91 protein-coding genes, 1 tRNA gene and 1 pseudogene (1 of these 93 only partly in view) are annotated in these 115,343 nt (G+C 70.0%); 43 read left to right on the plus strand and 50 right to left on the minus strand.

The genetic code is table 11. From position 1 onward, the window contains the following. Positions 1 to 20 precede the first annotated feature (20 nt). From ACWGO0_RS05370 to ACWGO0_RS05395, 6 genes are read right to left on the minus strand one after another with little or no spacing between them, the layout of a single operon-like run. On the minus strand, positions 21 to 644 hold the full coding sequence (locus tag ACWGO0_RS05370; RefSeq protein WP_453528287.1) for a hypothetical protein: 624 nt from the start codon (positions 642 to 644) through the stop codon (positions 21 to 23). Continuing rightward, the gene (locus tag ACWGO0_RS05375) at positions 641 to 1,981 is read right to left on the minus strand and encodes a hypothetical protein (RefSeq protein ID WP_453528290.1); all 1,341 of its coding nucleotides are present in this window, start codon (positions 1,979 to 1,981) and stop codon (positions 641 to 643) included. The genes ACWGO0_RS05370 and ACWGO0_RS05375 overlap by 4 nt, the downstream gene beginning before the upstream one ends. Continuing rightward, positions 1,978 to 2,757 carry an ABC transporter ATP-binding protein gene (locus ACWGO0_RS05380; protein WP_453528293.1) on the minus strand — a complete coding sequence of 260 codons (780 nt, stop codon included), beginning with the start codon at positions 2,755 to 2,757 and terminating at the stop codon, positions 1,978 to 1,980. Before ACWGO0_RS05380 ends, ACWGO0_RS05375 begins: the two co-directional genes overlap by 4 nt. Continuing rightward, complete coding sequence (locus ACWGO0_RS05385) at positions 2,754 to 3,935, minus strand: zf-HC2 domain-containing protein (protein ID WP_453528296.1); 1,182 nt, start codon at positions 3,933 to 3,935, stop codon at positions 2,754 to 2,756. The genes ACWGO0_RS05380 and ACWGO0_RS05385 overlap by 4 nt, the downstream gene beginning before the upstream one ends. Then, the gene (locus ACWGO0_RS05390; RefSeq protein ID WP_453528299.1) at positions 3,932 to 4,543 is read right to left on the minus strand and encodes an RNA polymerase sigma factor; all 612 of its coding nucleotides are present in this window, start codon (positions 4,541 to 4,543) and stop codon (positions 3,932 to 3,934) included. The genes ACWGO0_RS05385 and ACWGO0_RS05390 overlap by 4 nt, the downstream gene beginning before the upstream one ends. 33 nt (positions 4,544 to 4,576) lie before the next feature. Continuing rightward, entirely contained in the window at positions 4,577 to 5,185 is a 609-nt protein-coding gene (locus tag ACWGO0_RS05395; RefSeq protein ID WP_453528301.1) for an isochorismatase family protein, read from the minus strand. Between the two features lie 131 nt (positions 5,186 to 5,316). On the opposite strand from ACWGO0_RS05395, the gene lon reads away from it, so the two are divergent. After that, entirely contained in the window at positions 5,317 to 7,740 is a 2,424-nt protein-coding gene (lon, locus tag ACWGO0_RS05400; RefSeq protein ID WP_453528304.1) for an endopeptidase La, read from the plus strand. Positions 7,741 to 7,837: 97 nt separating this feature from the next. Here lon and ACWGO0_RS05405 read toward each other — a convergent pair whose 3' ends face one another. Further along, positions 7,838 to 8,518, minus strand: a complete 681-nt coding sequence (locus tag ACWGO0_RS05405) for a polysaccharide deacetylase family protein (protein ID WP_453528716.1) — start codon at positions 8,516 to 8,518, stop codon at positions 7,838 to 7,840. A gap of 246 nt (positions 8,519 to 8,764) precedes the next feature. Next, positions 8,765 to 9,589, minus strand: a complete 825-nt coding sequence (locus ACWGO0_RS05410; RefSeq protein ID WP_453528307.1) for a lysozyme — start codon at positions 9,587 to 9,589, stop codon at positions 8,765 to 8,767. Between the two features lie 235 nt (positions 9,590 to 9,824). On the opposite strand from ACWGO0_RS05410, the gene ACWGO0_RS05415 reads away from it, so the two are divergent. Then, positions 9,825 to 10,331 (plus strand): MarR family winged helix-turn-helix transcriptional regulator, encoded by a 507-nt coding sequence (locus tag ACWGO0_RS05415; protein WP_453528310.1) that lies wholly within the window; start codon positions 9,825 to 9,827, stop codon positions 10,329 to 10,331. 31 nt (positions 10,332 to 10,362) lie between these two features. Here the strand turns inward: ACWGO0_RS05415 and ACWGO0_RS05420 are convergent, their stop codons facing one another. Further along, entirely contained in the window at positions 10,363 to 11,148 is a 786-nt protein-coding gene (locus tag ACWGO0_RS05420; protein ID WP_453528313.1) for a hypothetical protein, read from the minus strand. A 362-nt stretch (positions 11,149 to 11,510) separates the two neighbouring features. On the opposite strand from ACWGO0_RS05420, the gene ACWGO0_RS05425 reads away from it, so the two are divergent. Genes ACWGO0_RS05425 through ACWGO0_RS05445 form a run of 5 tightly spaced genes read left to right on the plus strand, consistent with a single transcriptional unit; the run spans position 11,511 to position 17,281 of the window. Beyond that, the gene (locus tag ACWGO0_RS05425; RefSeq protein ID WP_453528719.1) at positions 11,511 to 14,480 is read left to right on the plus strand and encodes a nitrate- and nitrite sensing domain-containing protein; all 2,970 of its coding nucleotides are present in this window, start codon (positions 11,511 to 11,513) and stop codon (positions 14,478 to 14,480) included. Next, complete coding sequence (locus ACWGO0_RS05430) at positions 14,477 to 14,956, plus strand: roadblock/LC7 domain-containing protein (protein WP_453528316.1); 480 nt, start codon at positions 14,477 to 14,479, stop codon at positions 14,954 to 14,956. The genes ACWGO0_RS05425 and ACWGO0_RS05430 overlap by 4 nt, the downstream gene beginning before the upstream one ends. Continuing rightward, positions 14,953 to 15,366, plus strand: coding sequence for a DUF742 domain-containing protein (locus ACWGO0_RS05435; RefSeq protein ID WP_453528319.1), 414 nt, complete (start codon positions 14,953 to 14,955; stop codon positions 15,364 to 15,366). Before ACWGO0_RS05430 ends, ACWGO0_RS05435 begins: the two co-directional genes overlap by 4 nt. Next, positions 15,347 to 15,997 (plus strand): GTP-binding protein, encoded by a 651-nt coding sequence (locus ACWGO0_RS05440; protein ID WP_453528322.1) that lies wholly within the window; start codon positions 15,347 to 15,349, stop codon positions 15,995 to 15,997. The genes ACWGO0_RS05435 and ACWGO0_RS05440 overlap by 20 nt, the downstream gene beginning before the upstream one ends. Positions 15,998 to 16,036: 39 nt before the next feature. Further along, positions 16,037 to 17,281, plus strand: coding sequence for a styrene monooxygenase/indole monooxygenase family protein (locus ACWGO0_RS05445; protein ID WP_453528324.1), 1,245 nt, complete (start codon positions 16,037 to 16,039; stop codon positions 17,279 to 17,281). Between the two features lie 64 nt (positions 17,282 to 17,345). Here the strand turns inward: ACWGO0_RS05445 and ACWGO0_RS05450 are convergent, their stop codons facing one another. The 5 genes from ACWGO0_RS05450 to ACWGO0_RS05470 all read right to left on the minus strand — a co-directional run bounded on the left by ACWGO0_RS05450 (position 17,346) and on the right by ACWGO0_RS05470 (position 23,408). Then, a complete protein-coding gene (locus ACWGO0_RS05450) occupies positions 17,346 to 18,545 on the minus strand; it encodes an NlpC/P60 family protein (RefSeq protein ID WP_453528327.1) in 1,200 nt (399 codons plus the stop codon). A 121-nt stretch (positions 18,546 to 18,666) separates the two neighbouring features. Then, positions 18,667 to 21,270 carry an outer membrane protein assembly factor BamB family protein gene (locus ACWGO0_RS05455; RefSeq protein WP_453528330.1) on the minus strand — a complete coding sequence of 868 codons (2,604 nt, stop codon included), beginning with the start codon at positions 21,268 to 21,270 and terminating at the stop codon, positions 18,667 to 18,669. A gap of 98 nt (positions 21,271 to 21,368) precedes the next feature. After that, positions 21,369 to 21,644, minus strand: coding sequence for a hypothetical protein (locus ACWGO0_RS05460; RefSeq protein ID WP_453528333.1), 276 nt, complete (start codon positions 21,642 to 21,644; stop codon positions 21,369 to 21,371). 4 nt (positions 21,645 to 21,648) lie between these two features. Further along, positions 21,649 to 22,413: a TetR/AcrR family transcriptional regulator gene (locus ACWGO0_RS05465; protein ID WP_453528336.1), complete on the minus strand. Its 765-nt coding sequence runs from the start codon at positions 22,411 to 22,413 to the stop codon at positions 21,649 to 21,651. A 59-nt stretch (positions 22,414 to 22,472) separates the two neighbouring features. After that, positions 22,473 to 23,408 (minus strand): AurF N-oxygenase family protein, encoded by a 936-nt coding sequence (locus tag ACWGO0_RS05470; protein WP_453528339.1) that lies wholly within the window; start codon positions 23,406 to 23,408, stop codon positions 22,473 to 22,475. 182 nt (positions 23,409 to 23,590) lie between these two features. Between ACWGO0_RS05470 and ACWGO0_RS05475 the strand changes: the two genes are divergently transcribed. The 3 genes from ACWGO0_RS05475 to ACWGO0_RS05485 all read left to right on the plus strand — a co-directional run bounded on the left by ACWGO0_RS05475 (position 23,591) and on the right by ACWGO0_RS05485 (position 26,568). Beyond that, a complete protein-coding gene (locus tag ACWGO0_RS05475) occupies positions 23,591 to 24,697 on the plus strand; it encodes a ferritin-like domain-containing protein (protein ID WP_453528342.1) in 1,107 nt (368 codons plus the stop codon). 66 nt (positions 24,698 to 24,763) lie between these two features. Further along, positions 24,764 to 25,657: an ADP-ribosylglycohydrolase family protein gene (locus ACWGO0_RS05480; protein WP_453528345.1), complete on the plus strand. Its 894-nt coding sequence runs from the start codon at positions 24,764 to 24,766 to the stop codon at positions 25,655 to 25,657. Between the two features lie 59 nt (positions 25,658 to 25,716). Further along, positions 25,717 to 26,568 carry a hypothetical protein gene (locus ACWGO0_RS05485; RefSeq protein WP_453528348.1) on the plus strand — a complete coding sequence of 284 codons (852 nt, stop codon included), beginning with the start codon at positions 25,717 to 25,719 and terminating at the stop codon, positions 26,566 to 26,568. Here ACWGO0_RS05485 and ACWGO0_RS05490 read toward each other — a convergent pair whose 3' ends face one another. The 10 genes from ACWGO0_RS05490 to ligD form a co-directional block, all read right to left on the minus strand. Then, positions 26,569 to 27,078, minus strand: a complete 510-nt coding sequence (locus ACWGO0_RS05490; RefSeq protein WP_453528351.1) for a DUF3291 domain-containing protein — start codon at positions 27,076 to 27,078, stop codon at positions 26,569 to 26,571. Then, complete coding sequence (locus ACWGO0_RS05495) at positions 27,021 to 28,142, minus strand: amidase family protein (protein WP_453528354.1); 1,122 nt, start codon at positions 28,140 to 28,142, stop codon at positions 27,021 to 27,023. Before ACWGO0_RS05495 ends, ACWGO0_RS05490 begins: the two co-directional genes overlap by 58 nt. A gap of 180 nt (positions 28,143 to 28,322) precedes the next feature. After that, positions 28,323 to 29,780, minus strand: coding sequence for a peptidoglycan D,D-transpeptidase FtsI family protein (locus ACWGO0_RS05500; RefSeq protein WP_453528357.1), 1,458 nt, complete (start codon positions 29,778 to 29,780; stop codon positions 28,323 to 28,325). Continuing rightward, positions 29,777 to 31,156 carry an FtsW/RodA/SpoVE family cell cycle protein gene (locus ACWGO0_RS05505; protein WP_453528360.1) on the minus strand — a complete coding sequence of 460 codons (1,380 nt, stop codon included), beginning with the start codon at positions 31,154 to 31,156 and terminating at the stop codon, positions 29,777 to 29,779. Before ACWGO0_RS05505 ends, ACWGO0_RS05500 begins: the two co-directional genes overlap by 4 nt. A 101-nt stretch (positions 31,157 to 31,257) precedes the next feature. Next, positions 31,258 to 31,707, minus strand: a complete 450-nt coding sequence (locus ACWGO0_RS05510; protein ID WP_453528363.1) for an SH3 domain-containing protein — start codon at positions 31,705 to 31,707, stop codon at positions 31,258 to 31,260. A 103-nt stretch (positions 31,708 to 31,810) separates the two neighbouring features. Next, complete coding sequence (locus ACWGO0_RS05515; RefSeq protein WP_453528366.1) at positions 31,811 to 33,163, minus strand: ATP-binding protein; 1,353 nt, start codon at positions 33,161 to 33,163, stop codon at positions 31,811 to 31,813. Continuing rightward, on the minus strand, positions 33,160 to 33,840 hold the full coding sequence (locus ACWGO0_RS05520) for a hypothetical protein (RefSeq protein WP_453528369.1): 681 nt from the start codon (positions 33,838 to 33,840) through the stop codon (positions 33,160 to 33,162). The genes ACWGO0_RS05515 and ACWGO0_RS05520 overlap by 4 nt, the downstream gene beginning before the upstream one ends. 108 nt (positions 33,841 to 33,948) lie before the next feature. Beyond that, positions 33,949 to 34,281, minus strand: coding sequence for a zinc-ribbon domain-containing protein (locus tag ACWGO0_RS05525; RefSeq protein ID WP_453528372.1), 333 nt, complete (start codon positions 34,279 to 34,281; stop codon positions 33,949 to 33,951). Continuing rightward, positions 34,278 to 36,401: a HEAT repeat domain-containing protein gene (locus tag ACWGO0_RS05530; RefSeq protein ID WP_453528374.1), complete on the minus strand. Its 2,124-nt coding sequence runs from the start codon at positions 36,399 to 36,401 to the stop codon at positions 34,278 to 34,280. The genes ACWGO0_RS05525 and ACWGO0_RS05530 overlap by 4 nt, the downstream gene beginning before the upstream one ends. Positions 36,402 to 36,585: 184 nt before the next feature. After that, entirely contained in the window at positions 36,586 to 37,482 is an 897-nt protein-coding gene (ligD, locus tag ACWGO0_RS05535; RefSeq protein ID WP_453528377.1) for a non-homologous end-joining DNA ligase, read from the minus strand. Positions 37,483 to 37,543: 61 nt separating this feature from the next. Here ligD and ku point away from each other — a divergent pair, with 61 nt between their 5' ends. Next, positions 37,544 to 38,632, plus strand: a complete 1,089-nt coding sequence (gene ku, locus ACWGO0_RS05540; protein ID WP_453528380.1) for a non-homologous end joining protein Ku — start codon at positions 37,544 to 37,546, stop codon at positions 38,630 to 38,632. Between the two features lie 213 nt (positions 38,633 to 38,845). Here ku and ACWGO0_RS05545 read toward each other — a convergent pair whose 3' ends face one another. From ACWGO0_RS05545 to ACWGO0_RS05560, 4 genes and pseudogenes are all read right to left on the minus strand, one after another. Beyond that, positions 38,846 to 39,175 carry a hypothetical protein gene (locus ACWGO0_RS05545; protein WP_453528383.1) on the minus strand — a complete coding sequence of 110 codons (330 nt, stop codon included), beginning with the start codon at positions 39,173 to 39,175 and terminating at the stop codon, positions 38,846 to 38,848. Positions 39,176 to 39,237: 62 nt separating this feature from the next. Then, positions 39,238 to 40,212, minus strand: a pseudogene (locus ACWGO0_RS05550) (RHS repeat-associated core domain-containing protein); the annotation flags it as partial. A 218-nt stretch (positions 40,213 to 40,430) separates the two neighbouring features. Then, positions 40,431 to 40,631, minus strand: coding sequence for a DUF397 domain-containing protein (locus tag ACWGO0_RS05555; RefSeq protein ID WP_453528385.1), 201 nt, complete (start codon positions 40,629 to 40,631; stop codon positions 40,431 to 40,433). Beyond that, on the minus strand, positions 40,628 to 41,512 hold the full coding sequence (locus ACWGO0_RS05560; RefSeq protein ID WP_453528388.1) for a helix-turn-helix domain-containing protein: 885 nt from the start codon (positions 41,510 to 41,512) through the stop codon (positions 40,628 to 40,630). Before ACWGO0_RS05560 ends, ACWGO0_RS05555 begins: the two co-directional genes overlap by 4 nt. 203 nt (positions 41,513 to 41,715) lie before the next feature. Here ACWGO0_RS05560 and ACWGO0_RS05565 point away from each other — a divergent pair, with 203 nt between their 5' ends. From ACWGO0_RS05565 to ACWGO0_RS05575, 3 genes are read left to right on the plus strand one after another with little or no spacing between them, the layout of a single operon-like run. Beyond that, complete coding sequence (locus tag ACWGO0_RS05565) at positions 41,716 to 42,348, plus strand: ATP-binding protein (RefSeq protein WP_453528391.1); 633 nt, start codon at positions 41,716 to 41,718, stop codon at positions 42,346 to 42,348. Between the two features lie 32 nt (positions 42,349 to 42,380). Beyond that, on the plus strand, positions 42,381 to 42,608 hold the full coding sequence (locus tag ACWGO0_RS05570) for a prevent-host-death protein (protein WP_453528394.1): 228 nt from the start codon (positions 42,381 to 42,383) through the stop codon (positions 42,606 to 42,608). Then, the gene (locus ACWGO0_RS05575; RefSeq protein WP_453528397.1) at positions 42,608 to 42,982 is read left to right on the plus strand and encodes a type II toxin-antitoxin system VapC family toxin; all 375 of its coding nucleotides are present in this window, start codon (positions 42,608 to 42,610) and stop codon (positions 42,980 to 42,982) included. Before ACWGO0_RS05570 ends, ACWGO0_RS05575 begins: the two co-directional genes overlap by 1 nt. A gap of 31 nt (positions 42,983 to 43,013) precedes the next feature. Here the strand turns inward: ACWGO0_RS05575 and ACWGO0_RS05580 are convergent, their stop codons facing one another. After that, positions 43,014 to 43,226, minus strand: a complete 213-nt coding sequence (locus ACWGO0_RS05580; protein WP_453528400.1) for a DUF7008 domain-containing protein — start codon at positions 43,224 to 43,226, stop codon at positions 43,014 to 43,016. A gap of 431 nt (positions 43,227 to 43,657) precedes the next feature. Here ACWGO0_RS05580 and ACWGO0_RS05585 point away from each other — a divergent pair, with 431 nt between their 5' ends. After that, on the plus strand, positions 43,658 to 44,911 hold the full coding sequence (locus ACWGO0_RS05585; RefSeq protein WP_453528403.1) for a hypothetical protein: 1,254 nt from the start codon (positions 43,658 to 43,660) through the stop codon (positions 44,909 to 44,911). Between the two features lie 167 nt (positions 44,912 to 45,078). After that, entirely contained in the window at positions 45,079 to 45,618 is a 540-nt protein-coding gene (locus tag ACWGO0_RS05590; RefSeq protein ID WP_453528406.1) for a DUF1697 domain-containing protein, read from the plus strand. An 8-nt stretch (positions 45,619 to 45,626) separates the two neighbouring features. Here the strand turns inward: ACWGO0_RS05590 and ACWGO0_RS05595 are convergent, their stop codons facing one another. Continuing rightward, positions 45,627 to 46,670: a hypothetical protein gene (locus tag ACWGO0_RS05595; protein WP_453528409.1), complete on the minus strand. Its 1,044-nt coding sequence runs from the start codon at positions 46,668 to 46,670 to the stop codon at positions 45,627 to 45,629. Positions 46,671 to 46,939: 269 nt separating this feature from the next. Here ACWGO0_RS05595 and ACWGO0_RS05600 point away from each other — a divergent pair, with 269 nt between their 5' ends. After that, positions 46,940 to 47,716 carry an enoyl-CoA hydratase/isomerase family protein gene (locus ACWGO0_RS05600; RefSeq protein WP_453528412.1) on the plus strand — a complete coding sequence of 259 codons (777 nt, stop codon included), beginning with the start codon at positions 46,940 to 46,942 and terminating at the stop codon, positions 47,714 to 47,716. A 56-nt stretch (positions 47,717 to 47,772) separates the two neighbouring features. On the opposite strand, the gene ACWGO0_RS05605 is transcribed toward ACWGO0_RS05600, so the two are convergent. Beyond that, complete coding sequence (locus ACWGO0_RS05605) at positions 47,773 to 48,726, minus strand: GNAT family N-acetyltransferase (protein ID WP_453528415.1); 954 nt, start codon at positions 48,724 to 48,726, stop codon at positions 47,773 to 47,775. Continuing rightward, positions 48,723 to 49,508 (minus strand): phytanoyl-CoA dioxygenase family protein, encoded by a 786-nt coding sequence (locus tag ACWGO0_RS05610; RefSeq protein ID WP_453528417.1) that lies wholly within the window; start codon positions 49,506 to 49,508, stop codon positions 48,723 to 48,725. The genes ACWGO0_RS05605 and ACWGO0_RS05610 overlap by 4 nt, the downstream gene beginning before the upstream one ends. 202 nt (positions 49,509 to 49,710) lie before the next feature. On the opposite strand from ACWGO0_RS05610, the gene ACWGO0_RS05615 reads away from it, so the two are divergent. Further along, a complete protein-coding gene (locus ACWGO0_RS05615; protein ID WP_453528420.1) occupies positions 49,711 to 50,361 on the plus strand; it encodes an HAD family hydrolase in 651 nt (216 codons plus the stop codon). A 19-nt stretch (positions 50,362 to 50,380) separates the two neighbouring features. On the opposite strand, the gene ACWGO0_RS05620 is transcribed toward ACWGO0_RS05615, so the two are convergent. The 8 genes from ACWGO0_RS05620 to ACWGO0_RS05655 all read right to left on the minus strand — a co-directional run bounded on the left by ACWGO0_RS05620 (position 50,381) and on the right by ACWGO0_RS05655 (position 62,310). Continuing rightward, the gene (locus ACWGO0_RS05620; protein ID WP_453528423.1) at positions 50,381 to 51,772 is read right to left on the minus strand and encodes a LysR family transcriptional regulator; all 1,392 of its coding nucleotides are present in this window, start codon (positions 51,770 to 51,772) and stop codon (positions 50,381 to 50,383) included. Positions 51,773 to 51,895: 123 nt separating this feature from the next. Next, the gene (locus ACWGO0_RS05625; protein ID WP_453528426.1) at positions 51,896 to 53,407 is read right to left on the minus strand and encodes an MFS transporter; all 1,512 of its coding nucleotides are present in this window, start codon (positions 53,405 to 53,407) and stop codon (positions 51,896 to 51,898) included. Beyond that, positions 53,404 to 55,449 carry a B12-binding domain-containing radical SAM protein gene (locus ACWGO0_RS05630; RefSeq protein WP_453528722.1) on the minus strand — a complete coding sequence of 682 codons (2,046 nt, stop codon included), beginning with the start codon at positions 55,447 to 55,449 and terminating at the stop codon, positions 53,404 to 53,406. The genes ACWGO0_RS05625 and ACWGO0_RS05630 overlap by 4 nt, the downstream gene beginning before the upstream one ends. A gap of 54 nt (positions 55,450 to 55,503) precedes the next feature. Then, positions 55,504 to 56,907 (minus strand): B12-binding domain-containing radical SAM protein, encoded by a 1,404-nt coding sequence (locus tag ACWGO0_RS05635; RefSeq protein WP_453528429.1) that lies wholly within the window; start codon positions 56,905 to 56,907, stop codon positions 55,504 to 55,506. After that, positions 56,879 to 58,285 carry an asparagine synthase-related protein gene (locus ACWGO0_RS05640; RefSeq protein WP_453528431.1) on the minus strand — a complete coding sequence of 469 codons (1,407 nt, stop codon included), beginning with the start codon at positions 58,283 to 58,285 and terminating at the stop codon, positions 56,879 to 56,881. The genes ACWGO0_RS05635 and ACWGO0_RS05640 overlap by 29 nt, the downstream gene beginning before the upstream one ends. A gap of 1 nt (position 58,286) precedes the next feature. Next, the gene (locus ACWGO0_RS05645) at positions 58,287 to 59,396 is read right to left on the minus strand and encodes an AMP-binding protein (RefSeq protein WP_453528434.1); all 1,110 of its coding nucleotides are present in this window, start codon (positions 59,394 to 59,396) and stop codon (positions 58,287 to 58,289) included. A 38-nt stretch (positions 59,397 to 59,434) separates the two neighbouring features. Next, positions 59,435 to 60,859, minus strand: coding sequence for an aldehyde dehydrogenase family protein (locus ACWGO0_RS05650; protein ID WP_453528437.1), 1,425 nt, complete (start codon positions 60,857 to 60,859; stop codon positions 59,435 to 59,437). Positions 60,860 to 60,861: 2 nt separating this feature from the next. Next, a complete protein-coding gene (locus ACWGO0_RS05655; protein ID WP_453528440.1) occupies positions 60,862 to 62,310 on the minus strand; it encodes a B12-binding domain-containing radical SAM protein in 1,449 nt (482 codons plus the stop codon). 306 nt (positions 62,311 to 62,616) lie between these two features. Between ACWGO0_RS05655 and ACWGO0_RS05660 the strand changes: the two genes are divergently transcribed. Together ACWGO0_RS05660 and ACWGO0_RS05665 are read left to right on the plus strand one after the other, a co-directional pair. Beyond that, entirely contained in the window at positions 62,617 to 63,408 is a 792-nt protein-coding gene (locus ACWGO0_RS05660) for a phytanoyl-CoA dioxygenase family protein (RefSeq protein WP_453528443.1), read from the plus strand. An 8-nt stretch (positions 63,409 to 63,416) separates the two neighbouring features. Further along, positions 63,417 to 64,265: an enoyl-CoA hydratase/isomerase family protein gene (locus ACWGO0_RS05665; RefSeq protein ID WP_453528446.1), complete on the plus strand. Its 849-nt coding sequence runs from the start codon at positions 63,417 to 63,419 to the stop codon at positions 64,263 to 64,265. A 27-nt stretch (positions 64,266 to 64,292) separates the two neighbouring features. Here ACWGO0_RS05665 and ACWGO0_RS05670 read toward each other — a convergent pair whose 3' ends face one another. Beyond that, entirely contained in the window at positions 64,293 to 64,973 is a 681-nt protein-coding gene (locus tag ACWGO0_RS05670; RefSeq protein ID WP_453528449.1) for an NUDIX hydrolase, read from the minus strand. A 180-nt stretch (positions 64,974 to 65,153) separates the two neighbouring features. On the opposite strand from ACWGO0_RS05670, the gene ACWGO0_RS05675 reads away from it, so the two are divergent. Further along, positions 65,154 to 66,290, plus strand: coding sequence for a P1 family peptidase (locus tag ACWGO0_RS05675; RefSeq protein ID WP_453528452.1), 1,137 nt, complete (start codon positions 65,154 to 65,156; stop codon positions 66,288 to 66,290). Here the strand turns inward: ACWGO0_RS05675 and ACWGO0_RS05680 are convergent. From ACWGO0_RS05680 to ACWGO0_RS05700, 5 genes are all read right to left on the minus strand, one after another. Next, a complete protein-coding gene (locus ACWGO0_RS05680; protein ID WP_453528455.1) occupies positions 66,269 to 66,673 on the minus strand; it encodes a hypothetical protein in 405 nt (134 codons plus the stop codon). The two genes, ACWGO0_RS05675 and ACWGO0_RS05680, sit on opposite strands and share 22 nt — an antisense overlap. 80 nt (positions 66,674 to 66,753) lie before the next feature. Beyond that, on the minus strand, positions 66,754 to 70,725 hold the full coding sequence (locus ACWGO0_RS05685; protein ID WP_453528458.1) for an SGNH/GDSL hydrolase family protein: 3,972 nt from the start codon (positions 70,723 to 70,725) through the stop codon (positions 66,754 to 66,756). Positions 70,726 to 70,935: 210 nt separating this feature from the next. Next, positions 70,936 to 72,399, minus strand: coding sequence for an MFS transporter (locus ACWGO0_RS05690; RefSeq protein ID WP_453528461.1), 1,464 nt, complete (start codon positions 72,397 to 72,399; stop codon positions 70,936 to 70,938). A gap of 52 nt (positions 72,400 to 72,451) precedes the next feature. Then, the gene (amaB, locus tag ACWGO0_RS05695) at positions 72,452 to 73,987 is read right to left on the minus strand and encodes an L-piperidine-6-carboxylate dehydrogenase (protein ID WP_453528464.1); all 1,536 of its coding nucleotides are present in this window, start codon (positions 73,985 to 73,987) and stop codon (positions 72,452 to 72,454) included. Positions 73,988 to 74,048: 61 nt separating this feature from the next. After that, on the minus strand, positions 74,049 to 75,266 hold the full coding sequence (locus ACWGO0_RS05700) for an aminotransferase class V-fold PLP-dependent enzyme (RefSeq protein ID WP_453528467.1): 1,218 nt from the start codon (positions 75,264 to 75,266) through the stop codon (positions 74,049 to 74,051). 291 nt (positions 75,267 to 75,557) lie between these two features. On the opposite strand from ACWGO0_RS05700, the gene lat reads away from it, so the two are divergent. From lat to ACWGO0_RS05750, 10 genes are all read left to right on the plus strand, one after another. After that, positions 75,558 to 76,946: an L-lysine 6-transaminase gene (gene lat / locus ACWGO0_RS05705; RefSeq protein WP_453528470.1), complete on the plus strand. Its 1,389-nt coding sequence runs from the start codon at positions 75,558 to 75,560 to the stop codon at positions 76,944 to 76,946. Between the two features lie 75 nt (positions 76,947 to 77,021). After that, positions 77,022 to 88,247, plus strand: coding sequence for an amino acid adenylation domain-containing protein (locus ACWGO0_RS05710; RefSeq protein ID WP_453528473.1), 11,226 nt, complete (start codon positions 77,022 to 77,024; stop codon positions 88,245 to 88,247). Between the two features lie 27 nt (positions 88,248 to 88,274). Then, complete coding sequence (locus ACWGO0_RS05715; RefSeq protein WP_453528476.1) at positions 88,275 to 89,264, plus strand: 2OG-Fe(II) oxygenase family protein; 990 nt, start codon at positions 88,275 to 88,277, stop codon at positions 89,262 to 89,264. A 143-nt stretch (positions 89,265 to 89,407) separates the two neighbouring features. Beyond that, positions 89,408 to 90,376: a class A beta-lactamase gene (gene bla / locus ACWGO0_RS05720; RefSeq protein WP_453528479.1), complete on the plus strand. Its 969-nt coding sequence runs from the start codon at positions 89,408 to 89,410 to the stop codon at positions 90,374 to 90,376. Positions 90,377 to 90,820: 444 nt separating this feature from the next. Further along, on the plus strand, positions 90,821 to 91,897 hold the full coding sequence (locus ACWGO0_RS05725; RefSeq protein WP_453528482.1) for a terpene synthase family protein: 1,077 nt from the start codon (positions 90,821 to 90,823) through the stop codon (positions 91,895 to 91,897). A 58-nt stretch (positions 91,898 to 91,955) separates the two neighbouring features. Beyond that, positions 91,956 to 93,347, plus strand: a complete 1,392-nt coding sequence (locus ACWGO0_RS05730; protein ID WP_453528485.1) for a cytochrome P450 — start codon at positions 91,956 to 91,958, stop codon at positions 93,345 to 93,347. 26 nt (positions 93,348 to 93,373) lie between these two features. Beyond that, positions 93,374 to 94,678, plus strand: a complete 1,305-nt coding sequence (gene ispH, locus ACWGO0_RS05735) for a 4-hydroxy-3-methylbut-2-enyl diphosphate reductase (RefSeq protein WP_453528488.1) — start codon at positions 93,374 to 93,376, stop codon at positions 94,676 to 94,678. Next, positions 94,669 to 96,543, plus strand: a complete 1,875-nt coding sequence (locus ACWGO0_RS05740; protein ID WP_453528491.1) for a 1-deoxy-D-xylulose-5-phosphate synthase — start codon at positions 94,669 to 94,671, stop codon at positions 96,541 to 96,543. The genes ispH and ACWGO0_RS05740 overlap by 10 nt, the downstream gene beginning before the upstream one ends. A 38-nt stretch (positions 96,544 to 96,581) precedes the next feature. Next, entirely contained in the window at positions 96,582 to 97,730 is a 1,149-nt protein-coding gene (gene ispG, locus ACWGO0_RS05745; RefSeq protein WP_453528725.1) for a flavodoxin-dependent (E)-4-hydroxy-3-methylbut-2-enyl-diphosphate synthase, read from the plus strand. Continuing rightward, positions 97,727 to 98,824, plus strand: a complete 1,098-nt coding sequence (locus ACWGO0_RS05750; protein ID WP_453528494.1) for a polyprenyl synthetase family protein — start codon at positions 97,727 to 97,729, stop codon at positions 98,822 to 98,824. The genes ispG and ACWGO0_RS05750 overlap by 4 nt, the downstream gene beginning before the upstream one ends. 92 nt (positions 98,825 to 98,916) lie before the next feature. On the opposite strand, the gene ACWGO0_RS05755 is transcribed toward ACWGO0_RS05750, so the two are convergent. Together ACWGO0_RS05755 and ACWGO0_RS05760 are read right to left on the minus strand one after the other, a co-directional pair. Beyond that, entirely contained in the window at positions 98,917 to 100,416 is a 1,500-nt protein-coding gene (locus tag ACWGO0_RS05755) for an MFS transporter (protein ID WP_453528497.1), read from the minus strand. Positions 100,417 to 100,544: 128 nt separating this feature from the next. Continuing rightward, positions 100,545 to 100,937, minus strand: coding sequence for a PPOX class F420-dependent oxidoreductase (locus ACWGO0_RS05760; RefSeq protein WP_453528500.1), 393 nt, complete (start codon positions 100,935 to 100,937; stop codon positions 100,545 to 100,547). Positions 100,938 to 101,022: 85 nt separating this feature from the next. Between ACWGO0_RS05760 and ACWGO0_RS05765 the strand changes: the two genes are divergently transcribed. Both ACWGO0_RS05765 and ACWGO0_RS05770 read left to right on the plus strand, forming a co-directional pair. Continuing rightward, positions 101,023 to 101,490 carry a small multi-drug export protein gene (locus ACWGO0_RS05765; protein ID WP_453528502.1) on the plus strand — a complete coding sequence of 156 codons (468 nt, stop codon included), beginning with the start codon at positions 101,023 to 101,025 and terminating at the stop codon, positions 101,488 to 101,490. A gap of 55 nt (positions 101,491 to 101,545) precedes the next feature. Continuing rightward, positions 101,546 to 102,109: a TetR family transcriptional regulator gene (locus ACWGO0_RS05770; RefSeq protein ID WP_453528505.1), complete on the plus strand. Its 564-nt coding sequence runs from the start codon at positions 101,546 to 101,548 to the stop codon at positions 102,107 to 102,109. A gap of 246 nt (positions 102,110 to 102,355) precedes the next feature. Here ACWGO0_RS05770 and ACWGO0_RS05775 read toward each other — a convergent pair whose 3' ends face one another. Then, complete coding sequence (locus ACWGO0_RS05775) at positions 102,356 to 103,357, minus strand: hypothetical protein (protein ID WP_453528508.1); 1,002 nt, start codon at positions 103,355 to 103,357, stop codon at positions 102,356 to 102,358. A gap of 306 nt (positions 103,358 to 103,663) precedes the next feature. Between ACWGO0_RS05775 and ACWGO0_RS05780 the strand changes: the two genes are divergently transcribed. The 5 genes from ACWGO0_RS05780 to ACWGO0_RS05800 all read left to right on the plus strand — a co-directional run bounded on the left by ACWGO0_RS05780 (position 103,664) and on the right by ACWGO0_RS05800 (position 108,880). Next, positions 103,664 to 104,179 carry a DUF4365 domain-containing protein gene (locus ACWGO0_RS05780; RefSeq protein WP_453528511.1) on the plus strand — a complete coding sequence of 172 codons (516 nt, stop codon included), beginning with the start codon at positions 103,664 to 103,666 and terminating at the stop codon, positions 104,177 to 104,179. After that, entirely contained in the window at positions 104,176 to 105,399 is a 1,224-nt protein-coding gene (locus ACWGO0_RS05785; RefSeq protein ID WP_453528514.1) for a hypothetical protein, read from the plus strand. Before ACWGO0_RS05780 ends, ACWGO0_RS05785 begins: the two co-directional genes overlap by 4 nt. Before the next feature lie 483 nt (positions 105,400 to 105,882). Continuing rightward, positions 105,883 to 107,031, plus strand: a complete 1,149-nt coding sequence (locus ACWGO0_RS05790) for a helix-turn-helix domain-containing protein (RefSeq protein WP_453528517.1) — start codon at positions 105,883 to 105,885, stop codon at positions 107,029 to 107,031. 298 nt (positions 107,032 to 107,329) lie between these two features. Further along, entirely contained in the window at positions 107,330 to 107,590 is a 261-nt protein-coding gene (locus ACWGO0_RS05795; RefSeq protein WP_453528727.1) for a flavoprotein, read from the plus strand. A 441-nt stretch (positions 107,591 to 108,031) separates the two neighbouring features. Continuing rightward, positions 108,032 to 108,880, plus strand: coding sequence for a hypothetical protein (locus ACWGO0_RS05800; protein WP_453528520.1), 849 nt, complete (start codon positions 108,032 to 108,034; stop codon positions 108,878 to 108,880). Positions 108,881 to 109,710: 830 nt separating this feature from the next. On the opposite strand, the gene ACWGO0_RS05805 is transcribed toward ACWGO0_RS05800, so the two are convergent. Further along, positions 109,711 to 109,782 (minus strand) — tRNA-Arg (locus tag ACWGO0_RS05805). A gap of 116 nt (positions 109,783 to 109,898) precedes the next feature. Between ACWGO0_RS05805 and ACWGO0_RS05810 the strand changes: the two genes are divergently transcribed. The 5 genes from ACWGO0_RS05810 to thrC form a co-directional block, all read left to right on the plus strand. Further along, positions 109,899 to 110,381 (plus strand): response regulator, encoded by a 483-nt coding sequence (locus ACWGO0_RS05810; RefSeq protein ID WP_453528523.1) that lies wholly within the window; start codon positions 109,899 to 109,901, stop codon positions 110,379 to 110,381. A 55-nt stretch (positions 110,382 to 110,436) separates the two neighbouring features. Beyond that, entirely contained in the window at positions 110,437 to 111,498 is a 1,062-nt protein-coding gene (gene nrtL, locus ACWGO0_RS05815) for an ArgS-related anticodon-binding protein NrtL (protein WP_453528526.1), read from the plus strand. Positions 111,499 to 111,522: 24 nt separating this feature from the next. Further along, positions 111,523 to 112,914, plus strand: coding sequence for a diaminopimelate decarboxylase (gene lysA, locus ACWGO0_RS05820; protein WP_453528529.1), 1,392 nt, complete (start codon positions 111,523 to 111,525; stop codon positions 112,912 to 112,914). A gap of 95 nt (positions 112,915 to 113,009) precedes the next feature. Then, positions 113,010 to 114,320, plus strand: coding sequence for a homoserine dehydrogenase (locus ACWGO0_RS05825; RefSeq protein WP_453528532.1), 1,311 nt, complete (start codon positions 113,010 to 113,012; stop codon positions 114,318 to 114,320). Positions 114,321 to 114,326: 6 nt separating this feature from the next. Next, positions 114,327 to 115,343: the 5' portion of a threonine synthase gene (gene thrC, locus ACWGO0_RS05830; protein WP_453528535.1), read on the plus strand. 54 nt of this gene lie beyond the right edge of the window; only the first 1,017 of its 1,071 coding nucleotides appear in the window; its start codon is at positions 114,327 to 114,329; its stop codon lies beyond the right edge, outside the window.

The raw sequence follows: 115,343 nt of genomic DNA on the forward strand, positions 1-115,343 counted from the left end.
GCATCGGAGCGCGGACGCGCTCAGCCGGACTCCGGCCGCGCGCCGCGCACCACGAGGAGCGCCGCCCCCGCCGCGTACACCGTCAGAGCCACGGCCCACGCGGCGGGCTGCGGTCCCGGCTGCATCGGCCACGCCCAGTACGCCGCCGCGCCGCCCGGGGTGCGGGGCGCCGCCAGATAGACCGCGCCGCCGTAGACGGTCATCGGCAGCCAGCTCAGCCGGGCCCCGAGCAGCGCGGCTCCCGCGGCGGCGACCCCGGTCGCACCCAGGACGTTGCGGACCATCCCGGGCGCGCCGAACGCCTCCGGGTGCCCGGGCACGGCCAGCGCGAGCGCGCCCGCCGTGAGGGCGGTCAGGCCCAGCAGGTACCGAAGCCGGTGCGGCCACCAGGGGCGCACGGCGGTCCGGTCCAGCTCGTCGGAGTACGAGTACAGGCCGGTGCCGATGGCGGCGGAGGCCAGCAGCGGGGCGAGCACCAGGACCGGGACGCGCGCGGTGTGGTCGAAGTACGGCCGGTCCTCCAGCCAGTCGGCGGCCCAGGCGGCCACCAGGACGATGGCGGTCAGGGCGGCGGCGGTGAGCGGGAGGGCGCGGGAGCGGAGGTGGAGGGCGGGGCCCGTCCGAAGCGTCGCGGGAGCGGTCACAGGACGGGGACCTCCTTCGGGTCGCAGCTGTCGCGCGAGGCCAGATAGCGGCCGAGCCAGCTCCTGCGGTCGGCTTCGGGCATCGCGGTGAGGCGGGCCAGGTAGGTGCGGTGTGGCGCGTCCTCCGGTGGATGGCTGTAGACGGAACCGGGAGCCAGCCAGCTCTGGACGGCCTGGTCGGTGTCCCACATCCGGACGGCGCCGGCCGACTCGTCCTCGTGCATCGAGCCGGGACAGTCGCGGGCCACCAGGTTGTACATGGTCTGGGTGACGTAGTCCTCGGGCCGGAGGAGTTCGTCGCGTACGACGGTCCATCCGCGGGTCAGCGGCGGCAGCGCGGACTCGCCCTCGCGCGGGGGGTCAACGGAATCCACGTACCGGACCGGAGCGCCCGGCACCCCCTCAAGGCGGGAGAACAGTCCGGCCAGGGCCTCGGAAGCCTGCGGCAGCAGCGGCCCGTCGAGCCCGCTCACACAGACCTGCGGGGTGGTGTCCCCGCACACCAGCCGTGCTGCCACCGGGTCGTCCCGGAACAGATCGGGCCCGGTGTGCACGATCAGCGGCGCCACCGACGCGGCCACCACGAGCGGTACGACGGCGAGGAACCGGCGCCGGGCCGCGTATCCGAGCACCACGGTGAGCGTCAGTCCGCCGACCCACGCGGCCATGACGGGACCGAACCACCAGACGGGGACGCCGTAGACCCCGTCGGCCGGGCTCAGACGCCGGACGTCGGAGTTGATGTACGTAGGGGCGCCCAGGCCGACGTACGTGACCGCGGCGACGACCGGCGCGGTCAGCCGCCACCGGCACACCCGCCCGGCCACGAAGCCCAGGAACGCCGCGCACACCAGGAAGCAGACATCCGCGAGGACGAGCGTGAGCGAAGGGCCGCCGGCGCCGGTGTACGGCAAGGTCGCCGCCGACAGCCCGGCCAGCGCTACGAGGTAGCCGGCGACGGCCCATACGGCGACGGGCGCGGCGGCCGTCACCAGCCGGGCCAGCGGGCTGCGGGGGACGGACAGCCACAGGCCGTCGGTCCTGCGGCGGTGCTCGCGACCGCCCTGCCAGCAGCCGGCGGCGGCCGTGAGCGGGCCGGTGAGCAGCGTGGCGGCGGAGTGCAGCAGGCTCTGCGTCTCGCCCCAGCTCCCCTGCCACTGGCCCGCCTTGGCGGCCATCGTCACGAGGAGGGTCAGGGCGACGGCGGGCCCCGTCCAGGGGGCGAAGCCCCGCCTGAACTCGGCGGTGAGAGCGGTGAGAGTGGTGAGAGCGGTGCGCGCCGGGTGGCCGGCGGGCCGGTGCCTGGTGGCGTCCGGCGGGGTCAGTACGTCCGTCATCGGGCGCCCACCGCCGTACGGTGCGTGCGCAGCGCCGCCGTGTAGCCGCGCTCGATGGGGTTGCCGTCCAGGCCGTCCGCCCCACCTGAGTCGCCGCCCAGCCCGACGAGTTCGGCCGTCGTGCCCCGGTAGGCGACCCGGCCGTCCTCGATCAGCGTCACGTCGGTGCACGCGGCGGCGACGTCCTCGACCAGATGGGTGGAGACGATCACGGTGGCCGTGCGCCCCAACTCCCTTAGCAGAGAACGGAATTCGACCCGCTGCTCCGGGTCGAGACCGGCGGTCGGCTCGTCGAGCAGCAACAGGTCCGGTTCGTTGACGATCGCCTGCGCGATGCCGACCCGGCGGATCATGCCGCCGGACAGGGTCTTCACCTTGGCGTCGATCCGGTCGGCCAGGCCGACGCGTTCCACGGCGCGTTCCACGGCGGCGGGGGTGGCCGCGCCGTCCATCTCCTTGAGCCAGGCGACGTACCCGACGAACTCGCGGACCGTGAAGCCCGGGTAGTACCCGAACTCCTGCGGCAGATAGCCCAGCCTGCGCCGCACCGCCGAGCGGGCGCGGTGCCCGGACGCGTCACCGACGTCCTGGCCCAGCAGTTCCACCCGCCCCCCGGCGGGTGGAGCCACGGTCGCCAGTACGCGGATCAGCGAGGTCTTGCCCGCGCCGTTCGGCCCGAGGAGGCCGTGCACACCCGCCGCGAAGTCGAGGTCGACGGCGTCGAGCGCGGTCTTCCTGCGGTGCCGGACGGTCAGTCCGGTGACCCTTGCACTCACGACGTCTCCAGATGGTCGAAGGATTTACGGCGTACGGCGAGAAGCGCCGCGCACACCAGCGCACCGGCCGCCCAGCCGGTCTGGACGCCGGGCCCCGCGAAGTACGTGGCGGCCTCGGCCGCCAGGGCGAACGGACCTCGGGGCGAGGTGCCGACGGTGGGAAGGGCGACGGCGAAGGCCCAGCCCGCGGCGACGGCCGCGGCGCCGGTCCGGCAGCCGACGTACGAACCGAGGGCCAGGGCCGCGAGTGTCAGCGCCAGTCCGGGCAGCAGCCACGCCACGGCGCCGGGCCCGCCCACGGCCGCGGGCAGCGCGGCCCCGGCGAGCGTCAGCGCCGGGATGCTCGCTCCGAGCACCGCGGCGGTCCTGGTCAGCAGCAGCCGCAGCCCGCCGGACGGGGTCGCGGCGGTGATCTCGTGCATGGGATCGGCGTGCCGCCCGTACGAGACGAACACCCCCGCGAGCGGCAGCGCGGGCGCGACGACGAGGAGCAAAGGCCGGACCTCCCCGCCGAGCCCCGCCCCGTACGCCAGGGCGAGGGCGCCCAGGGCCACGAGGACGAGAGCCAGCAGCCAGGGCCCGCGCAGGGCAGGCCCCGCGGCCCAGAGAACGCGGGCGACGGCGGAGCCGGGGCGGGCGCGGAGCGCGCGGAGGGCCCTGCTGCCGGCCTTCGTGCGCCGCGCAAGGGTGTCCGGGGAGCCGATCGTGCCCCGCCGCGCGCGGGTGTCCGGGTGGCCGGCCCCCGCCCGGAGGGCGCGGGCGAACCGGGCGGCGGCCCGGCGCCCCCGGGCGGCCACAGGCTCCGCCCCGCCCCGGTGCCCCCGGGTGGCCGCAGGCCCCGCCCCGGACCGGAGTGCGCGGGTGACCGCGGACCCCGCCCCCGCCCCGCCCCCCCGGGCGGCCGCAGGCCCCGCCCCGGGCCGGAGCGCGTCCCACGGGTGTGGGGCCCGGGCCGTCGCCCGCTGGGGCGCCGCAGCCGCAAGTACCGTCGCTCGGATGTCCGCCAGGGCCGCCCCCATGCCGTCCCGGGCGGTGACCGCAGACGACACCCGTGCCGCGCAGCTTCCGCACGCCTCGACGTGTTTCTCCAGTGACCAGGCGTCCGTCTCCGCCGCCGTGCCTGCCGCGTACCCGATGGCGAGTTCCTCGTCCACGTGCCACGTGTCCGTACGCCTCATGCCGTACCTCCCAGCGGATCGTGGTCCGTGGCCAACAGATCGAGGGCCGCGCGCAGTTCACGTCTGGCGCGCATGGCCCGTGTCTTGACGGTGCCCTCCGGTATGCCGAGCAGCCGGGCGGTCTCCCGGGTCGTCAGGCCGTCGATGACCGTCGCCCGCAGCACCTCCCGCAGTTCGGGGGAGATCCGGTCGAGCGCGGTGCCCACGTCGCCGTACTCCAGCCCGGCCAGCACCCGTTCCTCGGCGGAGGGCACGGCGTCCCACGCGATGTCCCGGGACCCGGAAGCGGAACCAGGCCGTGCCGCTCTGGCCCCGGCCCGTTGCGCGTCCACCAGGCGGCGGGCCGCGATCACCCACAGCCAGCCGCCGACCCGCGTGCCCCGGTGCGACCCGGCGGACTGCCAGGCCGTCACGAAGGTGTCCTGCAATACCTCCCGTACGGTCTCCGCGTCCCCGCACCGCCGGGTCAGCCGGGCATGGAGCCAGCCCGCGTGCCGGTCGTACAGCGCGCCGAGGGCGCTCGCGTCCCCTTGAGCGACGGCGCGCAGCAGCGCGGCGTCCTCGTCCTCGTCGTTCCTGTGGTCCCCCGCAGGGCGTAGCAGCCTCACAATCCCTCTATCGACGGCGGGACCGCATCCGGTTCACCGGGAGGGTGACGGCAGTGCGGCGAACCTGACGTCCGAGGCCGGAGTGGTGACCTCGGCCTCGTTGCTGATGGCCCAGGCGGCGACCCGTGAAGCCGTGGCGGCCGGGATCTCCTCGCTGATTCCGGGTACCGCCGGGATGTTGTGCGTCGCGTGGGCGTCGTGGGGCAGGACGACCCGGTACCCGCGCTCCAGGGCGCCCCGGGCCGTCGCCTGGACGCACATCTCGGACATCAGGCCGCAGATGACGAGTCCCCGTACGCCGGAATCGGTCAGCAGGCTGCCGAGCGGGGTCCCCTCGAAGCCGTCGTCCCTGGGCTTGCGGATCACGAACTCCGTGGGTCCTGTCTCGACGGGGAGGTGGAGCTCCCAGCCGGGGGTGTGCGGCTCGTCGTCCGCTCCGGGCTGCCCGTCGTTCTGAATGTGCACGACGAGCGACCCCGCCTCCCGGGCCCGGGCGATCAGGTCCGTCGTCCGGTCCAGGAGCCGGGCCGCGCCCGGCACCGCCCCGTCGCCGGAGACGGAGGCCGACTGGACGTCCACGACGATCAGGGCGTCTATCAGGGCGGCCGGCAGGGATTTTTCGGGAAACGCGGTATGGGTCATGGCGCCATCATGTTGAACCGTAGGAGAGCCCCAGACAGGTGATCGCTGAGAGCGAACGCGCTCCGGGGAACATTCGGCCGCTCAGGAGCATTGAGTCGACATAGCTCAACTTGACTGCCGAAGGGGAGATCATGGCTACGGAGTCCAAGGCGTTCACACCGATGGATCTGCCTGTGCTGCCGCTCGACGACGAGGTGGTGCTGCCCGGAATGGTGGTGCCGCTGGATCTGTCGGACACGGAGGTGCGCGCCGCCGTGGAGGCCGCCCAGGCCGCCGCGCGCGCCGGTGGCGGCAAGCCCGAGGTGCTGCTCGTGCCGCGTATCGACGGGACCTACACGGGGACCGGTGTCCTCGGCACCGTCGAGCAGGTCGGGCGGCTCTCGGACGGCGACCCGGGTGCGCTCATCCGGGCCCGTGACCGGGTGCGGATCGGTGCCGGGACCAGTGGGCCCGGGGGAGCGCTGTGGGTGGAGGGGACCAGGGTCGACGTGCTCGTCCCGGATCCGCTGCCCGGCTCCGCCGTGGAACTGGTCAAGGAGTACAAGGCACTCGCGACCAGCTGGCTGAAGAAGCGCGGCGCCTGGCAGGTCGTGGACCGGGTGCAGCAGATCGAGGACATCTCCGCGCTCGCCGACAACTCCGGGTACTCGCCGTTCCTGACCACCGCCCAGAAGGTGCAGCTCCTGGAGACCGCCGACGCGGTCGTCCGGCTGAAGCTCGCCATCCAGTGGCTCGGCGAACACCTCGCCGAGCAGGACGTGGCCGAGTCCATCGCCAAGGACGTCCAGGAGGGCGTCGACAAGCAGCAGCGCGAGTTCCTGCTGCGGCGCCAGCTCGACGCCGTACGCAAGGAGCTCTCCGAGCTCAACGGCGATCCGGAGGACGAGTCCGACGACTACCGGACCCGTGTCGAAGCCGCCGATCTTCCCGAGCACGTCCGCGAGGCCGCGCTCAAGGAGGTCGACAAGCTGGAGCGTTCCTCCGACCAGAGCCCGGAGGGATCCTGGATCAGGACCTGGCTCGACACCGTCCTCGAACTGCCGTGGACCGAGCGGACCGAGGACGCGTACGACATTCCCGGCGCCCAGCGCATTCTCGACGCCGAGCACGCGGGCCTCGAAGACGTGAAGGAGCGGATCACCGAGTACCTGGCGGTGCGCAAGCGGCGCGCCGACCGGGGGCTGGGTGTCGTCGGCGGGCGGCGCGGCGGCGCCGTGCTGGCGCTGGTGGGGCCGCCGGGCGTCGGAAAGACCTCGCTCGGCGAATCCGTCGCGCACGCCATGGGCCGTAAGTTCGTCCGCGTCGCGCTCGGCGGGGTCCGGGACGAGGCGGAGATCCGGGGCCACCGGCGTACGTACGTGGGCGCCCTGCCGGGACGTATCGTCCGCGCCATCAAGGAGGCCGGTTCCATGAACCCGGTCGTCCTGCTCGACGAGATCGACAAGGTCGGTTCGGACTTCCGGGGCGACCCGGCCGCCGCCCTCCTGGAGGTCCTCGACCCGGCGCAGAACCACACCTTCCGCGACCACTACCTGGAGGTCGAACTCGACCTCAGCGACGTCGTCTTCCTGGCGACGGCCAATGTGCTCGACGCCATCCCGGAGGCCCTGCTCGACCGCATGGAGCTGGTCAGGCTGGACGGCTACACCGAGGACGAGAAGGTCGTCATCGCCCGCGACCACCTGCTCCCGCGCCAGCTGGAGCGGGCCGGTCTGGAGAAGGAAGAGGTCACGCTCGACGAGTCCGCGCTGCGCAAGCTGGCCGGCGAGTACACCCGCGAGGCCGGCGTACGCAATCTGGAGCGGGCCGTCGCCCGGCTGCTCCGCAAGGTCGCGGCCCAGCACGAACTGGGCGACCGTGAGCTGCCGTTCACCGTCACCGACGAGGATCTGCGGGCTCTGATCGGACGCCCGCACCACGTTCCGGAGTCCGCGCAGGACCCGGCCGAGCGCCGCACAGCGGTGCCGGGCGTGGCCACCGGACTCGCGGTGACCGGCGCCGGTGGTGACGTGCTGTTCGTGGAGGCGTCGCTGGCCGACCCGGAGACCGGGGCGTCCGGACTGACCCTGACCGGTCAGCTCGGCGACGTCATGAAGGAGTCGGCGCAGATCGCGCTGAGCTTCCTGCGGTCGCACGGCGCCGAGCTGGAGCTGCCGGTCGCGGATCTGAAGGACCGCGGCGCGCACATCCACTTCCCGGCGGGCGCCGTGCCCAAGGACGGTCCGAGTGCCGGCATCACCATGACGACGGCGCTGGCCTCGCTGCTGTCCGGGCGGCTGGTCCGTACGGATGTGGCGATGACCGGTGAGGTGTCGCTGACCGGACGGGTGCTGCCGATCGGCGGCCTGAAGCAGAAGCTGCTGGCCGCGCACCGGGCCGGGATCACCACCGTGGTGATCCCCAAGCGGAACGAGGCCGACCTGGACGACGTCCCGGCCGAGGTCCTCGACAAGCTGGAGGTCCACCCGGTGACCGATGTCCGCCAGGTGCTGGAGATCGCCCTCGCCCCGGCCACGGCCGGGCTACGGGAGCGGAGGATCCCGGCCGCGGCGTGAGTGCCATGCAGTGACGGGCGTGGCATGACGTGCACGGCCGGAACGGACGGCCCGTTCTCCCCGGTGGGGAGGGCGGGCCGTTCCGCGTGTCCGGTGTCTACGGGCGGTAGACCGTGCCCGGCACCGGCTCGGCCGGGGCCATCAGCTGGGGGACCGTCACGAAGGTGTAGCCGCGCTTCTTCAGCGTGTCGATGATGCCCGGAACCGCCGGCACGGTGCCCTTGTAGATGTCGTGCAGCAGGATGACGCCGTCCTTGCCCGCCTGGTCGAGTATCCGCTTCCTGATCAGTGCGGAGTCGTTCGTGGAGTAGTCCTTCGCCGTCGCGCTCCACAGGATCTGCGACAGCCCGAGCTCCTTGCAGATCCCCGAGACCGTGTCGTCGGTGCGGCCCTGCGGAGGTCTCATCAGCCGCGGTCTCTTGCCGGTGATCACCGATATCGCGTCCTGCGTCTTCTCCAGCTCGGCCCGTATCTCGGCGGGCTTCCGGTCGGTCAGGGTCTCGTGCGACCAGGTGTGGTTGGCCACCTCGTGCCCCTCGGCGCCGATGCGGCGCACGGTCTCCGGGTACTTGAGCACGTGCTTCTCGCCGAGCAGGAAGAAGGTGGCGGGCACCTTCTTCTCCTTGAGGATGTCCAGGAGCCGCGGAGTGTCCTCGGCCGGACCCGCGTCGAACGTCAGCGCTATGCACTTCGCCTTCCGGCAGTCCACCTGCCCGAACGATCCCTTGGCGTCGGCCGCGGCGTCCTGACGTGCCGAACCGGGTGCGGTGGTCTCCATCGAACAGCCGCTGAGTACGAGTGTGAGCGCGGTCACAAGAGCGGCAGCCAACCCGGCACCGGACGATGTCGTCTTTCTGGGCACAGCAGGACACTCCTCGAGGCAGGCCGCACACGGGCTGTGTGGCACGTCGAGGACTATACATAGAGCGTATACACGCTGTGTATAGAGGGCGTCGGGGCGGGCATGACGAAGCCCCGGCGACGCTTGCTCGTCGCCGGGGCCCTGTGAGGCAGTGGGGGTGGATCAGCCGTACGCGAGCGCCTGTACGCGGTCGAGGGCGCCGTTGAAGCGGTTGTGGTCGCCTACCGTCGGGCCGGACGACGTGTACTGCCACATCGTGTAGTAGCCCCAGCCGGCCGGGAGTTCGCCGACGGTGGTGTTGTAGCGGGCCACCCAGAGCGGGTTGGTGGCGCCGAAGCTCGAGTTGTTGCCCGTGCAGGTCTGCCACCAGCTGGTCGCGGTGTAGATCACCGCGTCACGTCCGGTGCGCGCCTTGTACGTGTTCACGAAGTCGCGGATCCAGGAGACCATCCCGGCCTGGGTCTTGCCGTAGCACTGCGCGCCGTACGGATTCCACTCGATGTCGAGCACGCCCGGCAGCGTCCTGCCGTCCGCCGACCAGCCGCCCCCGTTGTCCACGAAGTAGTTGGCCTGGGTCGCCCCGCTGGTCGTGTCCGGGGTGGCGAAGTGGTACGCCCCGCGGATCATGCCGACGTTGTAGGAGCCGTTGTACTGCTGCGCGAAGTAGGGGTTCTTGTAGTACGTCCCCTCGGTGGCCTTGGCGTAGGCCCACTTCACGCCGCTGTTCCAGAGGGTGGACCAGGCGACGTTGCCCTGATGGCTGCTGACGTCCACGCCCTCGGTCTGCACGGCGCGGGTGTCGCGGGGGAGTCCGCCCTGGCCGTCGTGGGCGATCACGCCCTGGCCCATCGTGGCCGTACCGCGAACGGGGGTCTCCTTGGCGGTGGCCGCGCCGGGCAGGGCGAGAAGGAGGGAGAGCGCTGCGAGGAGTGTTCCTACCGCGGCGAAGCGCGAGCGGCGTGACGTACCGGATCTGTGCACGGGCATGTGGGTGCCTCCGGGGCCTCGGTGGGGGGAACTGCCGGCTCAGGGACGTGTGCGGGACACCCCTGGAGAGCTGCCATGGTGTGGACATGCCACCGATGGCAACTACGAAGCTACGCACGTAGACCTGTACGGCGGAAGAGGGTCTGGGAGCTGCCGTTGGTCTACGCCTGCGAAATACTGACCGAGCTGCGGCGATGACCGGCGGCGAAAGAAACTTTCATCGGCAGGAAAGCGTATGAGGGGTGCTGACGTGCACGGGAGTGAAAGCGGGAGTGAACCCGGCGCAGTCGGCGCGAGTGGTGTGGACCAGGAGTTCCACGAGTTCCTGGCTCTGGAGCGGGAGTTGGCCGTCTTTCTGCGCCGGGCGCGGGCCAACTCCGGGGAGATGGCCCGTGAGGTGCACCCCGACCTGGAATCCGCCGCCTACGGCCTCCTCGTACGGCTGGAGTCGGCGGGCCCGCAGCGGGCCACCGATCTCGCCTCGTACATCGGCGTCGGCAAGGCGACCATGAGCCGGCAGCTGCGCGCCCTGGAGACGCTCGGCCTGGTGGCCCGCGAGCCCGATCCGGAGGACGGGCGCGCCTGGCTCGTCCACCTCACAGGCGAGGGCCTCGCCCGCTTCAGCAGCGTCCGCGACGCCCGCCGCGAGCGTTACGTACGCAAGCTCGCCGACTGGGACCGCGCCGAAGTGGCCGAGCTGGCCCGGCTGCTGCACCACTTGAACGAACGGGCCGAGGACTGACAGCCGTGCCGGCTGCTCCTGGACGCAGTCCTTAGAACTGGACGAAGACCGCAGTCGCGTCGTCATGCGTCTTGCCCCGGCGCAGATACGTGCGTTCCGTGTCCGCCCGCTCCAGTTCCCGCACCCGGTCGATCAGCCCCTGGGGCCCCGTCTTGCGCAGCAGCTCCAGGGCGGCCGTCCAGTCGCCCTCCCGGAACTTCTCCGTCCAGCGGCTCGCCCCGTCCGTCAGTGCGGCGAGCGAGCGGACCTCCGAACGCGGCACCCGGCCGGTCACCGCGCGGGACGCCACTCCGGGGTCGGCGGCGGCCGTGAAGAAGCCGCCCTCCTTGTTCCGGACCCGGGCGTCGGTGACCGCCTCGGAGGCGAGAGAGCCGGGCGGCAGGCGGTCGAGCCGGTCGTCGAGGACCGCGCGGACCGCCCCGTCGGGCGACTCCAGGAGGAGTACGGAGTCGCAGAGCACCAGGTATTCGATCTCGTGTTCGCCCCAACGGGCGAGCACCACAGTTGCCTGAGGCGTTCTCGCGTGAGAAAGGTCACAGTGGAAACGGTGCGTGTCGGCGGTGCGCCGGATGGACTCGGCGAGGACCTCCGTCAACGTCAGATCTCTCCGCGAACAGGACAGTTCGGCCAGTGCTCCGCCCAGCCGGGCGGTGAACCAGGGGACGGAGTGCACACAACCGTCGTCACCCTGCGGTGGCGTCACTCCGTCGAGCAGGACCAGTGATCCACCCTGGCCGGACGCGGGGAGGGTGGCCGACGCCCAGTCCTCGTTGGGGCGTTCCCTGCTGCCGGGTTCGGTGGCGAGTTCCATGCGCATCCTGCCAGTCTGCACGACGCCTTCACGAGCCCTGCACGAGCGCGACGTTGGCTCGTACCAGCAGGTCAGCCAGGCCCTGCGGGCGGAAGGAAACGCTCCGTGCCGGTTGCGGGCGGGCATCCTGCCAAAGCCTGGGCGGAACTTCCACCCGGTGGCCCGTGCATGCCCGACGGCGCCCCAGGGGAGACTTGTTCGCCAACTCCGGAGTGATGTTCACTCGTTCGAGTGGCGGAGCGGTTGATGCGCGCCCCCCTCTCAAAACCACTGGAATGGTCAGAAGCCGTACCAGGGGTGGGCGCCTTTTCATGTGACCGTATGTCACCTCTGCTTCATGGGTGGACGAGTCAAGATTGCGAGCACCGGTGCAGAAGAAGCGGCCTCGGAGCAAGGGCAGCACGCGCGACGGTTCCGGGGCGATCCCTCCGGCTCCGGGTGCCGACAAGCGGACCGTGAAGGTACGCAGTCGGCTGGTCGCGGGTGTTGCCGTCGTCGGCATTACGGTCCTCGCGGCGGGTGCCCCCGCGGCGCTCGGTGCCTCGTCCGACCTCAACGAGTCCCAGCAGCTGGTCACCCTCGCCGAGCTGAACCAGCAGGCCATCACGCTCGCGCACTCCCTCGCCGATGAACGCGACGAGGTCACCGCCTATATCGCGGCGGGCCGCGACGAGTCGAAGGACGAAGGCGCGGACGAGGGACCGGCCGGCCCCTCCGCCCGGGTCGACCAGCAGGTGGACGAGATCCGCGCAGCCGCCCCCGCGGCGCTGCGCCGGGACCTTTCCACGATCCCCTCGCTGCGCCGCGAAGCCCTCTCCGGCAAGGGCACGGCCCTGGAGGCCCACAAGGCGTACTCCGAGGTCATCTCCAAGCTCCACGGCCTCGCCGAGGAACTCGCGGGCAAGACCCCGCCGCGCGCCGCCGACTCCACCCGCGCCCCCCTCGCACTCGGCGGCGCCGTCGAGCAGGCTTCGGCCACCCGGGGGCTGCTCCTCGCCGCCCTCGCCGTACCGCGCAGCGAGCCCGTCACGCAGACCGACCCGTTCACGGGGCTGCCGGTGCAGACCCAGGACGAGGGCGCCGCCGAGGACGACCGCAGCCGCGACGAGCTGAGCGCCGCCGCCCAGCAGGCCCGCGTCCGCGAACTCGCCTCGCTCGCCGACTTCGACCAGGCCGCGAACCCCGTCGCCCGCGACAAGCTCGCCTCCACCGTCACCGGGCCCGATGTCAACAGCGCGGAGAAGTACCTCACCAGGCTCACCGACAGGCCCGAGCTTTCCGGCACCGACCAGAAGGCCGACCGCAAGAAGGTCGCGGCGGCACTTTCCGCCCGCGTCGACCGGATGCGCGGCGTCGAATCGGCCCTCGGCACCGCCCAGGTCCAGCGCCTGGAGCAGCTCCGCGACGACGACGTCACCGCACTCGAACTGAGGCTCGCGCTGCTCGGCGGCTGCTTCCTGATCGTCGTGGGCGTCTCCACGGCTGTCGCCCGCACCCTCACCCAGCCGCTCGCCGTCCTGCGGATCGGCGCCGCCAGGCTCGCGGGAGAGCCCGAGACCGCGGAAGCCATCCGCTACACCGGCCGCAACGACGAGTTCGCCCAGGTCGTCCGATCCATCAACTCCCTGCACGGCAAGCTGTACGGGCTGCACCACACGTTCGACGGGCAGCTGGAGACCCTGCGGAGCGAGCGCGGCGAGCTGATCGCGGGCCGCGAGGCGCTCACCGTCCAGCGGGCCGAGCTCCAGGTCCACGCGGCCGATCTCAGCGCCCAGCTGGAGCGGCTGAAGAACACGGTCCACCACACCTTCGTCAACCTCTCCCTCCGTACCCTCGGCCTCGTCGAGCGCCAGCTCGGCGTCATCGAGAGCCTGGAGGAGCGCGAGCAGGACCCGGAGCGCCTCGGCACGCTCTTCAAGCTCGACCACATGGCCACCGTCATGCGCCGCCACAGCGAGAACATGCTGGTCCTCGCTGGCGCCGAGCACGGCCACGGCCACGCGGGACCGATCCCGCTGGTCGATGTCCTGCGCGCCGCCGTCAGCGAGATCGAGCGGTACGAGCGGGTGACGATCCAGTCCCTGCCGCCGCACGCCCAGATCGCCGGTTTCGCCGCCGACGACCTCAGCCACCTGGTCGCCGAACTCCTGGAGAACGCGACCTCCTTCTCGCCGCCCGACTCCCATGTCGAGCTCTCCGGCTGGCTGCTGGAGACGGGCGAGGTGATGCTCTCCGTGCAGGACGAGGGCATCGGCATGTCGGCCGTACGGATGGGTGAGCTCAACGCCAGGCTGGCGGACCCGGCTTCGTTCGAGGCCGGCGAGCAGAGCGCCGACGGGGCGGGGCTCGGCCTCCAGGTGACCTCGCTGCTGGCCGCGCGCCACGGCGTACGGGTGCAGCTGCGCGAGCAGAAGGGCAGCGGGGTGGCGGCGGTCGTCGTCCTGCCGCAGGCCCTGCTGCCGAAGGCGCCGCCCGCGGCCTCGCCGCCGCCCGTGCACAAGCCGGGGGACGCGCCCACGCTGAACCTCCCGGGATCGGTGGCCGAGGCCAACTCCAACGCCCTTCCGCAGCGGTCCGGCGAGCTGCCGGGCGACCCTTCGCGCGAGCTGCCGGACGAGTTGTCGGGCGAGCTGCCGAGCGATCCGCTGATCGCGGCGGCCGAGCAGACGATCCGGGAAGCCGAGGCCGCACCGGCCGCGACCCCCGTCATGGAACCTGAGCCGGAGCCGGAGACGGCGCCGGAACCCGCCGCCGGACCGGCGATGCCCGGGCCCCGGCCGGTCGCCGTGGAATCCGAGGCCGAGACCACGATGCAGGTCAGACTCCCGGCGTCGCCGGAGACACCCGACCCGTACGCCATCGGCCCCGACCGCCACGAGCGCGCCGCCGACAATGACTTCGCGCCCACCCCGGAACCCTTCGTGGCCCCCGAACCCTTCGCGGCACCCGCCCCGACGCCCGCAGCCGCCCCCACCGTCACCCCCGCCGCCGACGCCCTTCCCGGCCCCCGGCAGCCGCTGGGCGAGGGCGAGGGTGTCGTCACCGACAAGGGGCTGCCCAAGCGCACCCCCAAGGTCGTCAAGCCCGCGAGCACACCCGTGGTCGAGCGCAAGGGCGGCGTGGACAAGGACGCCCTGCGCCGCCGGCTCGGCGGCTTCCACCAGGGCGCCAAGGACGGGCGCCGTGACGTCGAGGCCGAGATTGCCGACGACACGTTCGGGGCAGGAGTCGCCGTGGCCGCAGACCGGAGCACGGACACCGGCCACACCGAACCGGCCGACCGTACCGACGGTCGAACCGATCAGACGGGGGACACAGTCGAGGAGGCACGCAGTTGACTGCGCCCAGCACATTCGGGCTGAGCACCGAGGCCCGGAATCTTCACTGGTTGCTGAGCAATCTGGTGGAGGAGGTGCCCGGGGTCCACTCGGTCACCGTCGTCTCCTCCGACGGCCTCATGCTGCTCTCCTCGGACCCCGGCCACCTGATCGCCCCGGCGTCCGGCCGGCAGGACGGGCCCAAGGGCTCCAGCGCCGACCTGGCCACGATCGTCTCCGGCATCGGCGCCCTCACCGTGGGAGCCGCCAAGCTGATGGACGGCGGCGGCGTGAAGCAGACGATGGTCGCCATGGACGAAGGCAGCGTCTTCGTCATGTCGATCAGTGACGGATCGCTGCTCGGCGTGCATGCCACCTCGGACTGCGACATGAGCGTCATCGCCTACCACATGGCGCTCTTCGTCGGCCGTGCCGGACACGTACTCACCCCCGAACTCCGCAGTGAACTGCGCAAATCGATGGAGAGCGCCCAGTGACGCCCGCCGCTGAATCCGCCCGAAGGCTCCCGGTCCGAGGGGCCGACAAACGGCCCGCCCGGGTCCGCCCGTACTCCCTCACCGGCGGTCGCACCCGCTTCGGCCACGTCCTCCTCGTCGAGACGTTCGTCGCCGCGCTGGAGGCCCCCGACGAGCGCCGCGAGCTCACCAACGGCAACCTCGCGTCCCGGGTCATGCCCGAGCTCCAGGCCATCGTCGAACTCTGCCGCCGTATGCGTACGGTCGCGGAGATCTCCGCCCTCCTGAAGATGCCGCTCGGTGTGGTCCGCGTGCTGCTCAGCGACTTGGCCGACCAGGGAAAGATCCGCGTGTACGGAACCGGTCACGGCACCGGCCAGCCCGACCGCGCACTGCTCGAAAGGGTGCTCAATGGACTCCGCCGTCTCTGAGCCGACGCTGTTCGCCCCACGCCAGCCGGGACCCAGGGAACAGGCCGAGGAGTCCTTGCAGGCCTGGCAGCTGGACCACACCCGGGCCCCCATCGCCACGAAGATCGTCGTCGCAGGCGGCTTCGGCGTGGGCAAGACGACCTTCGTGGGCTCGGTCTCCGAGATCACCCCGCTGAAGACCGAAGCGCTGATGACCCAGGCCAGCGAGGAGACCGACGACCTCACCGCCACGCCCGACAAGGTCACCACGACCGTGGCGATGGACTTCGGCCGGCTCACCCTCGACGACGACCTCGTCCTGTACGTGTTCGGCACACCCGGCCAGCAGCGCTTCTGGTTCATGTGGGACGACCTGGTGCGCGGCGCGATCGGTGCGGTCGTGCTCGCCGACACCCGCCGCCTCGCCGACTGCTTCCCCGCACTCGACTACTTCGAGAGCTGCGGACTGCCCTACATCGTCGCGGTCAACCACTTCGAGGGAACGCCCGGTTACGAGGCGGACGACGTCAGGGAGGCCCTGACCGTCCCCCCGCACGTGCCTGTTGTGATCATGGACGCGCGTAACAGGATCACTGTCGTCGAGTCACTGCTGGCCCTCGTGGGCCACGCTCTCGACGCCAGCCCGGCGTAACAGCTGCCACGCGTACGAAACACGTAACGGAGAACCGCGATGCGGAAGATACTCATAGTCGGAGCCGGCCAGTCCGGGCTCCAGCTCGCCCTCGGACTGCAGTCGAGCGGGTACGAAGTCACCCTCATGTCCAACCGCACGGCCGACGAGATCCGGACCGGCCGTGTCATGTCGACGCAGTGCATGTTCGACACCGCGCTCCAGCACGAGCGCGACCTCCAGGTCAACTTCTGGGAGACGCAGGCCCCGCGCATCGAGGGCCTCGGTGTCTCGGTCGCCGCGCCCGACTCCTCGCGTGCCATCGACTGGGTCGGCAAGCTGGACGGCTACGCCCAGTCCGTCGACCAGCGCGTGAAGATGGCCGGCTGGATGGAGACCTTCGCGCAGCGCGGCGGTCAGCTCGTCATCCACGGCGCCGCCGTATCCGACCTGGACTACTTCTCCCGCACCTACGACCTGGTGATGGTCTCGGCGGGCAAGGGCGAGCTGGTCTCCATGTTCGGCCGGGACGCCTCGCGTTCTCCGTTCGACGCCCCGCAGCGCGCCCTGGCCGTGGCCTATGTGCACGGCATGGGACCGCGTCCCGAGCACCCCGAGTTCGACGCGGTCCGCTGCAACCTGGTCCCGGGCGTCGGCGAGCTCTTCGTCATGCCGACCCTGACCACGTCCGGCCGCGCGGACATCCTGTTCTGGGAGGGCGTCCCGGGCGGTCCCCTCGACGCCTTCCAGGGCATCAAGGACCCCTCCGAGCACCTCGCCAAGACGCTGGAGCTCATGGAGAAGTTCACTCCGTGGGAGTACGCCCGGGCCACCAAGGTCGAACTGACCGACGCCAACGGCACGCTGGCGGGCCGTTACGCCCCCACCGTCCGCAAGCCGATCGGCCGGCTTCCCGGCGGCGGCCTGGTCCTCGGTGTCGCGGACGTCGTCGTCGCCAACGACCCGATCACGGGCCAGGGCTCCAACTCGGCGTCCAAGTGCGCGAACGCCTACCTGGAGTCGATCATCGAGCACGGCGACCGGGAGTTCGACGCGGACTGGATGCAGTCCACGTTCGACCGCTACTGGGACACCGCGCAGCACGTCGTGAAGTGGACGAACGCGATGCTGGGCGTCCCGCCGGAGCACGTGCTGAACCTGATCGGTGCCGCCGGTCAGCTCCAGCCGGTCGCCGACCGCTTCGCCAACGGCTTCAACGACCCGGCGGACTTCGACAACTTCTTCTTCGAGCCCGACCGGACGAACGCGTACCTCGCCGAGGTCTCGCGTTCCGTGGCCGGCTGACCCGCGACCGGGCTGTCACGTCGTTCAGGTCGACGCGACAGCCCGGTGGTCCGGTGCGGGGATGCTACCGGGCGGGGGCGGTCTCGGCCCCGTACCCCGTGTCGTCGCCCTCCGTGGCGTCCTGCGGCAGTACCGGTGGTGTGTACGTGCTCAGCGGCTCGGCGCCCGGATCCGGGCGTACCGCGCCCAGCAGCGGGTTCGAGGCGATCGGTGAGACCTTCACCGAGGCTCCGGGCCGCGGTGCCTGCACCACCATGCCGTTGCCGATGTAGAGCGCCACATGGGTCGCCTTCGGGAAGTAGATCACCAGGTCCCCGGGGCGCAGCGAACCGATCGGCACCTTGGGCAGCTGCCGCCACTGCTCCTGCGAGGTCCGCGGAATGGTCCGGCCCGCCGTCGACCAGGCCGTCGAGGTGAGTCCGGAGCAGTCGAACGACGCCGGTCCCTCGGCGCCCCACACATACGGTTTGCCGATCTGGCGGACCGCGTACCGCACGGCGTCTCCGCCCTGCTCGGACGGTGGCCGCGTCGAGCTGAGGGCGCCGGAGGCGACCAGCTTCTGCTGGGCCGCGTCCGTGCCCTCCTGCTCCAGCCGGGACAGCTCGGCGAGCTGTTCGGCGGAGAGCGAGGCGAGCAGTGCCTCGATGTCCTTGAGCCGGGAGCGTACGAGGTCGCGTTCCTTCTTCTGCCGGGCCGCGAGCGTCTGCTGCTTGTCGAGTGCCGTGCGGGAGCGGGCCGCCAGCAGATCCGCGCTCTTCTCCGCCCCGGCGAGCCGCTCCACCGTCGCCGCCCGGCCCGCCGCCACGCGCTGGATGACGTGGGACTGTTCCAGGGCGCGGGAGGGGTCGCGGGCCAGGAGCAGTTGCATGTACGCGGAGAAGTCGGACCGGCCCTGGTACTGCTCGCGGGCGAGGCGGCCCGCGTCGCCGCGGCCCCGGTCGAGCTCGATCCGTGCCGCCGCCAGAGCGGACCCCAGCTTCTTCGTCTCGGCGGTCCGCTTTTTCAGCTCGTCCGCGGTGCCGTTGTACGTCTCGGCGGCTTCCTCGGCCTGGCGGTAGAGCGTCTGAAGGTCCTTCAGCAGTTGGGTGACGCTCTTGGTGCCGGCGCCCGGCGCTGCGAACGCCTCGTCGGCATCGACGGTCGCGTCGTCCTCGCTCACCGGTGGAGCCGGGCTCGGGTCGACGGGCTCGGCGGTGGCGGGCGAGGCCGAGACGACCGCCGCCAGTACCGCTGTGCAGAGGGCGCGCAGGACTCTGCGGGGCACGACATCACCTCCGATGACGGAGTGGGGGGCCCATCGTGGGATTACCCCACAAATGACCGAATCCTCTCCATTCGGTCACGTGGTGTCAGGTGATGCAAGCACCGCGCGGCGTGGCGGCCTGTCAGACCACCGGGAAGGCGTAGAACGCCCTGCCGCGCTGCACGACGGCCGTCCCGCCCGAGGTCCGGACCCGGTACGGAGCGGGGGCCGTGGCCCCCTTCGGGTCCTTCGCCGGGTCCTGCACCCCGATGTCCTGGAACTTCCACAGCCGCCGCCCGTCGGCCGCCGCGAACGCGGTGACCTGGGTGGGATCCGCGGCGAGCAGCGTCCTTCCGGTGCCGCTGAGGGTGATCGCCGGCGCGTTGCCGCCGAGCGGTACCTCCGTGGAGCGCCGCCAGCGCAGCCGTCCGGTCTCCCGCTCGACGACGCCGACCTCCTGGTTCCGGTTAGTGACGTGGAGCAGTTCCCCGGCCGCCACGGGCGTGCCGAAGACGGACGCCTCGGTGCCGTTCAGCGTCCACAGCGGCTTGCCAGTGGCGGAGTCGAACGCCTGGAGGTCGTCGCCGACGGCCCCGTACAGCTTCCCCTTCTCGTCGCCCGACGCGGCTCCGTCCGGTGTGACCGCGCCGAACTGCCGGGTCCACAGCAGCTTCCCGGTCTTCCGGTCGAAGCAGCGGAACGAGCCCTTGCCCTTCGCGGCCTTGACCTCGGCGGCGGTGAGCGTCACCGCGGCCTGGCGTACGACGAGGTCGGCGGCCCGTACGGCGGTGAGCCGGTAGTCCGGGGTGCCGGGGGAGCGCCCGGCGGGTACGCCGACGCGCCACAGCTCCTTGCGCCGCACGATGTCGTACGCGAAGAAGTACGCCTTGACGACCTGAGTGTCCTTGCCGGGCTTCTTGCCCTTCTTCGGCTTCTTGGCCTTCACGGTGACCGTGTGGGAGCCGGTGAACCAGACGACGGAGTCCGACTGGCCGGTGAGGGCGGCGACCTTGAGCCCCGGTGCGCCGGTGAACCCGGTCGCGTACGCCACGCGGTGGGCGATCTTCCCGTCCTTGGGGGAGAGCCAGAGGAACTCGGCCGGGCCCGCCACGAAGCAGAGGTCCTCGCCCGCGGCCAGCACCTCCTGCCCGCCCGCGGCGCCCGTCTGCTGCCAGACCTTGCGTCCGGTACGGAGGCTGACGGCCGTCGCCGCGTTCTCGCCGCTGAGCACCAGCAGCTTGTCCTGCCAGACCGCGGAGGTCAGGGGCGCGGGCTCGGACGCCGGGTGCGTGTACATCCACCGGGGCTCGGGCGGCAGGCCCGGAACGGTGCGGCGGGGCTCGGGCGCCGGCTTGTTGTCGGCGGAGGGAGCGGAGTCCTCGGACCCGAGGGCGAACACCGCGCCCCCGCCGACGAGGAGTCCGGCGACCCCGGCGGCGGCGACGGTGAGCAGCGCCCGGCGGTCGACCGCGGAGCCGGACGAGGCGGAAGGGGCGGCCGGGGCCGGTGCGGGGGCCTGGACGGGCAGGGGGAGGGGTGCCTGCGGGGCGGCGAACGGCGCGGCGCCCTGCGGGGCCTGCGGGGCCTGCGGCGCGGTGGGCTGCGGATAGGGGTACGGAGCGGGGGCGGGCGGGAGCGCGGTCTGCTCGCGGGGGACGGCCAGTTGTGTGGTCGGCCGGTCGATGTGCGGCGGCCTGTCCCCGATGGCCTTGAACCGGGTGGTCCTGCTGTCCTCGACGGCGGCGTCCCCGCCGCCACCGACCGGCACGGGAGCGCCCGGCGAGGTGTCCGGCACCGCGACGGCTGCCTGCGGGACCGCGTCCTGCGGCTCCTCGGGCGCCGCCTCTTCGGCCGGCTCCTTCAGCCCGCGTGCCCAGGTCTCCTGCTCGGCCACCGCGGCCGACAGCGGTCCGGGGAGCCAGTCGCCCTTGGCCAGGGCCGCCGCTCCCTCCAGCGCCAGGTCGGCCGCGACCGAGCCCGCGGAGGGGCGTGCCGACGGGTCCTTGCTCAGACAGCGGGCGATCAGCTCACGCAACTCGTCGGGTACGGAGTCGAGTTCCGCGTTGCCGTGGGCGATCCGGTCGGCGGCCTCGTCCACCGGGCCGTCCGCGAGCGGGGTCGTGCCGGTCGCCGCGTATGCGAGCAGCAGCCCCAGGACGAAGAGGTCGGACGCCGGACCGGCCTCCTCGCCCCCGACCTGTTCCGGGGTGAGGTAGCCCAGCCGTACGGAGAGCTGACCGCCCGGCTTCGCCTCGGCGGCTGCCGCGGCGCCCAGCGGTCCGAACGCGGTGAGCCGGGGGCCGTCGGCGGCCAGCAGCACCGTCCCCGGGGCGAGACCCTGGAGGACGGCCCCGGTGGCGTGCACCCGGGAAAGGGTCTCGGCGACGCCCGCACCCAGTATCCGCACGGCACGCTCGGGGAGCGGGCCCGCGAGATCGATCGCCTCGGCGAGCGTCAGCGCGGGTACGTACGGCCACGCCGTCCACAGCTCACCGGATTCCGGGGCGGCGAGCGGCGCCTGCACCCATCCGCCGGCCAGCCGCTCCGCCGTGCGCGCCTCCGCCTGGAAGCGGCGCCGGAAAGCGGGCACCGCGGCGAGCGCGGGCCGTGCCGCGCTGACGACGGCGAGTCCGTCGGTTTCCGTGTCCCTGACCACGTACTGCACGGCGCTCGCCGTCTCGCGGAAGCGCGCCAGCACGGTGTACGGGCCGAAGTGACGTGGATCGTCCTGACGCAGCGCCTCCATGGCGCACCCCCCTTGTTCCCGTGCCTCGGCACCAGACCGTCGATCTTAGAGGGTCCAGCACCTGTGGGGTTGCCCGGACACCCGGCCGCCGCCGGGTCTCAGTGCCCGCTGCCGGGCTTCGTCCAGGGCCACTTGAGCGTTCGGCGCTCCCGGCCGCCGGGGGCGTACTCGTACACCCAGCCGCGCGGCAGCCCCAGCCGCTTGGTGTGTCCGGCCGCGATCCGCTCGTACGCGTACACGGTGTGCGGGCCGCCGTCGGCGTCCGGCACCGGGACCTCGTACCACTTGGGGGGATGGCCGGTCGCGCCGACGAGGACAGGCAGGACCCTGCCGTCCAGGGGGCCGCCTCTGAAGAGGGTGTTCTCGCTTCTCACCGGTTCAGTCTGACGCAGCGGGCAGCAGGTGGGCAGCGCCGGCCACCGCCGGGAGCACCAGGTCCGCCAGCCGTCCGGCCGGGCTCTGGGCGGTCTCCAGCGGCAGCAGGTCCGCCACCACGGCGGCCGTCTCCTCGTCCGTCGCTGCGGTCGCCGCGAGCAGCGCGATCAAGTGGTCCACGAGCCAGCCGCGCAGTCCGGGTGCCGGGGGCTGCTTCTCCTCGTCCAGCCATATGAGGGACGCCGCCTCGACGGCGGCGATCCAGGTGCGCACCATCATCCGCAGGCGCGGTCCCGCCGCAGGACCCTGGGCGCCGCCCCTGCCGAGGTGCAGCAGGATCTGCTCGGCCGCCGCCCTGCGGACCCCGTCGACGATCGCCGTCGTACGGGAGGTCTCGGCGACGCTGCCGCCCCGGAGCAGGGCGCTGAACCCGGCGTCGTGCTCGTCCACGAAGGCCAGATACCGGTCCAGGACCCGTGAGAGCCGTTCGGTGGGCGGTCCGACGGCGGGCTCCGTGAAGCAACAGGTCAGGTCGGCCGCGGCCGAGCCGAGCGCCGCCTCGTACAACTGCTGGCGGCCACCGGGGAAGTACCGGTAGACGAGCGGCCGGGAGACTCCGGCGACCGCCGCCACCTCGTCGAGCGAGACCTCGTCGGGGGCCCGGTGCGCGAAGAGGCCGAGCGCCGCGCGCATGATCTGCGCGCGGCGCACCTCGACACCGAGCCTTCGGTACGCGGGGGTCGGCGGTGCTTCAGCGGCGGAGGTCATACCGGGCAGCCTACGGGGGGCCGTTCCGGGCACGCGTTCCCCGCCCGTGGGGAACGCGCTCAGGCCAGCAGGCCCGAGCTCTTCCACAGCCTGCGTCCGACTCCGTTCAGCACACCGATGTCGTCGAAGAAGTCCGTCAGCCGCCTGGCGCCCGACTGCATGACCTCGGCGCGGTGTCCGCTCGCCCGCACCTGGGCGACGGCTTCCCTGCGGTCCAGGCCGACGCGCTCGTACACCTGCGGGTTGACGAAGCAGACGGAGAAGACGCGGGCCGCCTCCCCGCAGCTCACGCGGGTGAGCTCGCGCTCCCAGCGCGGTGCGGTGACCATCTGGCGGCGCAGCTCCTCACGTGCGTAACGGACGTGCCGTGCCTCCTCCACCACATGGATGCGGGTCACGCCGCGCACCAGGGTCTGGACGCGCTCGTCCGGGAAGGTCAGCCGCTGCATCCAGTCGAGGATCTCCTCGCCCAGCAGGGTCGCGGCGAACGAGCCGGGGGTGGTGGAGACGGTCTTCAGGACCCGCGCCAGGTTGTGATAGCGGCGCGGTACGGGGTAGTTGGGGGCGCCGCCCCAGGTGATCATGCGGCCGAACATCAGCGAGTGCCGGCACTCGTCCGCGATCTCGGTGAGGGCGTAGCGGACGTGGTTGCTGGTCACCGGCTTGTCGTAGATGTGCCGGACGAGCAGCTGGATCAGGATGATCTCGAACCAGATGCCGAGCGAGGCGAGCGAGGCCGCCTCGTGCCTGGCCAGGTCCATCCGCTGTTCCTCCGACATCCTCCGCCAGAGCGGGGTGTCGTAGAGGGAGATCAGCTCGGGCGGCCAGAACCACTTGCCGTCCTCGATCGCCGCGTCCCAGTCGAGCTCGGTGTCCGGGTCGAAGGAGTGCTTGGCGGAGGATTCGAGGAGACGCTCGGCGATCTGCTCGCGGTCCCGCAGGGGCCCGAGTGCGTCACGGAGCAACTGCACATCGCGTTCGGTCGCTGTCGGCATGGCTGGGGGCACCTCATACGTGGGTTACCGGCGGTCACTTCTTATGAGACTGCTTGTCAGGAACACCGTCAATCCCTTGCGCACGACTTGTTGACCCGGCGTCTACCACCGTGTGAACCTGCCAACTGACGCCAGTGCCAAGGAACTCGGCGACGCGACCGTGCAAGGCGAAGGAGCCGTCCGTGTCGACACATGACCTCTACACCACCGCCCCCGACGAGCCGACCTGGCAGGTTCCCGCCTCGGGAGCCGCCCGGTTCAGCTGGGACTACGACGACGGCCGGGAACGTCTGCTCGCCCTCTACCAGAAGGGCAAGGACAAGCAGTGGGACGGCAACAAGCGCATCGACTGGAGCCTGGAGGTCGACCCCGCCGACCCGCTCGGCACTCCCGACGAGGCGCTCACGCTCTACGGCACCCCGCACTGGGCGAAGATGACCGAACGCGACCGGGGCGAGCTGCGCAAGCACTACACCTCCTGGCAGTTCAGTCAGTTCCTGCACGGTGAGCAGGGCGCGATGGTCTGCGCGGCACGCATCGTGGAATCGGTCCCCGACCTGGACGCGAAGTTCTACTCCGCCACCCAGACCATGGACGAGGCCCGGCACGCGGAGATCTACGGGCGGTTCCTGCACGAGAAGGTCGGGATGCTCTACCCGATCAACGACAACCTCCAGGGGCTGCTGGGCGACACCCTGCGCGACTCCCGCTGGGACATGCCCTACCTCGGCATGCAGGTCCTCATCGAGGGGCTGGCCCTGGCCGCGTTCGGCATGATCCGCGACACGACCACCAAGCCGCTGCCCAAGCAGATCCTCGCCTACGTCATGCAGGACGAGGCCCGGCACGTGGCCTTCGGGCGGATGGCGCTGCGCGACTACTACAAGCAGCTGAGCGACGCCGAACTGCGTGAGCGCGAGGAGTTCGTCATCGAGGGCTGCTATCTGATGCGCGACCGGCTCAGCGGCGTCGAGGTGCTGGAGAACTTCGGCATCGGCAAGCAGGAGGCCAAGGACCTCTCCGAGCACTCGGAGTACCTCCAGCTCTTCCGCAAGCTCCTCTTCAGCCGCATCGTCCCCTGCGTCAAGGACATCGGCCTGTGGGGCGAACGCCTCCAGAAGGCGTACGTCGACATGGGCGTGTTCGAACTCGGTGACTCCAGCCTGGACCTGCTGATGGCCCAGGACGAGGAGATCGCCGAGCAGCTGGACCGCGACCGCTTCGCCGCGGAGGAGCAGGCCCGGGTGGCGGAGGTCGCGGACGCGATCACGGCGGGCGGGACGGGCTGACCGCCGGGGGCCGCGCGGACGAAATCCGATGTACGCCTCCGGGTGCCGGGCGGGAGGATGCCGCGTATGACGATTCCGCTCGCAGCCACCGCCGGAGAACTCGCCGCTCGCCGCAGTCTCGAAGGGCTCGCGCTCGGCGACGCGTTCGGGGAGCGCTGGTTCCCCCTCTTCCGTGAGCCCCGGCAGGCGTATGACGAGGTCCGTGCCCGTCGTACGCCTCCCGAGCCCGTCTGGAACTGGACCGACGACACCGCCCTCGCCCTGGCCGTGAACCGCGTCCTGGAGGAGTGCGGGCGTGTCGACCAGGACCGGCTCGCCCTGTTCTTCGCCCTCGCCTTCGACGCCGACCAGGCACGTGGGTACGGCCACGGCATGCACATGCTGCTGCCCCAGCTGCTGGACTCACCGGCCGACTGGCGCACCCTGGCACCGCAGTTGTTCGAGGGCGGCAGCCTCGGCAACGGCGCCGCCATGCGGGTCGCGCCGCTCGGCGCGCGCTTCCACGAGGACCTCGGCCTCGCCGCCGAGCAGGCCGCGCTGTCGGCGGCCGTCACCCACGCGCACCCGGACGGGATCGCGGGCGCGGTGGCGGTCGCGGTGGCGGCGGCGCTCTCGGTGCGTGGCGAGTTCACCCTGGCGGCCGCCGCGGACCGTACGCCCGAAGGGCCGGTGCGCGAGGGTCTGCACCGCGCGACGGACGTGCCGTTCGCCACCGAACCGTGCGAGGCGGCCGAACTCCTCGGCAGCGGGCGGCGCATCCGCGCCGACGACACGGTCCCCTTCGCGCTGTGGACCGCCGCCCGCCACCGGGACGACCTGGAAGCGGCGCTGTGGGCGACGGCGGAGGGCTTCGGCGACGTCGACACGACCTGCGCCATCACGGGTGGCGTCGTCGCGGCGGCCACCGGGATCGACGGCGTGCCGGAGGAATGGCGCCGGCGCCGCGAGCCGTTGGGCTGAATCCGGCTGACACCGGCATCGTCGAAAGCGCGTTCGCCGAGGTGACGTACCGTGAGCGCATGACCATGCCGCCTCAGCCGCCGCAGGGCCCGTACGGGCCGCCTCAGCCTCAGCCCCAGCCTCCGCAGAACCCGTACGGCCAGCAGCCCTACGGCTACCCGCAGCAGCCCCAGTACCCGGCACATCCCCAGGGGCAGCAGGGTGCGTGGGGGCAGCCGGGCATACCCGGGCAGCCCGGGATGCAGCCGGGGATGGGCGGGTGGCCGGCGCAGCCGCCGCCGCGCAGGAAGCGCACAGGGCTGATCATCGGGATCGTGGCCGGCTCGCTGGTGGTCGCGGGCGGCATCGCCTTCGGCGTCGCCCAGTTGGTCGACCGGGGGGCGAACGCCGCGTTCCCCGAGGCCGAGTACGAGCTCGTGGTTCCCAAGAAGGTGCTGGACGGGGAGTTCACCCTCGACCAGGACCTGTCCGAGACCGAGGGCAAGGAGATCGAGGACACCCCCGACCCCAGCATCAGGGACGGGAAGGCCGTCGTAGCGCAGTACACCGCGGACGCGACCAGTGCCCTCGTGCTCTCCGGCATGCACGGGCGGCTCGCCACCCCCGGCTACATGCGCGGCAAGATCATGGAGGGGGCGGCGGAGGCGGAGGGCTCGAAGATCGTCGTGCCCGCCAAGGAGTTCGAGCCCAAGGGTTACGGCATCACCATCGAGTGCCAGGTCGTGCAGTCGAAGGAGGCCGGCATGACGACCAACATCCCCATGTGCGCCTGGGGCGACGACAATACGGCCGCCATGGTCGCCGTGGTCAGGCCGGCGGACGTGGTGAAGGACGCCAAGTCCATCGACCTGGCCAAGGTCGCCGAGGAGACGGCCAAGGTCCGCTCCGAGACGCGCAAGCCGATCGGCTGATCAGCTTCCGGCAGGTTCGACGGTGGTCCCGGCGGCCGGTGCCGGGAAGCGCTTCCGGAGCGTGAACGCCTCGTCGGTGGGGCCGTGTTCACGCAGGTGGAGCAGGCGCTTCTCGGCATCCGCCACCGTGGGGCGGATGCCCGCCGGTACCCACCACAGCACGGTCATCGCCTCCTCCACAGGGGCGAACCACTCGCGGCGCCTGGCCATCAGCTCGCGGTGCCGGCCCGCGTACATGAACGTGGTCAGCGCGTCCGCGTCCCGCCACACGGACATGTTGACGATCAGCCAGGCGTCCCCGAAGACGGCGACGTCCGTGGCGTTTCCGGAGTCCGATTCGAGGCGCCAGACGAATCCGTCGGCCGCGTCCGCCACCGCGTTCACCGGGTCGAGGCCGTCCATGAAGTCCTTGAGCTCCGGGGAGTCCAGCGGGAACTTCAGCCTGGCTATGTTCACTTGGGCCAGTTCATGGCTGGATCTTTCCGTATTGGGTGCGTCTGTGGAGTCCATGTCGGCACAGTAGGCAACGCGTTCTCGACCGCGCGGGCCATTCCGAGAAGCGAGACATCCGCCCCGCGCCCGGCCACCAGTTGCAGACCGACCGGGCAGCCGTCCGGGGTGAACCCGGCCGGCACGCTGGCCGCCGGATGCCCGCTGAGGTTGAACGCCCAGGTCGTCGCGGTCGAGAAGACCTCGCCGGGGCCCTCGTGCCCGTGCGGCCGGTTGGGGGTGGCCGGGGTGAGCAGGAGCGGCGTACGGGCGAAGAAGGCGTCCAGCCTGCGGTCGTTCTCCGCGCGGAGGGCCGCGGCTGCCGGGGACGGCGCCCCGCCGCGTATCTCCTGCCACGCCCGTGCCGGGTCGAGCAGTCCGCAGCCGCCGGCACCCAGCCGTACGACCCCGGCCGCGGCCAGCCGCTCCACCGCTCCCCGGACCACCGCCGCCACCTCCGGGTCCACCTGTGCGTACCCGAGATCCTCGCTGTAGACGGCGGGCACCGGCAGCCGGGGAACCGATGGCTCGTAACCGTCCAGAACATGGCGCAGATACGTCTCCGCCCGCGCCGCCGAGCGGGCCAGCACCCCGGCCGCCGCGAGCCCGGAACGGTCCGGCGACGGCAGCAGCCCGTTCGTCGTCTTCAGCCCGAACACCCCGCACCAGGCGGCCGGGATGCGTACGGAACCTGCCCCGTCGCTGCCGGTCGCCAGCTCCACCAGACCCGCCGCGACAGCCACGGCCGAGCCCGCCGAGGAACCACCGGGGGTCCGGTCCGCCCGCCACGGGTTGACCGTACGTCCGTGGGAGCCCTGCCCCCAGGTCTGCCAGACGGTGCCGGGGCCCGGTACCGAGGTGGCGCCGACGGGGACCGCGCCGGCCGCGATCAGCCGGCGGGCCGCGAAGGAGCGGATACCGGAGCGCCCCTTCACCGCGAACGGCAGCCCGGCCAGCGGGAGCCGGGCGGCGCCGGGCACACGGGCGAGCGCCTCCTCGTGCCACACCTCGACGAACGCGCACAACCGCGGGTCGAGGAGGTCGATCCGGGCCAGTGCGGCCACCACCGCCGATGCTTCGTCCATCGCACCAGTCTCGCCGACCTAGGGCCTGTCGTTCGGATCAGGCCGGGCTCGCGGGGTCTGGCACGCGCATCTGCGGCGTTGTCGTCAATCATCATGGCTCCGCCATGCCTCAATCCTCCGCCTTGCAGCTGCACGCACCAGACCCCGCTCCCTGATCCGGCCTGATCCGAACGACAGGCCCTAGTCGTCGAGCGCCGCCTCCATCACGGCCCGCGCGATCGGCGCCGCGCTGCCGCCGCCGCTGATGTCGGCCCGGTTCGCGGCGGCGTCCTCGACGACCACGGCGACCGCGACGGCGGGCCGGCCCGAGTTCTCCTCCTGGGCCCAGGAGATGAACCAGGCGTACGGCGTACCGGAGTTGTCGATTCCGTGCTGGGCGGTGCCGGTCTTGCCGCCGACGGTCACCCCGTCGATCGCGGCGTTCGTCCCCGTACCGTTCTCCACCACGTCGACCATCATCCGTTGCAGCTGCATGGCCGTCGTGGGGTTCATCGCCTGGTGGTACGAGCGCGAGCCCTGCTGCTGGACCGTGTCCCCGTCGTCGGTGGTCGTCCGGTCCACGAGGTGCGGAGATCTGAGGTCGCCGCCGTTCGCCACCGCCGATGCGACCATCGCCATCTGGAGCGGGGTGGCCGTGGTGTCGAACTGCCCGATCGAGGACAGGGCCAGCTGGTCGTCGCTCATCTCCGTGTCGAAGTTGCTCTTCGCCACACCGGAGGGGATCTTCAGCCCGCTGTCGTTGAAGCCGAACTTCGCCACCGCGTCCAGCATTCCGTCGAGCCCGACCTCCACCCCCAGATGGGCCATCACGGTGTTGCAGGAGACCCGGATCGCCTCGGCGAGCGGGGCCTTGCCGCAGCCGCTCGCCTCGTTGGGCAGGACGGTCGAGGTGCCGGGCAGCACATAGGGCGAAGGGGTGTCCGTCGGCTCGTCCGGATCGGTCACCACGCCGGCGTCCAGTGCCGCGGCGGCCGTCACGATCTTGAAGGTGGAGCCCGGCGGATAGGTCTGGCGGATGGCCCGGTTGAGCATCGGCTGACTCTTCGACGTGGTGAGCCGGGCCCAGGCGTCGGTGACCGCCGAACCCGTACCGGAGAGCCGCTCGGGGTCGTACGAGGGCGCCGAGACCAGGGCCAGGATCTTGCCGGTGGACGGTTCGACGGCGGCCACCGCGCCCCGGCGCCCGCCGAGCCCGTCGTACGCGGCGCGCTGCATCGAGTCCTTGATGGTGGTGACGACGTTCCCGCCGGGCTGCCGGCTGCGGGTGACTTCGTTCCACAGAGGGAGCGGAGCGAGCAGCGAGTCGGTGCCGGACAGGATGTCGTCCTCGGCGTTCTCGAGGAGGGTGGTGCCGTAGGTCTGCGAGGCGTATCCGGTCACCGGTGCGTACAGCGGGCCGTGCTTGTAGGTGCGCTCGTAGGCCAGTTGTTCGCCGGTGTCCTTGGAGCCGGTGACCGACTCGTCGCCGACCAGGATGTTCCCGCGCGGCTGGTCGTAACGGGCGATCGTGGAACGCCGGTTGGCGGGGTTGTCGTCCAGCTCGTCGGCCTCGAAGAGCTGGATCCGGGCGGCATTCACCAGCAGGGCCACGAGCAGCAGCAGGCAGAAGGCGGCGGCCCGCCGGATGTAGCGGATCACTGTTCGTCCTCCATGACCGGCGCGATGACTCCCGTCTCCGCGTGATCGGGGTGCGGGGTGCGGGCCACGTCGCTGACCCGGATCAGCAGCGCCACGATGATCCAGTTGGTGACGACGGACGAACCGCCCTGTGCCAGGAAGGGCATGGCCATGCCCGTCAGCGGGATCAGCCCCATCACCCCGCCCGCGATCACGAAGACCTGGAGGGCGAGGATCGAGGCGAGACCGATCGAGAGCAGGCGTCCGAACGGGTCGCGCAGGGCGAGGCCCGCGCGGTATCCCCTGGCTACCAGCAGCGCGTAGAGCAGGAAGACGGCGGTCAGTCCGGCCAGGCCGAGTTCCTCGCCCGCCGTCGCCAGGATGAAGTCCGACTTGGCGGCGAAGCCGATGAGGATGGACTGGCCGAGGCCGAGTCCGGCGCCGAGCATCCCGCCCGCGGCGAACGCGAACAGCGACTGGGCCAGCTGGCTCGGTCCCTGGCCCGCGTCGATGGAGGCGAACGGGTCGAGCCAGTCCTCCACCCTGCTGTGCACATGGGGTTCGAACGAGCCGACGACGAACGCGCCGACGGCGGCGAGCACCATGCCCACGGCGATCCAGCCGGTCCGGCCGGTCGCCACGTACAGCATGATCACGAAGAGCCCGAAGAAGAGGAGCGAGGTGCCCAGGTCGCGTTCGAGGACCAGGACGCCGACGCTGAGCAGCCAGATCGCCACGATCGGACCGAGGACCCGGCCGGTGGGGAGCTGGAGTTTCCAGAACTTCCGGCCGGTGTAGGCGAGGGCGTTGCGGTTGGCGGCGAGATACGCGGCGAAGAAGACCGCGAGCAGGATCTTGGCGAACTCGCCGGGCTGGAAGGAGAATCCGCCGACCCTGATCCAGATCTTGGCGCCGTTCACCGCGGGGAAGAAGATCGGCACGATCATCAGCACCAGCGCCGCGGCGACCGAGAGGTACGCGTACCGCTGGAGCACCCGGTGGTCGCGGAGGAAGACGACGACGCCGATGAAGAGCGCGACGCCGAGCGTGGACCAGATCAGCTGCGTGGGGGCGGCCTGGTCCTTGGGGGTCTCCAGGTCGAGCCGGTAGATCAGCACCAGACCGAGACCGTTGAGCAGGACGGCGATCGGGAGCAGCAGCGGATCGGCGTACGGGGCGCGGAAGCGGACGGCGAGATGGGCGACGAGGGCGAGCAGGCCCAGCCCCGCGCCGTAGCCGGCGACATCGGGCGGTACGGCGCCGTTCCTGGCGAGTCCGACGTCGGCGTAGCCGTAGACGGAGATGAGGACGGCCCCGACGAGGAGGCAGAGCTCGACCCCGCGCCGCTTGGGCAGGCGTAGCTCGGGCGGGGGAGCGTCCGCCCTCGTTGCGGTCATGCCACGCAACGTAGCAAGAGGTGGGACTTATTTCCCTTATGTCATAGCGCGCCTGTCCCGGGGGACGGTACGGGACAGACGCGCTCGACGGTGCGGGACGGTCAGCACCAGCGCGGGGCCGTACCGATGTTCGCGATGTAACGGGCCGAGCCCCAGGCCCAGGTGCCGTTGGTGAGGAGATACCAGCGGTTGTTGCCGTCGACGTTGCTGCCGGTGGTCTTGCAGAAGATGTGGACCACTGCGCCGTACGGGACCTGGCCGACGATCCGGCTGCTCCGGGTGGGGCGGTCGCGCAGCAGCAGTCCGGACTGGGCGGTGACGCGGCCGAGGTACTTGCCGTGGACCGCCTTGGCGGCGGCGGCCTCGGCGGCCTCGGGGGAGTCGTGGTCCCCGGCGGCGGCGGGAGCCGCGGCCTCCGTGCGCGGCGCGGCGGGCGGCGCGGCGGGTCCGGCGGCGAGGGCCGGGGTGGCGGCGGCGAGGGCCGCCAGGGTGCCGGTGGCGATGCAGAGACCTATGCGGCGGATTCCCGGACGGCGGGAGTGAGCGGACATGCTGCCTCCAAGGGGAAGAAGTGGGGGTGAGGGGGCCGTGGGACACGGCCCTCGCCTCGCCTGCTTCACACTAGGTTCGCCACTTAGAGGCTGCAACGCGTCGCTATCCGTCACTTTCGCCTGGTTCGCTCTCTCTTGGGCCGGTCGGCGGTGCTGTGGCTGCCCGGGACCCTCCGCCGTCCCCCGGCCCCTCGTCGAGTGCCACGTACTCCGGCAGAGTGAGCCGGGCCTCCGCCCCGCCCTCCGGAGAGTTGCGGAAGACCAGCGAGGCGCCGATGGCCTCCGACTGCCCGACGGCGATCGTGAGCCCGAGGCCGTGTCCCTTGCCGCCGCTCTCCGTACGGAAACGCTGCGGCCCGCCGGTCACCAGATACTCCGGGAAGCCGGGGCCGTGATCCCGTACGGTCACCACCGCGCCGTCGACCGTCAGGACCACCGGCGGCTCCCCGTGCCTGTGCGCGTTGGCGACCAGATTCCCGAGAACGCGCTCCAGCCGGCGCCGGTCGGTCTCCACCCGCACGGGACCCTCGCCCACGTTCCGGATCGCGGTGTCCGTGCCGGACGCCCGCACCACCCGTTCGGCGATCGGCGCCAGGTCGTGCACGGCCAGGTCGACGTGTTCCGTACGGGCGTCGAGCCGGGAGATCTCCAGCAGATCCTCCGTCAGCGCCCGCATCGTGGTGACCCGTTCCCGCACCATCTCGGACGGCCGCCCGGCGGGCAGCAGCTCGGCGGCGGCCGACAGGCCCGTCAGCGGGGTGCGCAGCTCGTGCGCCACATCGGCGGTGAACCGCTGCTCGGTCTGCAGTTTGCGCTGGAGCGTCGACGCCATGGTGTCCAGGGCCCCGGCGACGATCGCCACCTCGTCCCGGGTGCGTGCCGGGCCGGCCGCCCGGGGGTCCGCGACCCGGGCGTCGAGATCGCCCGCGCTGATCCGGCGCGCCACCCTCGCGGTCTGGTGGAGGCGCCGGGTGACCCGGGTGACGGCGAACGCGCCCACCAGCAGCGTCGCGCCGATCGCCAGCAGGGAGGAGCCGACGATCGCCCGGTCGAGGCCGCGCAGGGTGCGCGCGCTCTGGCTGTGGTCGATCCGGGTCGCGAGCGCGCCGCTCTCGGCCGGGCCCGCCGCCCACATCGCCGGGTGACCGCCGTCGTCGGCGACGAGCGTGCCCTGCTCGCCGCCGGTGGCGAGGGCGCGCAACCGTTCCGGGAGACCGGGCGGGTCGACCCCCGCGCCGGGAGGCAGCGCCTCGCCCGCCTCGTACGCCCGCGTCACCTCGTCCAGCCGGGACAGGGCCTTCTCGCGGGCCTGGCCGACGACCTGGCGGCTGACGGCGGTGTGCACGAGGACGCCGAGCAGCGCGGCGAGCGTGCAGCACATCACGGTGAGGAAGACCGCGGACTTCCAGGTGAGGGTCGCGGTCCAGGCGGGCGCGCGGAGTCTGCGCCGCTTCATGGCCGCGCTGTCGCGGTGGGGCGAGGCACACGCAGGATCTCGTCCCGGGTGGGCAGCATCGCGCGCTGCCGCTCGTCCCAGGACCAGGCCGTGCGGTACTCGTACCCGGTGATCGCCGAAGGGGCCCGCACGATCAGATCGCGGCCCGCGAGCTCCACGCTGATCACCGCGTCGGACGTGGACATGATCCGGGTCAGCACGCCCCGGTCCTGCGTGTAGACCCGCACGGTGAGCTGGCGGCCAGGCATCCGGATGGCGAGCACCATCTCGTCCCCGCCGTCGGCGGTCAGATCGCGGAAGTAGGGCTTCAGCACGGGGCAGGCGCCGGGCTCGGTGCGGCACTCCTCGATGCGCCGGACCGTCTGCGCGGGAAGTTCGTCGGTGCCGCTCGACCGGTCGGGGCGGGCCTTCAGTCCGGCCTGCGCCACCGCCACGGGGTCCAGCCGGCGCACGTCACCGCCCGGGACCAGGATGCCGGGGATACGGGCGGTCTCGCCCTCCCCGTAGTCGTACGGGGCGGCGGAGGCCGGGGGCAGCTGCGGCCACAGCCGGGCGGGGCCGATGGCGGTCGGGGCCGTACCCGCGCTCTTGAGGCCGCCGCCTTCGTCGCAGCCCGTCAGCAGCGCGGCCCCGGCGGCGACGGCGGATGCCACGGCCAGGGCACGGTACGGGCGCACGCCGGTCCTCTTCTCTCCGCCGGTCCTGGGGCTAGGTACGGACCCCGGGGGAGGGGCCCGCCTCCCCGACCATAAGCAGAAGCCCGGCCGCAGGCAGAAGAAGGCCGGTCAGCGCTGGTACGGGTTCTGGCCGGAGCCGGAGGAGCCGGGAGGCGCGTAACCCGGCTGCTGCTGCGCCTGGCCGTACGGGTTGCCGTCCTGGCCCGCCGCGTGCTGCGCGAGCAGCTGCTCGGCCTGGTCCTTCGGGATCTTCTGCTCCCCGCCGCAGAACGTGCACTGCGTCGCGAAACTCGTGGAGAACGGGAAGAGCGGCACGAAGAACAGCGTGAACTTCGTGACCTTCTTGCGGAGCGTGTGCGCGGCGGGATTACCGCACCAGCCGCAGACCATCGTCAGGATGGCCAGCTGGTACAGATACCCCTTCGTACCGAAAATGATCATGGCGTGGTTCCCTTCCCCGTGTTCCCCAGCAGCGTCCGCCGGCACAGTGCCAGCAACTGTTCGTCCTCATATGTGTCATGCCCGCTGTACCCGCCGTCCATCGCGTTGTGACGGCGTACGGAGACGAGCTCGGCGCTCAGCACATGTGCTGCTTCCGACCCTGCACCAGCAGCACCCATCCGCGCCAGGCATTCCGCGACCCGGACTCTGACGTGACGGTTCTTCTCCCATGCCGCAAGGAGTACCGGCACCACGTCCCCGGCCCGTCCCGTCACCTCCCAGAGGGCGATCGCGGCGTCCACACGCAGCCACAGCTCCTCGTGCCGCAGCAGCGCGCGCAGCTTCGGCGCGGCCACCGCCGCCCGCTCGCCGAGCCTGCCCAGCGCGCTCGCCGCCGCCCGCCGGTCGTGCACCTGGTCCGCCCACAGCCCCTCGAGCAGGACCGGCAGCACGGTGTCGGCGTCCCCGTCGACCGCCCACAGCGTCTCCGCCGCCTCCGTCGCAGCCGCGGTCCCCGGGCGGCGGAGCAGCGCCCGCAGGTCCGGGACGGCACACCGGGCCGCGGGCCCGAACGAGGCGAGCGCCCGCAGCGCCGCCGTGCGCAGCCACTCGCCGCGGTACTCCGGCGCGCCCCGAAGCACCCGCAGCACCTCCGGCGCCGCCTCGCCCGCCCGCAGCGCGGTCAGCCCGCCGAGCAGCGGACTCGCCCGGTCGTACGCGCCCTCGTCCAGCCCCACCTCGCCGAGCCTGCGCCGCAGCACCCCGGCGAGCGGGGCCGCCGCCGCACCGAGGTGCCCGATGGCGAAGCCCACGTCGTGCGGCACCTCCGGCCGGTCCAGGGCCGCCGCCAGCGCCGGAAGCACCCGGGCGTCGCCCAGCCGGGCCAGCGCCTTCACGGTGGAACCGAGCCCCGGCGGACCGCTCGCCCACTCCTTCACCCAGCCCCCCGGGTCCGCCGCCATCCGCTCCGCGAGCGCGTCGGCGGCGGGAGCGGCGAGGCCGAACAGCTCCTTCAGTACGTGCGACGCGGCATCGGCCAGCCGTGGCTCCGGATCGGCGAGCTGGGTACCGATCAGCCGGACCAGCTCCTCGTACGAGCCGCGCCAGGCCCGGATCAGCCCACTGCTCATCCGTACGGCATCGACGCGCTGCCACCGGTCGGGGCTGCGCAACTGGTCCGTCAGCAGTGCCGTACGCTCCGCGACCCGGTCGTCCAGGCCGACGTGCAGCGTCCGCAGCAGGTCCGCCGACCAGGGCGCGCTGCGCCCCGCCGACTCCTCGGCGGACAGCGCCCGCAACTGCCCCACCAGCGTCGGAGCGCCGGTGTGCGGTGCCGGGTCACCGACCCCGGGCGCGGGCCCGGTGTCCACCGGCTGCTCCGGGACCGGCGGAATGGACCGCAGCTCCCGCATCAGCCCCGCGACGACCGCGACGACATCGCTCGGCAGCGAATCGGGCGAGCAGCGCGCGAGCTGGGCGAGGGCCGCGAGCCGCAGCCCCGGCCCGTACTCCCGCGAGGACAGCCGGCTCAGCCACTCGGCGGCCTGCCCGGCGAGCGGCCGGTGGCGCAGCGCGACCCGTCCGGCCGCCTCGACCAGCGCCATCCGCACCTCGTCGTCGGGCTCCACCGGCAGCCGCTCCCGCAGCAGCGCGAGCACCCGCACCGGATGGCTGTGCAGGGTGGCCAGTGCCAGCGGGGCGGCGAGCCGTACGCCCGGGTCCTCGTCGGCGATCAGCTCGAAGAACACCCCGGCTCCCGCGGTGACGGCCGCTGCCGCCATCGCGTAGTTCGCGGCGCCCTCGATCTCCTCCTCGTCGATCTCGTCCTCGTCGTCCTCGTCCAGATCGATGCCGCCGATGCTGGTCAGCAGCTCGACGATGCAGCCCCTGTCCTGTATCCCGGGGTCCACGACCAGCTCGAAGAGAAAAGGGATGCAGGCGAGCGTGCACCCGTACACATCGCCCTGGTGATGGACGGCCCCGTACATGCCGTCGAGGGCTCCCTCGCGCTCCGCCGGGTCGGCGGAGGCGAGGCCGCGCAGCAGCTCAGGCACATCGTCGGCCGGCCCGTAGGCATGCTCCATCGAAGCCCACTCGACCTCGTCGATCCCCGCGAACACGCCATCCCCTCCCCGCGAACGCCCCTGCACCCGACGGCAGACACCGCTTTCCGAAGCAGCGCCTGGGCAGAGTGTGCACCACGCCCCCGACAATCCACCCTCCACTTGTGGCCTTTCCTGGCACAGTCACAGGGACGGAATCAGGGCGTTACACCGCGGGGATACGGAGACCCGGGGACACGGCTCATTCCGCGCCCGGCAGCGCCCGGGCCAGGTCCGCGTCCAGCAGCGGCCCGAGCAGATCCCCGTACCGTTCCAGCCGCGCGGCCATGTCGCCCGCCAGGAAGACAAGCTCGCCGGGGGCCCCGCAGCCCTCGATCTCGTCCCAGGTCACGGGCGCCGACACGGTCGGTTCCGGCCTGGCCCGCAGGGTGTAGGGCGTGGCGGTCGTCTTCGCGGCGGCGTTCTGGCTGAAGTCGACGAAGACCTTTCCCGGCCGCAGCGCCCGGGTCATACGGTGCACGACCAGCTCCGGCAGCGCGTTCTGCGCCTCGACGGCCAGCCCCTTCGCGTAGGCCGACACCCGGTCGGACGGGGTGGGCTCCAGGGGTACGAGGAGGTGGAGCCCCTTGGACCCTGACGTCTTGCCGTAGGCGGTCAGCCCGTCCGCCGCGAGCCGTTCGCGCAGCCAGAGGCCCACCGTGCAGCACTCCACGATGCTCGCGGGCGCCCCGGGGTCCAGGTCGAGGACCAGCCGGTCGGCGATCCCGGGAGCCTCGGCCCGCCACTGCGGGGTGTGGAACTCCACCACGAGGTTCGCCGCCCACACCAGCGAGGCCAGGTCCTGTACGAGAACCTGGCGCGAGCTCTGCGCCGCATGGCGCGGGACCGCGGCCGTCCGCACCCAGTCGGGCGTACCCGGCGGCGGATTCTTGGTGAAAAATCGCTGCCCGTCGGGCCCGTCCGGATAACGCAGGAAAGACACGGGCCGGTCGCGGAGATGGGCGAGCAACGGCGCCGACGCCGTGGCCGCGTAGTAGTGCAGCACTTCGCCCTTGGTGGTCCCGGTGGCCGGATACAGCACCTTGTCGAGATTGCTGAGGGCCAGCCGCCGCCCCTCCACCTCCGTGATCGGCGTCATACGATAAGAATCACACGAAACAACACCTAATCAATCGCTATGGCCATAAATGGGGTGAACCGTGAGGTCCATCTGGAACGGCGCGATCTCCTTCGGGCTGGTCAGCATTCCGATCAAGCTGGTCAACGCCACCGAGAGCCACTCGATCTCCTTCCGGCAGATCCATCTCACCGACGGTGGCCGGATCAGGTACCGCAAGGTGTGCGAACTCGACGAGCAGGAGGTGACGGCGTCGGACATCGGCAAGGCGTACGAGGACGCCGACGGCTCGATGATCCCGATCACCGACGAGGATCTGGCCTCCCTCCCGCTGCCCACCGCCAAGACGATCGAGATCGTCGCCTTCGTACCCGCCTCCGAGATCGACCCGCTCCAGATGGACGCGGCGTACTACCTCTCCGCCAACGGCGTTCCGGCGGCCAAGCCGTACACCTTGCTGCGCGAGGCGCTCAAGCGCAGCCAGAAGGTCGCCGTCGCGAAGTACGCCCTGCGCGGCCGCGAACGGCTCGGCATGCTGCGCGTGGTCGACGACGTCATCGCGATGCACGGCCTGCTGTGGCCCGACGAGATCCGTGCGACGGAGGGCGTGGCCCCGGAGACCGACGTCAAGGTCCGCGACGCCGAACTCGACCTGGCGGACGCCCTGATGGACACCCTCGGCGAGGTCGACATGGAAACGCTCCACGACGACTACCGCGAGGCGGTGGAGGAACTCATCGCCGCGAAGGCGTCGGGCGAGACGCTGGTGGCCCCGGCATCCGGGGAGACGGGCGGCGGCAAGGTCATCGACCTGATCGCGGCACTGGAGAACAGCGTCCGCGAGGCGAAGAAGTCCCGGGGCGAGGACGAGGAAGCCGGCAAGGACGCCGACGTCCACCCCATCAAGTCCCGCGGGACGGCCCGGAAAACGTCGCAGAAGACCACGCAGAAGACCACGCACCGGACCCCGACCGGCAAGACGGTGACGCGCTCGGGCGAGGGCGCGGCGAAGAAGTCCACCCCCAAGGCGTCCGACACCAAGAAGTCCACGGCGGCGCCCAGGAAGACGGCCGCGAAGAAGACCCCGTCCAAGACCGCGGCGGCGAAGAAGACGTCATCGACCCGCGCTACGGCGAAGAAGACGGCTTCCAAGAAGCGCGCATCGGCCTGAGACTGTCTCTCCCGCTGCCCCTGCCGTCCCGCGCGCGTGGACGGCAGGGATATGAAGGATGCGATATCCCGTTCACGACGTGGTGAGCGATCCCGGGGTGCAGGAGATCCAGGGGATCGGGTGCCCTACCGGTCGTGGAGCACCTTGGGGCGCGTGACGGGCACCACCGTAAGAAGGCCGTCCAGTCCCTTGAAGTCATCCCGAGGGGGTCGTTCAGTGCCGCGGTTCCGAGTTCAGGACATCGCGCTTGGCCAGCGCCTCCGCTCCGGCTCCCTTGAGCGTGACCTTGCCGGAGTGAACGGTGTCCAGTTGCTCGACCTGCTTGCCGTACCACTCAATGGCGGTCAGCAAGAACCCCGGCGTGGGCGCGTCCGGGCCGCCTGCGGAACCCGGGTGCTGGAACACCCTGCCCAGCCGTGCCGTCCCCTCAACGCAGCGGACCACGCACACGGCCACGTCGCTCGCCGCGCCGGTATCGCCCGGCGTCACGGACTCGACGGATTCGATGCTCAGGGCTGCCTTCTCCGGCACGTTATCCAGCACGTCGGTTTGCCTCCTCGACGAAGTGCGCGATCTGCTCGGGGGTGAGCTTGGGAACATCGTATTCAAGGAGCGGATCGATGTCCCCGTCGTCGATCTTGCTCGACCGACCATTCGGCCTCCCGCGCGATGTACCCCTGGTGGACCGGGACCCCGTCCAGCGCGCCGCGCGGATAGACCTCGACGATGGCGTCGCCGAACCTCTCGGCCTGCGTCGCGAACACGCTGGCGACGCCGGGGCTGCCCTCGAAACCTGTGGTGGTTCCGCGGAACAGATGAGGAGGGCACGGTGACAGGCCGAGAGGGGCGGTCCAGGTGTGCGGATTGAGGACATACGTCGACGGGTTCGGCGCCGGGACGAGGCCGAGCGGGTCCGGGGTGAGGTATCGGGCCGTCTCCGGATCGTAATGCCGGAAGTAGTTGTAGTGCAGCCCTGTCTCAGGGGCGTAGTACTGGCCGGGGAAGCGCAGCGGCGTGTACGCGGTGCTGTCGGATGCCCATGTGGTGGTGCCCCACAGGGTGCGGCGGCTGTGCCAGGCGATACCGCCTTGCTCGTCGACGAGTTCGCAGGGCGCGCCGACGAGGTCGGTGACAATGGCGAAGAAGCGAGAGTCGATCTCGTGCTGGGCTGCGTGCACCCCGTTCGGCACTCCGACTGCTGCAGCCGCTTCAACCGCACCGGCCGCCTGCACCATGGCGTGTAGGCCCGCCAAGGGGCGTGCCTGAGCGCCATGCTGACCATCCCCCGCCCCCTGCGCCACCACCGCCATGATGCGTTCCGTCTGGGCCACCGGCCGCAGGCCGTCGTGGTCCCAAGTGAGGGTGACCGAATGAGGCGACTCGTCCGAGACCGTGGTCTGCTCGCACAGTGTCGGCCCGTCCCAGGTGAAGTCGCTGCGCTCGATGACGGTCGTACCGTCCGCCGACAGGCGCAACTTGGCTATACGTCGGCCTGACGCGGCGTACTCGTACCGCCATCGCGTTCCGTCCGGCGTCGTCACTGCGGTGAGCCGGTCCTCGGCGTCCCACGTGTAGTGCCACACCTCCGCTTTGCCCGATAGGGCCTCAAGAGGTCGGCTTGAAGGCTCGCCGGCGCGGCGGCGCCGTTGTGATCTCGACGGAGGTCCACCCACTGGCGCAGAACGCATGATGTCGCACCGAGCGGTTTCTGCCGGTGTCAGGGCAACGTTCGGACACTCCGGGCCGTGCGGGCGAGGGCAGACAGGCGTAGCTGCTGCCTCCCCTCGGCCCGAGCGGCTCAGACCAGCTGACTGATGAACGTGCGCCAGGCGTCGGGGCTGAAGCCGATGATGGGGCCGGTGGTGCGCTTGCTGTCGCGGACGGGGATGAGGTGGGGGAGGTTGTCGGCGACCTGGACGCAGTCACCTTGCCCACCGCTGTAGCTGCTCGTGCGCCATGTCGCGCCGGCCACGTCTGGCGCTATTCCAGCAGGGGTCATGGCTGATGCTCCTTGGCGATGCGATGGATCAGTGCGAGTGACTCTGTCGGTGGCAGTGCTGCTGTGCGCGCGTCGTCGAAGAGAGTTCGGTAGCGCGCCACATCAGGCTCCCGTTCGGTCCAGACGTTGCCGGTTGGTGATTCCGACAGGACGAGGTCGAGGGACGACGCCTGCGGGAAGCTGAGCAGCAGGTATGGGCCGAACATACCCGAGTGGGCGCCACGTTCGAAGGGCAGCACCTGCACGGTGATGTTGGGTCGCTCGGCCACTGCCGCCATGTGTTCCAGCTGCGCTCGCATCACGTCAGGACCTCCCACCTGTTGCCGGAGGACGCCTTCGGCGAGTACCGCCCACAGCTCCATGGGTGCCTCGCCGGTCAGCCGCTTCTGCCTGGCAAGCCGCACCTCGACGAACTGCTCGATCTCCTCCGGGGTCTGCCATGCGCGCGAAGCCACAGTCACTGCGCGCCCGTATGCGGCTGTCTGAAGGAGCCCCGGAACCAGCTGCACCTGGTAGGTGCGAATGCTGTCGGAGATGGCCTCCATCTCGATCTGGTCCCGGTAGGTGTCTGCGAGCACATCGCCGTACTCGTTCCACCACCCTTCCCTGCGCCTCCGGTTGGCCTTCCGCGCGAGCGATGTCAGCCGCTCTCGGACTTCGTCGTCCGAGACTTGGTACGCGAGCAGCATCGCTGCGAGATCAGGGAGCCGGAGCGCCACGCGACCATTCTCGATCCGGCTGATCTTCCCTTTGGTGCAGTCGAGAGCCTCGGCCGACTGTGCGGTGGTCATGCCTGCCGCCTCCCGCAACCTCCGCAACTCATCCCCGAGTTGGCGGCCGAGAACGGTTGATGGGTTCGCAGTGGTGCTCTTCGCGTACATGTGAACACCTCTATCAAAGTGGCCGCTCAGACGTGGCGAGGTTACCCGAACGAGGGAAAAAAGCCGCTACATCGATCGGCAACGTTGCAGATTGGTGTGTGGCTCGTCCATTCTGCTGGTGATGGGGATGCGATGCGGTGCCGGGCGGCGCGAACTCCCCATACCTGTAAGGGATTCCGGGCATCGATCTTCTTGGAGCTGCTGTGGCTACATTGAACGAAGCGAACTTCAGGCTCCCTCGCTGCCATGGCAGCGTCCCCAGAGCTCGGACTGTCCTGCGGGCCAAGCTCGGGGAGTGGCGTGCCAGTCACGACACCCTGGCCGACGGCGAGTTGGTGCTCTCCGAGCTGGTGACCAACGCGCTGCGGGTCCCCGTGCCCGGCGACCGGCTGGTGGGCGTACGCGTCGTGTGCAGGGAGAAAGGCGCACGCCTGCGCCTGGAAGTCAGCGACGCCGGGCCGGGGCGGCCGGAGGTGCAGCAGCCCCGTGAGACGGATACGGCCGGGCGTGGGTTGATGCTGGTCGCCGCCCTGGCTCATCGCTGGGGCGTGGACGAGCGCCCCGCCGGGATCGGCAAGACCGTCTGGGCGGAACTGCTGGCCCCCGGTGTCGCTCCTGAACCCCCGGATCTGGAGATCGCGGCCGTCACCGTCCGCCCCGGTCAGTGCGTACGCGCATGGGGCGCCTGGCACATGGTCGAGGCAGTCAGGAGCGAGCGGTACGCGTCAGGTGGGCTGGCCATCGTCATCGCCCTGGACGACGGTGGCCCGGCACTTCGCCTGCACGCGGCGGAACCGGTGACCGTGCGGACCGGGGGGCCGGTGGCCGCGTCGTGAGGGGGCTGTGGAAGAGGTTCCGTCAGCGCAACGTGCGCAGCGCAGGGCCACGCTTCACCGGCATTTTGACGCTGGTGATCGACGGTCGGCTGGTCGTGATCAGCAGGGCCGGTGAGCCGGTACCGAAGGTGCCGCCGTTACTGCCGCCACCGGCGAAGGTGCTGCGCGCCGGTCGTGGCTCGCTCCGGGGACGTATCCGCATCCCTGCCAACTTCGACGACCCGCCTGCCACCATTGCCGAAGCCTTCGGGGTGCGCTGATGCGACTACTGCTCGACACCCGCGTGGTCATGTGGTGGCTGGACGACTCACCGGAACTGTCCCCCAAGGTCAGGGATCTGCTGGACACCGAGCCGGGAGTCCACGTCAGCGCCGTGTCACCGTGGGAGATCACCATCAAGCAGTTCCTCGGCACGTTCGAAGGCCCGGGAGATCTGGCTGAACAGGTGCGTGACCTCCACTTCGCGGGCCTGCCCATCACCGCTGCCCACGGGGTGCGGGCCGGACGGCTGCCGATACTGCACACGGACCCCTTCGACCGGATGCTGATCGCTCAGGCACAGGCCGAAGGGATGGTCCTGGTCACTCGGAACGAGTGGATCCCGCAGTACGACGTACAGGTCATGCCGGTCTGACCTGTACGCCGTGTCCGTGCCGCTAGGCCCGTCAGCCGCCTGCCGGGCGCCGACCGCGACGGGAGGCCGGGGCGGGGCGCCAGTCACGCAGATCGTCGTCGGTCAGACCGTGCTCGCCCTGCTGGGTGGCGCGGTAACCGCCGAAGAAGGCGGCGGGAGTGCTGCCGTACAGCGGATCGAACTCGTTGTGCCACTGGCCGAGCCAGGGCTGAAGTTCGAGGACGCCTGCGAGGAGCGGGGCCATTTCCTCGGAGGACGGGGGTTCCGGAGGTCGCGCGCGTTGCGTACGAGATGAACCGCTCCTTCGGCACGGCCGGCTTGCCGCGACCCCGCCTGTAGGACGGCTTGAGGGAGTCGGCCACGCTGTGTCAGGCCCTGGCCCGGCCGGCCGACCGGGCCGGATGAGTGCCGGCCCGCGGATTTCCATGTTGAACTCTGAATCAACTCCATAACGTACAGAGTCGAGTTGCGGTCCTTGACGAGGGGGCGAAGACTTGAACTCGGAATGCCAGTGCTACTTGGATTGCCAGTGCACCGTTGAGCTATGGAGCTCCGGTGAACTTGGGTTTTCACGCCCGAGTCCACATAGGCAGGCCTCACATCACCAGCGCACCTGGAACCGTCATGACCAAGAATGCCCGGCGAAAGATCTATCGCACTGTCGGCTCGTCCTGCTTGGTCGCAGCGCTCGCAGTGCCGGTAGGCATGGGCACTGCTGTGGCGGCGTCGTCCGACGTCCTCACTCAGACCACGTCGGCCGGACCTCCCGATCCCCCGGACCCACCGCCGCCGGAGGAGCAGAACCCGCCGCCGCCTCCGGAGGAGGAGAACCCGCCGCCCCCGGAGGAGGAGAACCCACCACCGCCGGAGGAGGAGAACCCGCCGCCTGAGGAACAGAACCCACCGCCGGAGGAGCAGCAGAACCCGCCCCCGGAAGAGGAGCAGCAGGAGCCGCAGGAACTGCAGGAGCTGCAGGACGGCCAGAAGCAGATGACGCCTCAGGAACAGAAGAAGGTGGAGGAACAGGTAGAGAATCCGCCGGAGCAGGTCAAGGCGGAGCTGGACAAGGTGGTTTCCGAGACTCTGAAGATCATCAATAACCCGGCAACGTCGGCCGCGGACAAGGCCGCGTACACGACCATCGTGAACCAGATCGGCGTAACGCTGAACAAGATCGACGACGTGAACACGTCGGTGCAGGACAAGGCCACGTACACGAAGACCGTGGCGGGTATGGCCGCTGCGTTGAAGCTGGCCCAGGACACGAAGAGGCCGACGGACGAACGGGCCGCCTACAGGGACGTCGCGCTCAACATCGCATTCGCCTCGTTCGTCGTCGGGGAACCCGGTGCGTCGCCGGCGACCAAGGCGAGCTTCAGGGCGACCGCGGAACTGCTCAGCGATGCGCTGGTGGCACTCACGAAGCCGAAGCCGAAGGAGCAGGCCCCGCCCCCGGCGGAGCAGAAGAAGATCGAGACCGGCGTGAAGAAGACCGCCGAGGGCATGAAGGCGAACGTGGATCCGAAGACGAAGCCGGAGGATCCGAAGGATCAGGAGAAGATCCAGCAGGTCCTGGAGAAGAACAGCAAGGCGCTGCTGACGGTCCAGGACGCGGACGCGACCGAGCAGGAGCGGACCGAAGCGCAGAAGACGGTGAACCAGCTCAACGACGCTCCCCAGAACGACCAGTTCCTGGAATTCATGGAGGAGGTCAAGCGGCTCGGGGCGCCCGCGCCCTGTATCGAGAAGATAGAGAGCCGCACGAATGACGCCGGTTGGCCGAATGGATCCCTCTGGGGTCTCTCCGACCAGTCGTGCGACGAAACAGTGTCTGCCGGTGCCAGCGCAGACACCAAGTGGAGCCCGCTGTTCGAATGCGTGGCGAACACCCCATTCTCCCAGTGTGTGGGCACCATTCCCAAGGAGTGAAGCCCCAAGGCCGGGCACAGCGTTCCGGTAGGCCACGCAAGGGCCCCCGCGGTGAATCTGCGGGGGCCCTCGCGTGCAGCGGTCAGGGGCAACGATTCCGCGGCACGCCCTGTGCGGCGGTAGCGTCGGCCCGAAAGGGTCTTCCACGGCGGGCAAGGTGGTTCGGTGTGCTGTACATCGCGTTTCTGCGTGGCCTGAACGTTCCCGGCCGCTCGGTCAGGATGGAGTATCTGCGCGGCCTGTTCACCGAGATGGGCTTCGATTCGGTCCGCAGCTACATCCAGACCGGGAACGTCTTCTTCGAGTCGGGGGAGGACGGCCGCGAAGCGCTGGGTGCGACCATCCGTACGCATCTGCGCGAGGCCCTCGGGTACGAGGTGGCGGTCTGTCTGCGTACGGTCCCCGAGGTGGAGGCACTCCTCGCGCTCGACCCCTTCAAGGACCTCACCGTCACCGACGACATGCGCTGCTGCGTCGTGTTCACGACCGAGCGGATCGATCCGGCGCTGGAACTGCCACTGATGTCGCCGAAGAAGGACATCGAGATCGTCCACACCGAGCCGTACGAGGCGTTTGTGGTCTGGCACCTGATCAACGGCAAGGCGCCGAACGCCAAGGGGTTCCAGGAGCGGGTCCTCGGGCGTGACGCGACGACGCGCTTCTTCCATACCGTCGGCAAGATCCTGGCCGCGGCGAAGAAGGGCTGATGCCGGGGTCAGCGGGGGGCCGGTAGCGGCTCGCCCACGAACGTGGCCAGGCGCCGCATCCCGGGCGCGCACGCGCGGTGCAGTTCCTCGGTCTGCGCGGGGGAGAGCGCGGCGGCGGCTCCCGTACGGCCCGCGTCCACCCTGCCGGCCACCCGGGCCGCCCAGGCAGCCGGCTCCGGGATGCCCGTGAAGCGGCCGAAGCGGGTGAGTTCCGGGACCGGGTCGGCCACGATCCGGTCGTACGAGATGTGCAGCAGCCGGTCCTCGGACAGTCCTTCGAGGTGTTTGACGGCGGCGGTGCTGTACGACCACATCGTCCCGAACCGTTCCAGGGGGAGGTCGGCGTCGGCCAGCGCCGAGGCGTCCAGGGTGTCCGGCGCGAACCTGCGCAGCTCCTCCGGGAGGAGTCGTGGGTGTTCCGGGTCATGGACCGCGTACGGATCCACTCCCAGAATCCTGCGCATCTCCCTGATCTTCACCGCGAGACGGAAGATGGGGTGCCGGCTCATGGACACCGCGCAGTCCGGGCCGTGGCGGTACATATGGACGAAGCGGGCCTCGGGGAAGTACGTCAGGAGGTCGGGCAGGAACCGCTGCGCGGCGCCCGAGCGCTCGATCACGACGTCGCGGCCGAGGAACGCGGCCCACCAGGCGAAGAGCCGCAGGTACTGGCGGGGGAGCGGGGCCACCGGCCAGCCGGTCACCTCGTCCCGGATGCTGTCGAGCAGCGCGTCCGGGTCGTCGGTCAGCGGGGGCAGCGTCATCACGGAGAGCGCGGGCACCTCTCCGGCGGCGTAGCGGCCGGAACCGAGCGGGTAGCGGTACTCGGGGACCCTGACACCCTTGCGCATCAGCGTGTTGGGCTTCAGCCGCGGTGTGCTGAGCAGGTCCCAGAACGCCGGGCCGTCCAGGTCGCCTCCCGTGAATCCCCAGGGGTCCAGGCAGGCGAAGAACTCGCTGAGGCTGAGCACCTCCCGGTGTTCGTTCACGAGATCCGAGAGCATCGTCGAACCGCAACGGCCGGTGCCCAGGACGATGGTGAGTGGGGCCACCTTCTCGCTCCTTCCGTCGGCGGAGAGACAAACACGCGCGCAGGAGATCGTCTTTCGGCCGCCTCTTCGTTTTCTCTTTTCCGGCTCTCTTGAGGAAGTCCCGCTGTATCGGCGACAGTTGACCGGATCAGGCGTTGACTGGCCTCTGCACCGTCCTTAGTATTCCTTGCGATTTGCCATAGGCGTGAATTCGGCCAATGGGAAATTGGCCGGTGAGGTGCAACGAGCTTTTCCGCAGGCCACAGGGCCGACCCGAGGGAAAGAGTCCGATGGTGAATCAGCAGCCCGGTGAGTCCATAGCGTGTTCCAAGGACGACGACGGAGTCCTCCTCATGGAATTCACGGGCGCACACGAGCAGAACCCCTTCAGCCGGGCCCGGATGCGGGAACTCACCGCGCTGATGCGCGACATCGACGCGGACGACAAGGTGCGGTGCGTCCTGCTGTACGGCGGTCCCGGGCGTTCCTTCGGCGTCGGCGGCGACTTCAACGAGGTCTCCATGTTCACCGGCGGCGACGAGGTGAACGACTGGATCGACGACATCACCGATCTCTACGGGACGATCGCGGGAATCTCCAAGCCCGTCGTCGCGGCGATCGACGGCTATGCCATCGGGGTCGGCCTCCAGATCGCCCTGTGCTGCGACTACCGGGTGGGCAGTGCGAACGCCCGGCTCGTGATGCCGGAGCTGAAGGTGGGCATCGCCTGCAACTTCGGTGGCTTCATGCTGCGTTACACCGTCGGCACCACCGTCATGCAGCGGATGCTCTACACCTGCGAGGAGTGGCCCGCCGAGCGGGCGCTCGCCGATGGGCTCCTCCATGAGGTGCAGCCCGTCGAGGACACGCTCGGCCGCGCGCTGGAGCTGTCCCGCACCCTGGCGCGCTACACCCCGGAGGCGGTGCAGGGCACCAGGGCGCGGGTCAACGCCCCGTTCGTGGAGGGGCTGGAGCGGGTCCGCTCCGAGGCCAAGGACTCGCACCGCAAGGCGTTCGCGGCGGGCGAGGCGCAGGTCCGGATGCGCCGCATCATCGGGCGTAGCTGAGGGGGGTGGGTGGTTCGTGGGGCACGCGTAACCCACGAACCACCCGCCTCACCGCCTCACTGCTTCACCGTCCGCCGGAAGTCGTCGAAGCGGGACTCCACCTGCCAGCCCAGCCGCTCGTAGAGGGCGAGCGCGGGAGCGTTGTCCGTGTCGACGGTCAGCACCATCGCCGTACGGCCCCGGCGCCGTGACGCGTGCATCACCGAAAGCAGCAGCAGGCTTCCCAGGCCCCGTTGCCGTGCCTCCGGCGCGATGCCGATCTGGCGTACGTACGCCGCGTTACGGCTGTCGAGCATGCGGTCCGTGATGTTGGCGAAGCCGACCGCCGTACCGTCCGCCTCCAGGAGGGCGCACTGCGACGGGTCCACGCCCGGGTCCGTCCGCCACCACTCCAGCCAGGTGTCGAACCCGTCCTCGCTCTTGCCCGCCTCCTCGGCCGCGAACGCCCTGTTCTTCACCTCGTGGAACGTACGCAGATCCTGCTCGCCGTCCAGTGGGCGTGCCACCGTGCCCGGCACGGCGGCGGGGAGCTGCGGGAGTTCGCCGTCCAGCGTGACGGCCATGCGGTAGTACGGGTGCGGGGAGCCGAAGCCCCGCTGGTCCAGGGCGGCCCGGGCGGCCTTCTCGCCCTCGGAGACGAAGCAGGACAACTCGCCCCCGGCCGGAAGACCGCCCCTGGCCAGTAGCTCGCCGCAGCGTCTCTCCGCGAACTCCAGCAGCCGGGACCCGTCCTCGGCCGTCGCCTCCGGGCCGAGTACCAGCTCCGCCGTCCACCCCGAGACCCCCGAAGCGCTGCTGAGCCATACCGCGCCCACGGGCCTGCCGTCCGGGCCCGGCAGCAGCCGCGCGTCGCTCCGGGCGTCGATGCCCGGAGCGGTCAGCCGGCCCGCGATCCAGGCGCGGGTCGTCTCGGCCCTGCCCAGCGCTGCGAGGTCCCTGTCGTGGGCGAGCCGCCAGACGGTGTCCGTGTGGGCGCTCGGATCGAGGGGGAGCAGGGCAGGGGTCGTCATCGGGCCGCGCCCTTGTCCAGCCGGGGGAGCGAGTAGACGTAACTGACCGCCCGGCGCTCGTCCTCGGTGCGGTTGGGGGCCGACGTGTGGGCGGTGAAGCCGCCGAACAGTACCGCGGACCCGGCGCGCCGGGGGAGGGTCACCGGGGTCAGCTCCGGCCAGAGCCTGTTGATGTCGAGCGTGGGTTCGCGCGGCGAGGCGAAGAGGTCGTCCTGGTTGATGCCGTCCGGCTTGTACGCGATCCGCTCGCGGTGTGAACCGGGCAGGAACTGCAGGCAGCCGTTGTCCTCGCGGGCGTCGTCCACCGCGATCCAGATGGTGTAGACGTCCTCGTACTTCTCGTAGAACTCCTCCTTGAGGAACAGGGCGTCCTGGTGCCACGGCTTCTCCGAGCCGACCTCCGAGGGCTTCGCCCACAGGAAGGTGTTGTAGAAGTCGCCCGCGACACCGTGCAGCGGCCGGACCACACCCTCGTTGAGGTTGATCATCTCCGGGATCGCGGCCAGCTCGGGCGAGTGCTCATGGGCCATGCCCACGACCCGTACCTTGCCGGGGATGCACTCCTTGCCCGCGGCGCGCGCGGCCCATCCGCCGCCCTCGCCGTCCGACTCCAGCTGCCATCCGAAGGTGCTGTAGCGCATGTCCTCGGTCCGCCGGATGAGATCCGAACAGCCGCGGCGCATCAGATCGAGGGCTGGTTCGGGCACCAGGTCGTCGAGCTGGATGACGCCGCGCTCCTCCAGTTCGCCGGCGAGGTCTGCGATCGACTGGCTGAGGGGCATCGGCTCCACCTTTCTGTACGCGCACGGGCGTGCGGCGTCAAGAACTCTGTGTGTGACTCGACTATGTGCAAGCCGCCCGCGCACCGGCAACGGAACGGCCGCGGACGGTTCGGGGCAGGCCCCAAATGGCATAGGGCGTACGGGGGTTCGCGGCCTCTAGGGTGGGTGGACCGGTGGACTCGGTCCGAGCTGGAGGATTCGCATGGCGGGGACGGCGCTGATCGTGGACTGGGGCGGCGTACTGACGCAGCCCTTCAGCGAGGCGATCGACGTGTGGGCGGCCGGTGAGGGAGTGGCGGCCGGGGAGTTCGACGCGGTCCTCGGGCGGCTGCTGGGGCCGGGCGCGGTCGCGGACGGCCGCCCCAACCCGTTCCACCGGGTCGAGCGGGGTGAGCTGTCCGTGGCGGACTTCGAGTCCTCGCTCGCCGCGCTCCTACGACGCACCGACGGCACGCCCGTGCCGGCCGCGGGGCTGGTGCAGCGCATGTTCGCGCCCTTCACCATGGATCCGGTCATGACCGGGCTGCTGCGGCGGGTGAGGGATGCGGGGGTTCCCGTGGCGCTGCTCTCCAACTCCTGGGGGCATCGCTACGACCGTGAGGGCTGGGACGAGCTGTTCGACGCGGTGGTGATCTCCGGCGAGGTGGGGATGCGCAAACCGGAACCGGAGATCTTCCGCCACACCGCCCGTCTGCTGGGCCGCCGGCCCGAGGAGTGTGTGTTCGTGGACGACCTGGGACGTAACGTCCGTGCCGCGTCCGCCCTGGGGATGGCCACCGTCCACCACCGCACCGCGGCGGAGACCGAAGGGGCTCTGGTCCGGCAGCTCGCCGCGCTGTCCCCGGTCTCCTGACCCCGCCCGGTCCCGATGCTCAGGCGCAGGCCCTGGCCCGGGGGGCGGCCGGGCCGGGCGGGGTGCCGATCGTCTGCGCCGCCGCGATCTGCCGCATACGGCCCACCAGTTCGTCGAGCCGGCTCTCGGCCGGCCCCGTACAGTCCAGCAGCCGGCGGGCGGCGGCGGACAGTGAGGTGCCGCGTGCCGTGCTGTAGACCAGCGGCAGCCCGCAGCCCTTCTCCAGCCGGTGGATTCGCCGGGTCAGAGCGGGCTGTGTGACCAGCAGGGTGGCGGCGGCCCGGTTCAGGCTGCCGATCCGGTCGATGACCCGGAGCAGATGCAGGTGCTCCGCCTCGAAGCGGTTGTCCGAGTCCGGCCCGGCCCAGTGGAGTTCGGAGAGGAGGACGGGAAGCGGGCCGTCGTCCCCGGAGGAAGGGGCCTCGGGCTCGGGCCTCGTCCGTATCGGTCGCCGACCCTCGGTGAGCGGAGGGAAGGAGGCGGAGGCGGCGTACACGGGATTCCGCTTCGCCGCGCGCTGCGCGTAGCCGTACCGCAGCCAGGTGCACAGCTCGTGCGCGAGCGTCAGCGGGACCACCAGTGGGTCCACGGCCAGGGAGAGCCGGCGGACCAGTCGCTGACGCAACGGTTTGAGCACCAGGCTCAGTTCGTGCTCCGGCTCCGGCGAGAGCGGGGAGACCAGTGCCACGCCGTAGCCCCGGCCGACCAGCTCCAGGGCCGCGCTCTGCGAGCGGACCGTGAAGCTGACGCGGGGAGCGGGCGAGAGCAGGGAGAAGGCCCAGCCCTGGTCGTCGCACGCGTCACCGCCCACCGTGGCCACCCACTCCGCGTCGGCAAGGTCGTGCAGGTCGAGGGTCTCCCGCCGGGCGAGCGGATGGTCCCTGGGCAGGGCGACCCACTGCGGTTCGTCGACGACGGTGCGCACCAGCGCCTCGCTGCGCCGCAGTCCCGGCCTGCGGGTGGTCTCCCAGCCGCAGGCGGCGTCGACCGCGTACCGCTCGAACCGCTGCCAGACGTCACGGCTGTCGCCAGGCACGACGTCGAACACCGCTTCGGGGAAACGATCCGCCAGGTCGCGGCCCATGCCGTAGGCCCGCTCCGTGCCCACCGCGAACTGCACGACCGGCAGCCGCTCCTCCGTGTCGGTGCGGTGGTGGGCCGTGGCCATCGCGAAGTCGATCGCGCCCACCAGTCGCCGCCCCGCGTGCAGCAGGGCGTGACCGGCCTCGGTGAGTTCGGTCCCCGTGGAACTGCGCGACACCAGCGGGGTGCGCAGCCGCCGCTCCAGCTTGATCAGACGGCGGCTCGCGGACGACTGCGTCATCCGGCCGCCCCGTTCCACCGCGTGCAGGCTCCCGTGGTCGGAAACCGCTTGCAGCAAGGCCACATCCGAACGCCGAAGATCGAACATCCAGCACTCCTCCCCCCGTCGGACCGGACCCGCCCACCCGTCGCGGCAGGAGGGACGGTGCGGGCCTCGCGTGACGTACGTCTCGCCACCGTAAGGCCGTCCGTGGGCGCGGAGGGGGCGCCGTCAGGTAGTTGGCCGGATCGTGGGGGTGACCCGACCGGAGCTGATCGGAGCCTCCGGATCCGCCTCCCCGGCGGGCGGGACGGCGAGTGGATCGGCGGGCGGGGCAGCGGGCGGGGCAGCGGTACGCGGGAACGCCAGCGCCGCGGCGATCCCGGCGGCGGCCAGCACGGTGGCCCCCACGAAGACGGTCGTGTACGAGGAGGCGGCCGGAAATCCATGGGTGCTCGTCGTCACGGCCAGGACCATGAAACTGACCTGCACCCCGAAGGAGCCCCCGAGGTTGCGTAGCACGCTGTTGATGCCGACCGTCACCGCCGTCGAACCGCTCGGCGAGGCGAGCGTGAGCAGCTCGGCCATGGCGCCGCCGAGCAGCCCGGTGCCGAGTCCGGTCAGCGCCGTGCCCAGCGCCAGGCCGGCCGCGGTCCCGGTCATGAGGGCGAACACGGCGGGGGAGGCGGCGAACAGCAGAGTGCTGGTGATCATCACGGCCCGCGCCGTCATCAGCCCGGACTGCCGCAGCCAGCCGGAGAGCAGCCCGCCGGTCACGGCGGCGACCTGCATCGGCAGCATCACCAGCACGGTGAGGGCGCCGTCGGCGGACAGCCCGTAGCCCGTGGAGCGTGGGGCGTCGGCGAGCACCGGCGCCAGGATGCCCGTCTGGAACATCACCAGACCGGTCAGCAGACTCACCACGTTGAGGGTCCAGATCGGGCGGCGGCCCAGCAGCCGGGTGTCGATCGCCGGCTGAGCGGCTCGCCGCTCCACCTGTACGAGCGCCACACAGCCCACCGCCCCGGTCAGCAGGAGCAGCGCCCCGGTGACCGAGCCGAGTCCTTCCCGGCCGTACTGGGTCAGCGCCAGCAGCAGACAGGCGCTCACCGCGCTCAGCAGCAGCAGACCGGGGATGTCGACCCGGGTCCCGGTCCTGCGCGGAGTCTCGGGGAGCACCGCGAGGCCCGCCACCAGCAGGACGACCGCCAGCACGCCCGCGGTGACGAACAGCCCCCGGAACGCGGCGGCCCCGTCCCCGAAGACGCCGACCAGCAGGATGCCGATGCCGCCCCCCGTACCGAAGGCCGCGGACAGCACCCCGGAGGGCCCGGCGAGCGACTGCCCCGGGAACCCCTCCCGTAGCAGGCCGATGGCGAGCGGGAAGAGCCCCGCCGCGACGCCCTGCACCAGCCGCGCGACGAGCAGGACGGTGAACGACTGCGCGGCGGCGGCCACGACCGCGGCCACCGCGACGACGGCGAGCACCGCGACCAGCACCACCCGCCGGCCGTAGAGGTCCCCGAGGCGCCCCACGACCGGGGTGGCGACGCACCCGACCAGCAGATGGCCGGAGACGATCCATGCCGCGTCCGTACCGGAGACCCCGAAGGCGTGCTGGATCTGCGGCAGCAGCGTGGCGACGCCCAGCTGGAGCAGCGAGAAGAGCCCGCAGGCCCCGGCGAGCACGGCCAGGGCCGCACGCCGCCCGGTGGACGGCGTGCGGTCGTGAGCCTTGTTCACCGCTGTTCGCTGGTGACCGGTTCCGCCAGTGACGTCACATCGGCGGCTTCGAAGCGGTGGCAGTAGTGGCCCATGCGGGAGACCGGGTAGCTGGTGCCGATCGCCGCCATGGTGAACGCCTTGAGGTCACCGGCGACCGGCCGGTAGCGCCCGTTCGCACCGAAGCTCTGGTCGCCGTAGGCGACCTTGATCCGGCGAGGCTCCAGTGTCCCGGCGGTGAAGTAGCCGGGCCAGTCGTGGGCGTACTCGGCGGACTTGCCCTGCTCCGGCGCGTACTCCGGGCGCAGCATGATGTCCCGCTGGAACCGGAGTACGTCGTCCAGCCGGGAGTCCTGGTCGGGGTGGAGGTCCAGCGTGGCGAGGTACTCCCGCAGTTCGGCCTGGAAGCGGTCGAAGTCGCGGGCGATGCGCAGCCAGCCCCAGTTGTCGATCGTCCAGCCCCGGCGCTTGCCGTACGGGGCCAGGTCGGCGGCCATGTCGGGCTGGCTGGCCACCAGGTTGGCCAGCGGCAGGGTGGGGATGTCGATGTAGTCGTGGTAGAGGCTGCGCATCCGCAGGTAGAGGGCGCCGAGGACGCTGTCGGGGCGCTTGGCGAAGTGGTTCTGCAGTCCCTCGTAGAAGCGGGTGTATCCGATGCCGTGCTCCTGCCGAAGGAAGATCGACAGATAGCGGGTGTAGCAGCCGTTGTGCAGGAACTGCACGGACTGGATGAAGCTGAAGCACTCGACCCAGTCGGCCCGCGGCATGGCGTTGGTCTCCATGACCATCTGCACGGTCTCCGCCTCGTCGTCGGGCGTGCCGTCGCGTTCCACGTACATCCGCTTCGGGACGGTACGCAGCCCGTACTGGGCTATTTTCTCCGGGGTGTTGAGCGGTGCGTTGGGCAGAATGGCCAGTTCGTAGACCCGCAGATCCTCGTGGTTGCCGGCCTCCAGCAGTGAGCCGATGCCGTCGCGGAACGAGCGCGCGGTCTCCAGGGGCAGGCCGAGGATCAGCTCGGTGTAGGTGTGGATGTTCTCCGCCGCGTACCGCTGCTGGAGCTTGCGGTAGTTGTCCAGGCCGATGTTCTTGCGGTCGATGGCCTCCAGGACGTCCATGTCGGTGCTCTGCATCGACAGGGTGGTGCCCATCAGCAGATCGGCGTCGTGCCAGGTCTTGCTGATGTCGAAGACCCGGTCGTTGGAGTTCTTGGCGAAGTTGACCCGGACCTGCCGCGGGGCCCCCAGCTCGCCCCGGGCCTCCGCCAGGGCGTGCGCGATCTCCAGGTCGCGCGGCATGATGCCGAAGTTGGCATCGCAGATGAACAGGTCCTCCACGTCGTGGCGGGCGAACCAGTCGATCTCGTCCTGCAGCCGTTCGTCCTCGAACTTCCGCAGGGTGCTCATCGTCGCCGAGCCCCAGTCGCAGAACGAGCAGGAGTACGGGCAGCCCCGGTTGGTCTCCCACAGGGCGTAGAAGCGCAGCCCCCGCTCCCGGCAGGTGGCCACGGCCCCGTCCATCACCCCCAGCAGATACGGGCTCGGGGTGTCGATCAGACGCGGCAGCCGTACGGCCTTCGGCCCGGCCACCGCCTCCGCTCCCCGGCGCACGGAGACGCCGGGCACCGTCGTGTAGTCGGGGCTCGTCGTCAGGCGCTCCGCCAGCAGCCCGCGGAACGCCACCTCGCCCTCGCCGTGCGCCAGTACGTCCACGTACGGGTGCCGTTCGAAGAAGTCCGCGGGCCGGTCGGGGACATGCGGTCCGCCGGCCACGATCATCACGTTCGGGTAGCGCTCCTTGACCAGCTTCGCCACCTTCATCTGGCGGCGGAAGTTCCACACGTAGCAGGACAGGGCCAGTACATCGGGCTCGACGATGCCGTCCGCCATCTCCTGGACCGGCGCGACCAGGAAGACGGGCTCCTGGAAGTCGTAGGCGGCGGCGATGTTCTCGTCCTGCTCCGCGTAGGTGCGCAGCAGCCCGGCCACCAGGGGCAGGAAGGGGAACGCGTTGAGGCCGATGAAGTACACCTTGCGGCCGTGGCTGGTGAGTTCGGCGGACATGCTGGTCACGGCTCCTCGTGGTCGGACGGTTCTCGCTGTGTGTACCGGGCCGGTCTACTTCGTGGTCGGGACGCGCTCCGGCTCCCAGGGGCGCGACCAGTCCGCGCCGCCGCGGATGGCGCGGAGCATCTCGTCGAAGGCGCTGTCGTCCGAGTAGTAGAAGACCGACGGGTCGGCGCCGGAGGTCACGCCGGGTGTGGCGCGGGCGCTCGCCCCCGCCAGCAGGTCGGCGAGCCGGTGGTAGAAGGTCTCCAGCGGCAGCCGGGTCGGGAACAGCGCGTGGTAGCAGTCGAACAGCTCCGGATCGTCGCTGATCAGCTGGGAACGGCTCTCGTCGTACAGATCCGTGCCGGGCAGCGGGGTCAGCACCGAGAAGCTCGGCATGTCGACCTGGAGTTCCTCCACGGTGTGGCTGAGCCGGGCGAAGTCCTCGTCCAGCCAGTTGGGCTGCACGATGAAGTTGGCCCGCACCTTGACCCCGTTGGCGTGGAACATGTCCAGGGCCCGCCGGGTCTGGCCCGGGTCGGTGCCCTTGCGGTACCCCGACAGCTCGTCGTCGGTCATCGACTCGGCGCCGACCAGCACCGAGTCGAGACCGACCTCGGCCCAGCGGGCGATCACATCGGGCCTGCGCAGCGCGGTGTCGGTCCGTACGTACATGTGGAACCGCTTGCGGAAGCCGGCCTTGTCGATGGCGTCGGCCAGCTCCAGCATCCGTCCGGGCTGGATGAACGCCTCGTCGTCCACGACGTACAGATTCCGGCCCTCGATGTCGGCCATCTCCGCGAGCACCCGGTCGATGTCCTTGACCAGATAGCGCCGGTCCGTCATCCGCCACAGCGAACAGAACTTGCAGGTGTACGGACAGCCCGCGGTGAAGCGGATCAGCGACACCGGGCGGTACACCGAGTGGAAGTAGTCCCCGCGGTGGTGGGAGAGCAGTGAACGGTCGGGCATCGGGAGGTTGTTGAGCGCCGCCGGCTTGGGGCGGCGGTCGCGCTCCAGACCGGTGCGCGCGTCGTACGGGGCGAGGCCCGACACGGGCGAGGGGGAGCGGCCCGCCTCCAGTTCGGCGGCCAGATGGCTGAGCGCCGCACCGCCCTCACCGGCGACGATCCAGTCGGCCGAGAAGCCGTTCAGCCACTCCGCCGACACCGTCGGATGGTGCCCGCCCAGCACGATCGGGACGTCCGGCCACAGCCGCCGCGCCTCCCGGCTCACTTCCCGCGAGACGTGCACGCTGGTCGTGTACGGGATGGCCACACCGATCAGATCGGGCGGCTCGTGCGTCTGCGCGTACGTCTCGAGCGACGGGTCCAGCCGCAGATCGTGGATGGTCACGTCGTGGTCGCCGCGCAGCGCGCCGCCGAGATACTCCAGCGGCAGCGGCTCGCAGCAGCTCAGCCGGTCACTGAGGAGGGCCCGTTCGTTACGAGGCCACACCAGCAAGACCCTCATCGGATCCCTCCCTTTCGTTGGTCCCGTTCCCCGTGCCGGTGCCCCGGGCCGACGGCCCGTCCTGGCAGAAGACGGAGGTCGCGATGGCGTGCAGCCGCTCTGTCTGGGCGCGGAGGTCCTCGCCGCCGAGTGCGGCGGCGAACATCCGGCTCATGGCGGTGCCTTCGTGGATGCCTCGCTTGGGCCGCCAGGCGACCTCCGCGGGAAGGACCTCGGCGGCGGCGCTGCGCAGCACCCACTTCGCCGTGCCCTCGCGGACCTTCAGCCGCCCCCGGATGCCGAGGGCCGTCGCCATGACCTCGCGCGTCCAGTACGGGTAGCGGACGACGATGTCGCGGGCGTCGGCGAAGGCGGGGCCGAACTCGTTGCTCCGGGCCGTCGCGGCGGTCTGCGCGACCACCGCGCGCTCGATGTCCGCCTCGCCGCCGGTGCCGCCGAGCCCGGCGAACAGCAGGTCGGCGCCGTAACCGGAGAGGAGCACCTGACGCCGGTCGGTGGCCATGGTGTTCAGCAGGAAGCAGGCGGGCGCGGCGATCTGGAGCGTCAGCAGGTCCCAGGTCTCCAGCGCGCGGATCATGCCGGGCAGCAGCTCCGTGAGCTGGTCGGGGCCGAACATCAGCTCGTGGTGCTTGCTGCCCAGACGCTCAGCGAACCACGCGGCCTGCTCGAACTCGTCGCCGAACGGCGTGCCCACGGTGTACGTGTGCAGTTCCGCCCCGGAGGTCTCCCGGGCCGCGAGCGCCGCGACCGTGGAGGAGTCCACCCCGCCGCTCAGCATGACGCCCATCTCGTCGACACCGGCGGCCAGTTGCCCCACGGACGACCGCAGCGCCCCGTGTACGGCCGCCACCGCCTCCCGAGGGTCGGTCGCCGTCGGCCTGTCCGGCAGCCCGCGCACCTGTCGGGTGGCGACCGGCTCGGTGCCGTACGCGTCGACGGGCAGCGTCACCGCGGTGTTCGCCGGGACGGCCGTCACGCCGGCGAAGCGTCCGCCGGGCAGCAGGGCCTGTGCCGCGCCGCCGAGCACCGGGGAGCCGGCGAGCAGCGGCAGCACCGCCCCGGCCGATGTGGCGATCAGCAGGGTGTCGTCGGCGCCGCGCGCGTAGTGCAGCGGGCAGGTGGCGCCCACATCGCTCCACAGGGTGACCCGGCCCTCGCGGACCAGCACCGCGCAGTAGCGCGCGTAGCACCGCTCGGTCCAGGACAGCAGTTCGTCGAGCGGGGCGTGGACCGGCGGGGCCTCCTCGCTCAGCCGGTCGCCGTGCACGATCAGCGCGTCAGCGCCGTCGCGCAGCACCAGGGTGCTCAGTCCACGGCCCGTGCCCAGGGCTTGGAACTCCACCGGGCCCGAGTGGCAGCGCAGCAGGAAACCGGCCATGTCAGTACACCCCTTCGACGCGTCGTCCTTCGGTGAATTCCGGGGAGTACGGGTCCCCCAGCCAGGGCCAGGGGTAGCGCTCGGCGGCCACCCCGTACGGGCGCACCCGCCGGGCCCGGTCGCGCTCCAGGAAGCCCGGCACCAGCGCGTCGTCGGTCAGCCGCCAGACCCGTACCCGGCCCTCGTCGCCGTACGGCACCTCGGCGCCGTGCTCGTCGATGACGTCCAGCGCGACATGCGGCTGGCACGGTACGTAGACCACCCGGTGGCCGTCCTCCGCCTCGAACGGCTTCTGCCAGTTGATGCCGGTGGTCGAGGTGCCGTACATGCCGACGACCGGCACCCCGGGGAACACCTCCTCGCGCAACTGGCGGTGGGCGTCGGGCTCCATCGTCGTACCGGCGTGCACGATGGCCCGGACCCCGACCAGCGCCTCGGTGCCCAGCCGCTCGGGCAGCATGTCCAGCAGCCGCGAGGTGCAGAAGACCACCCCGATGTCCTGCGCCCTGACCACTTCGGCCACCTGGTCCCAGATGTGCCGCACATACCGGTCGTACGCTGCCGTCATGCCCTCCTCGCCGAAGATCTTCACGATCCGCGGGTCGAGGTCGATCGAGAAGCACATACCGCCGCGGCGCTCCGCGAACGCGACGACGAGGCGGCCGGTGGTGTGGGGGCCCATCGGTCCGATGAACAGCCAGTTGGTGTTCCTCGGCACTCCGTGCAGGTCCAGGAACTCGTCGGAGAACTCCAGGATGTCCGACCAGTAACGCCTGCCCCAGGTGCCGTGCTTGGCGGGCCCGGTGGTGCCGCCGGTCTGCGCGGCCCACAGCGGGCCGCCCCCGCCGAGCACCGAACGGGGGACGAAGTTCTCCAGCGGGATCCGCCGCGACGCCTCCTCGTAGTGCATCTGGTCGGCGCCGTCCGTCAGCCCGAGCAGGGTGATGGCGTCCTGGAGGCTGTGGACCTTCTCCAGGGCGTTGGTGCCCAGGCGCCGGTCCCGCTCCAGCCAGTAGGGGGTGCCATGCCGGGGGTCTAAGTGGAGGCGGACAGTCCGGGAGACGTCGTCATCGGTGATCGGACGGAGCACCGACTCGCTCGGACTTGGCATGGCGGATCCCTCTTCTCTGATGCTGTTCCTGCCGCCGGTCACGCGGAGGTGCCCGGCAGAACTGCCTTCTTCTTGAACAGGAAGTCGGCCAGATACCCCTCGTGCGGATCGCGGGGGTCGTAGCCGCGGTCGAAGTCCTCGCCGCCGAAGACCTTGTCGACGCCCGGCTCCTCGGCGAGCGCCCGGACCAGTCCGCCCGCCTCGCCCAGCACGGACACGATCAGCGAACCCGCGCAGGCCGCGACCGCCTTCGAGCGGGGGACATGCGCGACCGCCGTGAAGGGGAAGGGCAGTTCCGTCCCGAACAGCGGCGAACCGGCGTCCAGCAGCAGCACGGTGGGACGCAGATAGGCCACGCCGTCCAGATCCACCCGCAGCGGCACCCCGGTGGCGGCCTCCGTGACATCGACGGCGCCCGCCGCGATCTCCCGCTCGATCCGCGTCGCCAGCGCGTCCCGCACGGCACGGTCCGGGAACGCCGGCACCGAGGCCGACGGGTCGTCGAGCGCCAGCACCGGACGGGCCGCGAACTCCCGCGCGAGCTGCCCCGCGGCCTCCTCGGCGTCGCCGAGCACGACCAGGGAGCTGATGTTGGTGCACAGCCGGCCGCAGCCGGCGAACGCCTCCCGGGCCAGCCGCTCCCAGGCGTCCTTCGGCCCGTCGGCGCCGACCAGCGCCCGGCTCCTGCCGTAGTGGTACGTCTTCACCTTCCCCGGCGCCAGGTCGGACGGCACCTCCTCACCGGGCCACAGCACCTGGTCGGCCAGCCGTCGCAGGGCGGGCGCGTCGCCGTGCACCAGCGAGACCGCGTTGTCCGGCAGCCCGGCCGCGTACAGCGCCTCGGTCAGCAGTGTCGCGGTGAACGGGTCCCTGGTGGAGGTGCTCAGCAGCACCGGACGGCGTGCGGCCAGAGCCTGCAGCCACTCGACGCCGATGGTCGGGAAGTTGTCGGGCACCCGCACATGCACGGACCGCCCGGCGGGCCGCCAGCTCCACCGCGGGTCGTCACCACCGGTCCGGTACGCGGCGACGGTCCCGTCCGGGGACTGCGCGGCGAGGATCTCCTCCATCCGGCCCAGATCGTCGGCGACCGTACGCAGTCCGCGCGCCGCCCGCCGCAGAGGCAGGCCCGTCGCCGCGGACAGCGCCCGCAGCCAGGGGTCGAGCTCCCCGCCGTCCAGCCGCCCGGTGAGCAGGCCCGCGGCGCCGCGCAGCAGTCCGAACCACGCGTCGTCGTCGATCCCGCGCAGCACACGGGCCGTCTTCTCCGCCTCCTGCGCCATCCCGAACTGCACCAGCCGCCCGGCGTTGCCCAGCCGGGCCAGTGGCCGCCCGGCACCGTCGTGCAGCTGACCCGGCCGGTTCGACATCACCGGACGGGAGCCGGAGTACGCCGGAACGTCCAGCGGCCCCGCAGTGCCCGGGACAGCCGGGGAGGCCGCCCCGGCCGCTGTCGTGAGCATCGTCACTGGACCTCCGGGACCAGGGCCGCGGGCTCCTTGGCCATCGGTGCGCCGCCGTCCATCAGACCGAGGCGCGTCTGCACGGTCTTCAGGTTCGCGAGGAAGGCGATGCGCTTGTACTGGCCGTCCTTGCGGGTCGGGGTCATGTCGTCGTAGAGCTTCCACAGCTCGTCGATGGAGGCCGCGGGACTCGACGTCACCGGGACGTGCCCGGTGTAGCAGTCGGTGTCGCTGGTCTCCACCGTGAACTCGACGCGCTTCGCCATGTCCTTCTCCAGGTCCGCGTGGAAAGGCACGAAGAAGCAGGGCGACACGATGTCGTGGGGGTTGTCGCCGAGCCGGGCCTGCAGCCAGGTGATGGTCGAGCGCATCGCCTCGTCGGTCTCGCCGGGGATGCCCAGGATCATCGTGGCCTGCGTGCCGATCCCGGCCTTGCCCAGGGAGTCCAGGGCGCGCTCGGTCACCGCCACCTTCACCGGCCGGCCCAGGCGCTTGAGCAGCGACCAGTCCAGCGTCTCCACGCCCACGAGCAGGCGGAAACAGCCGGACTTGCGCAGCATCTTCGCCATGTCGTCGTCGATCAGGTCGGGCCTGGCCTTGGCCTCCCACTCGAACTTGCCCTGCAGGCCGGAGTCCTCGATGGCCTGGCACAGCTCCTGCATACGCGGGACGTCCTCGACGAAGTCGTCGTCCTCGATCCGGATGCGGTCGAAGCCGTGCACCTCGACGAGTTCACGGATCTCCGCCAGCACCCGGCCCGCGCTGTGCCGGCGCTGACCGACGCCCCACTGGTGCTTGGAGTAGCAGTAGGCGCAGGCGTACGAGCAGCCGCGGGCGGTGACGACGTTGCCCGCGCGGCCGCGGGAGATCGTCCGGTAGCGCTCCATGTCGGCCAGGTCGCGGGCCGGCATGGGGAGCTTGTCCAGACGCATCACCTGCGGGGCGGCGGGCGTCTCGACGACCTTGCCGTCGTCGTCACGGAAGACGATCCCGCGCACCTTGTGGAGGTTCTTGCGGCCGTTGTTGCCGAACTCGTGGACCAGGTGCGAGAAGGTGACCTCGCCCTCGCCCTTGACGACGACATCGGCGGAGCCGTCCTCGACCAGCTGACGGGCCAGCGGGGTCGCGCCGACACCGCCCAGCACGGTCAGGGCGTTCGGGTGGTGGTGCTTGACCTCGGAGGCCAGCTTGACGCCGTTCTTGAGACTGGAGGTCAGCACCTGGATGCCGACGATGTCCGGGTTGTAGCCGCGCAGCGGTTCGTTCGGCGTGGCGAGCGGCCTCTGCAGGACGAAGAGCTGGTCGTCGATGAAGTGGACGTCGGTGCCCACGGTGTCGTGGAAGGTGCCCTCGCGCAGTACGGCGGCCAGGGACAGCAGCCCCAACTGCGGTGCGGAGATCGACTCCCCTGAATACGCCGACCGGCGAGCGTTCACGAGAAGAACTTGCATGCTTGTCTGCCTCCTGCGAGTGGACAGTCCTCAAGGCGCGGTTCGGCTGACCGCCGAAGCCTGTGGGCACACGGGGCCTGTGGCCGGCGAACGTCCAGACCACCACGGGCCTCCGGCGCCGTCCAATGCCAATAACGGGTCGCCCCCGCACTGCCGTGGCATGGGCGCCTGCCCCGCCTCCGGCCATGCCGTAGGCGCATCGCGGCGATGCGCCAAAGGCTTCTGTGCCGGGCGCCGGCGCTGTGGCAGCATCGCTGCGGAGTTCAGCAGATCGACATGACCCTGCACGCGCTCTGAGAGGTACCGATGACCGCTTTCCAGCGACCGGCCGAAGCAGCGGACGTGACGGACGTGACGACCGTGACGTCGGACCCGGCGGCGGACCGCGAGACGTTCTGGCGGGACGGAGTGATCCGCTGGGACAACGTCCTGACGCCTGATCAGGTGATCGCGCTGCGCGCGGCCATGGAGCGGACGTTCTTCGCCGAGGGCGACAAGCCCGCCGACGGGGTCCTCGACCTGTCGGAGACGACGGAGAGGCCGAGCGACAGGGCGCTGCTCCAGAAGATCGGCATCTGGCAGAACGACCCCGTGTGCGAGGAGCAGATCCGCCGCCCCGACCTGGTGCCCCGGGTGGAGGCGCTGCTCGGCGGGCCGGTACGGCTCTTCCGCGACCACTCCTTCTACAAGCCCGCGGGCAAGGGCGAACGAAGCCGCCTGGTGTTGCACCAGGACAACCGCTACTGGCACCTGGACCCGCCGGACGCCGTCACCATCTGGATGGCCCTGGACGATGCCACCCTGGAGAACGGCTGTGTGCACTACGTGAAGGGCACCCACCGCCTGGGCCGGGTCGAGCACATCCGCCCGGAGGAGGGCGCCGTCCTCGTCGAGGCGGTGACCGACCAGGAGACGGTGCCGTACCCCATCCCCGCGGGCAGCGCCCTGGTCCACCACATCAACACGCTGCACGGCTCGGGCCCCAACCTCACCGACCAGCCGCGGCGGGCCTATTCGCTGGTCTTCGTGCGGGCCGACACGACGGTGCGCGGCCGGCCGATGACCGACTACCCGCTCGCCGCCGACCTCATCCGGTGAACGGTTCGATGCCCGACACCGCGCCCGCCGGTCCCGCCGGTCTTCACCCGGACTCGTACGAGACGATCCTGCTCGAACGCGCCGACGGCATCGCCTGGGTCACCCTCAACCGGCCCGAGAGGCTCAACGCCACCAACGAGCGCATGCATTACGAGCTGATCGACGCCTTCGCCCGGGTGGCGGACGACGGGGTCACCAAGGTGCTCGTGTTCACCGGCGCAGGGGACCGGGCCTTCTGCATCGGCAGCGATCTGGGGTTCCTGGGCGAGGTGCTGGCGGGCGACAAGGGCGACACCGAGATCTTCGAGGTCTACCTCGCGCGGATGAACCGGGTGGCGTTCGCCCTGGAGCGGCTGCCCATGCCGACGATCGCGATGGTGCAGGCCAAGGCGCGGGCGGGCGGCTTCGAACTCGCCATGGCCTGCGACCTGGTGCTGATCTCGGAGGAGGCGCGGATCGGCGACGTCCACACCCCGTACGGCCATATGCCGGGCGCGGGCGCCTCGCACCGGGCCGTGCGCAAGATGGGTCTCCAGCCCGCGATGGAGATGCTCCTGACGGGCCGTTGGCTGTCGGCCGCCGAAGCCGTGTCGACGGGTCTGGCCCTGCGGGCGGTACCGAAGGACCGGCTGCGCGAGGAGACCACCGCGCTCGCCGCCACGCTCGCCGCGATGCCGGGCGACTGCCTGCGCCATCTGAAGGCCGCCGTCATGGGCGGTCTCGGCGTCTCCGTGGAAGAGGCGGTGAAGGTGGAGACACGCGAGTACCTGGCCCTGATGCGCGGCTCCACCGGCCCCGTGGACGGTTTCCGCGAGGGCCAGCGCGAGCGCGCGGCCCGGCGCGGCGAGACGGGCTGACCCCGGCGCGCCGCGACCGGGGGTGGCTCAACTGGTGTACCCGTAACGGAGCTTGATGTTTTCCACGTCCTCGACCCGGTTGGTGTCCCACTGTCGTTCCCAGCCGGCCAGCCGCAGCAGCCAGGCGACCATGCTGGCGGTGAAGCCCCAGAGGAACAGCTCCCCGGTCAGGAAGCCGGGCCCGGTGTAGCCCGTCGTCATGCGTGCCCGCAGCCTTGCCCCCGGATGGGCGAGCTCGTGTACGGGAACCCGGTGCACGGACACGATCTCGCTGCCGTCGCTCGCCGGTGTGGTGCCGCCATCCCACCAGCCGAGCACGGGCGTGACCGAGAATCCGCTCCAGGCCAGGTACAGCGGTCGCAGCGGTGTGACGACACGGATGGCCGCCGGGTCGAGGCCCGCCTCCTCCGTGGTCTCGCGGAGCGCGGTGTGCACCGCGTCCCGGTCCCCGGATCCCACGGAGCCGCCGGGGAAGCACACCTGCCCCGGGTGGTGGCGCAGTGCGCCGGAGCGGCGGAGGAACAGCAGATCGGGCCCGTCCGCCCCTTCGCCGAACAGCACCAGGACGGCGGACGACCTGCCCGATTCCGGTCCCCGCGCGGCGTAACGCTCCAGTTCCGGAGCACTGTCCCGGCCGGCGAGATCGGCCAGATCGGCGAGCCAGGAGGGCACTTGGGGGCTGGGCTGATGTCCCGTATCGAGAGCCACGGCCGCCAGCGTAGGGGAGCGGTAGGTCCTCGGCCCCGGTCTCCACCGGCATTGGCGGGGAATCGGTCATGCCCTTTTCGGCGCACCGCGATGCGCCCGGGGCATGACTGCCGAGAGGCCGTAGACAGGCCGGTACCGTGAGGTGATCGCGCCGAAGGGGCGTCTCGGGGAGGACTGCGGATGAGTGTGCGTCAGGGTCCGATGAACGCGCTCACGGATGTGGCGGGGCTGCGGGTGGGCCACGCGGACCGGACCGGGGACGGCTGGCTGACCGGCGTCACCGTGGTCCTCGCGCCCGAGGGCGGCGCGGTGGCCGCCGTCGACGTGCGCGGAGGCGGCCCGGGGACCCGCGAGACCGACGCGCTCGACCCCCGCAACCTGGTGCAGCGCATCGACGCCGTGGTGCTCACCGGCGGCAGCGCCTTCGGGCTCGACGCGGCGGGCGGCGTGGCCCGGTGGCTGGAGGAGCGGGGGCGCGGCTTCCGGGTGGGGCCGGGCCCGGAACAGGTCGTCCCGGTGGTTCCCGCCGCCGCCCTCTTCGACCTCGGGCGCGGCGGGCGGTGGCGGGCCAGGCCGGACGCGGGCCTCGGACGCGCGGCCGTCGAAGCGGCTGACGGTACGCAGGAGGGCGCCGCGGTGCCGCAGGGCGGCGTCGGCGCGGGCGCCGGCGCTGTGGCGGGCGGCGTCAAGGGCGGCGTCGGTACGGCGAGCGTGGTGCTGCCGTCCGGGGCGACGGTGGCGGCGCTCGCGGTGGTGAACGCGGCCGGTTCGCTGATCGATCCCGCTACCGGGATCCTCTACGGCGCCCGGACCGGACTCGATGACGAGTTCCTGGCCCGCGGGCTGTCCACCACGCCCCCGGACGAGGCCCGGCACACCCGGGCCCAGGAACGGCTGACAGCGGCCCGCGAGGAGACCCGGCGGCGGCAGACGGGCGGGGCGCAGCCGCTCAACACCACACTGGCCGTGGTCGCCACCGACGCGACGCTGACCCGTCCGCAGGCGCAGAAGCTGGCAGGCACCGCCCACGACGGACTGGCCCGCGCGGTGCGGCCGGTGCATCTGCTCACCGACGGCGACACCGTCTTCGCGCTGTCCACCGGGCGCCTGCCACTGGTGCCGGAGAGCACGGAGGCGCCCGACGGGACGGCCGACCGCTCCGGATGGGGCGCGCACCTGGAAGCCATGGAACTCAACGCGATCCTCGCCGCCGGGGCCGATGTGCTCACCCGCGCCGTGGTGCACGCGGCCCTGGCCGCCGAAGGCGTCGACGGTCCGGGCGGCGACTTCCCCTCCTACCGGGACCTGTACGGCTGACCGACCAGGGCCAGCAGACCGCCGAGCACGGCGAACAGGCCAAGGAACACAGCCATGCCGGCGCCGTCCACGGCGTTCTCGACCACATGGCCGCCGATGAAGAACCACACCGCGGTGCCGGCGATGACGAGCAGATGGTTGCCCCGCTCGCGCAACGCGCGCATCCCGGCCCAGAGCAGCACCGGCATGAACGCCACCCCGGCGATCAGCGCCAGTACGGATTCGATGGCACCCGAGAAGACCGCGTCCGGATCGGCGTTCCGCACCCCTGCCGCCCACTCCCTGCCGCCCGACCAGATCAGGTAGCAGACGGTGGCGGCTGCCGCCGATACGACAGCGCCCTTCACCCCACGAGCGGTACGGACTCTCGCCGTAATCGTCATACCTTCAGCCTTTCATGGCACAGGCAGGGGACCTGAGTACACGTACTCAGGTCCCCGCCCGTTCTTGCGTCGCTACGTCCCTACAGCGTGTTCTGCAGGCTGTCGGCGTACAGTCGCGCACCCGGGACCTTCGGGTGGAACGACTTCATCGACGGCGCGATGTTGCCCGGCAGCCAGTCCGGGTCCCTCGCGTCCGCCTTGGCGTGACCGGACAGCACGATGCCGTGGACCGTCTCCGGATCACCGCAGATCGCCTTGCCCGCGAACTCCTGGCGCGGGTCGGAGAACACCGCCTTCGCGTTGTAGAGGCTGTTGGCGTCGTTGACCGCGCCCTGCATCTCAGCGGCCAGTGTGTCCGCCATGCTGTTCAGCCACGGCGCCTCCTCGGTACCGATACCGAGGACACAGCCCCCGACGCCCTCAAGGAGCCTCGGGTAGCCCATCAGCACGATCTTCGCGTTCGGCGCCTTCTTGTGGAGCTCGTTGAGCATGCCGGTCAGGCGTGGCCTGATCTGCTCGTTGAGCCACTTCGGAGCCCACACGTCCAGCGGCCCTGTCTCGCCGCCGGTCTCGCTCCCGTTGTCGGGATCGACGGCTCCGATGGAGTTGTTGTTGCACACGGTGCCGGCCGTGATGCACTCCTGGACGATGTCGGCGAACCGTGCGTCGTTACCGCCGACCGACAGGGTGACCAGCGTGGTGTTCTGGTCGAGATAGCCCTGCTGGATCTGCGGCAGCTCGCTGTTCTGGCCCTTGTTCAGGATGTTGTAGTACCGGGCACCGGAACACGCGATGAACTGGTAGTCCATGATCTTGTCGCGGTCGTCGGCCATCTGCCCGATGGACTTGCCGTAGCCGGGCAGGGTGGCCTGGCGCGACCAGGCGTGCTTGGACCGGTGGCAGTTGTTCTCGGTGTCCGGCTGCTGCGCGTTGTAGTAGTCGGACTCGGTGTAGTAGTCGTCGCCGCCGGGGTCGGATGCGCCTTCACCCGAGGAGTACGAGTCGCCCATGGCGACGACCTGGTTGGTCGGCTTGGCACCCAGCGGCTCGAAGCCGACCGAGTCCCACGCCACGTCCTCCGTGCCCTTGCCGTCCTCCGTCACATTCGACAGCGCCACGGTCGGCACGCCGGTGAAGTTGAACGCGCCGAGCGACACCCACTTGTTCTCCAGGACCCGCTGGGGCTTGACCCGCTTCGGGCTGGTGGAGTTGGTGCCGCCCACGGTGTAGGCGGCCTGGCGGGTGTGCGCCCCGTGGTCGGGCACATGTGCCCAGACACGCATCCAGCCCCGGTCCGCCGTGCCCAGCGTCCAGGTACCGGTGGTCTTCAGCCGGGTGGCATCGGCCGTGCCGTTCTTGTTGGTGTGCGTGAACCAGAAGTGGTTTCCGTGCGCCGCGCCGATCTGATGGAGATCGATCCGGGACGAGGAGGTGCCGAAGTCGAAGTTGAACGACCCCGACGAGGACACCGCGCCGCACGAGCGCCCCGATGAACCCACTGGGGTGACGCCGTTGGCGACGTCGTCGACGATCTTCGTCCCGGTGGGCAGACCGTGCGCGCACCGCGGCGGGTAGGAGTTCTCGTCCGGCTGTTCCGGATAGGTGGTGTCGAACCGGTGGAGCGGGTGCCCGCACTGGGCGCTGCTGGAACAGTTCTTCCAGGTGACGGACTTGTGGAACCAGCACTTCAGGTACAGCGGGTCCGACTCGCTCGGGTCGCCCGGCAGCAGGCAGGGGCCACCGCCGGTGTTGTTCGTCGCGCCGGTGCCGATCTTCGACGGGTTGCAGTCGTTGCTGCTGTCGCAGAACTGACTGATCGGGGGCTTGGCCGTCGTGCGGTTGGCGACGGACGTCCACCAGGCGGCCCGGTAACCGGGCTGGAAGTCGCCGGGCTTGAACATCGCCGAGATCGGGCGTGCCGCCCAGCCGATGACCTTCTCCGAGTACGGCCAGTCCTGCGGGTGCGCGGCGTGGCTGTAGTCGTCGTAGCCGCCGGCGTCCTCCAGGAACGGGGTGCGGTTCTCCTTCCACAGCGGGTTCGCCGGGTTGTTCGTCCACCCCACGCCCCACTTGCCCGAGGTGGTGCCGGACGAAGCCTGCGTGTAGTAACCGCTGTTGTACGCCCACAGGGCGTAGAACCAGTTCTCGATGTACTTCGGGTCGCCGCCGTTGATCGTGAGACCGTCGGCGCGCGTCTGGTTCCACTTCTCGATCAGGATGTTCACGCCCGCCGCGATGTTCGCGGCGTAGTCGAGGGCGATGGCCTCCTGCTGCGCCACCGTCTTCGTCGGCTGGCCCTTGCCCGGAAGCCGCATGCCGTCGGTGACCTGCGTGACGCCGTAACCGCAGTCGGACTTGCTCCAGTTGATGAGCCAGGGGTCGCTCTGCTCACCGTCGGAGGAGTACTCGATGCCGTAGAAGTTACCGATCAGCGGGTTGGCCGAGACGCCCGGTACCGCGTACCGGGTGGCCTGCCACATGTTCGACTCCTGCGCGGTGATGCCGAGCATCACCTGCGCGGGTACGTGCCAGTCGGCACCGCTGCCGCCCGCCAGGGGCGTCAGGGGGAACATCGACTGCGGGGCGTACCCCGCCATGCCGGTGTTCTTCCAGTTCGAGGCCCTTGTCGCGCTCAGGTTGAGCTTGCCGACGACGGCCTGGTCCACGGCCCACTCGATCTGCCGCGGAGTCGGCTGGAACGCCTGCTTCTTCACGTCGTTCCTGGGCACCGAGCACGTGCGGTCCGTGTCGATGGGCGTGGCCATCGTCGACACTCCGCCGGACTTCGGGGCCGCGCCCAGGGCCGGGCTCTGCGCGGTCGCGGCGCGCTGGGCGCTCTCGTCGCCGATCCGGTTGCCCGGCGCGGCGTCCAGAACGGTCATCTTCCCCGTGTCGAGCGCCTTGAGGGTGATCCTGGCGGCGCGCGGTGAGGCGGCGTCCTGCGCCTTGATCCGCGAGTCCTTGCCGTCGGCCCATGCCGTGGTCACCGCGGCGGCGCCGGAGCTGGAGATCCGCGCGTCCTTCGCGATGCCGCCCGGGTTGCGGACGGCGGAGGGCAGCGTCCCCTTGCTGCGTGCCTCACCGGTCACGTACACCGCACCCGACGGCGTGCGTGCGATGTCGAACCGGCTGAGCCCGCCCTCGGCGAGCTTCGTGGCCCTGCCCTTGCTGTTGGCGGTCTTCAGCGTGCTCGCGCTGACCCGGGAGACAGCGGCCTTGTCGTCGGCGGAGGATCCCGCCCTGCCGCCGGGAAGGCGGTCGATGAAGGTGACGCCACCGTCGGCGTCCGGCTTGAACTGGAACGGCGGGGCGTGGGTGAGGGCCACCGTCCGCACCGTCGACCCGTCGATCTTCACGACCTGCCGGCCGCGCGCGGCGACGATCTCGCCGCCCACCGGAACCGCGGACGTCGCCTGACCCGGCACCGTTGTCTTCGCGGACTTGCCCGTCCGGGCCTGGACCCTGACGAGCCGGGTCTCGTTCTTCTTCGAGGAGTTCTCGTCGGTGAACTGGGAGAACACCACGTCCTCGCCCGTACCGCAGCCCGGGGAGAAGTACGCCAGCGTGGCCTGGAACGGCAGCTTGCGCACCTCACCGTTGCTGAGGTCCACGACGGCGGTGAACGCGCCGCGGCTCATCAGGTCGGGCTTGTTCGTGAACGTACGGGGGGCGTACGCCACGGCGGCGTACCGGCCCGACCCGGTCAGGCAGGCGTTGCCGATCCACGCGTCCGTGTCGAAGCCCGGCTCGGACAGCGAGGCGGCGGTCTTCCACCCGTAGCCGTTCTTCTCGTCGGCCACCATCACATGGAAGCCCGAACCGTCACCCGATGTGGTGAACGCCCGGTCCGATGAGGACCGGTAGTCCGCGCCCAGCACCTCGGCGCGCTTCTTGGCGGGAACCGCGGCGGGCCTGAAGCCCGGGTCGGTCCCCTTGGCCGAGGGCGCGGTGGGCGCGGACCAGCCGTTCGCCGCTCCCGGCGGTACCGCGTCCGCGAAGGCCTGCGTCGTCCCGACTCCGCAGGCCACCGCGACAGCGACGACAGCGGCCACCGAAACACGCGCACGTCTTAATACGCTGCGTCTCAACTTCCCGTCCTTTACCTGGGTGTTCGCGCCCGGTTCCCGGGCGCGTGACCGCACCCGGCAACCGGCACCCGCATGCACACGAGGCAGGCTCCCTGGGGGCGGAGACCTTGACGTGAGGGCGGGAGGCCGGCAGACCTCGACCGCAGCTGATTTCGGTTCGTCCGAGCCATCGTGTCACTTGGCGCTCTTCTGCCGCTCTCCTTCCTTCGGCACTTCCGCGCCCTGCGCGGGTGCCTCCTGACCTCTGCGCGTCAGGTGCCGCTGGGCGGGCAGCAGGGGGGCGATCGCGGCGAGCGCGACAAGGATCACGGCCATGGCCCGGAACGCGTTTCCGTAGCTCTCCATGAGGGCGCCGGGCGGCCCGGCGGCGCCACCGGTGGTGGTGAGGGTGAGCAGGACGGCGAGGCCGAACGCCCCGCCGAACTGCCGTGAGGTGTTGACCAGTCCGGAAGCGGCCCCGGCCTCGGTGGGCCCGACCCCGAAGGTGACCGTGAGGGTCAGCGGGGTGCTGACCAGGCCGCCGCCGAAGGAGATCACCACGGCCGGGCCGAGTATTCCGTCGACGTAACCACTGTCCGGACCGATGCCGCTCTGCCACAGGAAGCCCGCCGCGGCGACGAGCGCACCGGCGGCTATGAGGGTGCGGGCCTGTACGTACCGCATCAGATACGGGGTCAGGAACAGCCCGACCAGCAGCATCACCACCGTGTGCGGCAGGAACCCCAGGCCCGTCTGCGCGGCGCTGTAGTGCAGTACCCCCTGCATGGTGAGGGTCAGGAAGTACCAGATCGGGATGTGGAAGCCCGCTCCGGCGAGCATCATCCCCACGTTCCCCCAGCCGACCCCGGGCAGCCTCAACAGGCCCCGGGGGACGAGGGGTTGGGCGGCGTACCACTTCTCGACCGCCACGAAGGCGACGAGGGCGATGATCCCGCCCGCCAGCGGGAGGGCGGTGGCCGGGTCGGTCCAGGCGTGGGTACGGGCCTGGGCGATGCCGAGAGTGAGCAGGGCGAGCCCCGCCGTGGCCAGCACCGCGCCGGGCAGGTCGAGGCGGACCCGCCGAGGCGGAGCGGTGCGGCCCTTGAGCAGCCGGGCGGCGAGCAGGAGGAGGGGAATCCCGATCGGCACGTTGATCAGCAGCACCGAGCGCCAGGACAGGTACTCGGTGAGGATGCCGCCGAAGAGGTTGCCCGACGCCCCGCCGGCCAGGCTGACCGCGGTCCAGATCGCGAGCGCCCTGGTCCGCCGCGGCCCCTCGGGGAACGTGGTGGTCACCATGGTCAGGGCCAGCGGGGCGAGTACGGCCGCCCCGACGCCCTTCGCCGCCCGCGCCCCGATCAGCATCGCGGGCGAGGAGGCGAGCCCGCCGACCGTCCCGGCGACGACGAACACCGAGAGGCCGACGAGGAAGACGCGCCGGTGCCCGTACAGATCGCCCAGCCGGCCTCCGAGCAGCAGCAGCCCCGCGAACGCCAGGGCATAACTGCTCACGACCCACTGGAGGTTGGCCGGGTCGAAGCCGAGCTCCTCCTGCATCGAAGGAAGCGCGACGGTGATCACCGAGACGTCGAACAGAACGATGAACTGTGCCGCACACGCCAACGCGAGCGTCGACGTGGCAGTGGTTCCGCCGCGCATGTCCCTCCCCGGGAGCCGTTCAGCCAGGACCGTGCCGTACGTCTCCGCCGGACTACTGGGAGAAGTCGACCCCCTGCGCCAGGGCCACCCGGCCCGAGTAGTTCACCGTGTTGGTCGCGCGGCGCATATAGGCGCGCCAGGCGTCCGAGCCGGACTCCCGGCCGCCGCCGGTCTCCTTCTCGCCGCCGAACGCCCCGCCGATCTCGGCCCCCGAGGTGCCGATGTTGACGTTGACGATGCCGCAGTCCGCGCCGTCCGCCGCGATGAACCGTTCGGCCTCGCTCTGGTCCGCGGTGAAGATCCCGGACGAAAGCCCCTGCGGTACGTCGTTGTGCAGCCGGATCGCCTCGTCGAGGTCCCGGTAGGTGAGGACGTACAGGATGGGCGCGAAGGTCTCCTCGCGGACGACGGCGGTCTGCGCGGGCATCCGCACCAGGGCGGGCCGTACGTAACCCGCGGCGGGCGCCGCGTCCGAGAGCTGGCGCTCACCGCCGACGACCACGGTGCCGCCCTCCTGGACCGCCCGGTCGAGGGACTCGCGCATCCTGGCGTGCGCCGCCTCGTTCACCAGCGGCCCGACGAGGGTCGACTCGCGGAACGGGTCGCCGACCGGGAGCCTTCGGTACGCGGCGGCGAGCCGCTCGACGACGGTGTCCACGACGTCGGCGTGCACGATCAGCCTGCGCAGCGTGGTGCACCGCTGGCCGGCCGTGCCGGCCGCCGCGAACACGGCGGCGTTCAGGGTGAGATCGAGGTCGGCCGAAGCGGTCACCACGGCCGCGTTGTTCCCCCCGAGCTCCAGGATGGTGCGCCCGAACCTGGCTGCCACCCGGGGGCCCACCTCGCGGCCCATCCGGGTCGAGCCGGTCGCGCTGACCAGCGGCACCAGCGGCGAGTCCACGAGCTGCGTCCCTGCCTCCGCGCCGCCGAGGATCACCTGGTTGAGGTGGGCCGGGGCGCCGGTCTCGGCGATGGCGCGGTCCAGCAGGGCGGTGCAGGCCAGCGCGGTCAGCGGGGTCAGCTCGGACGGCTTCCAGATCACGGTGTCACCGCAGACCAGGGCCACCGCGGCGTTCCACGCCCACACGGCGACCGGGAAGTTGAAGGCGCTGATCACGCCGACCACACCCAGCGGGTGCCAGGTCTCCATCAGCCGGTGGCCGGGGCGCTCGGACGGCATGGTGCGGCCGTAGAGCTGCCGGGACAGGCCCACCGCGAAGTCGCAGATGTCGATCATCTCCTGCACCTCGCCGAGTGCTTCGGAGCGGATCTTCCCGGCCTCCACGGTGACCAGGTCGGCCACGTACTCCTTGTGTTCGGTGAGCAGTTCGCCGAGCCGCTTGACCAGCGCGCCGCGCACCGGCGCCGGGGTGGTCCGCCAGTCGAGGAACGCGGTGTGCGCCGCCTCGACGGCCCGGTCGATGTCCGCCGGGGTGTCGGCGCGCAGACCGAACAGGTCCTGCCCCGTGACCGGCGTACGGGCGGTCAGGGCGTCCCCCTTGACCGTGGCGAGTTCGACTCCGCACCTGGTCAGGGCGTTCTCCGCCCGGGCGCGTATGTCTTCGGTGCTGCTGACTGCGGTAACCATGCCGACTCCTGGTCGATCGTGCCGGGCGCCGGCCGGTTCGCGGCGGCACCCGGAGCTTCCACTACGTCCGGGGTACTGATCCCCGGTCCTGCAACTCCTTCAGCGCCTGCGCCAGGCAGTCGATCTCGGCCTCGGTGGTGTAGAAGTGCGCCGAGACCCGGATCAGGGGCGGCCCGTCCGGCCGCTCGGCCACCGCCGACTCGATCCGGAAGCGCTCCCAGAGGTCCCTGCGCAGTCCGTCCGCGTCCGTACCTCCGGGCAGACGGAACGCCACCATCCCGCCGGACAGCTCCGCCGAATCCGGTGTGGCCGGCTCCAGTCCGTACCAGCCGGTGAGGCGTTGGCGTGCGTAGTCCGTCAGTTCACGCATGCGCGAGCGGATCCTGTCGTGTCCCAGCTCCGCCTGGAAGCCGATGGCTTCCGGCAGGGTGAGCCACGGGCAGATGTCCCGCGTTCCCTCGCACTCCAGTCTGCGCAGGCGGGGGGTGCTGCCGAACCGGTTGCGCGCGTCCGGCGGGCCGCTGTCGGCAGGGGGGTGGAAGGCCCAGCTCACCTGCGGGGGCCGCAGGGTCTCCTCTTGCCCTTCGCCGATGTGCAGGAAACCCACACCGGTCGGGGCCAGCAGCCATTTGTGGCCGCTTCCCGCGTAGAAGTCGCACGGGAGTGCGGCCAGGTCCAGGTCGGTGAACGCCGGTGCGTGGGCGCCGTCGATCATGGTCAGGACGGAGCGCCGGCTGGCCTGTTCGCAGAGTTCCGCGGCCGGCATCACCAGACCCGTCGGCGACACGACGTGGCTGAAGAAGAGCAGCCGGGTCCGCGGGTTCATCGCGGCGACCGCGGCGTCGACGATCTCCTGGGGGCCGTCCGGCATCTCCGGCAGCCGGAACGTCCGTACGGTCAGGCCCTGTTCCCGGGCCATGCGCTCCCAGCACCACCGCATCGGCGTGTACTCGTGGTCGCTCATCAGGATCTCGCCCGGCGCGTCCGGCCGCAGCGAGGACGCCACCAGATTGACGGCGGCGGTCACATTGGTGGTGAGGGCCAGGCGGTGCGGCTCGCTCCCGACGAAGGCCGCCAGGGACTCGCGGGCCCGCCACAGCAGCGGGGGTACGTCGCGCAGCAGGAAGTCCATCGGCTCGTGGGCGAGCCGGCCGCGCAGCGCGGTGACGCGCTCGAAGACGCGACGGGGCAGCGGCCCGCCGGAGCCGGTGTTCAGGTTGACGACGGTGGGGTCGAGCAGCATCTGCTCACGGGCACCGGCCCAGTCGGTACCTGTCATGTGGCGTTCTCCCGCCCATAGACAATGGCATAGACAACTGAAAAGGCAAACCAAATGCTTTCATGCGTTACATACTGAGGACGGGCCAGGTCAGTGTAGACATCCTCCTGGTTCTGTCCATACCTCTTCTTCGGCACTGTTCCTTATCGGACAGCACTCGTCCGAAAGTCCACCACAAGAGCTGGAGAAGAGAACATCAAGAGTTTCTGGTCCTAGAACTGGTGCGCTGACCTGGGAGTGCGCCGCGGTTACGCCTCTCCGGTTTCACCGAGGACGACACTGGGAGACGCAATGTCTGTGGCAACGTCAACAACGGGTGAAAAAGAAAGAATTCCCGGCGGCGGAATTCCTGAGAAGGAGTCCCTGAAGGCCGGGGACGTACATCGCGCGCTCGAACCGCACGTTCTTGTGGACGGGTACGGATTCGTTCTCGATATCTCCGAGAGTTCGGGGAGCTGGCTCGTCGACGGTGTCACCGGGAATCGCTATCTCGATCTCTTTTCCTTCTTCGCGTCCGCGCCGCTCGGCATGAACCCGTCCTGCATAACCGGCGACGAGACGTTCATGCGCGAGCTTGCGGCCGCCGCGGCGAACAAGCCGTCGAACCCGGACCTGTACACGATTCCGTACGCCGAGTTCGTCAGGACTTTCGCCCGGGTGCTCGGGGACCCGGCGCTGCCGCACCTGTTCTTCGTCGACGGCGGGGCGCTGGCCGTCGAGAACGCGCTCAAGGCCGCCTTCGACTGGAAGGCGCAGAAGCTGGGCCTGGACGACGACGCCGTCAACGGCCTGAAGGTCCTGCACCTGGAGCGGTCCTTCCACGGCCGCAGCGGCTACACCATGTCGCTGACGAACACGGAGGTCTCCAAGACCACCCGGTACCCCAAGTTCTCCTGGCCGCGCATCCCGTCGCCCGCGCTCCGGCATCCGCTCGCCGAGCACGCCAGGGCGAACGAGGAGGCCGAGCGGGAGGCGCTGCGGGCCGCCGAGGAGGCGTTCGTCGCGGCCGACGGGATGATCGCCTGCTTCATCGCCGAACCGATCCAGGGCGAGGGCGGAGACAACCATCTGAGTGCCGGTTTCCTCCAGGCGATGGAGCGGCTCTGCCGCCGGTACGACGCCCTCTTCGTACTCGACGAGGTCCAGAGCGGCTGCGGAATCACGGGCACCGCCTGGGCCTACCAGCAACTGGGCCTGACCCCCGACCTGGTGGCCTTCGGAAAGAAGACCCAGGTCTGCGGTGTGATGGGCGGCGGCCGGATCGACGAGGTCCCTGACAACGTTTTCGCGGTCTCGTCCCGCATCAGCTCGACCTGGGGCGGCAACCTCGCCGACATGGTCCGTGCCACCCGGATCCTGGAGACGATCGAGCGGACCCGGCTCTTCGAGACCGTCGGCCGGCTCGGCACCTACCTCGGTGACGGCCTCGAAGCCCTCGCCGTCAAGCACTCCGACGTGGTGACCAACGCCCGTGGCCGCGGCCTGATGCGCGCGGTCGACCTGCCCGACACCCGGTTCCGTGACGCGGTCCTGCGCCGGATGTACGTGGAGCACCAGGTGATCGCGCTGCCCTGCGGCGACCGCAGCCTGCGCTTCCGCCCGCCGCTGACGATCACCGAGAGCGAGATCGACCAGGCCCTGGAGGCGCTGGCGCTCAGCGTCACAGAGCCCACCGGCTGACCCACCGCCTGAAGCACCACGTGTACGTCCCTGTCCGACCTGCTGCCGCAACGACAAAAGACGGAGATCCCACCCATGACGTCAGCACGGTTCCCGACGACCGCCGCGGAGTGGTCCGCTCGCATCGATGAAGTATCGGGCGAGCGCTGCGATCTGGAGATGCTGCTCAAGGACGAGTGGCGCAACAGGATCGCGGTACGGGACGACGACCCCGGTATTCGCGCGACGGAATTCCGGGAACTGTCCATCGGCGGACAGGACTACACCAATTTGAAGAACGCGCTGGCCGACGACGACGGAGTGTCGGCCGGTGCGTTCGCGCTCGTCACTCTGCACAGCGTGATGCGCGCCTACGGCCACGGGAACCGGACGGTCGCCGGATTCGTCGACGCCACCGCGGCAAGGAATCCGCAACACTCCCGCATTCTTCCCGTCATGGTCGACCACGAGGCCCAGGCGGGACTCACCTGTCTCGCCGCCGTGCGGGAAATCGCCGAGGCGCTGCGCCACGACGACGCGTACGCGCGCCCGGACGAACTGCTCCAGCGCGGGCTCTTCGACGCGCTGCTCATGCTCACCGACCACGAGGTGCCCCTCGCCGAACTGCCCTCGTCCCCGCTCACCATGGTCGTCCGGGACACCGGTGGATCGCTGAGCTGGACGATCGCGTACGAGGGAGAGCTCTTCGAGGACCGGACGATCGCCGGTGTGCTCGAAGTCGTACGCGAGGTGCTCGGCCAGTTCCTCGGCCGCCCCGGCCTGCTCGTCGCCGATATCGAGCTGGTGTCGCGGGAGCAGCGGGAGCGGATCCGCGGGTGGAATGCCACCGACGGCGACTTCCCGCAGGGCAAGCGGCTCAACCACCTCTTCGAGGACGCGGTCCTGCGGTCCCCGGACCGCGAGGCCGTCGTCTTCGGCGACACCCGGCTGACGTACCGCCAGGTCGACGAGCGGGCCAACCAGTTCGCGCACTGGCTGCTGGGACCTGGTGCCGGGGTCCGCCCGGAGGAACTGGTCGGGCTCTACCTCGACAAGAGCGACCTGGGCGTCGTCGCCACCCTGGGCATCTGGAAGTCCGGCGCGGCCTACGTCCCGATCGACCCCGGCTACCCGGCGGAGCGCGTCAGGTTCGCCGTACGCGACACGGGTCTCTCCGGAATCGTCACCAACCAGCGGCACGCCGCACGGCTCCGGGAGATGCTCGGCGCCGAGCACGCCGAGGTGCGCGTCATCGAGATCGAGACCGTACTGGCCGAGCAGGCAGGGGCCGGGAGCGCCGTCCTGGAGAACCCGCGACTCCCCCTGGGCAGCGGGGACCTCGCCTATCTGACGTACACCTCCGGCACGACCGGTGTACCGAAGGGCGTGCCCAAGTACCACGACAGCGTCGTGAACAGCATCACGGACCTCTCCGAGCGCTACGACATGCTCCGGCCCGGCGAGGAACGGGTCGCGCTCTTCGCCTCGTACGTCTTCGAACCGCATCTGCGCCAGACCCTGATCGCGCTCATCAACTCGCAGACCCTGGTGATCGTCCCGGAGCGCGTCAGGCTGGACCCGGACCGCTTCCCCGTGTTCCTGGCGGAGAACGGGATCACGTACCTCAACGCCACGGGCTCGGTGATCCAGTACTTCGACCTGCGCCGATGTCCGAGTCTCAAGAAGATCCTGCTGGTCGGCGAGGAACTGACCGCGGCCGGCCTCCGCCGGCTCCGCGAGAACTTCTCCGGCCGCATCATCAACGAGTACGCCTTCACCGAGGCCGCCTTCGTCACCGCCGTGAAGGAGTTCGCACCCGGGGTCACGGAGCGCAAGGACCGCAGCATCGGCCGCCCGGTCCGCAACGTGAAGTGGTACGTGCTGAGCCAGAACCTGAAGCAGCTGCCGATCGGCGCGATCGGCGAGCTGTACATCGGCGGACGCGGAGTGGCCCCCGGCTATCTCAACCGGGACGACCTGACCGCCGAGCGGTTCACGGCGAACCCGTTCCGGTCCGAGCGGGAGGTGGCGGACGGACAGAACGCCCGCATCTACCGGACCGGCGACCTCGCGCGGCTCCTGCCCTCGGGCGAGGTCGAGTTCATGGGGCGCAGCGACTTCCAGCTGAAGCTGAACGGCGTCCGTGTCGAGCCCGGCGAGATCGAGGCACAGGCGACCGAGTTCCCCGGTGTACGCAAGTGTGTCGTCGTGGCCCGCGAAGGGGCCGGCGGGCCCAGCGACCGCTATCTGGCCGGGTACTACCTCACCGAACCGTCGGCCGAGGTCACCGAGGACGAGCTGCTGGCCTTCCTCGAACAGCGGCTGATCCGGATCATGGTCCCGGCCCGGATGGTCCGCCTCGACAGCATCCCGGTCAACATCAACGGCAAGGTTGACTGGCGAGCCCTGCCCGAAGTGGACTTCGCCAGGCCCGGCACGGCACCGGCTGCCGCCGGCCGCACGGCGGACCCGGCGGGCGGCGTCGCAGACGAGCTCCGCGAGATCTGGAGCACCGTACTGGGCGTGCCAGCGGCCCGGATCGGAGACGGCGACGACTTCTTCCGGCTCGGCGGCCAGAGCATCTCCTGCATCCTGCTCATCGCACAGGTCCGCAGACAACTGGGCGTCTTCGTCGGTGTCGAGGACGTCTTCACGCTCAGGACGCTCGGCGAACTGGCCCGGCACCTGGACCGGCAGCTGGAGCAGGGACCGCGACCGGAAGCACCGGGGGCCGTCGAGGAGTCCCTGAGCGAGGGCGAATCCCTGCGGCTGCGCGCCAACGGCCTCCAGCAGGGCCTGCTCTACCACGCGCTGAAGAGCCGCAACGGCGACGACGCCTACGTCATGCAGTCGGTGCACCGCTACCGGTGCCGCATCCGGCCCGAGCAGATGAAGGAAGCGTGGCAGGACGCCCAGCGGAAGTACCCCGCGCTGCGGCTGCGCTTCGAGTGGGCCGAGGAACCGCTCCAGATCATCGAGCACGACGACAAGCCCTTCGACTGGCGCTTCGTCGACCTGAGCGGGATCGCGGACCCCGGTGAGCAGGACGCCCGTATCAGGGAACTCCAGGAACGGGACCGGACCGAGCCGTACGAACCGGCCGCCGGGCGGCTGTTCCGCGTCTACCTGGTGAAGCAGCGCGAGGACCTGTACTCGCTGATCTTCAGCTGCCACCACCTCGTCATGGACGGCTGGAGCCTGCCCGTACTCCACGACGACGTACACCGCACCTACCTCCGCCTGATCCGGGGCGCCGGGACCGAACCGGCCGTGGTGGACCACGCGTACGTGGCGGCGCAGCGGCACTGGGAAGCGCACCGGGACGACCACGTCGACTACTGGGTCCGGCAGATCGAGCGCATCGACGAGCGCGGAGACTTCGGCGGACTGCTCAAGGAGGAGATCCGCTACCAGGTCGCGCTCAGCGACTACGACCACATCCGTGAGCACCGGACGAAGAAGCTGGGACTCGGCGCCGACCTGACCGCCGCGCTCAAGGCGCGGTGCGCGGCGAACTCCGTCACCCTGCACTCGGTGCTCCAGTTCGTCTGGCACAAGGTGCTGTACGCCATCGGCGGCGGGAACACCACGGTGGTCGGCACGATCGTCTCCGGGCGCAATCTGCACGTCGACGCCATCGAGGACTCCGTCGGCCTGTTCATCAACACACTGCCGCTGATCGTCGACCACGACGAGCAGGCGGGCAGGACCGTCGGCGCCGCGATCAGCGACATCCAGGCCGCCGTGAACACCATGAACAGCAAGAGCACGGTGGAGCTGGGCCGCCTCCAGACCGGCGGAATGAAGCGCAGGCTCTTCGACACACTGCTCGTGCTGGAGAACTACCCGCGGCTCCTCGAGGAGGCCGAGGAGCACGACGAACTCCTCCGCTTCGAGAAGGGGTACGACGCCGACAAGGTCGACTACCCGCTGGCCGTCGTGGCACGCGAGGAGGACGACGAGCTGACGGTCACCCTCTGGTACGCGGGCGAGCTGTTCGACGACTCCACCATCGATACGCTCCTCGAGGCCACGGACACCCTGTTCCGGCAGGTCGCGGCCGATGTCGCGCAGCCCGTGAACAGCCTCGAACTGGTCTCACCGGGCATGATCGAGCGCTTCGACGCATGGAACCGCACCGAGACCGCCTTCCCCGCCGGACAGACCCTCCACGGGGTCTTCGAGGAGATGGCGGCGGCCTGGCCCGACGAGGACGCGGTCGTCTACCGCGACCGCCGGCTGACCTACCTGGAGCTGGACGAACGGGCGAACCGGCTGGCCCACCATCTGCGCTCGGTCGTCGAGCTCAGGCCGAACGATCTGGTCGGGCTGGTGGTCGACAAGAGCGAACTGATGATCACTGCGATCCTCGCGGTGTGGAAGACCGGGGCTGCGTACGTCCCGATCGACCCGGGCTACCCCGACGACCGGATCGCGTTCATGCTCCAGGACACCGCGGCCCGCGTCGTGGTGACCAACGAGATCCACGGCGAGCGGCTGCGCACCGTGACCGCCGGCGCCGGGCTGAGCGTCCTGGACATCGAGCGACTGCCGCTCGACGGCCTGCCTGCCCACAAGCCGGCCACCGAGGTGACCAGCACCGACCTGGCGTACGCGATCTACACCTCGGGCACCACAGGCAAGCCGAAGGCCGTACTCGTCGAGCACCGCGGTGTCGTCAACCTCCAGGTCTCCGTGGCCGGGCTGTTCGGTCTGGCGAAGGAGAAGGGGGACGAGGCACTCCTCTCGTTCTCCAACTACGTCTTCGACCACTTCGTCGAGCAGATGACGGACGCGCTGCTCAACGGGCAGAAGCTGGTCGTACTCGACGACAGCATGCGCACGGACACCGAGCGGCTGTACGCGTACATCAACGACGAGCAGGTCACCTACCTCTCCGGCACACCCTCGGTGCTCTCGCTGTACGACTACGCCACGACGACCTCCCTGACCCGTATCGACGCGATCGGTGAGGACTTCACCGAGCCGGTGTTCGACAAGATCCGCGGGACGTTCGGGAAGACGATCATCAACGGCTACGGCCCGACCGAGATCTCCATCACGAGCCACAAGCGGCTGTACGAGGTGGGGGAGCGGCGCGCCACCAAGAGCATCGGGCACCCGGTCGCGAACACCGCCTGCTACGTGCTCAACAAGTCGATGCAGCGGGTCCCGGTCGGCGGCATGGGCGAGCTCTACATCGGCGGCATCGGGGTCACCCGCGGATACCTCAACCGTGACGAACTGACGGCCGACCGGTTCGTGGACAACCCGTTCCGGACCCCCGAGGAGAAGGCCGCGGGCACCAACGCCCTCGTCTACAAGACGGGCGACCTCGCCCGGTGGCTGCCCAACGGTGAGCTGGAGTGCCTGGGCCGCACCGACCTCCAGGTCAAGATCCGCGGACAGCGCGTCGAGCTCGGCGAGGTCGAGGCCGCCCTGTCCTCGTACGAGGGAGTGACCCGGTCCCTGGTGATCGCCCGGGAGCACGGGGCGTCGGCCTCCGCCACCGCGCAGAAGTACCTCGTCGGCTTCTACGTCTGCGACCGCGAGCTCGACGAGCAGGACGTGAAGCAGTGGATGCGGGCGAAGCTGCCCGAGGCCATCGTCCCCGCCCGCGTCCTGCGGATCACGGACATCCCGGTGACCCCCAGCGGCAAACTGGACACCAAGAGGCTCCCGGAGACGGACTTCGGACCCGGTGACAGCACCGAGTACGTCGCCCCCTCCAACGACATCGAGACCAAGCTCATCGGCATCTGGTCCACGGTGCTCGGCGTCGCCCCCGACCGCATCGGGGTGCACGAGGACTTCTTCGCACTCGGCGGCGACAGCATCCGCGCCATGGCGCTCGCCCAGGCCATCACCACCAGCTTCGGCCGCGGCCTCGGGGTCGCCACCGTGCTCCAGCACACGACGCTCGGGGCGCAGGCGGCCCACATCCAGGAGATGGCCGCACAGGCCGACGACGAGACCTTCGAACCGGCCGCCGGGCGCGCCGCCGAAGGGGCGGGCGAACCCCTGGTGTCGCTCGCGCAGGAACGACTGCTGTTCATCGACGAGTTCGAGGGCGGCACCGCCGCGTACAACATCCCCTTCGTCCTGCGGATCGCCACGGACGACGGTGTCTCGCCTGAGACGATCGGCCAGGCGCTGCGCACGCTGCTGCGCCGCCACCCCGCCCTGCGGACTCTGCTCAGGACGGATGGAGAAGGAGTCAGGCGGCAGTACGCACTGCCGGAGGACGAGGCGTCGGCTCTCTTCCACCCGGCCCTGCACTCGGTCGGCAGCACCACGGAACTCGACGAGCGCCTGGTCGGGACCCAGGGGTACGTGTTCCGTCTGGACGAGGAACTGCCGCTCAGGGCCGACCTGTTCGAGCTCGCCACGGACCCCGGCGGGGTGTATCTGAGCCTCGTCCTGCACCACAGCTGCTTCGACGGCTGGTCCTGGAACACCTTCCGCCGTGAGTTGACGGCCCTCCTGCGGGGTGTGCCCGGCACGGAACTCGGCACGATCCGCGGGACGTACGCGGACTTCGCCGTATGGCAGCGCCAGTATCTGAGCGGCCGGCGGCTCTCGGAGCTGACCTCGTTCTGGACGGAGGCGCTGGCCGGCTTCGAGACGACCAGGATGCCGCTGGACAGGCCGCGCCCGCCCCGCTTCGACTACCGCGGCCGGGAGATCGAATTCGCCCTCGACGAGCCGACCACCGAGGCGCTGAAGGCCCTGGCCCAGTCGGCGAGGGTGAGCCTGTACAGCGTGCTGCTCGGCGCCTGGGGCCTCATGCTCCACACGTACACCGGACAGCACGACTTCGTCGTGGGAACCCCCTCGGCCAACCGGGGGCGCCCCGAGTTCGACCGTACGGTCGGCTTCTTCGCCAACCTCCTCGCCCTGCGCGTCCGGATCGACCCGGAGGCGACGCTCACGGACTACGTCCACGCGGTCGGCGGGAACGTCGTCGCGGCGCAGGTGCACGGCGAGCTGCCGTTCGAGCAACTGGTCAAGGAGCTCGACCCCGAGAAGGACCCCAGCCGCCACCCGGTCCTCCAGATCAACTTCACCCTCCAGAACGTCACTGACCGTGCCGACGGCTCCCCGGCGGCGGACGAGCACCTGGCACCGGTCGCGTACACACCGGACGGCGGCGGCTGGACGGCCACCAAGTTCGACCTGTCGGCCACCCTCACCGAGACCGGGGGCGGGGGCCTCGCGGGGAACCTGACCTACGCCGCCTCGCTCTTCGACGACGCGAGCGCCGCCGGTTTCATCACCACCTTCCAGCAGATCCTGGCGGAGTTCGCCCGGCTGTCCTCCCTCGGTGGCCGCGCCCGGCTGGCCGACGTCACCCGCATCGGCGAGACGGAGCAGGCCGCCCTGCTGGCGGACGGCGAGAGCACCGCGCAGGCACTCCCCGCCCGGACACTCCACGCGGTGTTCGAGGAGATGGCTGCGGCCCGGCCCGACGAGGACGCGGTCGTGTGCGGCGATACGACGCTGACCTACCGCCGGCTCAACGAGCGGGCGAACCGGCTGGCCCACTACCTGCGCTCGGTCGTCGAGCTCAGGCCGAACGATCTGGTCGGCCTGGTGCTCGACAAGAGCGAGGCGACGATCACGGCGATCCTCGCGGTGTGGAAGGCAGGGGCGGCGTACGTCCCGATCGACCCGGGCTATCCCGACGACCGGATCGCGTTCATGCTCCAGGACACCGGCGCCCGGCTGGTCGTCTGCAACGAGGCCCACGGCGAGCGGCTGCGCTCCCTGCCCGCCGCTGCGGGTACGCAGGTGGTGGACATCGACCGGCTGCCGATGGGCTACCGGTCCGCCGAGAACCCGGTCACGCCGGTGACCGCCGAGGATGTCGCGTACGCGATCTACACCTCGGGGACCACCGGGAAGCCAAAGGCCGTCCTCGTCCCGCACCGCGCCGTGGACAGCTTCCGTGAGCAGCTGAACGGGCGCTACTTCCCGGCTCCCGAAGCGGCCCCCGACGCCGATTCGCGCCACGGCGTCCTGTTCCTCGCGAACTACGTCTTCGACTTCTCCGTCGAGCAGCTCGCGCTCTCCGTCCTGGCCGGTCACAAGCTCATCGTCCCGCCGCCATCGCCCGCCCACGACGACGGCTTCTACGCGTACGCGAACCGCGCCGGACTGACGTATCTGAGCGGTACGCCGACGCAGATCCAGCAGTTCGACCTCGCGCGTCTGACGCGGCTGAGCTGCGTCCTGGTCGCGGGGGAGGCGTTCCACGAGAGCCACTTCGAGAAGATCCGGCGCGAGTACGCGGGGCCGGTCGTCAACGCCTACGGGACCACGGAGACTGCGGTCTACAACACGAACCGGCGTTTCGAGCCGGGCGAGAGCTACCGCAACACCTTCGGCAGGCCACTCGGGAACACTCGGCTCTACGTGCTCGGCGAGGCGATGGAACTGCTGCCGCCCGGCGCGGTCGGGGAGCTGTACGTCGCGGGGGAGTGCGTCACGCACGGGTATCTGAACAGGCCGGAGCTGACGGACGAGCGCTTCCTGCCGAACCCGTTCCGCAGCGACGCCGAACGCGAGGACGGCCGGTGTCCGGTCATCTACCGCACCGGCGACCTCGTCAGGCGTACCCGGGACGGCGAGATCCAGTACGTCGGACGCAACGACGACCAGGTCAAGATCAACGGCCTGCGCATCGAACTCGGCGAGGTGGAAGCGGTCCTCGCCACGTGTCAGGACGTCCGCGAGTGCGCCGTCGTCGTCACGGCCGACGAGCGCACCCCGGGCAGCAGGCGCCTGGTCGGCTACTACGTGGCGGACGCCGGCGCGAGCGTCGACGAGGACGGCATCTTCGCCGCCCTGCGGGCCCAGCTCATGCCGGGCATGGTGCCGGCACTCCTGGTGCGGCTCGACCGGCCGCTGCCGATGACCATCAACGGGAAGCTCGACACCAAGGCCCTGCCGCAGCCGGGCCTCTCCGCGAAGCGGGCGGTCTACGCCCCGCCGCGCAACCGCACGGAGGCACGGCTGTGCCAGCTGTGGTCCGCGCAGCTGCCCGTCGGCCCGGTCGGCATCGACGACGACTTCTTCCGCTCGGGCGGGGACAGCATCAGCGCCCTGCATCTGGCGAGCCAGGTGCAGCGGGAGGCCGGACGCAAGGTCGGCGTCAAGGACATCTTCGACTTCCCGACCGTCCGGCGACTTGTCGACAACGTACTCTCCGGCCCCGAAGCCGTACGGGGCGCGGACGAGGACGAGGGGGAAGCGCCCGAGCAGGGGAGGCTGAGCGGCGCCTGCCCGCTGCTGCCCATCCAGGAGTGGTTCTTCGCCAAGCCACTGGCCGAACGCGACTGGTGGAACCAGAACTTCGCCGTCAAGACCCCGCCGCTCGACGTGGCCAAACTCCGCGAGGCCATGACCCGGCTCGTCGGACACCACGACGCCTTCAGCCTGCGCTACACCGGAGCCGGCGACGAGGACATCACCCAGACGTACGGCGGCAGCCCGGACCCCGTCCTGCACGAACTCGACGTGTCACAGCTGCGGGCCGAGGAGATCAGCAGCCAACTCGCCGCATGGCAGAGCGGGTTCGACCTGTCGGACGGCCCGACCCACTGTGCCGCGTACCTCCACGGCTTCGAGGACGGCACGGCGCGCGTCTGGTTCGCCCTGCACCACCTGATCGTCGACACTGTCAGCTGGCACATCCTCGCGCAGGACCTGGAGATCCTGTACCACGACGGTGAGCTGGAGGAGAAGACGAGCAGCTACCGGCAGTGGGCCGGGGCGCTGCGCGGTTACGTCCCCGGCGAGGACGAGCGACAGCTCTGGGCGGAGATCACCCAGGGCATGGCATCGGAGCCCGCGGGCGAACTGACCGCACGGTCGCGCGAAGCGCAGACGCTCCGCGAGGAGTTCGCGCTCGACGCCTCGGAGACCCGGACCCTGCTCACCGAGAGCCACTGGGCGTACGACACCACCATGAACGACCTGCTGCTGACCGCGACCGGTCTCGCGCTGCGGTCGGTCACGGGACGGGCGACGAATTACGTCACGGTCGAGGGCCACGGCCGCGAACGCTTCGAGGGAGCGCCCGACGTCCGGGACACCGTCGGCTGGTTCACGACGATGTACCCGCTGGCCGTAGAGGCGGACCCGCACGACCTCGGCCGCTCGATCCTGGGCACGAAGGACGCCTTCCGCAGGGTGCCGCACCACGGCATCGGTTACGGAGCCCTCTTCGGCCGGTACGGCGGTGAGCGGGCACCCCTGCCCGCGGTCAGCTTCAACTACCTGGGCCGGCTCTCCGACGAAGGGGAGCAGGCGCCGGACCGGTCGGCGGGCTGGCAGCTCGACTCGGCGATGTGCGGCAGCCACATCTCCGAGCGGAACAGGGGAGCGGACCAGTTCGGCGTCGACGTGACGATGCGGTGCACCGGCGGCCGTCTCGTGACGGTGATCGACAGCCGGCTGGACGAGGCCACCACCCGGCGCTTCGCGAGCGCGCTCAAGTCGGCGCTCGAAGAGCTGACCGCCCACACGGCAACCGTGGCACGCACCGGGACGGGCCGCGCGCGGACGGACCGGCAGACAGCGCCCGAGGACGCCTTCGACCCGTACATCCTCGTCAACGAGGAGAACGCGGGGAACGAGGAACGCACCCTCTTCGTCTTCCCGCCCGGCGAGGGCGGCGCCGAGAGCTACCTCAGCAACATCGCCCAACGGCTCCCCGGCTACCGGCTCGTGCTCTTCAACAACATCCATCTGCACGCGCCCATGGCCTCGTTCGAGGACCTGGCCCGCTACTACCAGGCGCACATCCGGGAACTCCAGCCGTCCGGCCCGTACAGCCTCCTCGGCTGGAGCTTCGGGGGAGTCCTCTCGCTGGAGGTGTCGCTGCAACTGACCCGCGCCGGCGAGAAGATCGACAACCTGCTTCTCATCGACCCGTACTTCGATGTGCGCCAGGCATCGGCCGATATCGGGCTCCCCGAGGTCGAGGACATCCTCGACCCGATCAACTACCACTACGCGCCGAGCCGGGAGGATCTGGCCCGGCTGGCCGAACGCACCGGAAAACTGCTGATGTTCAAGGCGGACGAGCTCAACGAGATCGTCCGCGACGACGAACAGCGCCGACTGTTCGCGTACTACCAGCGGTCGCCGTACAACGGCCTGGACGCTCTGCTGCCCGCCGAGTCGATCGAGGTCCATCCGCTCCGCGGCGAGACCCACCATTCGTGGGTACGCAACGAGCGCCTGGTCGCCGGGATGTGCGAACGCATCTCGCAGTGCCTTCTCCAGGCGATCTCCAGAGTCCGCAGAGTCCACTGAGTCCACGGAAATCCAACGGAGGGTTTCATGCCGGTCCTGATGCCGTCGTCCGACGTACCGACCATCGACATATCGCCGCTGTCCGGCGCTGACGCGGATGCCAAGAAGCACGTGGCCCAGCAGATCAACAAGGCGTGCCGGGGGTCCGGATTCTTCTACGCGTCCCATCACGGAGTGGACGTGAATCTGCTCCAGGACGTGGTCAACGAGTTCCACCGGACCATGACCGACCAGGAGAAGCACGACCTGGCGATCAACGCGTACAACAAGGACAACCCGCACGTACGCAACGGCTACTACAAGGCGGTCAAGGGCAAGAAGGCCGTCGAGTCCTTCTGCTACCTGAACCCGCTGTTCGGCGAGGACCACCCGATGATCAGGTCGGGGACGCCGATGCACGAGGTGAACCTCTGGCCGGACGAGGACCGCCACCCGAGGTTCCGCCACTTCGGCGAGAGGTACTTCGCCGAGATGCTCCAGCTCTCCACGGTGATCATGCGAGGGCTCGCGCTGGCCCTCGGCAGGCCCGAGAACTTCTTCGACGCGGCGCTCGCGAAGGAGGACACGCTGTCCTCCGTGTCGATGATCCGCTACCCCTACCTGGAGGAGTACCCGCCGGTGAAGACCGGCCCCGACGGTATGAAGCTGAGCTTCGAGGACCATCTGGACGTCTCGATGATCACCGTGCTCTACCAGACCCAGGTACAGAACCTCCAGGTCGAGACGGTCGACGGCTGGCAGGACCTGCCGACGTCCCAGGACAACTTCCTGGTGAACTGCGGTACGTACATGGGGCACATCACCAACGACTACTTCCCGGCCCCGAACCACCGCGTGAAGTTCGTCAACGCGGAACGGCTGTCGCTGCCCTTCTTCCTCAACGCGGGTCACAACAGCGTGATCGAACCCTTCTGGCCCGAGGGCGCGCAGGACAAGGAGACGAACCCGGCGATCTCGTACGGCGAGTACCTCCAGCAGGGTCTGCGGTCACTGATCGTCAAGAACGGCCAGACCTGACCGGGGGCGATGCCCCGCGACCTTCCATGACGGCCCGCCGGTGAACCGGCGGGCCGTCGTGCCGTCCGGGACAGAGCCGTTCGGGACAGGGCCGGGCATGAGGGTGTTTGACCGCATCGGTACCCCGGGCAAGGATGGCGGCCATGCAGCGATCCCGTGCCCGGCGCGCCGTTCTCGGCGCCCTCACCGCCCTCGCCCTCGCCACGCCGGTGTCCTGCGGCCACAGCGGCGCCACGGACGCATCGGCCCCGCCGAGCGCCCCGACCACCGCGGCGAGCGAAACAGGTGAACCGGGCGAGGCCGCGAAGCCGTTGGCCGGTGAGTCCCTGGAAATGAAGCGGGAGTTCACGGCCCTGGAGAAGAAGTTCGACGCCCGGCTCGGTGTTTACGCCGTCGAAACACGAACCGGCCGCGAGGTGGCGTACAACGACGACGAGCGGTTCGCCTACGCCTCCACCTTCAAGGCCCTGGCCGCCGGCGCCGTCCTGCGCAAGTTCTCCCTGAGCGGCATGGACCGGGTCGTCACCTACTCCCGCGACGATCTCGTCCCGCGCTCCGAGGTGACGGCGAAGCACGTCGGCACCGGGATGACCCTGGGCGCGCTGTGCGACGCCGCCATACGGCACGGCGACAACACCGCGGCCAACCTGCTCTTCGACCAGCTCGGCGGCCCCGCGGGCCTCGACGCCGCCCTGGAGGAGATCGGCGACGACGTCACCCGGATGGACCGCCGCGAGACCCAGCTCAACCAGTGGTCCCCGGGCGCCACCCAGGACACGAGCACACCACGGGCGCTCGCCGACGACCTGCGTGCCTTCGTCCTCGAAGACACCCTCGGCAAGGGCGAACGCGCCCAGCTCGCGAAGTGGCTCCGCTCCAGCACGACGGGCGCCGCCCTGATCAAGGCGGGCATGCCCAAGAACTGGGTGGTCGGCAACAGGGCGGGAGCAGGCAGCACCTACGGCGTCCGGAACGACATCGCCGTGGTGTGGCCCCCCGACAGCGCGCCCATCGTCGTGGCGATCATGTCGAACAGCAACAAAGCGGACACCGGCTACGACGACAGGCTGATCGCACAGGCCGCATCCGTGGTCGCCGGCGCGCTGTCCTAGGGCCTGCCCGGCCGCGACCCCGGCGAAAGGACGCGTGGCCGAGATTCGTCATCGTGACGCACATCACTTACTAAACAGTTAGTACAAGGGGAGCCGGGTGCTCCCCTTCGCCGCGCGCGCTCCGGCTCCATGATCCGGAAAGATGCGCAGCTGAGGGCCCCTCATAGTCCGAATTATCGCAGTAAAAGGGATAGTTCAGGCATACGCTGTACGGGTCACTCGCTGAATTCCAAAGGTTTTTTCGCGAAGAGTCCCGGGCGCTCCGGCCATGGCCGAATTCTTACGGCTCCGATGAAATGGCTGGCCAGGCTGCTACGTTCGATTTTTCCGCACGGTTCGTGGCAGTCAATTTCCCTGTTGGTCGACCCTGCACCCGGCCCATTCCGGCCGGTGCATTCTCCTGCCTGAATCCCCACACAATTCTTCCGGGAAGAGAGCGCAGTCATGACCACTGCTCGCCGCGCCTTATCCGTTCCGCCCTTCTACTGCCCGCTCCCCGACGCTGTATACGAAAAGCCTGAAGAGGCCGACGCGGGGGCCGTCGACTGGATGTTCCGCCAGGGCTTCCGAAAGGAGGGGGACTGGCTGCCCAAAATGAAAGCCGGATCGTACACCGCGTACTGCATGCCGTACGTCCTCGAGCGGTGCGCCGAAATCATTACGTACGTCATGTACTGGGGCGGGGCCTGGGACGACGACCTCGATGTGCTCCCGGGCATGGACCAGCCCGCGCCGCTGACCATTCACGTCAGCCGGCTCAAGCACATACTCGCCTCGCCCAGGGCCGAGGTCCCCGCAGGGGAGCCGTACCTCGCCGCGTTCCAGGACTTCTGGAACCAGATAGCGGGACAGGCGACCGCGGACCAGCTCGAGCACCTGCGCCAGGGCTTCTGCAGCTACTTCGACGGTGTGCTGTGGAAGTGCGCGAACCAGGCGACCGGCGAGCTGCCCGAGATGGGCGACTACCTCATCATGCGGGCGAACGACGTCGCCGGCCCCTGGCTGACCGCCCTCACCCCGATCGGCGGCGGTTACGAACTGACCGCCGAGGAGCGGATCGACCCCCGGGTGCGCGCCGCGACCGAGGCTGTATCGCTGATCGTCGGGCTCGACAACGACCTGATCTCCGTACACCGGGAGAACCTTCAGGGCCTGTTCGACCAGAACATCATCAGCATCGTGCAGCGGGACCGGGGCTGCGGTCCCGAGGAAGCGGTCGTCCACGTCACGGCGATGCGCGACCGGATCATGTCCCTCTACCTGGCGCTGCGCGACCAGGTCTCCGCAACCTCACGCCCGGAGCTGGGGCGCTACCTCCACGACATCGGCTACTGGATCCGTGGCCACATCATCTGGGCGGACTTCACCACCCGGTACTGCGCGCCGGTCGATCCGGTCACCGGCGAGGAGCAGAACTACGGCGGCTACGGACTCGTCTGGGCCGACGCTCCCTCCGACAGCGATACCGCACCGCTTCCCATTCCGCAGATCGCCTGGTGGTGGGACCAGCTCAGCTCATGACACGGGCCCTGCGTGCCGCACAGGAATCACAGGAAGCACAGGAATTCCAGGAGGATTCATGACGACCCAGCCAGTCGAATCGTTCGCCAAGGGTGAGGCTCCCGGCGCACTGCCCGTGCTCGGACATGCCAGGCAACTGCGCAGCGATCCCCTCAGCTTTCTGAGCACACTTCCCGAGCACGGCGATCTCGTCCAGATCAAAATCGGGCCCAGCCCCATGTACATCGCGTGCCACCCGGAAATCGTCCACGAAATGCTCGTGGACAAGGTGAAGGATTTCTCCAAGGGCGGTCCGGTCATGGATCGCGTCCGCTCCGTGCTCGGGGACGGACTCGTCACCGTCGACGGCCTGGTCCACCGCACACAGCGCCGGCTGATTCAGCCCGCATTCCACCCTGCCCGGATAGCCGAATACGTCCTGATCATGCAGGAACAGACCGCCCTCGCCTCCGAGGAGTGGCAGCAGGAGAAGAACCTCGACCTCGTGCTCGCCATGGGCAATCTCACCGCCGACGTGACATTGCGCTGCCTGTTCTCCGAGCCCGGTGACACGAAGGTGCGCAGGGGCGGTCACCACGGACTCCCCGCCGCGCTGAACACGGTCATCGACGGCATGTTCTTCCGGATGATCAACCCGCTGCCCACCCTGGCCTCGATGCCCACTCCGGCCAACCGCAAGTACAAGCGGGCCGAGGAGCAGCTGCACCGGGTTGTCTTCGAGACCATCGAGCGCTACCGCTCATCGGGCGACGGCGGCGGTCTGCTGCGGACGATGATGTCCGCGGTCGACGAGGACGGCAACCGCTTCACCGACCAGGAGCTCCACGACCAGGCCATCACCCTTCTCCTGGGCGGGGCGGAGACGACCGCGGTCCTGCTGTCATGGATCTTCCATCTGCTGCACGAGAACCCCGAGATCGCGGACAGGCTGCACGCCGAACTCGACGAGACGCTGGGAGGCCGCCCGGTCTCTCCCGAGGACCTGCCCCGGCTCACCCTCACCCGCAACATCGTGGCCGAGGGGCTCCGGCTGTATCCGCCGGCCTGGCTGCTCAGCCGCCGCTCGAGTGTCGACACCACACTCGGCGGCATCCCCATCCCGGCCGGGACCGACCTCGCCTACAGCCCCTACCTCCTCAACCGCGACCCGCGGTTCTTCGACGCCGCGGACAGCTTCGATCCCGACCGCTGGCTCACCCTGCCCTCCTCGCCCCGGCGCGCCGCCTATCTGCCCTTCGGCGCGGGCAATCGCAAGTGCGTCGGCGATGTCTTCGCCCTCACCGAGTCGCAGGTCATCGTCGCCACCATCGCCCAGCACTGGCAGCTCAGCCGCGCACCGGGCACGAAGACCACCCGCCCGCTCGTACGCATGAGTCTGCGGCCGGACCAGCTCACCGTGGTGCCCACCCGGCGCACACCGGCGCGCAGCCCGGAAACCGCTCCGCGTTGAGCCGGTCCCGTCCACGAGGAGGAATCATGAACAGCTCCCCGCAGCCGACCGGTTCGCCCGTCACTGCCAGGACCGGCGTGAGCACACCTCTGCCGGGCCGCGGGCAGATCACCGTCGTCACCGAACTGCACGGAGAGGCCGAAGGCGCCACGGCCTGCCCGGCCGCGCCCCTGTTCCACCAGGTCCTGGCGGACTCCGGCCTGACCGTGCGGCAGGGCGCCGTCACGCTCTCGGCTCCCGGGTCCGGTGCGGGTCCCGCCACGGTCTTCGTGGCCCCGGCCGACGGACCTGACAGCACGGCCCTGGCCGCCGCCGCCGACCCGGACGATCCCGAGGCGGTCCGGGCGGCCCGCGACGCGGTGGCTTCCGTGGCGGCCGTACGCGGGCCACGGACCGTCTACCTCGCCTCGCCGCGCTCGTTCTGCGCGGGCGTGGACCGCGCCATCGATGTCGTCGACCGTCTGCTGGAGCAGAACGCCGACGCCGACGACCCCGTCTACGTACGCAAGCAGATCGTGCACAACACCCATGTGGTGAACGGTCTCGCGGCGCGCGGGGCGGTGTTCGTCGACGAGCTCGACGAGGTGCCGGACGACGCGACCGTGGTGTTCTCGGCCCACGGTGTCTCGCCGCAGGTCAAGGACCACGCCCGGGCCAAGAACCTGCGTGTGGTCGACGCGACCTGTCCGCTGGTGACCAAGGTGCACATGGAGGCCCGGAGGTTCGCCGCCGAGGGCGACACGGTCGTACTGATCGGCCACGCAGGGCACGAAGAGGTCGAGGGCACGATGGGTTACGCGAAGGACCACGTGGTCCTCGTCGAGACCGCTGACGACGCGGAACGGCTGGAGGTGCCGGACGCGGAGCGCGTCGCCTACCTCACGCAGACCACGCTCGCGGTCGAGGAGACCGCTGACACCATCGCGGCGCTCAAGTCCCGCTTCCCGGCCGCCAAGGGCGCTCCGACGGACGACATCTGCTACGCCACCACCAACCGCCAGCACGCGGTCTCCGAGATCGCATCCCGCAGCGACCTCGTGCTGGTCGTGGGTTCGCCGAACTCGTCCAACTCCGTGCGCCTGGTGGAGCTGGCACAGCGCAAGGGGGTTCCCGCGTACCTGATCGACGACGCCCGCGACATCCGCCTCTCATGGCTGGAGGGCGTCGGCTCGGTGGGCCTGACCGCGGGCGCGTCCGCACCGCCCGATCTGGTCGCCGAGACCATCGCGGTGCTCTCCGGGCTCGGTCCGGTCGAAGTGATCGAGTGCACCACCACCGTGGAGAACGTCTACTTCGCCCCGCCTCGCGCCGTGAGGACATCATGCCCCTGAAACAGACAGAGCGACTGGCACAGACGGATCAACTACGTTCAGGCTCCCTCACGCGGACGGCCGGGGAACCGGCGGAGTCCGTACTCGCGGCCGTCGGTTCCCCCGGCGATCTGCAGAAGCTGCCGGCGCACCGACTGCCCGCCCTGGCCGCCGAGATCCGCGCGACGCTGATCGAGAAGGTGTCCGCATCCGGGGGCCACCTCGGTCCCAATCTCGGCGTGGTGGAGCTGACGATCGCCCTGCACCGGGTGTTCGACTCACCGCGCGACGCGATCGTGTTCGACACCGGTCATCAGTCGTACGTCCACAAGATGCTGACCGGCCGCATCGCGGAGTTCGACGGACTGCGGCAGGCGGACTGCCTCTCCGGCTACCCCTGCCGGGCCGAATCCCCGCACGACATCGTCGAGAACTCACACGCCTCCACCGCGCTCTCCTGGGCGGACGGGCTGGCCAAGGGGTTCGAACTGATGGGCGAGAGCGACCGCTGCGCGGTCGCGGTGGTCGGCGACGGCGCGCTCACCGGCGGCATGTCCTGGGAGGCGCTGAACAACATCGGCGGCGGCCACCGCCCCGTGATCGCCGTGCTGAACGACAACGGCCGCTCCTACGACCCCACCATCGGCGGCCTTGCCGAACACCTCGCGGTACGCCGGGCCCGGTCCCCCGAAGAGGCTTCGCCCGGAGGGCTGTTCGAGTCCCTCGGCTTCACCTGCATCGGCCCCGTGCCCGGCCACGACCTCGACGCGCTTCAGGACGCGCTGCGCGCGGCCCGGGCCACCGGCGGCCCCACCCTCGTCCACGTGGTGACGGTCAAGGGCAAGGGCCACCGGCCCGCGGAGACCGACGAGGCGGACCGGCTGCACGCCGTCGGCGTCGTCGACCCGGCGACATCGCGCCCGCTGGCCGCCTCGAAGCCGACCTGGTCGAGCGTGTTCGACCAGGAGATCGCGGAGCTGGGGGCCGAGAACGAGAAGGTGGTGTGCCTCTCGGCGGCGATGGTCCGCCCCACCGGCCTGCACACCTTCGCCACCCGCTTCCCCGACCGCTGCTTCGACGTGGGCATCGCCGAGCAGCACGCGGTCACCTCGGCAGCGGCGCTCTCCACGGCGGGGCTGCACCCGGTGGTCGCCATCTACTCGACCTTCATGAACCGCGCCTTCGACCAGGTGCTGTTCGACGTGGCCCTGCACGACCGCCCGGTCACCTTCGTACTGGACCGGGCCGGCATCACGGGTCCGGACGGAGCGAGCCACCACGGCATGTGGGACCTGTCCACGTTCAGCCAGGTGCCCGGCATGCGGATCGCCGTACCCCGCGACCCCGCCACCCTGCGGGCGCTGCTGCGGGAAGCGGTCGCCCTGGACTGCCCGACCCTGCTGCGCTACCCGAAGGCGACCGCCGGGGCCGACCTCCCGGTGCTGGAGAGCACCGACGGAGTGGACGTGCTGTTCCGCTCGGCCACCAAGGACGTCCTGCTGATCGCGGCAGGACCGGTCGCCGCCACCTGTGTCGAGGCGGCCGGGTATCTGTCGTCCACCGGCATCGGCTGCACTGTGGTGGACCCCCGCTGGGTCGTCCCGGTCAACCCGCGGGTGACCGCGCTCGCGGCGGCCCACACTCTCGTGGTCTCCGTGGAGGACGGCAACCGCGCGGGAGGCGTCGGCTCACTCATCGCCCAGGCGTGTGCCGACGCGGCGAACCCCGCGCCGGTGATCAGTCTCGGCCTGCCCCGGGCGTTCCTGCCCCACAGCACCCGCCCCGATCTGCTGGAACGCACCGGTCTGACCACGCAGGGCATCGTCCGGTCCGTCCTGCGCGCCCGAGCCGATCTGCCCCAGCAGCCTGCCTGGAGGAACAGTTGACCACCGATCTCGGCATACCGACGCTCCGCCTTCCGGGCCTGGAGCCGACCCGCCTCCCTTCGTCCGACCCCACGCCCGTGACCGGCCGGATCACCCGCCGTATCGACGTGGGATCCGTACCGGTCGGCGGCGGCGCCCCCGTCTCCGTCCAGTCGATGACCACGACCCCGACCTCCGACGTCAATGCCACCCTGCAGCAGATCGCCGAACTGACCGCGGCGGGCTGCCAGATGGTCCGGGTGGCCGTCCCCTCTCAGGACGACGCCGACGCGCTGCCGGCCATCGCCGCCAAGTCCGGCATCCCCGTCATCGCGGACATCCACTTCCAGCCCAAGTACGTGTTCGCGGCGATCGACGCGGGCTGCGCCGCGGTACGGGTCAATCCCGGGAACATCAAGCAGTTCGACGACAAGGTGAAGGAGATCGCCGGGGCCGCGTCGGACGCGGGCATCCCGATCCGTATCGGCGTCAACGCGGGTTCGCTCGACAAGCGGCTCCTGGCCCGGCACGGAGCGGCGACCCCGCAGGCCCTCGCGGAGTCCGCGCTCTGGGAGTGCTCGCTCTTCGAGGAGCACGGCTTCCGCGACATCAAGATCTCCGTCAAGCACCACAACCCGGTCACCATGATCGCCGCGTACCGGCTGCTCGCAGCCTCCTGCGACTACCCGCTCCATCTCGGGGTCACCGAGGCGGGACCGCTCCAGCAGGGCAGCATCAAGTCGGCGGTCGCGTTCGGTGTCCTGCTGGCCGAGGGAATCGGCGACACCATACGGGTCTCGCTGACCGCCCCGCCGGTCGAAGAGGTCAAGGTCGGCCAGCAGATACTCCAGTCGCTCGGGCTGCGCCCCAGGCATCTGGAGATCGTGTCCTGCCCCTCCTGCGGTCGCGCACAGGTCGATGTCTACGCCCTCACCGAGAGGGTCCAGGCGGCGCTCGACGGCTTCCCGCACCCGCTGAGGGTCGCCGTCATGGGGTGCGTGGTCAACGGACCGGGTGAGGCGCGCGAAGCCGATATCGGTGTCGCTTCGGGCAACGGCAAGGGACAGATCTTCGTCAAGGGCGAGGTCGTCAGGACCGTTCCCGAATCCAAGATCGTCGAAGCGCTCGTCGAAGAGGCGATGCGCATAGGCGAATCCATCGAAGCAGAGTCCATCGAAGCAGAATCCGGTCAGGAGGCGACCCTGTGATTTCGACGTCGACGAGCCGCCCGCGCCCCGCGACCAGCACCCTCGAACCGGCCGCCGTCCGCGAGGAGATCGACAAGCGGCTGCACGGATTCCTGGACGACAAGGCCCAATGGGCGACCGATCCCCACCTGGTCGCCCTCATCGAGCACGTCCGCGGCTTCCTGACCTCCGGCGGCAAACGCATACGGCCGCTGCTGTGCATGGTCGGCTGGCACGCGGCACGGGGTTACGGCGATCCGGGCCCCGTTCTCACGGCAGCCGCTTCCCTCGAACTGTTCCACGCCTTCACGCTCATCCACGACGACGTCATGGATGCGTCCGACACCCGGCGCGGACAGCCGACCCTGCACCGGGTCCTCGCCGCCACCAGGCCGGAAGACACCGAACCGTCGGCCGCCGACCGCTTCGGTGAGAACAGCGCCATCCTGCTCGGCGACCTCGTCATGGTCTGGTCCGACGAGATGCTGCACTCGGCCGGGCTGCACCACCGGCAACTGAAGGCCGCACGGCCGCTGCTGGACGCGATGCGCATGGAGGTGATGATCGGCCAGTACCGGGACCTGCTCTCGACCGGGCATCCCACGCCGGACGTCGAGTCGGCGCTCACCGTCATCCGCTTCAAGACGGCCAAGTACACGGTGGAACGCCCGCTGCACATCGGCGCCGGCCTCGCCGGAGCCGACCAGCGGCTGCTGGACGTCCTGACCGCGTACGCCCTGCCGATCGGCGAGGCCTTCCAGCTGCGCGACGATCTGCTGGGCGTCTTCGGCGACTCCGAACTGACCGGGAAGTCGACGCTGGACGATCTGCGGGAGGGCAAGGCGACCGCGCTGATGGCCCACGCGCTGCGCGGCGCCGATCCCCGTCAGGCCAGGACGCTGCGCTCCCTGGTCGGCGATCCCGCGCTGGGCGACGAGGGCGCCGGGACGGTACGCGCTCTGCTCAGGGCGACCGGGGCCGTCGACGAGGTGGAGGCGATGATCACGGCGCGGATCGACCGGGCCCGTGAGGTTCTGGACGGGGCGCCGTTCCCCCACGAGGTCAAGAAGACCCTGGAGGACTTCACCACCCGCGCCACGCTGAGAACCTCCTGACGGGTTCCCGCTCACCGACACGTCCCGGTGACGTGGCCTACCAGGGCCACGCCACCGGGACGTGTTTCAGTTCCGGCCGCTCACGCGCCGGTTCACGCGGCGAGCTTCTGCACGGCATCCGGTGCGGGCTCCGGGACACCGCGCCGGTAGAGCAGGAAGGTCACCACGCAGCCGACGGCGGTGAAGCCGGCTGCCCACCAGTACGCGGTGGAGTAGCTGTGCAGCGCGGCCTCCGCGGCGGCCAGCGGGGTGGGCTTGTGGTCGCTGAGGTACGCGGTGGCGGCGGTCGCCGCGAGGGTGTTGAGCACCGCGATGCCCAGCGAACCACCCACCTGCTGCGTGGTGTTGACCGCGGCCGATGCCACACCCGAGTCGTCGTCCCGGACACCGTAGGTGGCGAGGTCGATGGCCGGGGCGTAGATCAGACCCAGACCGAAGCCGAGGACCAGGAGCGGGGGCAGGATCCCGCCGACGTAACTGCTGTCCAGCTCCAGCGCGGTGAACCAGACCATGCCGGCCGTGAGGAAGGCCATGCCGAGAGGTACGACGACCTTGGGGCCGAAGCGCGGCATGAGGACACCCGTGGCGACGCCCGAAGCCGCCACCAGGGAGACCGGGATCGGCAGGAAGGAGAGCCCCGTCTCGATCGGGGAGTACTGGAGGGTCTGCTGCATGTAATACGCGAGGAACAGCGCCACCGCGTACATACCGCCCGTGGTGATGAGCAGCGCGATGAGCGAGGCGCCGCGGTCACGGTTGAGGAGGATGCGCAACGGCAGGAGCGGGCGGCTCGCCTTGGTCTGCCAGTAGGTGAACGCGCCCAGCAGGACGGCTCCGCAGGCCAGGAAGCCCCAGGTGGCCGGTGAACCCCAGCCCTTGGACTCGGCGTTGGAGAATCCGTAGACGAGGGAGAAGAGTCCGAGGGTGACGAGCACCGCTCCGGGCATGTCGAGCTTGGGCCGGTCGGTCTGCCGCTGGCGTTCGATCAGCAGCGCGCCTCCGATGAGGGCGGCAGCGGCGAGCGCCACGTTGATGTACAGGGTCCAGCGCCAGTCGAGGTACTCGGTGAGGACCCCGCCCAGCAGGTTTCCGAGGGCGCCGCCGGCACCCGCGATGGCACCGAAGATGGCGAACGCGCGGGCACGCTCCTTGACGTCCGTGAAGGTCGTCGTCAGCAGGGAGAGCGCGGCCGGGGCGAGGAGAGCTCCGAAGAGACCCTGCAACGCCCGTGCCAGCACCAGGAATTCGAAGTTCCCGGCGGCGCCGCCGATGACGGACGCGACGGCGAAGCCGACCAGGCCCACCAGGAAGGTGCCCTTGCGGCCGAACAGGTCCGCGATACGGCCTCCGAGCAGCAGCAGGCTGCCGAAGGTGAGCGCGTACGCGGTGACGATCCACTGCCGGTCGTTGTTCGAGAACCCGAGGTCGGTCTGGGCCGACGGGAGCGCGATGTTCACGATGGTGGCGTCCAGCATGATCATCAGCTGCGCCAGCCCGATGACGGCCAGCGCCCACCATCGGCGCGAAGAGGGCTCGGGGCCGGGCAGTACGTCGTTTGGACGGTCGGTGCGCGCGTCCGCGGAAGACGGCATGACAGTGGCTCCAGGTGACGGGGAACGGGAAGGAGGCCCTCATGACCGTTGGAAGGGTGATGAGGCCCAGGGTCCACACTGTCGAGAAAGTAACCAGTTAGTCAATAACGCTGCGCAGTCGTCCCGCCTCATTCGGCGATGCGTACCCGGATCCCCACATTGCGCTCCTGGCCGCCCCGCAGCCGGCTGCCGGCAAGCCCCACCCTCGCCACCAGTCCGTACTTGCGCTTCATCAGATCGAGGTAGTGCCGGGTGCCTTCCGCGCCGGGCAGCTCCGCCACCCCCCGCACGGCGTCCCCGCGCACTCTGCCCCGCCAGTCGCACGGCGCGAGGGTGACCTCTCCGCTGTTACGGATCCGCTTGACCTTGCCCGAGTCCGCCGCGCTCCACACGGCCAGCGAGTCGCCGTCGAGCATCACCCAGACCGGGGTGGGCACGGCCCGGCCGTCCTTGCGGAAGGTGGTGAGGAGCAGATACTTGCTTGCCGCCAACTGGGCCAGCTGTGTGCCGAATTGAGTCATGGCCGCAGGGTAACCGGTTAGTCAATTATGCTGTGGCTGACACGTCGACAGGCAGTCGTCCGCCCGCCCCATGAGGAGACCTTGCATGGCGAGATTCGCCTGGGCCGTACTCGCCGGCTTCGTCCTCGGCACCCCGGCCGTCCCCTTCGGCCTGTCCCTCTCACTGCCGGCGCCCGTGGCGCTCCTGGCGGTGCTGACCGGCTCGGCCTGCTGCCTCCTCTTCGCGGTGTTCGCGATGGAACGCGTACGGGCCCGCTGGCAGAAATGGCGTGCGACCAAGAAGGACACCACCGACGGGACGCCGCCGAAGACCGACCGGCTCTCCGGCAAGACGGGACTGCGGGCACGGCGGGTGGTCGACCGCTACGGCGCGATCGGCTTCGGCGTGATCGGTCCGGCCCTCTTCGGCACCTGGGGCTCCGCACTGCTGGGCGCGGCGCTCGGCGTTCCCCGGTGGCGGCTGCTCAGCTGGCTGATGGTCGGCGTCACACTCTGGTGCACCGTCATGCTGGTCGCGTCCGACGCCGCTTTCGACGCCTTCGGCTTCGGCTGAGCCCGGACCACCCGGCGGTGGTCACGCCCGGCCGGTCCACCGCTACGATTCCCCCATGTCCCGAGCAGAGGCCACGAAGCTCCGCATCCTCCAGGCCGCCACCGACGAGTTCGCCACGCACGGGATCGCCGGAGCTCGGGTCGACCGGATCGCTTCCGCGGCCTCCGCGAACAAGAACCTGATCTACGTCTATTTCTGCAGCAAGGACCAGCTGTTCGACGCCGTCTTCGACGCCCACGTCGCCCACGGCCTGAACATGGTCCCCTTCACCCCGGAAGACCTCCCCGGCTACGCCGGCAGGCTGTTCGACTTCTGCCTTGAACACCCCGAGGTCATCCGGCTCGCCACCTGGCACCGCCTGGAGCGAGGCGACAGCGACAAACGCGACCCCGCGGCATCCCCGACCCGCGACGCCAAGCTGGAGGCCCTCGCCCAGGTCCAGGCCGAGAAGGGCATCGCCCCCGGCTTCTCAGCCCAGGCGCTCCTCACCCTGGTCCTGGCCATCGCAACGGCCTGGAGCCCCACCAACGCCACATCGATCCCGGCCTCCGCCACCTCCGGCCCCACCCCGGAAGAACGCCGCCACGCCATCACCGAGGCGGTGCGCCGCCTGCTCTGAGGGGCGCGCGAGGTCCAACGGCATGAAAAAGACCCTCTGTTCAGTGTCTCCACTGATCAGAGGGTCCATCCGGAAGTGCCCCCGACAGGATTCGAACCTGCGCACCCGGCTCCGGGGGGCATGCGCCTATGTGCCCCGACTGGCCGCCTGAGCTGGGAGAACGTTCAACCGAGACCAAACCGGATGTGAACTCACTCGCCACTCACTCGGAGCGCACAACGATCCTCTCTGCCAGAGGGCCCCCGACTACAACCCGTTCAAGCCCGCGACCCTAGCGATGGCCCGGACGAGGAGATCGTCATCTGTCGAGTCCCGCCACTGGACAACCTCCATGCGAGGATGTCCATCTCCACTCGTCGCATTGAACTCCCGTACTTCTTGGGACAACGGAGCATTGGTCAAGACGAGCACTCCTGTGGCAAGTAGCGGCATGCGCTCAGTCAGTCTCTTAATGTCCTTCATGGTCAGCTTGCTTTGACGAAACAGCACCTCCACCGCGAAGCTTCCACCGACTTCGGTCTCGCAATAGGCATCGAATCCCTGGTCCCCACTATTTCGCTGCACGTGGACGCTGTTTACGCTGAGTGCGCCGAGGGCTTGCTCTTCGTACTGGCGATGGCGGAGGGCTGGGTTACTCGCAAGGGCGAGGGCTTCCACGATGCGTCTGGCAGCGGTGACATAGGATTTGGCGCCGCTGACTGTTGGGATCACATCGCCCTCGTGTACCACCCTGTTCCGTAGTTCAGACAGGTCTGTGGCGGAACGGGCGAGTTCGGGCGAGAGGACGTCGGTAGGAGAAAGGCTGCGCGGCAGCGCCCGGAAGAGGCCTTGCTCGACCGTGGCCTTACGGATTGCAGCATTGACCTCACGCCATGCACCCAGAATGGCCGCGGTTGTCTCTGTCTCCGCGAGTTGCAGCAAGTCCGAGAAGGCATCGTCTGGCTTCTTCGTCCTGTGGTGCCCTTGGGCAGGGGGAGCGTCTGCTGGCTCAGCGGGAACATCCAAGTCGGGCGAGAGCTCTCTCGCCCTTTCATTCTCGGCCGTAGCCACCTCCGCCGCGATGTTGGTAGCGATCCCGTCGGTCTCGTCGGCCACTGCGGCGGCCTGAGAGTCGAAGGCCACTGTGCCTAGGGGGGTTTCCAGCGATTCGACGCGGCTGAAAAGGGAAGCAAGTTGCTTCCTAAAGATGGTTCCGAGCGTCAGTACGACTCCCGGCCATATCAGTGCTCGGATGTAATCCAAGGCCATTTGCCATGACATGGCGGCATGTTCCCACAGCGGGCCCTCCCGCGGTGGCAGCACGTGAAAGTTGCGCGGGTAACCTCCCGCAGGCGCGTCGGACTACGAGGCGCTGTACTCGTGCGACCGCCAGATGCTCCATCGGATCAGGCACCGAGGATGCGGGTTCGAGGATCTCGCCGGCCACACGTGCGCGCCGACCACCCGTCGACGAGGGCGGGCCGCAACGCTGAGACCCGCGGCTGCCGCCTTCCGCCCTCTAGAGACCGTGCTGCGGGAGTAGTAACTTACTCACTCTGCGAGGGAGGGGGGCCCGTGGGAGTAGCGGATAGCTGGCAGCAGGAGCAGGTCAGCCTGGCGTACGTCGCCGCTCTAGCCACGAAAGGCGGATACACCTTGGGGAAATGGGAAGTTGACAAGGATGGTGTTGACCTCTCTGTAAAGCGGGCGGATGGCCTTTCTTTCGAATTGCAGATGAAGTGCACCTACAGTCCAAAGATGGCATCGCAGGGGGGTTCCTACTCTTACGATCTGGATATTCCCACATACGACAAGCTGCGTGCGTCGACACGAACAGCCGTTGGTATTCTTGGGCTGGTTATTGTTCCTCGTGAGATCGAAGAATGGATGCTCCACGATGAGCGAGAGCTGACCATGCGGTGCTCCGGCTATTGGGCTAAGATTCAAGATCTTCCAGCAGTGGAGAATTTGAGCACAAAAGCTATCCAGCTGCCGAGATCTCAGCGCATTGACTTACCCGGATTTGAGGAGATGTTTTCCCACGCGCACCATCGTCTGTTGTACGGCGCTCAGGCGGTGGCGGCGGCGTGACCGGATTGAGAGTGGGCTTCGCTGAGACCGCCAGCTATTTGATGCGTGCCGAATGGCATCCAGTAGCGCAGGGGCCGTTAGCCGAGATCTGGGAAAGTCAATCACATGAGCCGCTGCGCCTCATGGTGCCAAAGCATAGTTCGGCTCCTGATTTTGTGCCCATGCTGGACAATATGACAAAAGAGCTTGCGAGGCACGAAGGGCGGAAGCCAGAAGACGTCCGGGTGGACATGGCGCGTCAGTTTCTCGATATCACAAAGCTCAGGGCGGTCAGCGATGGGATGATCGACGACACGATCCCACTCAACGCTGGCATTGCTCTCTTTGAGTCGGCGAAGCGCCTGGTTGTGGCCTCAGCTGCGTCGACCTTGATGCGGCAGGGGAATTTTGGACGAAATATGCCGAAAAGGGCGATTAATCATGCCAAGCAAGTTCGTCTCGGGCACACAATTCAGGGGTCCTACATTGTGCCCATCATTAGCGAGGTCAAGGTTCCCGATGTCTACTCGCTCGATGAAGGAATCGACAATGAACCGCGTCTGGATTTGAAGGTTGAGGAGGCGCGGTTCGATCGCAGAGTAACCACCACGATGGCGCACGCGCTGGGGGTGCTGGAAGAGATTGCCGTAACACGCGAGCGCGTGCCCAGCATCTCTGAGATGCACGATGCCGTCGCGGAGGGCGTGTCTCGGGAATTGTGTGATGCCGTGTTCCGGGTACTCGCTACCGGTCAGGTAGATAATTATGACATTAATTTCCAATGGGCCCCAGCTGTCACCCCGCCTCTTCTCTTGGCTGAGCGAGTAGACTTCCCCAAGGAGTCTGCATTCGTCGTCGACGAGATCGCGACCATCCTGAAAGACTCTGAGCGAGTCGAGGAGCAGGTCATCTTCGGCATTATCACCAACTGTGCAGCCCCACTGAATGAGGGGACAGGGCGGGTTACGGTGCAGGCAGCTATTAATGGTCGGGCGCGAACCGTAAAGTTCGACCTCAGCTGGGAGATCTTCGCGCAAGCTTCCCGATACATGGCGGAACGGCGTGCAATTTTTGTCAGGGGAATCCTTCACATGCCTAGTGGTCGGCAGGCAACGATGGAAGTGAGCGCCTTCGGGCTCGACCCATCGACGATGACGTTGGACGACGCACTCCAAGCGCCAGGCAGTGATATTCACACGCGTGAAGTGCTGCCTCCCAGGGATGGGTCACGAGACGCGTAGTCACTCGCACCAAAGTAATTCCCTCAGAGGGCTGTGGCCTGGGCGGACCGCCGCTGACCGCGCACGACGGATTCTGAGCGTGCGTATCTTCGCGCGAGTCCCTCGTTGTTGTAACGCAGTTGGACATTCAGTCCGCGCGCAACTCCCAGAGGAAGTGGCCTCCCGCGCCTGCGACCTCCCCGGGTCGGCTTCGCCGACGGGCTGCAACACCCGGAGTGTTGCAGCCCGTCGGCGACCGGACACCCCGGACAGCGCTCATTCTGACTGCCCGGTGCGTTCCCGCAGGTCAGCAGGCCAACCGGACAGGCGGACAGCTGGGACACCTTCCGGCACGGTCACAGTAGACCCGGACATTCCGTCCGGGTCTTCCTCTGTTTAGCCCTGCACCCTGATTGCGGTGGTCATGGCTCGGATCTCTTACACGTTCACCACCGCGTCGGTACCGTGATGGCGCCCCTACTCAGCAGCGGGAGGCAACACCCCATGCGTGGTCTTGGAGATCACCTCAGCATCGGCGAGCGAATTGCGTTCTACCGGAAGCGCCGTGGATACACGCAAGAGGTGCTGGCCGGACTGGTCGGTCGTAGCACCGACTGGCTGGCGAAGGCCGAGTCCGGGCGCCGTATGCCTCCGAGGGTCGACATGCTCGCGGAGCTCGCGCGCATCCTGCGGGTCCCCCTCGGTGACCTGGTGGGGCAGTCCGTGCTTGTGGACGAGGAGCAGCAGGACGATGTGCCGGCCGTCCGCGACGCGCTCATGAGCCCGCGGTGTCTATCGCGTCTCCACTTCGGGCCGGACGCGGAACGACAACTCCCCGACCCTGCCCCTGCCGCAGTACCTGTCGAGAAGTCGTGGAACGACTACCAGGGTGGTCGGCTCGGCAGCGTGATCGCAGCCCTCCCCGCAATGCTCCAGAGCGCGCAGGAGCTGGAGGATCGTGCGGCGCGCCGCGAGGAGGACCGTCACGACTGCTGGGCAGTGTCCGCCCGGACGCGCCACCTTGCCGCCATGACGCTCGCAAAAATCGGAGAGTCCGATATCTCGTGGCTTGCGGCAGAGCGCGCGATGCAGGCCGCGGACGCGTCCGATGACCCACTCGTACCGGCGTCGGCCGCTCGCTCGGGAACACATGCCCTGCTCGCCAACGGCCGCTATGAGGGCATGATTCACCTACGGGCCGCTGCTGCCGCCGCTCGGCACCAGGACCGTCCCACGGCTACCCGCCTCTTGAAGCGCGCCGAAGAACTCGCGGACGACCTCGGCTCAGACGAGAACTACTGGCACACGACTTTCGGTCCGACGAACGTGGTCCTGCACCGGCTGTCCATTGAGCTGGACCTCGACAACGTCTCGTACGTGGTGGAACACGGTCGGATCAACGTGGATCACATGCCGCAGGAGCGCAGCGTCTCGCACTGGATCGACTTCGCCCGCGCTCTCTCGCTCGCCGGACACGGTGACGACGCCTTTACGGAACTGCGCACGGCCGAACGCACATCGCCGCAGCTCGTACGCAACAATCTCAGGGTGCGCGAGACGCTGCGAGACCTGACCGAGCAGTCCCCGGTGACAGCGTGGCCTCGCTCGTCCGAGGTGTTCGTGATGGCCCAACGATGCAGGGCGGTGCAGTGAGTACGGGGAAGCGCGGAGTTCTCGGAGTGGTGGGATCGGCGGCCGACGGAATTGAAGGCCTCCGCACTGGACTGGTCGAGCCCGCCTTGGAACGGGGCTGGCAGGTGGCCGTGACGCTGACGCCAACAGCTGGCAACTGGCTGCGGATGAGTGGAGAGGCGGAGCGGCTGGAGCAGCTGACGGGGCTCCCGGTACGGGATGATCCGCGGCTCCTGGAGACGCTCGCCCGCATCCGCTCGTCGACTGCTATGCGGTCGCTCCGGCGAGCGCGAACTTCGTCGCCAAGCTCGCAACTGGTATCGCGGACAACCAGGCGCTGACGCAGGTGGGCGAGGCCATGGGGACGCTCGGACTGCCGGTCGTGGTCTTCCCTCGGGTGAATGCGGCCCACGCGCGCCACCCTGCCTGGCAGCGCCATCTTGAGGCATTGCGTGACGGGCAAGTCCATCTCGTCTATGGCCCCGATGTGTGGCGGCTGTACGAACCGCGCGAGGCGCCCTCGGGGCGCGAACTGCCGTGGCCCGCAGTGTTGGATGCGATCGACCGAGCGATGGAGTGACGCCCAGTCAGCACGGCTGATCTGCAACGACGATGGACCCGGACACTCTGTCCGGGTCCATCGTCGTTTCCGTGCACAAGCTTTCTCGCATGTCAGAGACGTTCGAACAGCCCAGCAGCGGAGCGGGACTCGCTCCCGCTCAGTGCGCCCTGATCAGAGCGAGTCTCAACACGGCGCGCATGGAGACGACTCGGCTGGTTGAACGGGCCGACTCCATCGCTGAGCGGGTGCTGACCCGCCGGAATTCGCGATCTGCTCAAGGCGCTCAAGGCGCTCTCCAAGCTGACGGATCGTCTCGTGCATCGCGCTGATCTCCGTGGCGAGCGAAGCGAACGCCGACCCTCCGCGCTGCCCGTCATCGACGGGCTGCGAGGGGTCAACCACGAAGGTGCCGCGCCCCTGCTCACAAGCGATCGGAGCCGACGAAGCTTCCGTTCAGCGGTGGACAGCACAGGCACCGCCGCAGTTGCAGGCAGACCTCCGGGCCTGGGTGGCCGTGCTCCGCGGCAACGGCAAACTGCCCTCCCCGCCGATGCCCTGGACACGATCCGCGGCTACATGCTCCACGTCGCGGCCGTCCTGGATGCCTGGGATTACTTTGCCTCACTCAACGAAGTCACCGAGAAGGAGGTGAAGACGGCCGCTGTCAACTACTCATACTTCACAGGGCTGCGGTCGCTCTTCAGGGCCTTGCGGCGCGAGCGTCGTATCCTTCGCGACCCAGCCCGGAACGTGCACCTCAAGGCTCCCGTCAGAGTCCCCCGGGCCATCCCATCGGACCGGCTCAGGGGGCTGCTGGATCAAGTTTCCGGCGCCAAGGACAAACCCGCCCTCGTTTTGATCGCTGTCCATGCCATCCGCCCCAAGCGGGTCGCCGAGATCTGGCTGGACGATCTCGACCGGTCGACCGGACGTCTGCGGATCCGTCGACCGAACCGGCTCGATCACGAGGTCTGCCTGGACGAGTTCGCCCTCCGGTTCGTCAAAGACTGGCTGGTCGAGCGTCACCATCGGTGGCCGCACAGCACCAACCCCTATCTGATCGTCAGCCCCATCACGGCCATGCATGTCGATCAGCCGGCAGTCGGCATCTCCAGCTGCCACACACTCCGCGACCGAATCGGGATCAACGCCACGCAGCTCCGGCAAGATCGACTGCTCGACGAGGCCCGTGAGACTGCGGACCCGATCCGGCTGATGCGTCTGTTCGGCATCACTTCCCACACCGCGATCCACTACGTTCGCGCCGCCCACCCCGAGCGCTTCGCCATTGACCCGACCCAGGCATGACGGGGTGCTGTCATTCCGCTCCGCTGCTGTTCAGGGCCGTGAGTACGTGATCCAACTCATTCGGCATCACAGCGACAAGAAGGGCCCCCTCGGGAGAGGTGCACTCAACGATCCGGGACCCACCGTTGATCTTCACCGCCTCTCGCAGCGACGGTGAACGCACGCTGACCCGACGCAACCCTTCCGGAAGAGACACTGCCGCACCGGCCTTGGTCCGGGGCTCCCAGGCCATTCCAGAAGGACCTATCAGCAGCCGTCCACGAAGCCATCGTCCTTCAAGCGAAGGATGCCGGAGCAGGCAGGGAACCTTGATCACATTTCCCTGAGCGCCGCTGTCTGCACGTTGCTTCGCCTTGCGGCGGAAAAGCCACGCCGTCAGCCCTGCCGCTGCCAGGCCAACCACTAGTTCGATCACTGGAGCATTCAAGCAGCGCTGAACCTGAGTGCCCACCCCTTCGAATGCTCGCCACTGCCAGCAGGTTCGCCTCCAGTCGACCTTCAGAATCTGCGAACCCGCTGGTTTTTGGGGTTCCCGTGGCGGAGGTATCCCGCCGTGCCGTGCGGGCAACTCACCGGAGGTGGTGCACCGTCGCTACGCGGGCTGCATCGACGGCCATGAGGAGCTGAACAACCGCAAGATCGAGAAGTCCATGGGGTGGGGTGAGGAGACCGGTCAGTGAGCTGCGATCAACCCTGAGAACTCACTCGCCACTCACTCGCGATCAGTGAACACACAACGACAAAGGCCCGGACTCAGTGGGACTGAGTTCGGGCCTTCATGCTTGGCACTTCAGCTGGTCAGCGAGTTGATCGCGTTGTCCCGGCTGGAGTGCCCCCGGCAGGATTCGAACCTGCGCACCCGGCTCCGGAGGCCGATGCTCTATCCCCTGAGCTACGGGGGCGTGTCGCTGTGTTGTGCGGCGACGAGTGAAACCCTACCAGCTTCCGCAGGCTGTCCGTGAACAGGTATTCACGCGTCCCCGTGGCGCGTCCCAGTGGCGCGGGGCCGGGGGCGGAAGTGGACAAAAGCCGGACGCGGCCCCTCCGGCGGACCTACTCTCGGAGGGTGTCTGGCGCGTCCGGCCGGGTGCTTGTTGTCGACGACAACAAGGTCATCCGGCAGTTGATCAGGGTCAATCTCGAGCTGGAGGGCTTCGAGGTCGTGACCGCGGCCGATGGTGCCGAGTGCCTGGATCTGGTGCACAGGGTCTGTCCGGACGTGATCACGCTCGACGTGGTGATGCCCAGGCTCGACGGCGTCCAGACCGCCGCCCGGCTGCGTGCCGATCCGCGTACGAGTCATCTGCCCGTCGCGATCATCAGCGCCTGTACGCCGTACGAGGTCGACGCGGGGGTGGCCGCAGGAGTCGATGCGTTTCTGGCCAAGCCGTTCGAGCCCAGCGAGCTGGTGCGGATGGTGTGGCGTCTGATGCACCGGGAGGACCCACCGGCGGTCGACGGCAGACACGGTGCAGGACGGGCGGGGAGCCCGGCGGGCTGACCGCATGGCGAAACCGGGTCGCGTGGTGACCCCCCTCCTCCCATACGCTTGTCCCGTGACCCCGGCAGATCTCTCCATGACCGTGCTGCACGCCGTGCGGCGCGCGGTCGACGAGGATGCCTTGCGCGCGCCCGTACCCGCGCGCGTGCGAGTGGAAAGGACCAGGCCCGGCGGCAGCGGCGACTACGCCTGCGCCGTCGCCCTCCAGCTCGCGGGTCCGGCCGCACTGCCGCCGCGGGAAGTGGCGCGCATCCTGCGCGACCGGGTCGCCGGTACGCCCGGTATCGGGCGGGTCGAGATCACCGGGGCAGGCTTCCTGAACTTCACGCTCGACGCGTCCGCCGACGCCGCCGCACGCGCCGCCCTCGTGCACGAGGTACGGGAGCAGGGGCTCCGGTACGGGCGGGTCACCGCGGACACCGGCCGGCTGCACCGGCTGCACCACCGGCGCGAGGTCCGGGCCGCGGTCGTCTCCCAGACGATGTCGCGCGTCCTGCGCACCCAGGGCGGCCAGGTGCGTACCGGCTGCACCGACGCGCCCGACCCCGACTGGGAGTATCTGCGGGTCGGCGTCGGGGCGTACGACGGGGCCGCCGGGAGCGTCGAGCTCCGGCCTGTACCCGCCGGAGCCACCGCCGGTGAACTGCTCGGCCGGCTCGGCCGCGACGCCGCCCTGTGGGGACTGCTCCGGCCCGCAGGACACGACCGTGCCCCGCTCGGCGACGACCTTCTCGTGCAGGGGGAGGCGAATCCCGTATTCCTGGTGCGGTACGCCTACGCCCGTGCCCGGGGGCTCACCCGCGGTGCCGACCGGCTCGGGTTCACCGGTGCGTACGAGGAGGACGTCGAGGCGCCCGCACTCCACGCCGCACTCGCCGACCACCCCGCCGTTCTCGCCGCGGCGGCCCGCCTTCACGCACCCGACCGGATCGCCCGGCACCTCGAAACGGTGGCGCACGCCTTCTTCGACTTCCACGACGCCACATCCCCGCTCCCCGTCGGCGACGAGAAACCCTCGGCCGCCCACCGCTCCCGGCTGGCCCTTGCCGAAGCTGCCGGGACGGTGCTGGCAGGCGGCCTGTACCTGCTCGGCATCAGCGCGCCCGAACACCTCTGAGACCCGAAAGAGCAGAACACCACGATGAGCCGATCCGCCCACCCCGCAGGCCCCCGCCACGCCGACGTCCTCCACGAAGGGCACTACACGGCGCCGCCCGCCGACCTGAACGTCCTGGACGAGAAGGTCTGGTCCCGCACCGTCACCCGCGACGCGGACGGCGCGCTCACCGTCGGTGGGATCGAAGTCGCCCGGCTCGCCGAGGAGTTCGGCACTCCGGCCTACTTCCTCGACGAGAGCGACTTCCGGGCCAGGTGCCGCGCCTGGGCCGACGCCTTCGGACGCGACGCCGATGTGTTCTACGCCGGGAAGGCGTTCCTGTCGCGTGCCGTCGTGCGCTGGCTCCAGGAGGAGGGACTCAACCTCGACGTCTGCTCCGGCGGCGAGCTGACCACCGCACTGGACGCCGGGATGCCCGCGGAGCGCATCGCCTTCCACGGCAACAACAAGAGCCTGGACGAGATCGAGCGCGCCGTCCGCCTCGGCGTCGGGCGGATCGTGCTCGACTCCTTCCAGGAGATCGTCCGGGTCGCCGATGTCGCCCAGCGCCTCGGCAAGCGCCAGCGCGTCCAGATCCGCGTCACCGTCGGCGTCGAGGCCCACACCCACGAGTTCATCGCCACCGCCCACGAGGACCAGAAGTTCGGCATCGCGCTGGCCGGGGGACAGGCCGCCGAGGCCGTCCGCAGGGCGCTCACCCTCGACGGGCTCGAACTCATCGGCATCCACTCGCACATCGGCTCGCAGATCTTCGACATGGCGGGCTTCGAGGTCTCCGCGCGCCGCGTGGTCCAGCTGCTCGCCGAGGTGCGCGACGAGCACGGTGTGGAACTCCCCGAGATCGACCTGGGCGGCGGGCTCGGCATCGCCTACACCTCCGAGGACGACCCGAGCGAGCCGCACGAGATCGCCAAGGCGCTCAGCGACATCGTCACCCGCGAGTGCGAGGCGGCCGGCCTCGCCACCCCGCGGATCTCCGTCGAGCCGGGCCGCGCCATCGTCGGACCCACCGCGTTCACGCTGTACGAGGTCGGCACCATCAAGCCCCTCGAAGGACTCCGTACGTACGTGAGTGTCGACGGCGGCATGTCGGACAACATCCGCACCGCGCTGTACGACGCCGAGTACAGCGTCGCGCTCGTCTCCCGCACCTCCGACGCGGAGCCGATGCTCGTGCGGGTCGTGGGCAAGCACTGCGAGAGCGGCGACATCGTGGTCAAGGACGCGTTCCTGCCCGCCGACCTCGCCCCCGGCGACCTGATCGCGGTGCCCGCCACCGGCGCGTACTGCCGCTCCATGGCGAGCAACTACAACCACGCCCTGCGTCCGCCGGTCGTCGCCGTGCGGGACGGACAGGCGCGAGTGATCGTCCGACGGGAGACAGAGGAAGATCTTCTGTCACTCGATGTCGGCTGATGAAATAGTCATCTCAGGATCCGGACGGGTGGCAGAAACTCCCGTCCGGTGAGTGAGACTGGTCCACACATTAGATGTATGAGAAACGAGGTCGGATGATGCGTACGCGTCCGCTGAAGGTGGCGCTGCTGGGCTGTGGAGTGGTCGGCTCAGAGGTGGCGCGCATCATGACGACGCACGCCGACGACCTCGCCGCGCGCATCGGTGCGCCGGTGGAGCTCGCGGGTGTCGCCGTCCGCCGGCCCTCCAAGGTGCGGGAGGGTATCGACCCCGCACTGATCACCACAGACGCGACCGCCCTGGTCAAACGGGGTGACATCGATGTGGTCATCGAGGTCATCGGAGGCATCGAGCCTGCCAGGACCCTGATCACGACCGCCTTCGAGCACGGCGCGAGCGTCGTCTCCGCCAACAAGGCGCTGCTCGCCGAGGACGGCGCCGCACTCCACGCCGCCGCGGAGGCCCAGGGCCGGGATCTCTACTACGAGGCGGCCGTGGCCGGCGCCATCCCGCTCGTACGGCCGCTGCGCGAGTCCCTCGCCGGCGACAAGGTCAACCGGGTCCTCGGCATCGTCAACGGGACCACCAACTTCATCCTCGACAAGATGGACACGAGCGGAGCCGGATATTCCGAGGCGCTCGACGAGGCCACCGCCCTCGGGTACGCCGAGGCCGACCCGACCGCCGACGTCGAGGGCTTCGACGCCGCCGCGAAGGCCGCGATCCTCGCGGGCATCGCCTTCCACACCCGGGTGAAGATCGGTGAGGTGCACCGCGAGGGCATCACCGAGGTGACCGCCGCGGACATCGCCTCCGCCCGCCGCATGGGCTGCACCGTCAAGCTCCTCGCCATCTGCGAGCGCGCCGCCGACGGTCAGTCCGTCACCGCGCGCGTGCACCCCGCGATGATCCCGCTCAGCCACCCGCTGGCCTCCGTGCGCGAGGCGTACAACGCGGTCTTCGTCGAGGCGGACGCGGCCGGTCAGCTGATGTTCTACGGCCCCGGCGCCGGTGGCTCGCCGACCGCGTCCGCGGTCCTCGGCGACCTGGTCGCGGTCTGCCGCAACAAGCTCAGCGAGGCCACCGGCCCCGGTGAGTCCGCGTACACGCGTCTGCCGGTCAGCCCCATGGGCGAGGTCGTCACGCGGTACCACATCAGTCTCGACGTGGCCGACAAGCCTGGCGTTCTCGCCCAGGTCGCGACGGTCTTCGCCGAACAGGGCGTATCCATCGATACGGTCCGCCAGCAGAGTCGGCCGGACAGTCAGGAAACCGGCGGCGAGGCTTCTCTCGTCGTCGTCACCCACCGCGCGCCCGACGCCGCCCTTTCGGCGACCGTCGAGGCGCTGCGCAAGCTGGACACCGTGCGCGGTGTCGCCAGCATCATGCGTGTTGAAGGGGAGTAAGGACCCATGACCAGCAAGGGCACCCACCAGTGGCGCGGCATCATCGAGGAGTACCGGGACCGCCTTCCGGTCACGAGCACGACGCCGGTCGTCACGCTTCGTGAGGGCGGCACGCCGCTCGTCCCCGCCCAGGTCCTCTCCGAGCGCACGGGCTGCGAGGTGCACCTCAAGGTGGAGGGCGCCAACCCCACCGGGTCGTTCAAGGACCGCGGCATGACCATGGCGATCACCCGCGCCAAGGAGGAGGGCGCGCAGGCCGTCATCTGCGCCTCCACCGGCAACACCTCGGCCTCCGCCGCCGCTTACGCGGTGCGGGCCGGCATGGTCTGCGCCGTCCTCGTACCGCAGGGCAAGATCGCACTCGGCAAGATGGGCCAGGCACTGGTCCACGGAGCGAAGATCCTCCAGGTCGACGGCAACTTCGACGACTGCCTCACCCTGGCCCGCCAGCTCTCGGACAACTACCCGGTGGCGCTGGTCAATTCGGTCAACCCGGTCCGTATCGAGGGCCAGAAGACCGCCGCGTTCGAGATCGTCGACGCGCTCGGCAACGCCCCGGACATCCACGTCCTGCCGGTCGGCAACGCGGGCAACATCACCGCGTACTGGAAGGGTTACACCGAATACGCGGCGGACGGCATGGCCGCGCGCACCCCGCGCATGTGGGGCTTCCAGGCTTCCGGTTCCGCACCCATCGTGCGCGGCGAGATCGTCAAGGACCCCTCGACCATCGCCACCGCGATCCGGATCGGCAACCCGGCCTCCTGGCAGTACGCGCTGGCCGCACGGGACGAGTCGGGCGGCTTCATCGACGAGGTGACGGACCGCCAGATCCTGTCCGCGTACCGCCTGTTGGCCTCCCAGGAGGGCGTCTTCGTCGAGCCCGCGTCGGCGGCGTCCGTCGCCGGTCTGCTCAAGGCCGCCGAAGAGGGCAAGGTCGACCCCGGCCAGACGATCGTCTGCACGGTCACGGGCAACGGCCTCAAGGACCCCGACTGGGCCGTCGCGGGCGCCCCGCAGCCG

Source organism: Streptomyces sp. NPDC055749 (genome assembly GCF_053617235.1).

Excerpts from the sequence above, each read along its gene's own strand:
- ACWGO0_RS05375 (WP_453528290.1), bottom strand. The coding sequence starts at position 1,981 with ATGACGGACGTACTGACCCCGCCGGACGCCACCAGGCACCGGCCCGCC.
- ACWGO0_RS05385 (WP_453528296.1), bottom strand. The coding sequence starts at position 3,935 with ATGAGGCGTACGGACACGTGGCACGTGGACGAGGAACTCGCCATCGGG.
- ACWGO0_RS05395 (WP_453528301.1), bottom strand. The coding sequence starts at position 5,185 with ATGACCCATACCGCGTTTCCCGAAAAATCCCTGCCGGCCGCCCTGATA.
- lon (WP_453528304.1), top strand. The coding sequence starts at position 5,317 with ATGGCTACGGAGTCCAAGGCGTTCACACCGATGGATCTGCCTGTGCTG.
- ACWGO0_RS05405 (WP_453528716.1), bottom strand. The coding sequence starts at position 8,518 with ATGGAGACCACCGCACCCGGTTCGGCACGTCAGGACGCCGCGGCCGAC.
- ACWGO0_RS05410 (WP_453528307.1), bottom strand. The coding sequence starts at position 9,589 with ATGCCCGTGCACAGATCCGGTACGTCACGCCGCTCGCGCTTCGCCGCG.
- ACWGO0_RS05415 (WP_453528310.1), top strand. The coding sequence starts at position 9,825 with ATGAGGGGTGCTGACGTGCACGGGAGTGAAAGCGGGAGTGAACCCGGC.
- ACWGO0_RS05420 (WP_453528313.1), bottom strand. The coding sequence starts at position 11,148 with ATGCGCATGGAACTCGCCACCGAACCCGGCAGCAGGGAACGCCCCAAC.
- ACWGO0_RS05440 (WP_453528322.1), top strand. The coding sequence starts at position 15,347 with ATGGACTCCGCCGTCTCTGAGCCGACGCTGTTCGCCCCACGCCAGCCG.
- ACWGO0_RS05445 (WP_453528324.1), top strand. The coding sequence starts at position 16,037 with ATGCGGAAGATACTCATAGTCGGAGCCGGCCAGTCCGGGCTCCAGCTC.
- ACWGO0_RS05455 (WP_453528330.1), bottom strand. The coding sequence starts at position 21,270 with ATGGAGGCGCTGCGTCAGGACGATCCACGTCACTTCGGCCCGTACACC.
- ACWGO0_RS05465 (WP_453528336.1), bottom strand. The coding sequence starts at position 22,413 with ATGACCTCCGCCGCTGAAGCACCGCCGACCCCCGCGTACCGAAGGCTC.
- ACWGO0_RS05470 (WP_453528339.1), bottom strand. The coding sequence starts at position 23,408 with ATGCCGACAGCGACCGAACGCGATGTGCAGTTGCTCCGTGACGCACTC.
- ACWGO0_RS05480 (WP_453528345.1), top strand. The coding sequence starts at position 24,764 with ATGACGATTCCGCTCGCAGCCACCGCCGGAGAACTCGCCGCTCGCCGC.
- ACWGO0_RS05485 (WP_453528348.1), top strand. The coding sequence starts at position 25,717 with ATGACCATGCCGCCTCAGCCGCCGCAGGGCCCGTACGGGCCGCCTCAG.
- ACWGO0_RS05490 (WP_453528351.1), bottom strand. The coding sequence starts at position 27,078 with ATGGACTCCACAGACGCACCCAATACGGAAAGATCCAGCCATGAACTG.
- ACWGO0_RS05495 (WP_453528354.1), bottom strand. The coding sequence starts at position 28,142 with ATGGACGAAGCATCGGCGGTGGTGGCCGCACTGGCCCGGATCGACCTC.
- ACWGO0_RS05505 (WP_453528360.1), bottom strand. The coding sequence starts at position 31,156 with ATGACCGCAACGAGGGCGGACGCTCCCCCGCCCGAGCTACGCCTGCCC.
- ACWGO0_RS05510 (WP_453528363.1), bottom strand. The coding sequence starts at position 31,707 with ATGTCCGCTCACTCCCGCCGTCCGGGAATCCGCCGCATAGGTCTCTGC.
- ACWGO0_RS05515 (WP_453528366.1), bottom strand. The coding sequence starts at position 33,163 with ATGAAGCGGCGCAGACTCCGCGCGCCCGCCTGGACCGCGACCCTCACC.
- ACWGO0_RS05525 (WP_453528372.1), bottom strand. The coding sequence starts at position 34,281 with ATGATCATTTTCGGTACGAAGGGGTATCTGTACCAGCTGGCCATCCTG.
- ligD (WP_453528377.1), bottom strand. The coding sequence starts at position 37,482 with ATGACGCCGATCACGGAGGTGGAGGGGCGGCGGCTGGCCCTCAGCAAT.
- ACWGO0_RS05555 (WP_453528385.1), bottom strand. The coding sequence starts at position 40,631 with ATGACCCCTGCTGGAATAGCGCCAGACGTGGCCGGCGCGACATGGCGC.
- ACWGO0_RS05560 (WP_453528388.1), bottom strand. The coding sequence starts at position 41,512 with ATGTACGCGAAGAGCACCACTGCGAACCCATCAACCGTTCTCGGCCGC.
- ACWGO0_RS05575 (WP_453528397.1), top strand. The coding sequence starts at position 42,608 with ATGCGACTACTGCTCGACACCCGCGTGGTCATGTGGTGGCTGGACGAC.
- ACWGO0_RS05580 (WP_453528400.1), bottom strand. The coding sequence starts at position 43,226 with ATGGCCCCGCTCCTCGCAGGCGTCCTCGAACTTCAGCCCTGGCTCGGC.
- ACWGO0_RS05600 (WP_453528412.1), top strand. The coding sequence starts at position 46,940 with ATGGTGAATCAGCAGCCCGGTGAGTCCATAGCGTGTTCCAAGGACGAC.
- ACWGO0_RS05605 (WP_453528415.1), bottom strand. The coding sequence starts at position 48,726 with ATGACGACCCCTGCCCTGCTCCCCCTCGATCCGAGCGCCCACACGGAC.
- ACWGO0_RS05610 (WP_453528417.1), bottom strand. The coding sequence starts at position 49,508 with ATGCCCCTCAGCCAGTCGATCGCAGACCTCGCCGGCGAACTGGAGGAG.
- ACWGO0_RS05615 (WP_453528420.1), top strand. The coding sequence starts at position 49,711 with ATGGCGGGGACGGCGCTGATCGTGGACTGGGGCGGCGTACTGACGCAG.
- ACWGO0_RS05620 (WP_453528423.1), bottom strand. The coding sequence starts at position 51,772 with ATGTTCGATCTTCGGCGTTCGGATGTGGCCTTGCTGCAAGCGGTTTCC.
- ACWGO0_RS05630 (WP_453528722.1), bottom strand. The coding sequence starts at position 55,449 with ATGTCCGCCGAACTCACCAGCCACGGCCGCAAGGTGTACTTCATCGGC.
- ACWGO0_RS05635 (WP_453528429.1), bottom strand. The coding sequence starts at position 56,907 with ATGAGGGTCTTGCTGGTGTGGCCTCGTAACGAACGGGCCCTCCTCAGT.
- ACWGO0_RS05640 (WP_453528431.1), bottom strand. The coding sequence starts at position 58,285 with ATGGCCGGTTTCCTGCTGCGCTGCCACTCGGGCCCGGTGGAGTTCCAA.
- ACWGO0_RS05645 (WP_453528434.1), bottom strand. The coding sequence starts at position 59,396 with ATGCCAAGTCCGAGCGAGTCGGTGCTCCGTCCGATCACCGATGACGAC.
- ACWGO0_RS05650 (WP_453528437.1), bottom strand. The coding sequence starts at position 60,859 with ATGCTCACGACAGCGGCCGGGGCGGCCTCCCCGGCTGTCCCGGGCACT.
- ACWGO0_RS05655 (WP_453528440.1), bottom strand. The coding sequence starts at position 62,310 with ATGCAAGTTCTTCTCGTGAACGCTCGCCGGTCGGCGTATTCAGGGGAG.
- ACWGO0_RS05660 (WP_453528443.1), top strand. The coding sequence starts at position 62,617 with ATGACCGCTTTCCAGCGACCGGCCGAAGCAGCGGACGTGACGGACGTG.
- ACWGO0_RS05665 (WP_453528446.1), top strand. The coding sequence starts at position 63,417 with ATGCCCGACACCGCGCCCGCCGGTCCCGCCGGTCTTCACCCGGACTCG.
- ACWGO0_RS05675 (WP_453528452.1), top strand. The coding sequence starts at position 65,154 with ATGAGTGTGCGTCAGGGTCCGATGAACGCGCTCACGGATGTGGCGGGG.
- ACWGO0_RS05680 (WP_453528455.1), bottom strand. The coding sequence starts at position 66,673 with ATGACGATTACGGCGAGAGTCCGTACCGCTCGTGGGGTGAAGGGCGCT.
- ACWGO0_RS05690 (WP_453528461.1), bottom strand. The coding sequence starts at position 72,399 with ATGCGCGGCGGAACCACTGCCACGTCGACGCTCGCGTTGGCGTGTGCG.
- amaB (WP_453528464.1), bottom strand. The coding sequence starts at position 73,987 with ATGGTTACCGCAGTCAGCAGCACCGAAGACATACGCGCCCGGGCGGAG.
- ACWGO0_RS05700 (WP_453528467.1), bottom strand. The coding sequence starts at position 75,266 with ATGACAGGTACCGACTGGGCCGGTGCCCGTGAGCAGATGCTGCTCGAC.
- lat (WP_453528470.1), top strand. The coding sequence starts at position 75,558 with ATGTCTGTGGCAACGTCAACAACGGGTGAAAAAGAAAGAATTCCCGGC.
- ACWGO0_RS05710 (WP_453528473.1), top strand. The coding sequence starts at position 77,022 with ATGACGTCAGCACGGTTCCCGACGACCGCCGCGGAGTGGTCCGCTCGC.
- ACWGO0_RS05715 (WP_453528476.1), top strand. The coding sequence starts at position 88,275 with ATGCCGGTCCTGATGCCGTCGTCCGACGTACCGACCATCGACATATCG.
- bla (WP_453528479.1), top strand. The coding sequence starts at position 89,408 with ATGCAGCGATCCCGTGCCCGGCGCGCCGTTCTCGGCGCCCTCACCGCC.
- ACWGO0_RS05725 (WP_453528482.1), top strand. The coding sequence starts at position 90,821 with ATGACCACTGCTCGCCGCGCCTTATCCGTTCCGCCCTTCTACTGCCCG.
- ACWGO0_RS05730 (WP_453528485.1), top strand. The coding sequence starts at position 91,956 with ATGACGACCCAGCCAGTCGAATCGTTCGCCAAGGGTGAGGCTCCCGGC.
- ispH (WP_453528488.1), top strand. The coding sequence starts at position 93,374 with ATGAACAGCTCCCCGCAGCCGACCGGTTCGCCCGTCACTGCCAGGACC.
- ACWGO0_RS05740 (WP_453528491.1), top strand. The coding sequence starts at position 94,669 with ATGCCCCTGAAACAGACAGAGCGACTGGCACAGACGGATCAACTACGT.
- ACWGO0_RS05755 (WP_453528497.1), bottom strand. The coding sequence starts at position 100,416 with ATGCCGTCTTCCGCGGACGCGCGCACCGACCGTCCAAACGACGTACTG.
- ACWGO0_RS05760 (WP_453528500.1), bottom strand. The coding sequence starts at position 100,937 with ATGACTCAATTCGGCACACAGCTGGCCCAGTTGGCGGCAAGCAAGTAT.
- ACWGO0_RS05765 (WP_453528502.1), top strand. The coding sequence starts at position 101,023 with ATGGCGAGATTCGCCTGGGCCGTACTCGCCGGCTTCGTCCTCGGCACC.
- ACWGO0_RS05770 (WP_453528505.1), top strand. The coding sequence starts at position 101,546 with ATGTCCCGAGCAGAGGCCACGAAGCTCCGCATCCTCCAGGCCGCCACC.
- ACWGO0_RS05775 (WP_453528508.1), bottom strand. The coding sequence starts at position 103,357 with ATGGCCTTGGATTACATCCGAGCACTGATATGGCCGGGAGTCGTACTG.
- ACWGO0_RS05790 (WP_453528517.1), top strand. The coding sequence starts at position 105,883 with ATGCGTGGTCTTGGAGATCACCTCAGCATCGGCGAGCGAATTGCGTTC.
- lysA (WP_453528529.1), top strand. The coding sequence starts at position 111,523 with ATGAGCCGATCCGCCCACCCCGCAGGCCCCCGCCACGCCGACGTCCTC.
- ACWGO0_RS05825 (WP_453528532.1), top strand. The coding sequence starts at position 113,010 with ATGATGCGTACGCGTCCGCTGAAGGTGGCGCTGCTGGGCTGTGGAGTG.